This window comes from Citrobacter sp. LJND-P06 (assembly GCF_058188415.1).
The window spans coordinates 1,669,564-1,784,906 of the sequence record NZ_CP187317.1 but is presented as its reverse complement, the minus strand read 5'-3'; the positions used below and the strand labels follow the sequence as shown (position 1 = coordinate 1,784,906).

Below are 115,343 nucleotides of genomic sequence, written 5' to 3'. Positions count from 1 at the left end.
AGGCTTACCGAATTTTATTACAACATCCAGCGCCAGCTCACCCATACCCTGAGTCCGGACGGCCTGCAAAGCAGCCTTGAGTACGACAACCACGGCAGACTGACGGCGGAAACCGGGCGTAACGGCAGCACCACGCGCTATTTCTATGACAGCCCGTACAGCGACTCCCCCTGCGCCACAGAAGATGCCACCGGCAGCCGCAAACAGATGGTGTGGAGCCGGTACGGACAACTCCTCACCTTCACCGATTGTTCCGGCTATCAGACCCGTTACGAGTACGACCGTTTCGGTGCGCTGACGGCGGTGCACCAGGAAGAAGGCCTCAGCCTGTACCGGGCATATGATAACCGGGGCCGTCTGACGGCCATAAAAGACGCGCAGGGTCGTGAAACACGTTACGAATACAGCCTGGCGGGCGACCTGACGACGGTCATCTCTCCGGACGGCAGCCGCCAGGACACCACCCACAACCCGCAGGGCAATATCCTCAGCACCACGCAGGACGGGCTGACACGCCGGATGGCATACGACGCCGCAGGCCGCGTGACCCGCCTGACCAACGAGAACGGCCGTCACACCGACTTCAGTTACGATGTGCTGGACCGGCTGACGCAGGAGACGGGCTTTGACGGCCGGACGCAGCGTTACCGGTATGATCTCACGGGAAAAATCATCCGGAGTGAGGATGCTGGCCGGGTCACGCGCTGGCATTACGATGACGCCGACCGTCTCACCCATCGCACGGTCAATGACCAGCCGGCTGAACAGTGGCATTACAACGACCGCGGCTGGCTGGAGGGCATCCACCACCTCAGCGAAGGGCACCGCGTCGCCGTTCACTACCGGCATGACAGACTGGGACGTCTCATCAGCGAGCGCCAGACGGTGCAGCATCCGGATACGCACGAACTCCTCTGGCAGCATGAGACCCGTCGGGAATACAGCGGTTCGGGCCTGCTCAGCTGCATCACCCCGGATGCCCTTCCCCCGGTGGAATGGCTCACTTATGGCAGCGGATATCTGACCGGCATGAAGCTCGGCGACACGCCGCTGCTGGAGTTCACCCGTGACCGTCTGCACCGCGAAACGCAGCGTCACTATGGTGAGTATGCGCTGACCACGACCTGGACCCCGGGCGGGCAGCTCCATCACCACCGTCTTAATCACCCGCAGCTCGACCGCGACTACACCTGGAACAGTGTCGGGCAGCTGGTCCGTATCAGCGGGCAGCATGAAGAGCATGAATACGCGTATGGCGCGGCCGGGCGGTTACACAGCACGCAAATCCGTTCTGCTCACCCTGCCCTGTCCCGGCAGATACGCACGGACCCGGCGGGCAACCGGCTGGCCACCCGGGGTGATGCCCCGGGGCTGCCGGATGTCTGGCCCGACAACCGTATCGGCCAGGATGCGGATTACGTCTATCATTACGACGACAGCGGCCGCCTCACGGCAAAAGACGAGCGCCGGCCCCGTTCGCAGGGTACGCTGTCTCATCTTTATGGCTATGACAACCAGCACCGGCTGGTGCATTACCACCAGGTGCAGAACGGTAACCTGCTGGTGGAAAGCCGTTATCTTTACGACCCGCTGGGCCGGCGTATCGGCAGGCGGGTGTGGAAACGCCAGGCGGCGCATAATGACAGCCCGGTAGTGACCTGGTACGGCTGGGACGGTGACAGACTGACCACCACCCAGACGGACAGCGCCCGTATTCAGACGGTCTATCTACCGGGCAGTTTCACCCCGCTGCTGCGCACGGAAACCCCCACCACGGAGCTCACGAAAATGCAGCGCCGCACGCTGGCGGAGAAACTCCAGCAGGACGCAAACACGGTATTTATGCCGGAACTGGTGGCACAGCTCGATAACCTCGAGCAGGAGCTGAAGACGGACCGGGTCAGCGACCAGAGCCGCCAGTGGCTGGCCCAGTGCGGCCTGACGCCAGAGCAGATGAAAAACCAGATGGAGCCGGACCACACGCCGCAGCGAAAAATCCACCTCTTCCACTGCGACCATCGCGGTCTGCCGCTGGCGTTATTCGATGAAAACGGAAAGACAGCCTGGCGGGCCGGGTTCGATGAATGGGGGAACAGGCTGTGGGAAGAGAACCCTGATAATCTGCAGCAACTCATTCGCCTGCCCGGGCAGCAATGGGATGAAGAATCGGGACTGTACTACAACCGTCACCGCTACTACGACCCGGCTCAGGGGCGCTATATTACTCAGGATCCGATAGGGCTGAGGGGGGGATGGAATTTGTATCAGTATCCGTTGGATCCACTTCACCAGATAGATCCGATGGGGTTGGTAGGGGCTTTTCCTGATGGTGGGATGGCTCTCTTTGAAGAGGCGAAAAGAGATTCCATAAATGATCAGTATACTTATTCTCTTGGTGCCAATTTATCTGCAGATGGGATAGCAGGAGGAAGTGTAGAGTTAGGATTATCGGTTGGTAAAAAAGCGGGAGAATATTCACTTGATTTATGTAGCTATCTGCAGGCCTGTCAACATTTAGGAGGGGGGGTTGCGGGTGGTGCCGCTGTGAATGCTTCGGCAACAAATGCGGCACCAAGTTCAGGATCAACTTTTTATGCTGGAGTGACTGGTTCTGGTGGTGCTATTGGTGATGCCAATGTTTCTATGATGGCTGATATAAAAGACCCCACTAATATCGTAGCTTCTGCCGGAATTGGTATAGGTGGTGGAGGATTTGTTGGGGGATTAACATGTCAATCATATAGTAAATGCATAATACATTAAAACTAACGAAGGATTTAGTTATGCAAAGTAATAAAATTAAATTGTTTGTACCAATCATGATGTGTGTGTCATTAGCATTGCTGGGTTGCTCTGATGATAAAAAAATAGAAGTCGAGAAGAAAGTATCTGAAATTCATAATGCTTACAATAGTCATGATTATGATTTTATTTACCAAGGCTTTGCAAAAAAAATTAAACTAAAAACAACAAAAGAGCAAACATTTTCTCTTTTTGAAAAAGAAATGACGGAAGCTGGAAAATATAAAAATTCAGCGCTTGTTGATTATAAAGAAACTACCTATATCAATAACAATGCAGATGTTATTACATTGACTTATAAGTCAGTTTTTTCAAAATCCTATGTGGAGGAGATTTTTTATTTCATTTATGAAGAAGAACAACCGAAATTATCTGGGTACAGATACATCATAATGGAAAAATAATATATAAGAAAATATTGGCACAACAGATGTTGACAAGAAACACAAAGTTCGTCACGGCGAAGTTTGTGAGTAATACATGTAGGTGGTTCAGTGATGAAAACGCAGCGTCACTATGGTGAGTATGCGCTGACCACGACCTGGACCCCGGGCGGGCAGCTCCATCGCCACCGTCTTAATCACCCGCAGCTCGACCGCGACTACACCTGGAACAGCGTCGGGCAGCTGGTCCGTATCTGCGGGCAGCATGAAGAGCATGAATACGCGTATGCCGCGGCCGGGCGGGCAACCGGCTGGCCACCCGGGGTGATGCCCCGGGGCTGCCGGATGTCTGGCCCGACAACCGCATCGGCCAGGATGCGGATTACGTCTATCATTACGACGACAGCGGCCGCCTCACGGCAAAAGACGAGCGCCGGCCCCGTTCGCAGGGTACGCTGTCTCATCTTTATGGCTATGACAACCAGCACCGGCTGGTGCATTACCACCAGGTGCAGAACGGTAACCTGCTGGTGGAAAGCCGTTATCTTTACGACCCGCTGGGCCGGCGTATCGGCAGGCGGGTGTGGAAACGCCAGGCGGCGCATAATGACAGCCCGGTAGTGACCTGGTACGGCTGGGACGGTGACAGACTGACCACCACCCAGACGGACAGCGCCCGTATTCAGACGGTCTATCTACCGGGCAGTTTCACCCCGCTGCTGCGCACGGAAACCCCCACCACGGAGCTCACGAAAATGCAGCGCCGCACGCTGGCGGAGAAACTCCAGCAGGACGCAAACACGGTATTTATGCCGGAACTGGTGGCCCGGCTCGATAACCTCGAGCAGGAGCTGAAGACGGACCGGGTCAGCGACCAGAGCCGCCAGTGGCTGGCCCAGTGCGGCCTGACGCCAGAGCAGATGAAAAACCAGATGGAGCCGGACCACACGCCGCAGCGAAAAATCCACCTCTTCCACTGCGACCATCGCGGTCTGCCGCTGGCGTTATTCGATGAAAACGGAAAGACAGCCTGGCGGGCCGGGTTCGATGAATGGGGGAACAGGCTGTGGGAAGAGAACCCTGATAATCTGCAACAACTCATTCGCCTGCCCGGGCAGCAATGGGATGAAGAATCGGGGCTGTGCTACAACCGTCACCGGTACTACGATCCGGCGCAGGGACGCTATATTACTCAGGATCCGATAGGGTTGAGGGGGGGATGGAATGGGTATGTTTATCCGTTGACTCCTATTATGAAAATAGATCCATTTGGATTGAATGGCTTTGATTTTTCGGGCTCAAACTCAGTCTGGGGAAATGAGGTTGGTTCCGCAGTAAATTCTGTGTCTGAAGGTAATATGTCATATAGTGATGGGGTATCCGCAATAAACTCAGCCACTGGACCAACATATATCCCGCCATCGGGATCTCTTTCGCTTGATATCGGTGGGTCCTTTGATGCCTTTAGTGGAGGTGGTTTTTCTGCAGGCATAGCGATTGGAACAAACGATAAAGCATCAAATAATCAGGATATTTGCATTTATTATATGTTATGTGAGCATAAGGGTATAGGCTACGCGGCGGGATTATCTTTTTCTGGAACAGCCTCTGGAGGTGGAGTATCCCCAGGGAAAACCGAATCAAAAGGTCTTCTATATTCCGGAGGGCTTTTAGGTAAATTTTCAGCTTCAGGTGGACAAGATACGAGTGGTAATAAATCAGGAACAATAAGTTTTGGTCCCGGAGTGGGTACTTATGGTGGAGAGCTTACATGCTCGCAAGTATCAAGATGTCTGTCTGAGCTAACGGGATAATACAGTGGGAATCAAAAAAATATTTCATATAACTTTAGCTATGCTTTTAATAGTTTGCCTCAGCATAGAGCTCAGACATTTGTTCATTCAAAGCGACGAGGGTGTTAGATCCCTGGCAAAACAGAAAGTCATCAATATTCAAGGGGATTACAACAGCAGGAATTTCTCTGCAATTTACAACTCAGGAACAGATGATTTCAAAAAAATAACCACTGAAGATGATTTCATTTCATTTATGGAAAGAAAAATGAGTGTATTGGGTTGTTTTGTGCGCGCAGATTTATTATCGAGCAATGTAATCAATTCAAACGTGGTAATTCTTACATATCGCTCAACATATAGAAACTATTCTTTAATTGAAGAGTTTCAATTTATCCAGGAAAGAAAAGGTGAGGATTTACAACTGGGTACATATTTTGTTGATGATGGAGGTAAACGAGGGAAAGTGATAAAACAGTGAATGCTTTATATTTACGCTCTACTTGACATATTCCATTTTGTGTTTTCACTGGCATTATTCTGACTTTAGTGCCAGTACGTATGTTGCTTAAAGCAGCCTCGGTCTCGCAAGCCCGCAGCCCTTTGCGTTTAAACACATCAACAACAATCATTGGACGTTAAGAATATTTCTCCGACCAGCCGGCTGAACAGTAGCATTACAACGACCGCGGCTGGCTGGAGGGCATCCGCCATCTCAGCGAAGGACACCTTGTCGCCGTTCACTACCGGCACGACAGACTGGGACGTCTCATCAGCGAGTGCCAGACGGTGCAGCATCCGGATACGCACGAACTCCTCTGGCAGCATGAGACCCGTCGGGAATACAGCGGTTCGGGCCTGCTCAGGCGCATCACACCGGATGCCCTTCCCCCGGTGGAATGGCTCACTTATGGCAGTGGCTATCTGACCGGCATGAAGCTCGGCGACACGCCGCTGCTGGAGTTCACCCGTGACCGTCTGCACCGCGAAACGCAGCGTCACTATGGTGAGTATGCGCTGACCACGACCTGGACCCCGGGCGGGCATCTCCATCGCCACCGTCTCAATCACCCACAGCTCGACCGCGACTACACCTGGAACAGCGTCGGGCAGCTGGTCCGTATCAGCGGGCAGCATGAAGAGCATGAATACACGTATGGCGCGGCCGGGCGGTTACACAGCACGCAAATCCGTTCGGCTCACCCTGCCCTGTCCCGGCAGATACGCACGGACCCGGCGGGCAACCGGCTGACCACCCGGGGTGATGCCCCGGGGCTGCCGGACGTCTGGCCCGACAACCGCATCGGCCAGGATGCGGATTACGTCTATCATTACGACGACAGCGGTCGCCTCACGGCAAAAGACGAATGCCGGCCCCGTTCGCAGGGCGCGCTGTCTCATCTTTATGGCTATGACAACCAGCACCGGCTGGTGCATTACCGCCAGGTGCAGAACGGCAACCTGCTGGTGGAAAGCCGCTATCTCTGTGACCCGCTGGGCCGGCGTATCGGAAAGCGGGTGTGGAAACGCCAGGCGGCGCATAATGACAGCCCGGCAGTGACCTGGTACGGCTGGGATGGTGACAGACTGACCACCACCCAGACGGACAGCGCCCGTATTCATCCAGTCTATCTGCCGGGCAGTTTCACCCCGCTGCTGCGCACGGAAACCCCCACCACGGAGCTCACGAAAATGCAGCGCCGCACGCTGGCGGAGAAACTCCAGCAGGAAGCAAACACGGTATTTATGCCGGAACTGGTGGCACAGCTCGATAACCTCGAGCAGGAGCTGAAGACGGACCGGGTCAGCGACCCGAGCCGCCAGTGGCTGGCCCAGTGTGGCCTGACGCCAGAGCAGATGAAAAACCAGATGGAGCCGGACCACACGCCGCAGCGAAAAATCCACCTCTTCCACTGCGACCATCGCGGTCTGCCGCTGGCGTTATTCAATGAAAACGGAAAGACAGCCTGGCGGGCCGGGTTTGATGAATGGGGGAACAGGCTGTGGGAAGAGAACCCTGATAATCTGCAGCAACTCATTCGCCTGCCCGGGCAGCAATGGGATGAAGAATCGGGACTGTGCTACAACCGTCACCGCTACTACGATCCGGCGCAGGGACGCTATATTACTCAGGATCCGATTGGGCTGAGAGGGGGATGGAATTTGTATCAGTATCCGTTGGATCCACTAGCAAAAATTGATCCATTAGGATTGGATGCAATCTTCAGTGGAGGAATTGCAGCATATGGACAAAGCATAGCCTCTTTGGATGGGCTGATGATACAAAATGCTGCTATGCCAGATGAGATCACTAAAGCGAACGAACAGATCTGTATGGGTGCTAATAGTTGGAACCCTGGTGGTACGTATGTGCAGGGTATTGTATTCGGTGCAACAGCTATAGGCATGACAGGATTGGCGATCGGAGAGGTTATTGGGGGTGGTGTTGCAAATGGGATAAAGAAAATGTCTCTCGGCTGCGCAAAAAATGTTGGAAAAATGGTTGTTGAAACAAAGTCACAAAAACAACAGCCAATTTTGACTGATAGCCTTTCTGAATGTGCAAAAGGTGCTGTAGGTACAGGACTTAATAAAGTAGAAGGGGGAGTGTTTGACCTTTTAATAGATAACCTACCAAAATAACGTCTTATGTTTAGTAAATTAACAGTAAGGAATGGTATGAACAACACCATCAGATATATGATTGGGATCATCATCCTATTTTTTTTAAATATTAACACTGTTGCTGCAGGTGAAGTAAAACTTAACTGCGATATCTCTGAAGCCACAGCCAAAGTTAATTACTTACATGATCTATACAATAAACAGGATTATGATGGAATTTATCAAGCATACACTGAAAAGTTGAAGGAAACAAACTCATCACAAAGGGAATTTATGCACGAGTCGGAACTAAGGAGGAAAGCATTAGGTAAATTCATTAATGGAGAGCTTTTATTTAATGAGTGTGCAAATCCTGATCTGATATTTCTTGCTTATCAGGCTACATATGAAAAACATTCCTTGATTGAGTTTTTAGGTATCGCACATGAGGAAACAACAAATGCATCCAGGCTTGATTTTTTCTATTTTGATATTAATGGTGCAATGAACTCCGATAAAAACAAAACAATCAAGAGTGATTCCAATATTGATAATGTATATAACCAAGTCATTGAAATCAGAAAATTGTATAACCACGATAAATACAGCGACATTTATAAAAACGCGACAGATGAATTAAAAAAAATCACTACCGAAGGAATTTTTTCATCTAAAATGACTGCGCAAAAAAAATTCTTAGGTAAATACATAAGCACAAAACTAGCTTTTTCTCAGCACGAAAACCCTGATGCAATTTATTTAACCTACGTATCCCAATATGAAAAATACGCTATCCTTGAAATATTTTGGTTTACACGAAAGAACTCAAATGAACCATTTAGCCTCAATGCATATAATGTTAGTGTGAATTTAATTTAAGTATTCACTAAGGCCAGGCGGCGCATAATGACAGCCCGCTGCTGCGCACGGAAACCCCCATCACGGAGCTCACGAAAATGCAGCGCCGCACGCTGGCGGAGAAACTCCAGCAGGACGCAAACACGGTATTTATGCCGGAGCTGGTGGCACAGTTCGATAACCTCGAGCAGGAGCTGAGGACGGATCGGGTCAGCGACCCGAGCCGGCAGTGGCTGGCCCAGTGCGACCTGACGCCAGAGCAGATGAAAAACCAGATGGAGCCGGACCACACGCCGCAGCGAAAAATCCACCTCTTCCACTGCGACCATCGCGGGCTGCCGCTGGCCTTATTCGATGAAAACGGAAAGACAGCCTGGCGGGCCGGGTTCGATGAATGGGGGAACAGGCTGTGGGAAGAGAACCCTGATAATCTGCAGCAACTCATTCGCCTGCCCGGGCAGCAATGGGATGAAGAATCGGGACTGTGCTACAACCGTCACCGCTACTACGACCCGTCGCAGGGACGCTATATTACTCAGGATCCGATTGGGCTGAGGGGGGATGGAATTTGTATCGGTATCCGTTGGATCCGATATCTGAAATTGACCCATTGGGGCAACAAGGCATTGATTCCTTTGGGGATGGGTTTAGTCACTATTGTCAGCAGGCAGGGTCTGCAATGACTTATCTCCCACAAGAAGATGCTATTCTGGCAATCCATAATATGGAAACTATGCATAATACATTTAACCCATTATCAAGTTATCTTTACGGGTTATCTGCAGGCTCAGCCATAATCGGCATGGGGGGACTAAGTTTTGGAGGGGCGACTGTTGCTGAAAAAGGATCTGCCTGTATAAAAGACACAATTCAATCGTTCATAAAGGATGGAGAAAGAGATCCGGAACAATTAGCTTTAACCTGTGGAAAAAGCTTTTTAAATGAAGGGAACTCAATTTTTGCGGGTCATATTTCCGATTATCTTATTGACACACTTATTTCCTATAAAGCAAAGCAATAAATTCTACTGTATTTATTTTAAAGAAACACATATTACCCACTAATAATAAACATGAGATGCAACGTGAAAAAAGCAACCTTTGCAATTTTTTGTATTACCGTTTTTATTCTGGCTGGCGGCATTACATTAACATTTCGATCACGTGATGATATAAGTATGTCAAAATTATCATATCTACTTAGACTTGCAGAACAAGGAAATATGGAGGCTCAAACAGAGTTGGGCCTTGCATATGGAAGTGGTAACGGTGTAGCACAGAGTTATAGTCAGGCAACATACTGGTATCATGAAGCCGCAAAACAAGGTTACGCCCCAGCACAATTTAATCTTGGTCTTTTCTATGAAAATGGTTGGGGGAACACAATAGATTATAAACAAGCGATAGATTGGTATACAAAATCAGCAAAACAAGGAATGACTAAGGCGCAAGTCAACCTGGGACAAATGTATCTTACAGGATTAGGTATACAGAGAAACTATGCTGAAGCACTAAAATGGTTTTCAAAAGCTGCAGAAAATAATGATACAAATGCCATGAATAATATTGGCCAAATGTATGCGCGAGGATTAGGAGTCGAAAAAGATAATTCCAAAGCCGAGGAATGGTACCTTAAAGCCGTATCTTTTGGCTCTATGAGTGCTAGAAATTCTCTCGGGGTTTTTTATGGTCGACGATTAGGGCATGATTCAGACGACTACAAAAAATCCCTACCACTGGTAGAGGCATCCGCATGTCAAGGGTACGTTTTAGCACAAACAAATCTTGCTTCATTTTATGCTGAAAATGATGGTGAAGCACCTATAGATTATAAAAAATCTTACGCATGGTATTATGTAGCTTATATTAATGGTTCTTTAGAATCCGAAAATAACATTATTTATTTAACAAACAAAATGGAATATAAAGATCTCACATATGCGAAAAGACTAGCAGCAGAATATAGCCAAAAATACCGTTCTTCGTCTACAGGAGATGATACATATAAATCAAAAACGGAATGTGTGTTATCTCAATATTAGCAAACCTAATGGAATAAACTATCGATAGCTACTTCAATAGAAAATGGCATTGCTGCTGGGATCAGAAAAATGTCCTTGGGCTGTGCAAAAAATCCAGGGCAAGCAGTCATTGATGACTTATCGCAAAAAAAAATCAATCAACTCCTATGAACTAGCAATAGAATGTACAAAGGGTGCTGTTGACTCAGGGCTTAGCGGGATAGGTGGGAATGCGTTTGATCTATTGCTCGACAATCTACCCAAATAATCCATGAGAATAAAAAAGGATAAAAAATATGATTCCCTCGATAAAGGATATAATCACCTCCATTTTTCTCATTCTTGCCCTCACGAACACAGTTCTGAGCCAAGAAAAGGATTTAACCTCAGACGTTGTGAAAGCCGACAAAAAAATTCAAGAGCTTTTTGAGTATTATAACAACAATGACGGGTCACTTTATTATCAGTCATCAACTGATGCTCTTGGTAATAAGACAAACAAAACTATTTTCTTAAAAAGATTTGAAGAGAAACAAAACAAACTGGGGAAACTCATCAAAAGTGAACTACTATTAAGCCGGAGAGCCTCACCTAATTTATTGTTTATGTTTTACCAATCAACTTATGAGAATGACACACTCACTGAGTTTTTTTGTCTCTCACGTAAGAAGTCCTCTGAAAAATTCAGTGTGTCTATTGATAACATTGATCTAGACAGAGCAATGGAAAATGAAGGTGAGGAAGATGAAAGCATTAAATATGCCGAACAAAAAATCCAATTACTTAGAGGTTTTTATAACAATTATCAATTCAAAGAGTTTTATCAGAGCATTGACTTTGGACCAGAAGAAAAAAAACCTCAAGATCAATTCATATCTATGATAACCAACAACCGTAGCAAATTTGGGAAGTATGTGAATGAGGAACTACTTTTCACCAGAAATAAATCCAACGGAATAATATTAACATACTTAACCCAATACGAAAAATATGCAATTGTAGAGGTTTTTGGGATAGTGAAACGCTCAGATCAGGGTTCATATATGTTACGCGTATTTAATTCCTATTTCTAGGCCTGCGGAAGTGGTTGCAGGACCCTTATTACCATGCCAAGTGGTCTCAGCGTCAAAACGTCAGTTTGTTTGTACTGAAACTAGCATTAAGCCAATGGGATAAAATCGCGCCTCAGAGCAGAATCAATCCTCAAGGGCAGGTGAACGGACACGCCCCGCTGCGCCTCAGCCATAATGCCCTGGGCTGCGAGGTAAAGCGCCAGAGCGACGCGGGCTTCCTGCACGGCCAGCGGCACGGCGAAACCGGCAATCTTATTGAGCAGTGGGCAGGCAGGATGGAGCCAGACGCCCCCACTCTGCCGCTTTTAGCGGGCTTCTTGCTTTTCTGTTGCTGCCGTTATTCTGGCGCTCATTGATCAATTGATGGCGCCGACATTGATATTCACCGGCATTCCAGAGCGACGCTCCAGTTCATGATTGACCCGCTTGCTGTCAACGCCGCTCCCCTGCGTGAAAGCACGCAACGCTGGCGTGACCGGCAGCGGAACTTTTCTGTCGGATTCATATTCAGCGCGATTACGTGACAGCGGTTCATGAACCTCAAGCCAGCGGCTACCGTCCGGCTCTGTGGTGTATTTCACCGGCTGGTCGATCAGTTGCACACGTGTGCCCACCGGCACGTTGTCGAACAGATATTTAATGTCATCATTACGCAAACGGATACAGCCCTGACTCACTCGCAGGCCAATGCCAAAATTGGCATTCGTGCCATGGATAGCGTACAGCTTACCGATATAAATGGCGTACAGCCCCATCGGGTTATCCGGCCCCGCTGGAACGAACGCGGGCAGACTCTCCCCTCTCCGGGCATATTCACGACGGGTATTGGGAGTTGGACTCCAGGTCGGCGCTTCCTGTTTACGCTGTACCGATGTCACCCAGTTACGCGGGGTTTCTCGTCCTGCCTGACCAATGCCGATGGGCAGAATTTCAACCGTATTTCCCCCACTCGGATAATAGTAGAGACGCATTTCCGCAACGTTAATCACGATGCCCTCGCGGACCGTTGCGGGCAAAATGAGCTGTTGTGGGATAACGAGCGTCGACCCGGATCTGGGTAGATAGACATCTACTCCGGGGTTTGCTTCCAGCATATTGCTCAATCCCAGGCCGTACTGAGCCGCAAATGTCTCCAGCGGTTGGGTATTTTTATCCGGTACTATCATCGTCAGCGGGGCACCCACCAGGCGGCTTCCGTCAGGCGGTAGCGGGTAACTCACCGCCTGGGCTATCTGGCTGGTCAATAGCATGACCAGAGAGCAAAACAATTTCACACGAGGCATCATTTCCCTTTCCTCAGTCGCGGCAGGTGTCAGTTAATTATAGCTTTTTGGTATGCGATTAGGTGTTAACGAAGGACGGTTCACTCGCAAGAGTGTAACAATAAACGGGTTTAAAAAGGAAACCCCCACCTGTAAGCGGGGGTTGCAGAGAGTGGTTACGCTTCTTTGCCGTCCGGCAGTTCGATATTGCTGTCTGCCAGGTGACCCATATTGTTGTACATCGCACAGGCAGCCTCAACGATCGGCATGGCCAGGGCGGCGCCACTGCCCTCACCCAGTCGCATCCCCATATTCAGATACGGATCCAGTTCCAGATGCGCCAGCGCAATCCGCGCCCCTTTCTCCGCCGAGAAATGGGAAGGGATCAAATACGGCTTAATCTCAGGGGCAATCCGACAAGCCGCCAGCGCCGCAGAATAAGAGAGAAAACCATCCATCAGTACGGGTAATCCGCAAGACGCTGCGCCAAGCATCACGCCAGCCATACCCACCAGATCAAATCCCCCCACTTTGGCCAGCACATCAATACCGTCACGCGAGTCAGGCTGATTCACGCGAATGGCACGACGCACCACATCCACTTTATTCCCCACTTTAGACAACGGGAGATTGGCCCCAATTCCGACCACCTCTTCAGCATCGTTTCCGGTCAGCACGCTCACGATTGCCGCGGCCGGAGTGGTATTCGCCATACCCAACTCCCCAACACCAAACAACGTCACGCCGTTTTGTGCCAGTTCCCGGGTATATCGAATCACTTCCAGCAGTAACTCTTCGGTTTGTGCGCGGGTCATTGCCGGCCCGGTGGCGATATTGCCGCAGCCACGCGCCACGCGCATGTTTACAACGCCTGGGATCGGTTCGCAGTCAATCCCGACATCGACCACATGCACCTTTGCGCCCGCCTGAGCCGCCAATACGCAGACGCCAGTCGTTCCCCGCAGCATATTCGCAGCCTGAATCGCGGTAACCACTTTCGGCGAGACGGCGACCCCTTCATCCCATACGCCGTGATCCGCGCACATCACCAACATCGCTTTCTCACCCACGTGAGGAACGCCGTTGAGACCCGGCATTCCTGCCAGTTGCACAGCCAGCGCTTCCAGACGACCAAGGCTGCCTGGCGGCTTGAGCAAACCGTCAATATGTTGCTGCGCACGCGACATCGCATCACCGTCAATCGGTGGGATCGCACGGAGTACTGAGGATAAAGTCTGCATAAGGGTTCTCATTGTGTTGGCTGACTCACAGCAGAGCCAGCAGGAAGATTAACTCACCAAGTTCGATAGCCGCGCCCAGCGTATCGCCAGTTTGTCCACCCAACGTACGTTTAAGTAATTGACCAAGAATGAAAATCGCCACCATGGTGACTACTATCGCCACCAGCCCATGCATCCCCGGCAACAGCACGGCAGCTAAAATCGCCGCCAAACCTAGCGTGACACAGGTCTGTCGCCCGGTGACTTTGCCGATAAACACATTGCCCAGCCCTTCTTCGCGGGCATAGCGATGACGGTGCATCAGCAATACGGCAATGCCCCTTCCGGCGGCACAGGCAGCGACCAGCGACGCCAGTACTGGCGTTCCCCGTAGCGCCAGTTCACTGACCACCAGCACCTTCGCCAGCAGGACAAAAATCAGTGCCAGTCCGCCGTGCGTTCCCAGACGACTGTCACGCATGATCTCCAGCATGCGCTCCCGGCGACGCGCAGAAAATACGCCATCGCAGGTATCGGCAAGGCCATCCAGATGGAAACCGCCCGTCAAAAGCGCCAGCGTCAGCACCGCAAACAGTGACGCCAGAGGAATACCGCACCAGGGTTGCACCGCCATAAACACCAGACCACTTAACCCACCCAGCACCAGACCAATCAGCGGAAACATCACAATGCCGCGTGAATACTGATCGAAATCCAGCCCCTGCGACCAGCGGACGGGAACGGGCAAACGACTGATAAACGACAGCATTGCCCAGAACAACTTACTCATTTAATTTTGACTCCAATACCTGACACTACCAGCCACACCTCATCGGCCGCGCTGGCAAGCCGTTGGTTAACCCGACCGGCAATATCGCGAAAATGACGCGCCAGACGGTTCTCCGGGACGATGCCCATCCCAACTTCGTTAGTCACCAGCACCACATTTGCAGGGCAGCGCTGACAAGCGGCAATTAGCGCGCGGATCTCATCCTCAATAGCGCGTTCCATCGCCGCATAATCCCAGCTATCGGGATCGCTTTCTCCCCCCAACGCAAACAGCATGTTGGTCACCATTGTCGTGATGCACTCCAGCAAAATGGCCTCATCGGGAGAGTGTTGCGCTGTGATCAATTCATCAAGCTGTTGCCAGCGTTCGGCGGTACGCCAGTGCGCCGGTCGTCCGTCCCGATGATGTTGAATTCGCGCCGCCATCTCCTCGTCAAAAACCTGAGACGTTGCGATGTATAACACCTGCGGTGAATCCGCAATCAGCGCCTCGGCATGTCGACTTTTTCCACTGCGCGCCCCGCCCGTCACCAAAATCATCATACAGGCTCCTGATGTTGTTGCATGATTTGATAAATTTTATCAATATCAATATGTTCACGCATCCCTTCTGCCAGCAAATCGAACTGCTGCAATTTGTACTGCCCATACTGAAAAGTCATATCCAGGGGTTGCAGACCTTTACGCACGCGCAGGCCATTGAGCAGCGCTCGGGTGAAATCATCGCTATCAAACAGGCCATGCAGGTAGGTGCCAAACGCCAGTCCGTCCTCGGTCACAGCGCCGTCTGCCACTTGTTGCCCATTTTTTTGCAACTGCATCACTGAGCAACACTCCTCGTTCAGCGTGGTTTCGCCCATGTGAATTTCATAGCCGCGTACGGGTAAACCTGAAGCCGCAGCCAGCCATCCGGGCAGCGCAGACGACATTGTCGCCTCTACCTGGGTCGTGGTTTTATGCTGCGCAAAATGGGTGACGGTGTTGAGTAAGCCAAGTCCGGGCAGCGTACCCAGCCCGGACTCCACCTCATCAATAATGGTATCGCCAAGGATCTGGTAGCCGCCGCATATACCCATGACAGGTACGCTGCGCTGATGAGCCTGTAAAACTGCATGCGCCATACCGCTTTCGCGCATCCACACCAGATCGCCCAGCGTGTTTTTACTGCCGGGCAGGAGAACCAAATCGACCGTTTCCAGCTCTTCAGGATGTCGCACGTAGCGTACCCGGACATCCGGTTGGGCAGCCAGCGCATTGAAATCGGTAAAGTTTGAGATGTGCGGAAGTTGAACAACCGCGATATCAATATCGCGTTTTTCGGTGCGCAGGTATTTCCCTTTTTGCAGCGCCACGCCATCCTCATCTTCCAGATCCACATCCAGCCAGGGCATGACGCCCAGCACCGGCACCCCGGTCAATGACTCAATTTGTTCAATACCGGAGTAAAGCAGCGCCACATCACCTCTGAATTTGTTGATGATGATGCCTTTCACTCTGGCGCGTTCATGGTCGTGCAGCAGAGCCAGCGTGCCATAAATAGAAGCGAAGACCCCGCCCCGGTCGATATCCGCCACCAGGATCACCGGGCATTTTGCCATCTCCGCCATCCCCATATTGACGATGTCGCGATCGCGCAGGTTTATCTCTGCCGGGCTGCCCGCCCCCTCCAGCACGATGACGTCATGTTCCTGCGCCAGGCTGGTGTATACCTCAAGGATCTGTTCCCGTAGCCGCGGTTTATATTCGTGGTAGCTGACGGCATCCATATCGGTGGCGACTTTACCCATCAGTATCACTTGCGCTTTGCGATCGCTGGTCGGTTTTAGCAGCACCGGATTCATCCGCACGTCGGGGGTAATTCCTGCGGCCTCCGCCTGAAAGATCTGCGCGCGGCCCATCTCTTTGCCATCCGGCGTAATACCGGAGTTCAGCGCCATATTCTGCGATTTAAAAGGCGCCGTACGCAGACCGTCCTGATAAAAAATACGGCACAGCCCTGCCACCAGCACGCTTTTACCCACATCAGATGCCGTTCCCTGCAACATTATTGCCTGCGTCATGACGCCTCCTTCAGTGCGTTTTCTCGCATACGACTAAAAAATTCAGCTTCGGTTTTACACAGCGGCAGACCCAATTGGGCATGCAGTTTCACCAGCCAGGGCTGCGTTAACCCGGCTTGTTCGATTAATTCAGTACGGGAAAATACCTCGCCCGGCTCGCCATGCGCCAGCACTTCGCCACGGCGCAGGACATATACCGCATCGCTGACTTCATAGATGAGATCGATATCGTGACTGGAGATGACGACGTGATTCCCCTGCGCCACAATCCGCTTGATGATGTCGATCATTTGCGTTCTTCCGGCAGGGTCAAGACCGGCCGTCGGTTCATCCAGCAACAAATAGCGGGCCTGTAAAACCATTGCACCCGCAATCGCCACCCGTTTTTTCTGTCCGTGGCTTAAACACTGGATCGGTTGATGGCGAAAATGCTGGGCATCAACCAGCGTCAGCGCATCCTCCACACGTCGGGCTATTTCGGCTTCTGCCACGCCCAGATTACGCAGGCTAAACGCAATGTCGCTATCGATGTCGGTATAGAATATTTGCTGATCGGGATCCTGAAAGACGGTAGCCACCTGCTGGCGCAACGCCAACAGGCCGCGCTTACTGTAATCCAGCGGTTTCCCCTGCCACAGAACCGCCCCTTTTTGTGGGCGCAGAAGCCCGCTCAGGTTCATAAACAGCGTCGATTTCCCGCAGCCATTTGCGCCGACTAATCCGGTCACAGATTGCGCAGAAAAATCCAGCGTGAGCCCTTTGAGTACCTGCTCATCCTGATAGCGAAACCAGAGCTCTGTCGTGGCAAGCATGCTTTTCCTTACAGGTGAAAATCACCCTGATACAGTTTGATATCCAGCGTGGTAGCCATTTGCTGATAGCGAATCAGCACGCGAGTAAACAGTAATCCGACCAACATCGCCAGAGAACGGTAACTTTTCGGCAGACTACGATAACCAAAACGCAGCGTTTGCGCGCGATGAATGGCAAGCGCTTCGTCTAACAGAATAAAAATGAAGCGCCAGGTCAGCAGGATCTGCTCGGTGAGCAGTCGCGGCACGCGGGCGCGTTTTAGCAATACAATCAACTGGGGAAACGGTAGATTCAGCACCAGCCAGAACGTTGCCGCCAGTGCGGCCAGGCTACGCCAGAAGGTTTCGTTAGCGGTGATGAGCCCTGAAGAGGTAATCCCCAGCCAGTAAGATCCAACAGGCAAACTGACCAACAGCGACTGGGGATCGCGGCTTACGCTAAACAGAATCGTCACCACCCCAACCACTAAAAATCCAAAAGGTAAGGCCATCCACCGACACCAGCGCCACACCGAAAGGCGTAATAACCAACAGGTCAGCCCGGCAGTAAACAGCAACTCAATGCCCTGCCCCCAGGGAGGCAGGGTGAACGCCAGCGTCATCATCACCACCCAGAGCAAAAATTTTCGCTCCGGTGATACATGAAACCAGCGGCTCTGGTAGCTCAGCCTGTCAAGTCCGGTCATCACGACGTTGTCTGCCTTTGCAGTAACCCAGGATGTAGAAAATCACCGCCGCACCAAGTGACCCTTGCAGGGTGAACAGCAAACTTTCGATTTCACCACTGGCAGGTTCATACAGTGGCTCGAACCAGGGTTTATAATCCGGTGCAATGGCCTGGATCTGGCTTTCGGCTTCGCCATCAGAGCCGCCGTATTCGCCGCCATGATTAATGAAGAACGGCAGGATCACGAGGGCTATCACCATGCTCAACAATATCAGCGTCTTTTTCATCCTAATGTCCTTGTGCGGTAATCAACCGCCGCTTGGTCAACTGGTCGTAGATCATGACGGTTAACAACCCTTCCGCTATCGCAATCGGAATCTGTGTTAAACAGAAAATGCCCATAAATTTGACAATCGACCCTGGCGCGCCCGCCTGCGGGTCCGGGAAGGCGACCCCAAGCTGCACTGAGGTGACGAAATAAGTCACCAGATCCGCCAGCATCGCGCACAAGAAGACCCCAACATCGCGACGTAACCCTGCGCGACAGGCCATTTGCCACACCAGATACCCAACAACCGGCCCAATCACCGCCATCGACATGCCATTCGCACCCAGCGTGGTCAGCCCGCCATGGGCCAGCAACAATGCCTGGAAGAGCAAAACTATCGCGCCAAGCACCGCCACAACGCCGGGCCCAAACAGAATAACCGCCAGACCCACGCCGGTCGGATGTGAACAGCTCCCGGTCACGGAGGGAATTTTCAGCGCCGAGAGGACGAAAATGAATGCCCCGCACAGCGCCAGCAGCACTTTCTGGTGATTATCTTCCTGGACAATCCGTCGCAGGCGAACCAGCCCGTACCACAGACAAGGTAAAAACAGCAGCCACCATGCCAACGCCCACATCGGCGGCAGAAACCCCTCCATAATGTGCATCGCGAACGCCTGCTCGGGAACAACCATCAGTAAGAGCGCGGCAGCCAGCCCACTGAATGACAGTTGTTTTAGCTGTTTTTCGAGTATCATTCCTTATACTCCCACCGTTTGTTGACCAGAATGGTCGAGAAGTAAGGCAGCGACTGCTCATCGCTCACCTCATCCAGATGGCGCCAGCATTGCTCGCCAGGCAGGGTGGCTTCAGCCATCATCAGGGCGCAGTCCAGTAAACCTTCCTGTTGCAGCAACGCTTTAATCCGCGTGAATCTGCCGTACACCTTCATGAGCACCAGGCTTTCGTGCTGCTTTAACGCCTGTTGAATTTCAGCTTCCGGTGCCGTACAGGAGAGAACCGCCAGCGACTGTTGTTCCATTGCCAGCGGCGTTTTTGAGCGGGCGGCAATAGCGGCAAATGAGGTGACGCCAGGGACAATTTCCAGCCATTCCGGGTTGCCAATACGTTGCAGTAAAAAGACCCAGGTGCTGAACAACATGGCATCGCCCAGGGTGATAAAGCCAACCTGTTTTCCGGCCTTAACGTCGTTGACCAGCGCGGCGGCGACCTCATCCCAGACGGCCTCTTTCTCGGCGCTGTCGGCGCTCATCGGGAAATGGCAGCAGCGCACTTCTGTCTGTTCGCCGACATACTCACGCACAATGGAAAGCGCCAGGCTGTCACCGCCTTTACGTCCGGCGGGAGCATATAAAATATCCAGTGAACCGAGGATCCGCGCCCCACGAACCGTGATCAGGTCAGACGCACCAGGACCGGTGCTCAACGCATACAGTTTGCCGCTCATGCTGCTTCCTCCATCGCCATTTCCAGCGCGTGTTGCAGGTGCGCGACAAACATTGCACGAACCGCCGGATTTTCTCCCAGCCCGCTTAACCACGGCGTTGCCGGGATGCCTGCGGCGTTAAAGCGTGTTTTCCAGGAGTCCTCTTCATCAGAGGCCATGTCGTTGATGGCGTGATCGCCTGCAACCAGCATCAACGGCATAAGATGCACGCCGCTAACGCCTTCCTTACCCAGACTCTCAATGAGAATCTCGACCTCCGGGTAACTCTCTACCGCCCCCACGCGAGCCGGAAAACCCTGCGCCGTCATCATATGGTCAAGGCAGGCATACGCGGCAAACGCATGATGGCTGGCGCCGTGTCCCATAAACACCACTTTTTCCGTGGTCTCAAGCGTGGGCATCTGTTGCTGCAAAGCCTGCATCAGTTGCGCGTAATCACGGTGACTGCTCAATAACGGCGCGCCCAGCGTCAGGCGAGAAAACAGCGGGCGCATACTCTGCACTTCACGGACAATTTTTTCGTATTCATCACCGTTAATGATGTGCAGAGACTGAATGGCAACGTCCTGGTATCCCTGTGCGGCGAGTTTTTGCAATGCCTGCAACGGCGTGTCGATATCAATACCATCGCGCTGCTTCAGTTTGCGGATGATCATCCCGGAGGTGAAGGCGCGAAACAGATCTCTGTCAGGGCAACTGGCCGCCAAATCGCGCTCACAGGCCACAATATTTTTCTCACAGGTGTCGTGATAGCTGGTGCCAAAACTGACGACCAAAAGTGCTTTTTTCATGTGTGACTCCTTAATCAGCGGCCAGCCAGCGTGCTAAACGCTGCGCAAATGCGGCCTGACTTTCCAGTAATTCGTCTCCCGCCACCAGCGGCGCCGGGCGGGTGATCACGATGCAGGGGATCCCAGCATCCAGACAAGGTTGAACTTTTTCCTGATAACCGCCTTCTGCGCCAGAGGCTTTTGTCACCACCACGTCGGCCTGACACTGGCGATAAAACGCGGCGTTAAATTCAGCGCTAAAGGGGCCGCAGAGGGCGAAGATCTCCCCTACGCCAAATCCCAGTTCAGCGCATTGCGCAATCACATCTGGAACGGGCAAGACACGGGCCAGCAATGTTTTCTCCGGCAGCCCTGCACGCCATTGCGCAAGATCCTTACTGCCGGTGGTCAGCAGCACACGATCGCCAAACGTCTGCGCCACTTCACAGGCTTGCGCAATGTTCTGGACGGTATGCAACAGCGGGTGCGTCAGGTCGCTGAGTTGCTCCGGGCGCTGATAGCGACTCAGCAACACGCCCGCCGCTTCGCAGGCACGCAGGATGTTACGGCTCACCACTTCGGCATACGGATGTGACGCATCGATCACCCAGCGGGTGCGGTTGTCCCGCAGCCAGGCGATCATCGGCTCCAGCTCCAGACGACCGCATCGCACTTGCCCTTTAATCTCCCCTGCCAGTTGCTTGCCTGTGGGGGTCGCCACCGACAGGGTGTAAGGGACGTTCGCCGCGTCCAGTTGCTGACACAGCGCCCGCGCATCGCTGGTTCCGCCCATCACCAGCACCTCGCCGTATCTCACAGCACGTAGCCTCTTGGCGTGATCATCAGACCGTCCTGGATGTAGGTGGCTTTGTTACCGACAATCACCAGGCTGGTCATATCAACCGGTTCGAAGTCCATCCCGCCGAGCGTACTCAGCCATTTCTCCTGTTTCTTACGCCCCGCCGACTTCACGACGCCAACCGGAGTTTCTGCGCTCTTACTGGCCGACAGTAATTCGAACGCGCGCGCCAGGTGCCCTTCACGACCGCGGCTACGCGGGTTGTAGAAGCAAATCACGAAGTCGGCTTCGCCTGCGGCAATAATGCGTTTTTCAATAACCGGCCACGGCGTTAACAGATCGCTTAAGCTGATGTGACAAAAATCGTGCATCAGCGGCGCACCCAGCAGAGAAGCGGCCGCAATGCTGGCGGTCATGCCGGGAACCAGACGGACTTCAACATCCAGTTTCTGCTTACTGACCAGTTCCAGTACCAGACCCGCCATGCCATAAATACCGGCATCGCCGCTGCTGATCAGCGCCACGTTATGCCCTGCCTGCGCCAGTTCAATCGCCGCCTGGCAGCGTTCGATCTCTTTACACATGCCGGTTTTGATCACCTGCTTGTCGCCCGTGAAGGCTTTCACCAGATGAGTGTAAGTTTTGTAACCGACAATAATTTCCGCCGCCTGTAGTGCCTCGACCGCTTCCATCGTCATCATTGCCTGCGAGCCAGGGCCTATTCCAATTACGGTTAACATCAGTGTGAAACTCCCAAAGTAATAGTCACGCCCTGCTCACGCAGGGTCTCGCCTAACAGTTGTCCATGACTCAGCAGCCACGCTGCTGGCCCTGATACGCTACCGACACCCACCGTTTGACGCACAAACGACGAAGCAGGAAAGCGATGTTCATGCTCACGCAGCGCGTCAGCGGTAAAGGTTTCGAAAGGAACACGGCAACAGGAGGCCAGTTGAATCAGCCCCTGCTCGTCTTTTTTGAGGTTGACGCTGCCGATCGCTTTTAATGCCAGCGGATCGAGCCGCTGCGCTTCAAGCTGACGTGCCAACAGAGCGGCTAACAGCGGAAATGGCGTATCACGACGACAGCCAATCCCGGCGACAACCCGCTGGGGCACCAGTTTCCAGTGCGGTACTGGCAGTGCGGGTAAATCAGTGCGCAGCGTGATGCAAATCAGCGCATCCAGTTCTGGCAGTTGCTGCAGGTCGGTCACGATGACAAAGCCGCGTTTGTCACAATGGCTGACCTCTTCGGCTAACGCGTCGTCCCACCACAGCCCCACCCGCCGCTGGCTGACCAGCATTTGATTAACGATTTTCACTGCCGTGCGAAAATCATTCATTCGGGCGTGAAGCTGGAACGCCAGCGTATCCAGCGCAGCCAGATCGTTAACGTCGGTCGCGGTGGTAATCACCGGGTCGGCACCCAGCATGCCCGCAAGGTAACGGGTGAGCGCATTGGCTCCTCCGGCATGACCGGAGAGCAGGCTGATCACATGCTGCCCGCGCTCATCGATGACGACGACTGCCGGGTCGCTGAATTTGTCATTCACCAGCGGCGCGAGCACACGTACTGCAATACCGGTCGCGCCAATAAAAATCAGCGCCGAATAGTGCGCAAACGCATCACGTGCCGTACTGGCAAATCCGTCGGTAAACGGCACAAACCCCTCTTCCAGTAGTTTTTCACTGGTAAAGCAGGTCAGCGGCAGCATTGCCGCCAGCCGTTTCGCCAGCATGACTCCGCCAGGCGTCAAACAAAAAAGCGCAATAGACTCAGGCTTTACGGTATTCATGGCTAAAGTCCGCAGCATAAAGTCGGGAGTAGTGATATTCATCACCGAGGAAATTCCCCACCAAAATGAGCGCCGTCTTGCGGATCCCCGCGTCACGCACTTTGTCGCCAATGTCTGCCAGTGTGCCGCGTACGGTCTGACTTTCCGGCCAGGTTGCTTTGTAGATAACCGCCACCGGGGTTGTTGCCGGGTATCCACCTTCAATCAGACGCTCCGCGACCCGATGAATGCGCTGTACGGAAAGATAGATAGCCATTGACGTCTGGTGGCTGGCAAACGCTTCCAGTTGTTCACGTTCCGGTACCGGAGTCCGTCCTTCCAGACGGGTAATGATGAGGCTTTGCGATACTTCCGGGACGGTATATTCCACGCCAAGCTCGGCGGCCGCACCCAGGAAAGCACTGACGCCAGGCACCACCTGCCAGTCGATGCCACGGCGGGTCAACTCTTCGCCCTGCTCGCGCACTGAGCCGTACAGTGATACATCGCCGGTTTGCAGACGTACCACCGTTTTTCCCGCTTTCACCCCGGCTTCCATCAGGTCGAGGATCTGTTCCAGGTGCAGTTCCGCGCTGTCGTGGCACTCTGCCTCTGGCGGGCAATAATCCAGCAATTCGGTATTAATCAATGAGCCAGCATAGATAACCACCTGCGCCTGTTGCAGCAAACGGTAGCCTTTGAGGGTGATCAGCTCACGGTCGCCAGGACCTGCGCCGACAAACCACACACTACGGGGATCAAATGTCTCAGACATGGTGTTCTTCCTTCTGACAGGCGATAACAAAAACAGGATTATTCGGTTTGAAATAGTGACCACTGCCGAGGGCAGTCAGCGACGAAACGTGTAGCTGTTGGCAATCCACGTCCTGCACGCCAATGTGCTCCAGATGCGCCAGCGCGGTATTCAGGTTTTCTTGCAGGATGAAGGTCATGACCAGCCGGCCGCCGCCGTGAAGCTGGCGCATTGCCCAGTCAATCAGTTCGGTAAGATGGCCGCCGCTGCCGCCCATAAACACCGCATCGGCTTTTTCGGTCAGCATCATTGGCGCTTCACCCGGCAGGATATCAATGTTGCTGCAGGCGAAATGCTGACGGTTTTCATCCAGCAGTCGCAGCGCGGCGGGATTGCGCTCAATGGCGGTGACATGTAAAGAAGGATGCTGCAGCGCCGCCTCAATCGAGACGCTCCCGGTTCCAGCGCCGACATCGATAAGATGGCTTGCGCGGTGCAATTCAAGTTTCGAGAGGGCGAGTGCGCGAACCACTTCTTTGGTCATCGGCACTTTCTCTCCACGTAGGAACAGCTCATCTTTCATCAAGGATCACCACTGCATTCATCTCATAGTCGCTGTTGACCTCACTGACGGGCAGCCAGTGGATCCGTTCGTTTTCCATCGCCAGGTTTTCACCGATCACCATCCAGCGATGTCCCTTACCGCGTTTCATTAACTGAGCCGCTATTTCGCGCGGGCCGCAGAGCGTGTCTGTGACCATCGCGACCTTGCTATGCCGCGCCAGCTCGTCAAAACAGACGCTGCGCCCGTGACTGCTGGTGAGCCACATATCGTTCATGTCAACGCCTGACTGCGCGCAGAGATATTGCACCGCGCTGATACCCGGAATAATGCGCACCCGCTCAAGACCAAAATGCGCCACCATGCGCGTGCCGATGCCGTAAAAAAGCGGATCGCCAGAGGCCAGTACCACCACGCGTTTATCAGTCTGACGGGCAACCCACTCCAGCAGTTCTGCAATGTTGGCGCCGAGCACAAACTGTTCGCCGCAAAAATCAGGGAACTGTAATAAATGGCGTTTCCCGCCTACCAGGACGTCGGCTTGCGCCACCGCGTCCCGGGCGGCTGGCGTCATCAGATGTAGCCCTGCGGGCCCCATTCCCACCACCGTTAACATTGCATCTCCCTCGCAATCTCTTCGACCGGACGATTACTGCCGAGAATCTGATTTTCGAAAGAGAACATGATGGCGTCACAGCAAGGCGGGTTTTTCGTAAAGCGCAGCATCTGCATGACACGCAGGCAAATTCGCTCGGCCAGATGCGGGTAAATGTGCTGAAATCCGTAGGCGTCGATGTGTTCCATCGCCGCTTCCGTGGTGTCGCAGTCGCTAACGAGCGTCAGCAGTTCACGCGGTGCGCCAAGCAGCGCCAGATGCGCAACCAGCGTTTCCATGCGGGCATCGGCGATATGACTGTGGGTATGGAAGATCCCGGCGGCGATTTTGATGAGCTTACCGGGGTGTCCTACCAGCACGATGTGGCGATACCCCAACCGCACCGCCTCTTCAATCATGTAGCCGACGAAATTGCTCATGGTGACGACAACCTGGGTGTCGATACCCATCTGCTCGCGGACAAAACGTTCACCATGATTGCCAGGCACCAGTACAACTCTGTCCAGACCCGCAGCACGTTTGATTTCAAGCTCCAGCGACAAAGAACGTTTCCAGCTCTCTTCCGACATTGGCGTCACAATTCCCGTCGTGCCAATGATCGAAATACCGCCCAGAATGCCGAGGCGCGAGTTGTAGGTTTTTTGTGCTCGCTCTTCACCTTCCGGGGCGAAGATTTCGATTTCTGCGCCACGCGCCGGACCAATGGCCTCACGTACCGCAGATTCAATAGTGTGCCGGGGCGTGCGGTTGATCGCGGCACTACCAACCGGCAAACCAATCCCTTTGCGGGTGACCGTGCCCACGCCCTCTCCGCCCAGCAGGACAATCTCACCGCTGTCATTGAGCGTCACACGGGCAAAAATCAACATGCCGTGGGTGGCATCCACATCATCTCCGCCATCCTTACGAATCGCGGCAATAGCCTGCTGCCCTTCAATGTGGGGAGACTCAACGTTAAGACACAGCGTCACCCCGGAAGGCGTCACGATAGAAACCTGATGAATCAAGTGCTGGCGTAATACCATGAGTGCCGCGACTTTTGCTGCTGCCGTTGCGCAGGATCCCGTGGTATACCCTTTGCGCAGCGCTTTGCCGTTGTGCCATACCGGGGCATCAAAGGATGCGTCGCTCATCGCGCCCCCTGCAGGTGGTATAACATGGCGTTCACGATGGCCGCGGCCACGTTACTCCCGCCTTTACGCCCCAATGCGGCAATAGCCGGCAGGTTGCTTTGCGTTAGTGCGTCTTTCGACTCTTCGGCGCCAACGAATCCCACTGGCACACCGACCACGCCGCTGACGGCAACATCATGTTCAAGCAACCGGAACAGTGCTGTTGGCGCATTGCCGAACACAAAAACCTTTTCGCCCTCTTCGGTAACCGCAATATCAACGGCAGCCATTGAGCGGGTGATCCCCTGCGCTTTTGCTGCACTCACCACGCGCGGGTCGCTGATGTAGCAGCGGCATTCACCGCCAAATTTAGCCAGCAGCGTTTTATTGATCCCGGAAAGCGCCATCGTGGTGTCGGTATAGATAACGCACTGACGACTGAGTGCCGCACACAGTTGCTCCAGCGCATCGCTGGAAAACCACAAAATGTCCAGCCAGTCAAAGTCTGCCGTCGTGTGGATAACACGTTTGATGATTGCTTCATGCAACGGGCTGGCAAACTGATAATCCGGGCGGGTTTCACGAATAATCTCGCCAATGATGTCGAAACTTTTGGTTTCAATCGCCTGGGGTTGCTGGATGTATTGCATGTATTTCTCCTCAGGCCGCGCCAACTACCAGCCAGTGCGCCACCATAAACAGCGCAAGGGCCAGGGTCGAAGCTACCCACATCAATCGAATCGTTTGGGGAATGTCGTCTACAGAAATGTCGCGCCGCGCGTCGCCTATCCAGGGTTTCTCAACGCGCTGACCAAAGTAGTTATTCGGCCCACCCAGGCGAACCCCCAACGCCCCGGCCACGCAAGCCTCAGACCATGCGCAGTTTGGGCTGCTGTGGTTGTAACGATCGCGCCAGCCGATCTGCAGTGCGCGGGCGCCATCCTGACGGCACAGAATTGCGGCAAGGCTGAGCAACAGCCAGCTCAGACGGGCAGGAAGGTAATTCGCCACATCATCAAGGCGGGCGCTGACCATACCGATAGCCCGGTATTTTTCATGCTTATAGCCCACCATAGAATCAAGGGTGTTGACCGCTTTGTAGGCCATGGCTAATGGCGCGCCGCCAATCAACAGGAAAAACAGCGGCGCAATAATGCCGTCAACGGTGTTTTCCGCCACGGTTTCTACCACTGCGCGATTGATTTGATCCGGCTGTAACTGCGACGTGTCCCGGCCCACAATCCAGGCGAGCTTTTCCCGACTTTCGGCAAGATTGCCAGCCCGCAGTGGACGTTCAACATCCATCGCGGCCTTTGCCAGGCAGCGTCCCGCCAGGACGGTAAAGATCATCCAGACTTCAACCAGCCAGCCAAACCAGGGGTGAATCATCGTCGCCAGCGTCAGCACGCCCCAGGAAACACCCCAGGTCACGCCGACCACCAGCACCCACATCACCGCTCCGCCAATCCGCAGGGCGCGCTCGCTATGGCAATAGCGTCTAACAAGGCGCTGAACCGAAGAGATTAAATTGCCTATCCAGCGCACCGGATGCGGCCAGTTTTGCGGGTCACCGATAATAAAATCGAGAAGCCAGGCAACGCCCCACGCCAGTAATGTCATAGCGACTCCCTGCCCGCAGCAAGCCAGTGGTTCAACATTTGCGGACGCTGCGCGAAATGAACGTGAAGGTAACTGGCAAAGGTATTTCCCACCTGCCAGCCACCGGACCATTCCTGCAAGGTCATACCGTCACGGACTTTGCGACATGCCATCACGGCCGGTGTTTCCGGGGTAAAATCCGAGTAGTGAAATTCATGCCCACGAAGCACCTCACCAGGCGCGGCCAGTAGTGTTTGCTGCCGGGCCTGCGCCTCGCAGTAGCCGAAGCGGGTAAGCCGTTTTCCCATCCGGCTGTGGCCTGGAATAACATCGGCCATCTGATATACCGCTCCGGTTGCATCCTCCAGCGAGGTTCCCAGGTACATCAATCCGCCGCACTCCGCATAGATAGCCACACCGCGCTGATGCGCTGCCCGCAATTGCGAAAGCATTTCTCTGTTTTCAGCAAGCGCCGCCGCATGCAGTTCAGGATATCCGCCGCCAAGCCAAATCATCTGACAGTCAGGGAGTTTGCGGTCATGCAGAGGACTAAAACGGGTAATACGGACGCCAGTACGCTCCAGCAGAGTGATGTTGTCCGGGTAATAAAAATTGAACGCTTCATCATCCGCGAGCGCCAGCGTAAGCCCTTCGCCAGCGAAAGCCGTGGGTAATGTCGGCCATTCACCTTCCGGCAGCGACGTGAGATGACTCAGCGAAAGCAGTTTGTCGATATCCAGCGTCTGCTCAAGAATGCTGGCAAATTCCTGCCACGGTTGCTGATTGATAACTGACTCTCGGGCGGTGACCAGTCCAAGATGGCGTTCAGGTAATGAAACGCCCTCAGCACGAGGGACATAGCCCAGAACGGGCACCGTGCAGTAGCGTTCAATTGCCGTTTTGAGGAGTTGGAAATGTGTTTCGCTGTTGACGCGATTAACAATGACGCCCGCAATATTAAGGTCTGGATCAAAGTGCTGGAATCCCATCACCGTCGCGGCAATTGAGGTTGATACCGCTTTGCCATCCACCAGTAAAATGACCGGGCAACCCAGTTGCTTCGCCATTGCCGCCGTACTGCAATAATTGGGGTCGGTGCCATAACCGTCGTACAACCCCATAACCCCTTCGATAACGGCAATGTCGGCCTGCTGCATATGCTCGCAAAACAAGGCATTAAGAACGGACTCAGGGAGCATGAAACTGTCGAGATTGCGGGAGGCCGTGCCACAGACCGCCGTATGCCAGCCCGTGTCGAGATAATCAGGCCCCACTTTGCAGGGTTGGACACGCAGACCGCGACGTTTTAACAGACTCAACAAACCCAGCGTTACCGTGGTTTTGCCACAACCGCTTCCGGTGCCTGCAAGAATAAATGCGTGAGAACGTGCCGCCATACCCTGATCCTGTTCAGGGTGGTAGGGGTGTAGAGATGCGCATGTAACCCGTCTTCAGACGATACGCTTCTGATCAACCCACTTCCCACCGAAGTTGTTGGTAATGGCCGACAGGCAGGTCTTCTGGCTCAGCGTCATCCTCACCCGTCCTTCCCAATCTTGCGATCAGTGGCGTTTACGGGGTCGTCAGCATCACAGCAGCGGGGGCTGCGGGGGATTCTCACCCCCTTCCCTGCCACAAATGTGGCAAACCTGTCGACTTACGTTATGGGGATTTTTCGTAACCCATAACGGTAATTAAACTCTAATTACATCTCACTCTTTCTTACGCCAATTTTCTGGCGTTTACATGCATATTTCACTCGTATATGTACTGAATGAGTGCAGCGGGGAAATAATAATAAAAACCACACTTCCCGAAACTGAACACCATCACAAAAATAAAAACAGACGCAGTTTATCCCTCAAATAAGACTATTTTGTTGCGCTACGACAACTTATTGCCTTGAGGTGATTTTTTTTCATTTTATAAAGACTGACATGCCGCAGGATATCAAAAATCGGCAATTGCCAGATATTGATATTTACGCAGATTCAATAGCGGAATTTTCATTAATTTGCTGACGAAAGGTCTGCGGCGTCACCTGATACGTCTGGCGAAAGACTTTGCAGAAATAACTGGTTTGAGAAAAGCCTAAATTACGCGCAATGCTGGCAATGCTCCAGTCACTGTGGCACAGCAGTTCCCTGGCGCTGGCCATTCTTTGCTGGTTTACCCAGGCGTTAAAACCGATACCCTGATATTTTTTAAATAACTTGCTGAAGTAGTACGGGCTCAGATAAACATGTGAAGCGACATCCTCAAGACGCAGATCGTCCGACAAATGCGCATCAATGTAGCGCAGCGCTTTCTTTATTTTACTGTCATGCGGATTAGGACTACGGTTCGCCCGGGCCGGTTCAGCTTGCTGTGGATTATCTTTGATAACGACAAAATTGAGTTGTTTTTTTAGGCAATTTTCAACAATCAGCTTCAATAGATCTGCTGACGCCATCACCCTTGAATAGTCCATCTCAGGCACGTTATAAAATTCACTCAGCAACTCGGGATCGGCCTGCCAGCGGTCATCCACACTGAGAATATCCACCAGACCGACATCGTTGCTTAAACGTACTTGTCCACAAAGAACAAAACCAACCAGATGACCCGCAATCACTAACGGAATAGAGAAATCGGTTAAACCTGCATGGCAGCGATAAATACAAGGCTGATCTGATTTCGATGCTTCCAGACCACCGCAGCGATCGCTCATACGACAACGTGTACTGTGTTGAGGGTGCTGGCGCATCAATTGACAAAATGGTGTGAAATTAAACAACTCAGAAATTTCATCACCATGAATATTGACAACCACAACGGCCAGACTGGTGGCTTGTGCAAAATCCTGTGCGATTTTATTAATGAGTTCTGAGTTCAGGGCACTGGCAGAAATCATGATAAAACCCCTCAGTTAATTTATTGTTATGAATTGCACATTTTATTTACATTCGCCGAGTCATTATCTTGAGATATTAATGATCAAAGCATACTGCACAATAACAAAAGTCCCCCATCCCTGGGAGACGTTTTATTCAGTTCGTGAAACCAGATCACGAAATCATTCTACCTATTTGAGAAAAAACCCATGACAGCGTCGTTATCCCTCACTTTCATCCAGTTTGCAGGTATTACACGGTAAGTTTTTGCCAATAAAATAGCGATAGATTGCCGCCCCTCCGCAAGCCCCCACAATCGGCGCTACGATGGGTACGATAAAGTAGGGGATATCACGCCCGCCCGTCATAGCAATATCACCCCATCCTGCCATCCATGCGAACAGTTTCGGGCCAAAATCACGAGCTGGGTTCATCGCAAATCCGGTAAGAGGCCCGGTAGAAGCACCGATTACCGCCACCAGTATCCCGATCAGCAAAGGGGCCAACGGTCCTTTAGGCACACCATTGCCATCGTCGGTCAACGCCATGATCATCCCCATCAAAATGGACGTGATCACCACTTCCACCAGCGCCGCTTGCCATACACTCAAGGCCGCAGCCGGATAGGTACTGAAAATACTCGCCAGTTGCAAACTTTCGACGCTGCCACGCACCAGTTGATGAGCCGTTTCAAATTCGCTAAACAAACTGCCATAAAGAAGATATGCCAGCATCGCCCCGCCAAACGCCCCGGCAAGCTGGGCGAGGGTGTAGGGTAAAACCTTACGGCCAGGAAAACAGGCAAACAACCACAATGCGATTGTCACTGCCGGATTTAAATGCGCACCGGATATTCCGGCAGTCAGGTAAACGGCAAGTGAGATCCCTAATCCCCAAATAATACATATTTCCCATAATCCAAAACTTGCGCCAGCAACTTTGAGCGCGCTAAGGCAACCAATGCCAAAAAACAAAAACAGCCCGGTGCCCAAAAATTCGGCAATGCATTGCGCTTTTAGTGAGTCGTTCATTGTGACACCTTTCTAAGCAGAGTTTGTGTCTGTGTCAGCAAGCTTCCCCCGCTGACGGCCCGGCTTTCACTATAAAACTGATCTCTGCAAATTGTTGGCAACCTGAAGGCTGGCTGGCTCTGAAAAGTCGTGTCGCAATAGCAAATTATTGCTATCGGTTTAACCCGTGGAGCAGACGCCACGAGCGTTCCGATAAATAAAATGCAATGGAGGCATTAATAAAAAATCGTTAAACCCAATATTTGAATTTCCAACAAACATCACATATTTATTCCCGACTGGCAAATAAGTTTTATTTTGTCATCTATTAAAATGTAAAAATGAAATAACGAAAGCAAAATAATTACATCAACGCAGATTTAATTTTCGTTAAAAAACAATAAGATGAAATAAATTAAAGCAATTTAATGCTATCGGCAACCCACTATTTTTTCACGTTCAAAGATAAGTCAGCCATTCTTTTTCCTCGCTTCTTTTTATAGTCCTGATTATCGGGACAACCCAGGCGAGGTCTTTATGCAACAAGAAGCATTAGGAATGGTAGAAACCAAAGGCTTAACCGCCGCCATCGAAGCCGCTGATGCGATGGTGAAATCAGCCAATGTCATGCTGGTCGGTTACGAAAAAATTGGCTCTGGACTGGTGACAGTTATCGTTCGCGGTGACGTCGGCGCAGTCAAAGCCGCTACCGATGCAGGTGCGGCAGCAGCCCGCAGCGTGGGAGAAGTGAAAGCCGTACACGTTATTCCACGCCCGCATACCGATGTAGAAAAAATCTTACCGAAGGGAAATAGCTAATGAGCAGCAATGAGCTGGTGGAACAGATCATGGCGCAGGTGATTGCCCGCGTGGCAACACCCGCTCAACCGGTCACCCCTGATAAACCCTATCCAAAACGAGAGACGGCTATGGCAGAAAAGAGCTGCAGTTTAACGGAATTTGTCGGCACCGCGATTGGCGACACTGTTGGTCTGGTCATCGCGAACGTAGACAGCGCGTTACTGGAGGCGATGAAGCTTGAAAAGCGTTATCGCTCAATCGGCATTCTGGGCGCACGTACGGGCGCAGGCCCACACATCATGGCCGCAGATGAAGCCGTAAAAGCAACGAATACGGAAGTGGTCAGCATTGAGCTTCCCCGCGACACCAAGGGCGGTGCCGGGCATGGTTCGCTGATCATTCTGGGCGGCAACGATGTTTCAGACGTAAAACGCGGCATCGAAGTCGCGCTCAAGGAACTTGACCGTACCTTTGGCGATGTTTACGCCAATGAAGCGGGCCATCTGGAACTGCAATACACCGCACGCGCCAGTTATGCCCTTGAAAAAGCGTTCGGCGCACCGCTCGGTCGCGCCTGCGGCGTCATCGTTGGCGCGCCAGCGTCTGTTGGCGTGTTAATGGCGGATACCGCGCTGAAATCCGCCAACGTTGAGGTCGTGGCCTACAGCTCTCCGGCACATGGAACCAGCTTCAGTAATGAAGCCATTCTGGTGATTTCCGGCGACTCCGGCGCTGTACGTCAGGCCGTTATCTCTGCGCGCGAAATTGGCAAAACCGTCCTGTCGACCCTCGGTTCTGAACCGAAAAACGATCGTCCGTCCTATATCTAACACCCATGAGGCTGATTCATGAGATCGAAAAGATTTGAAGCACTGGCGAAACGCCCTGTGAATCAGGACGGCTTCGTTAAGGAGTGGATCGAAGAAGGCTTCATTGCAATGGAAAGCCCGAACGATCCTAAACCCTCAATTAAAATCGTCAACGGCGCAGTGATCGAGCTGGATGGCAAAGCCGTCAGCGACTTTGACCTGATTGACCATTTTATTGCCCGCTACGGGATTAATCTGGCGCGTGCCGAAGAAGTCATGAAGATGGACTCGGTCAAGCTCGCCAATATGCTCTGCGATCCTAATGTAAAACGCAGTGACATCGTACCGCTCACCACCGCGATGACACCGGCGAAAATCGTTGAAGTGGTGTCGCACATGAACGTGGTTGAGATGATGATGTCGATGCAGAAAATGCGCGCACGTCGTACGCCTTCTCAACAGGCGCACGTGACCAACATCAAAGATAACCCGGTGCAGATCGCTGCCGATGCCGCCGAAGGCGCCTGGCGTGGATTTGACGAACAAGAGACGACCGTTGCAGTGGCACGTTATGCCCCGTTCAACGCTATCGCTCTGCTCGTTGGCTCCCAGGTCGGTCGTCCTGGCGTATTAACCCAGTGTTCGCTGGAAGAAGCTACCGAACTGAAACTCGGTATGTTGGGCCATACCTGCTACGCCGAAACCATCTCCGTTTACGGTACCGAACCTGTCTTTACCGACGGTGACGATACCCCCTGGTCAAAAGGCTTTCTGGCCTCATCTTATGCCTCTCGCGGCCTGAAAATGCGCTTTACCTCCGGTTCTGGCTCTGAAGTGCAAATGGGTTATGCCGAAGGCAAGTCGATGCTGTACCTGGAAGCACGTTGCATTTACATCACCAAAGCGGCTGGCGTACAGGGGTTACAAAACGGTTCGGTGAGCTGCATTGGTGTGCCATCCGCGGTGCCATCAGGGATCCGCGCCGTGTTGGCGGAAAACCTGATTTGCTCGTCGCTGGATCTGGAATGCGCCTCCAGTAACGACCAGACCTTCACCCACTCCGACATGCGCCGTACTGCGCGTCTGCTGATGCAGTTCCTGCCGGGAACGGACTTTATCTCCTCCGGTTATTCCGCGGTGCCGAACTACGACAACATGTTTGCCGGTTCCAACGAAGATGCCGAGGATTTTGACGACTACAACGTCCTCCAGCGCGACCTGAAAGTGGACGGCGGTTTACGTCCGGTACGCGAAGAAGACGTCATCGCTATTCGTAATAAAGCCGCTCGCGCACTGCAGGCCGTCTTTGCCGGTATGGGACTGCCACCGATTACGGACGAAGAAGTCGAAGCCGCCACTTACGCTCATGGTTCGAAAGACATGCCGGAACGTAACATTGTTGAAGATCTCAAGTTCGCGCAGGAGATCATCAATAAGAACCGTAACGGTCTGGAAGTGGTAAAAGCCCTCGCCCAGGGCGGTTTCACCGACGTTGCTCAGGACATGCTCAACATCCAGAAAGCCAAACTGACCGGGGACTATCTGCATACCTCCGCCATTATCGTTGGTGATGGACAAGTGCTCTCAGCAGTAAATGACATTAACGATTATGCCGGTCCGGCAACAGGTTATCGCCTGCAAGGCGAACGCTGGGAAGAGATAAAAAATATCCCTGGCGCACTCGATCCCAACGAACTTGGCTAAGGGGTGAAAAATGGAAATTAATGAAAAGCTGTTGCGCCAGATAATTGAAGATGTGCTGTCCGACATGCAGAGCAGTGACAAACCCGTGACCTTGCGTACAGCCGCTGTTCAGGCTGCCCCTGCACAGGGTGAAAGCTTTCTGACTGAAATTGGCGAAGCCAAACAAGGTGCCCAGCAAGACGAAGTTATTATTGCGGTTGGCCCGGCATTTGGTCTGTCACAAACCGTCAATATCGTGGGTCTGCCGCACAAGAGCATTCTGCGCGAAGTGATCGCGGGTATTGAAGAAGAAGGTATCAAGGCGCGTGTAATTCGCTGTTTTAAATCATCCGATGTGGCGTTCGTTGCGGTAGAAGGGAATCGTCTGAGCGGTTCAGGTATTTCTATCGGCATCCAGTCTAAAGGGACGACGGTTATTCACCAACAAGGGTTACCTCCACTCTCCAACCTGGAGCTTTTCCCTCAGGCACCGTTACTCACGCTGGAAACGTACCGTCAAATTGGTAAAAACGCCGCGCGCTATGCCAAGAGAGAATCTCCGCAACCTGTTCCGACACTGAATGATCAAATGGCGCGTCCGAAGTATCAGGCGAAATCGGCCATTTTGCATATCAAAGAGACGAAGTATGTCGTGACGGGCAAAAACGCGCAGGAACTGCGCGTGGCGCTTTAACAAAGGATACCTCCATGAATACCGAAGCAATTGAATCGATGGTACGGGATGTGTTGAGCCGCATGAACAGCCTGCAAGGCGAAACTCCCGCCGCTGCCGCAGTGAATACGTCGACACATACCGTGAAGGTGACCGATTACCCACTGGCGAACAAGCATCCTGAGTGGGTGAAAACAGCCACCAACAAAACGTTGGATGACTTCACGCTTGAGAATGTCCTGAGCAACAAAGTGACCGCACAGGACATGCGTATCACGCCGGAAACACTGCGCATTCAGGCCGCTATCGCCAAAGATGCCGGCCGTGACCGACTGGCGATGAACTTTGAGCGCGCAGCGGAACTGACTGCTGTACCTGACGAACGGATCCTTGAAATCTACAACGCACTGCGTCCTTACCGTTCAACGAAAGAAGAGCTGATGGCCATTGCGGACGATCTCGAACATCGTTATCAGGCAAAGATTTGCGCAGGTTTCATTCGTGAAGCGGCCATGCTGTACATCGAGCGCAAAAAACTTAAAGGCGACGATTAAACGGAGAGAATCCATGCGCTATATCGCTGGCATTGATATTGGTAACTCATCAACAGAAGTCGCTCTGGCGACGTTGAATGAGTCTGGCGTACTGACAATCACCGGCAGTGCGCTGGCGGAAACGACCGGAATCAAAGGCACATTACGTAATGTGTTCGGTATTCAGGAAGCGCTTACGCTGGCGGCAAAAAACGCCGGCATCAATGTCAGTGATATTTCGCTTATCCGCATCAACGAAGCCACGCCAGTGATTGGCGATGTGGCGATGGAAACCATCACGGAAACCATCATCACTGAGTCAACCATGATCGGCCACAATCCGAAAACACCGGGTGGGGTCGGTCTTGGCGTCGGGATAACCATTACGCCGGAAGAGTTGTTGACTCGCCCGGCTGATGTTTCTTACATCCTGGTGGTATCAGCCGCGTTTGATTTCGCCGATGTTGCCACGATGATTAACGCCTCCGTGCGTGCGGGATATCAATTGACCGGCGTCATTCTGCAACAGGATGACGGTGTGCTGGTCAGTAATCGTCTTGAAAACCCCGTGCCTATTGTTGATGAAGTTCGGTATATCGACCGAATTCCTCTCGGAATGCTGGCCGCTATTGAAGTTGCCGTCCCGGGGAAGGTTATCGAAACACTGTCTAACCCCTACGGCATTGCTACCGTTTTTCATCTCAGTGCCGACGAGACTAAAAACATTGTGCCGATGGCGCGCGCGCTGATTGGCAACCGTTCCGCCGTGGTGGTGAAAACCCCCTCGGGTGATGTAAAAGCTCGTGCCATACCCGCCGGAAATATTGAACTGCTGTCGCAGGGACGCACGCGTCGAGTCGATGTTGCTGCCGGTGCTGAAACCATCATGAAAGCGGTTGGCGAATACCCCAAACTGGATAATGTTACGGGTGAAGCCGGAACCAATATTGGCGGCATGCTGGAGCATGTTCGCCAGACAATGGCAGAACTCACCAACAAACCCAGCAATGAAGTTTTCATTCAAGACCTGTTAGCCGTCGACACGTCAGTACCCGTGAGTGTCACCGGTGGGCTGGCCGGAGAGTTTTCGCTGGAGCAGGCCGTCGGCATCGCCTCCATGGTGAAATCAGATCGCCTGCAAATGGCGATGATCGCCCGCGAAATTAAGCAAAAACTCAACGTTGACGTACAGGTTGGCGGCGCAGAAGCCGAAGCCGCCATTCTGGGTGCCTTAACCACACCGGGCACCACGCGGCCACTGGCGATTCTGGATCTGGGTGCCGGTTCAACTGACGCCTCAATCATCAACCCTAAAGGTGACATTATCGCCACTCACCTTGCCGGTGCTGGCGATATGGTCACGATGATCATTGCCCGTGAACTGGGTCTGGAAGATCGTTATCTGGCCGAGGAGATCAAAAAGTACCCGTTAGCCAAGGTGGAAAGTTTGTTTCACCTGCGCCATGAGGACGGCAGCGTTCAGTTCTTCCCCACCCCGCTTCCGCCCTCGGTGTTCGCGCGTGTCTGCGTGGTAAAACCCGATGAACTGGTTCCTCTTCCTGGTGACCTGGCTCTGGAGAAAGTGCGCGCCATTCGCCGCAGCGCGAAAGAGCGCGTCTTTGTCACTAACGCCCTGCGCGCGCTGCGTCAGGTAAGCCCAACCGGCAATATCCGCGACATCCCGTTTGTGGTGCTGGTTGGCGGTTCTTCCCTGGATTTTGAAGTCCCGCAACTGGTCACTGATGCGCTGGCGCACTATCGGCTGGTGGCCGGGCGAGGAAACATTCGCGGAAGCGAAGGGCCAAGAAACGCCGTCGCAACAGGCTTGATCTTGTCATGGCATAAGGAATTTGCGCATGGACAGTAATCATATCGCACCGGCGATCGTTGTCGCAGACATTGACGGCACACTCACCGCCTGGAATGACGTTCTGTTGGGTATCGAAGAAGAAGGTATTCCCTTCGTTGTCCAGCAGCAGATATCAGACGATGTCATTCATTGCGCGTGGCAGGCTGCGCGCCAGTCGCCGCTGCTCGTAGGCATAGCCTGCGACAGTAAAACCCTGGTTGTGCATTACAAGAATTTACCCGCATCAGCGCCGCTTTTTACGCTGACCTATCACCAAGATAACCCTGCCCGTCGACGTATTGGCAACAACGCCGCGCGGCTGGTTAAAGGCCTTCCCTTCCGGGATGGTCACTCATAATCCACAGGAGAACCGCAGTATGAATAACGCACTGGGACTGGTTGAAACAAAAGGGCTGGTAGCTGCGATTGAAGCCGCCGATGCCATGGTTAAATCCGCCAACGTACAGTTGGTCGGCTATGAAAAAATCGGCTCGGGTTTAGTGACCGTGATGGTTCGCGGTGATGTCGGTGCCGTTAAGGCTGCCGTTGACGCAGGAAGTGCTGCGGCAAACGCGGTAGGCGAAGTCAAATCCTGCCACGTCATCCCACGCCCGCACAGCGACGTTGAGGCCATTTTACCTAAATCTGCCTAAGTCACTTCGAAAAAGGAGCACAGCGTGAAGCAATCACTGGGGTTACTTGAAGTTAGTGGTCTGGCATTAGCCATCAATTGCGCGGATGTCATGGCGAAAGCCGCTTCCATCACGCTGGTTGGCCTCGAAAAGACCAACGGTTCAGGCTGGACGGTTCTCAAAATTACCGGTGATGTGGCCTCTGTTCAGGCGGCCATCATCACTGGCGCCAGTTTTGCCGAACAGCAAGCAGGTCTGGTCGCACATAAAGTCATCGCCAGACCTTCGGAAGGCATTATTTCTTCCCGCGTAGAGACGTCGCCTGAGCCCATTCCCGACGCTGCTCCCGAAGAGCCTCAGGAAGAGATCCTTGCGGAGCCGTTTTTACCTGAGAGCGCACAGGGAACTGAGCTTATCAGTTGCAATCTTTGCCTCGATCCACAATGCAAACGCCAGAAGGGGGAACCCCGCACTCTCTGTCTGCATTCCGGTAAGCGAGGTGAAGCGTAATGGATAAGCAGCTTCTGGAGACAACCGTAAGTCAGATCCTGGATGAGATGCGGGAGCGCCCTATTCCGCTGGGTGTTTCTAATCGTCATATCCATCTTTGCGCAGAAGACTATGCCCGTCTTTTTCCTGACCAACCGATCAGCGAGAAAAAAGCACTACTACAGCCCGGACAATACGCCGCCGAGCAAACCGTCACATTGGTCGGCCCAAAAGGTCAGTTAAAAAACGTTCGCCTGCTTGGGCCATTGCGTAGTACGAGTCAGGTTGAAATTTCCCGTACCGACGCCAGAACATTGGGCGTCGAAGCCCCTTTGCGTATGTCTGGCACGCTGCAAGGAACGCCGGGGATCCGCCTTGTCAGCCCGTTTGCCGAACTGGATCTCACGTCGGGCGTGATTATCGCCCGCCGTCATATTCATATGTCACCGCTGGATGCGCTGATCCTGCGTGTTTCGCACGGCGACAGCGTCTCTGTGGCCATTGAGGGTGATGAACGGCGGTTAATTTTTGACAACGTTGCCATTCGCGTTTCACCCGATATGCGTCTTGAGATGCATATCGACACCGACGAAGCCAATGCGGCGGGTGCAGATAGCCCGCACGCATTCGCCAAACTGGTGGCACCGCGATGAACGGCGAACGGTTGCAGCGCATTGTCGAGGAGGTCGTTGCGCGTTTGCTGCGTCGTGCCGACAGTACGATCACGCTCAGCGCCGCGCAACTACGGGAAATCGATGCCCGGGCTCTGTTTTGCCAGCATTCGTCTCTGCATGTTCAGCAGGTTGACCTGCCATTACTGGAACAACTTGCGCAGAACGATTCGTCAAATACAACAGCGATTATGATCCACGAGGCGCTGGCATTTGGGCTCCGCGTACAACTGTCAGTGCAACGTCGTTTGTTACCGGCGTTACCGGTGAAAAAACTGGCACGCCTGCCCCTGGCATTCAGTGATGAACTGGGGCAGACCGTCGTCCTGCACCCGGTCAATCTTTTAAGTTATGCCGACGTGGCTCGCCTCCCCAGCGTATTGCTGGTGCTGCATCGTCAATGTGCCATTACCGCACTGGCTCGCGAAGCGGCGGACACACGCAATATTCATCTCATTAAACAGGAGTGAACCATGCATCTGGCACGCGTTACAGGCGCGGTGGTATCCACCCAAAAATCACCTTCTCTGGTGGGGAAGAAACTCCTGCTGGTACGTCGGGTCTGTGCCGATGGGGAACTACCCTCACATCCTACAACGGGTGATGAAGTGGCGGTTGATTCCGTCGGGGCTGGCATTGGCGAGTTAGTGTTGCTCAGCAGCGGCTCCAGCGCCAGACATGTTTTCAGCGGTCCGAATGAGGCCATAGACCTGGCCATTGTCGGCATCGTCGACACGGTATCTCGTTAAGGGGGAATAATGGCGATTTATACCCGAACAGGTGATTCCGGAACAACCGCTCTGTTTACCGGCCAACGCGTCAGTAAAACCCATCCGCGTGTTGAAGCTTACGGAACGCTGGATGAACTTAATGCCGCCCTGAGTCTGTGTGTGTGTGCTTGCGCCTGCGCGCAACATCGCACGCTGCTGGAATCTATTCAGTTGCAGATCTTCTGGTTTAGCGCTGAGCTTGCCAGTGAAAGCGAACAACCGGCATCAGGGCAGCGTTACATCAGTTCTGAAGAAATTACCGCACTTGAAATCGCTATTGATACCGCGATGAGCCGCGTCCCCCCCTTGCACAGCTTCATTCTGCCGGGTCGGTGCGAGGCGGCAAGCCGATTGCACTTCGCGCGGACGTTAGCGCGTCGCGCAGAGCGACGTCTGGTGGAGCTTTCTGAAGACGTCGCGGTCAGGCACGTACTGATGCGCTACATCAACCGACTCTCAGATTGTTTATATGCCCTGGCACGCGCCGAGGACAACGATGCTCATCAAAGCAACATTATTCGGGAAGTGACAAAACGTTATCTGGCTTCCAGTCACTCCCCTTCCATGAAGGAATCCGCAATGTCCCTCTCATTTCAGGAGCTTCATCAGTTGACCCGTTCAGCCGTTGAGCGGGCACAAGAATTACAGGTGCCTGTTGTCGTCAGCATCGTAGATGCCCATGGCGTAGAAACCGTGACCTGGCGTATGCCGGATGCTCTGTTAGTGAGCAGTGAACTGGCGCCGAAGAAAGCATGGACGGCTGTCGCGATGAAAACAGCGACCCATGAACTTTCCGCTGCGGTACAACCCGGCGCGGCGCTTTATGGTCTGGAAAGTCATCTGCAAGGCAAAGTGGTGACGTTTGGCGGCGGATATGCGCTATGGCGTGACGGTGTACTGATTGGGGGTCTTGGGATCAGCGGCGGTAGCGTTGAACAGGACATGGATATTGCACAAACCGCCATTGCGGCCATTAACGTGAGAACACAGCAATGAATACATCTGAACTGGAAACCCTCATCCGCACCATTCTGAGCGAACAGTTAACGCCCACCAGCACGGACGGAAAAGGGAATGGTATATTTCAGTCCGTTGATGAGGCAATCAACGCCGCACACCAGGCCTTCTTACGTTATCAGCAGTGCCCGCTAAAAACCCGAAGCGCCATTATCAGCGCTATTCGCGAAGAGCTCAATTCGCACCTTCCGACGCTTGCACAAGAGAGCGCGGTAGAAACCGGAATGGGCAATAAAGAGGACAAGTTCCTCAAGAATAAAGCCGCCCTGGAAAACACGCCGGGTATTGAAGATCTCACCACCACGGCGTTGACAGGCGATGGTGGCATGGTGCTATTCGAATATTCGCCATTTGGCGTTATCGGTTCCGTCGCCCCCAGCACCAACCCCACCGAAACCATCATCAATAACAGCATCAGCATGCTGGCGGCGGGAAACAGCGTTTATTTCAGTCCGCATCCAGGGGCCAAAAACGTCTCTCTTAAGTTGATCAGCATGATTGAAGAGATAGCTTTCCGCAGTTGTGGGATCCGCAACCTGGTCGTTACTGTTGCAGAACCCACGTTTGAAGCGACCCAGCAAATGATGGTACACCCTCACATTGCGGTACTGGCGATCACCGGCGGCCCCGGTATCGTGGCGATGGGGATGAAAAGCGGCAAAAAAGTCATTGGCGCAGGGGCGGGAAATCCTCCCTGCATCGTCGATGAAACTGCAGATTTAGTGAAGGCCGCGGAAGATATCATTAATGGCGCCTCGTTCGATTACAACCTGCCCTGTATTGCAGAAAAGAGCCTGATCGTCGTGGAGTCCGTTGCCGACAACCTGATCCAACAAATGCAAAGCTTTGGCGCGATGCTCCTCACCCCGGCAGAAACGGATAAGCTCCGTGCAACCTGTCTTCCGGAGGGTCAGGCCAATAAAAAAATGGTTGGCAAAAGCCCTGAAACCATGCTGGAAGCCTCGGGTATCGCGGTTCCCGCCAAAAAACCACGCTTGCTGATCGCCGTCGTTGACGCGAACGATGCCTGGGTTACCAGTGAACAGTTGATGCCGATGTTGCCGATAGTAAAAGTGAAGGACTTCGACAGCGCACTGACGCTGGCCATCAAAGTCGAAGAAGGCCTGCACCATACCGCCATTATGCACTCGCAGAATGTTTCACGACTGAACCTGGCAGCCCGCACATTGCAAACCTCTATTTTTGTGAAAAACGGTCCGTCCTACGCGGGAATCGGCGTGGGTGGCGAAGGGTTCACCACCTTTACGATTGCCACGCCAACGGGTGAAGGGACAACCTCAGCCAAAACATTCGCGCGGTCTCGTCGCTGCGTACTGACAAACGGTTTTTCAATCCGTTAATGAGGTTGTGATGAATACCTTTTCACTGCAAACCCGTTTGTACAGCGGCCAGGGCAGTCTGGATGTGCTAGAGCGCTTTACGAACAAGCATATCTGGATTATTTGTGATGGTTTTCTTGCGCGTTCGCCGCTAATCGACACGCTGCGAGAAACGTTGCCTGCCAGTAATCGCATCAGTGTGTTTAGCGAGATAACGCCAGACCCCACCATCAGCACCGTCGTACAAGGGATTGCGCAAATGCACTCCCTGCGCCCCGATGTCGTAATAGGTTTTGGGGGCGGTTCAGCGCTCGACGCCGCCAAAGCCATCGTCTGGTTCAGCCGCCAGTTTGGTATCGAAATCGAAACCTGTGTTGCCATTCCAACCACCAGCGGCACCGGGTCTGAAGTCACCAGCGCGTGTGTGATAAGCGATCCCGATAAAGGGATTAAATACCCGCTGTTCAACAATACGCTCTATCCGGATATGGCGATCCTCGATCCCCGACTGGTCGTTAGCGTCCCCGCCAATATCACCGCCAACACCGGTATGGACGTATTAACCCATGCCCTTGAGGCCTATGTTTCATCACGGGCCAGTGATTTCACTGACGCACTGGCGGAAAAAGCCGCGCAAATCGTTTTTCAGTATCTGCCCGTTGCCGTTAAAAAAGGGGATTGTCTGGCGACTCGTGGGAAAATGCACAACGCGTCAACCCTGGCTGGCATGGCGTTTAGCCAGGCCGGACTGGGGCTTAACCATGCCATCGCACACCAGTTGGGAGGCCAATTTCACCTCGCTCATGGCCTGGCCAATGCGCTGCTACTTACCTCAGTCATTCGTTTTAATGCGCAGGATGCGCGAGCGGCAAAACGGTACGTAAGATTCGCGAAAGCGTGTCAGTTATGTCCTGACAATGCGAACGACATCACAGGGTTGAATGCGCTGATTCGCAGTATTGAACAACTCATAAGACAATGCGCCATCCCTTCTTTTTCCGAAGTGCTGACTGATGGTAAAACTGAGTATTCCCAGCGAATCCCTGCCATGGTTCAGGCTGCACTGGCAGATGTCACGTTGAAAACTAATCCGCGCCCCGCTGACGCCTGCGCCATTCAAGAGTTGTTGGAGGAATTGATATGAATACGGCTCCTAATGCCTTCGAATTCACTGAACTTATCGTTTGCGATGCTCAGGCAATCCGGGAAAGAGTTCGTGCTGCGGGGGTGGTAGGTGCCGGAGGCGCAGGTTTTCCCGCCCATGTCAAACTGCAGGCGCAGGTGGAAATCTTCCTGGTCAACGCCGCAGAATGTGAACCGATGCTGAAGGTCGACCAACAGCTCATGGCCCAACAGGCGGCTCGTCTGGTTCGTGGTGTGCGATACGCAATGAAAGCAACCGGCGCCCGCGAAGGCATTATTGCCCTCAAAGAAAAATATCGTCCTGCCATCGCCGCCTTAACCCCGCTTCTCCCTTCAGACATCAGGTTGCACATTTTGCCGGATGTTTATCCGGCAGGTGATGAAGTCCTGACCATCTGGATGGCGACAGGCCGGCGCGTCCCCCCTGCGGCTCTGCCTGTCAGCGTGGGCGTTGTCGTCAATAACGTGCAGACCGTACTGAATATTGCCAGGGCGGTGGAACAGCAGTTTCCCGTCACACGCCGTACGTTGACGGTAAATGGTGCAGTGGCTCACCCTCAGACGCTGACCGTCCCCATCGGTATGTCATTACGTGAGGTTCTCTCTCTGGCGGGGGGAGCCACCATTGATGCCCCAGGGTTTATCAATGGCGGCCCAATGATGGGGCATTTGCTCACCACACTGGATACCCCGGTAACTAAAACCACGGGGGGATTGCTGGTATTGCCCGAGAAACACCCGCTTATCCAGCGGCGTATGCAGGATGAACGCACGGTGCTTTCCATTGCGAAAACGGTCTGCGAACAGTGTCGGTTATGTACTGATTTGTGCCCCCGGCATTTGATAGGCCATGAATTATCGCCACACCTGCTGGTACGTGCGGTGAACTACCAACAGGCCGCGACACCTCAACTGTTGCTCAGCGCATTGACCTGTTCGGAGTGCAATGTTTGTGAAAGTGTCGCCTGTCCGGTAGGCATCTCCCCAATGCGAATTAACCGCATGCTTAAGCGCGAGTTGCGGGCGCAAAACCTGCGTTATGAAGGGCCACTGAATCCTGCCGATGAAATGGCGAAGTATCGACTGGTGCCGGTAAAACGGCTGATTACTAAGTTGGGTCTTAGCGACTGGTATCACGAAGCACCGTTATCAGAAACTGAACACCTGACGGATACCGTCACCCTGCTTCTGCGCCAGCATATTGGCGCCAGTGCCCTCCCACAGGTGCAAAAAGGTGACCGGGTCGTTCGTGGCCAGTGCGTCGCAGATGTTCCCGCGGGTGCATTAGGCGCGCCCATTCACGCCAGTATTGACGGCATCGTTTGTGACGTCACTGACCAGGCCATTACGGTTGTAAGAGGTTAACCATGTCTCAGGCAATAGGTATTTTAGAACTCACCAGTATCGCTAAAGGAATGGAATCAGGCGATGCGATGCTGAAAAGCGCCAACGTGAATCTTCTGGTCAGTAAGACAATCTGCCCAGGCAAATTTTTACTGATGATCGGCGGTGATGTAGGGGCGGTGCAACAAGCCATTGCCACCGGTTTATCACTCGCGGGTGACATGCTCGTCGACAGTCTGGTGTTACCCAATATTCACGCCAGCGTCCTCCCCGCTATCAGCGGACTGAACAGTGTTGAGAAGCGCCAGGCCGTTGGGATTGTAGAAACGTGGAGCGTGGCGGCATGCATCAGCGCCGCTGACCGTGCGGTCAAAGCCTCAAATATCACGCTGGTTCGGGTACATATGGCATTTGGCATCGGAGGCAAATGCTACATGGTCGTCGCGGGCGATGTGTCTGATGTTAACAACGCCGTTACCGTTGCCAGTGAAAGCGCAGGCGAAAAAGGGCTGCTGGTCTACCGCTCAGTGATTCCACGTCCACATGAAGCCATGTGGCGCCAGATTGTGGAGGGATAATGGAAAGACAACCCACGACGGATCGTATGATCCAGGAATATGTCCCTGGTAAACAGGTCACGCTGGCGCATCTGATTGCCAATCCGGGCAAAGATTTATTCAAAAAACTGGGGCTTCAAGATGCCGTATCTGCCATCGGTATTCTGACCATCACCCCCAGCGAGGCCTCCATTATCGCCTGTGATATCGCCACCAAATCAGGAGCCGTAGAGATTGGTTTTCTCGACCGATTCACGGGAGCCGTTGTGTTAACGGGCGATGTTTCTGCCGTTGAATACGCGCTGAAACAGGTCACGAGAGTACTGAGTGAAATGATGCTTTTTACCTCATGTCCCGTCACCCGGACCTGACACCATGAAGCGCATGATGCTTATTGGCCCCAGCCAGTGCGGTAAAACGTCACTCACGCAATGTTTACGTGGTGAGAAACTTCATTACCAAAAAACGCAGGCCATCGTGTGGTCCCCGGACACGATTGACACGCCAGGCGAATATCTTGAAAACCGCTGTCTTTACAGCGCGCTGCTGGTGAGTGCCTGTGAAGCGGAAATGATTGCCCTGGTATTGAACGCCGATGCCCCCTGGTCGCCCTTTTCACCCGGGTTTACAGCGCCGATGAACCGACCCGTCATTGGCATCGTTACCAAATCCGATTTGGCAAACGCGTCGCGGATATCAACCGTACAGAGCTGGTTAACCCAGGCCGGGGCTGAACACATCTTTACCACTAGCGCAGCGACGAATTCAGGCGTCGATGAAATGTTTGATTTTTTGACCGCAAAGGAATCTTCATGTCTCACAAAATAATGGCCATTAACGCAGGCAGTTCATCGCTAAAATTCCAGCTACTGGCGATGCCGCAGGGCACGGCTATCTGCCAGGGTTTGATTGAACGTATTGGTATGGTTAATGCGCAGGTCACAATAAAAACGCCCGCGCAAAAATGGCAAGAAACATTGCCGATGGCAGACCATCGTGAAGCCGTTGCGTTGCTGCTGGAGAAGCTCATTGATTATCGAATTATCAACACATTAAATGACATTACGGGTGTTGGCCATCGCGTCGCCCACGGTGGCGAATCGTTTAAAGATTCGGCGCTGATCACGGATGAAACGCTGGCGCAAATAGAACATCTTGCTGAACTGGCTCCGCTGCACAATCCGGTCAATGTCATTGGCATTAAGGTATTTCGGCAATTGCTCCCCAACACGCCGTCGGTGGCCGTCTTTGATACGGCTTTTCATCAGACACTGGATGAACCCGCCTATGTCTATCCCCTACCCTGGCGCTATTACGCTGAGCTGGGCATCCGTCGTTACGGATTCCACGGCACCAGCCATAAATATGTCAGTGCCACGCTGGCAGAAAAAATGGGGGTTCCGCTCGGCGCGCTACGCATTGTGAGTTGTCATCTCGGCAACGGCAGCAGTATTTGTGCTATCAAAGGCGGGTTGTCCGTAAACACCTCTATGGGATTCACGCCACAGTCAGGCGTTATGATGGGAACCCGCAGTGGCGATATCGACCCGTCTATTTTACCGTGGATTGCCCAACGAGAAGGTAAAACACCGCAGCAACTCAATCATTTATTAAATAACGAGTCAGGCTTGCTGGGGGTTTCCGGAATATCCAGTGATTACCGCGATGTTGAACAGGCCGCTGATGCGGGGAATCGACAGGCAGCACTGGCGCTCACCCTGTTTGCCGAACGTATCCGCGCCACGATAGGCAGCTACATTATGCAGATGGGCGGACTGGATGTTCTCCTGTTTACCGGTGGGATTGGCGAAAACTCCGCTCGTGCCCGGTCAGCAATCTGCCATAACCTGCATTTTCTTGGGCTGGCGATTGATGAAGAAAAAAATCAACGCAACAGCACGTTCATTCAGACAGACAACGCGATGGTCAAGGTGGCGGTGATTAATACCAATGAAGAACTGATGATTGCGCAAGATGTTATGAGAATTGCGTTAAGCGAAACGGCTGCTTTTTGCATACCTGCGTAATAAAGCATCACCACAAGTTGCGGCAAATCAAGGTAATAGCACGATCAGCATGACACTATGCGCCGAGAATTGCTCATCAGAAAGGTGAATACATGGCTGTAGCACAATGCCCGGCGTCATGCGGTGAACTTATTCAGGGTTGGATTCTTGGCAGTGAGAAGCTGGTCTCCTGCCCTGTCGACTGGTACAGCACCGTCGAGGTGAGTTCAGGCTCGCCTCTGGTGGATGAACGTTCGCTTTCACGCGCGATGGTAGAGCGAGTGCTTGCGCACTTTGACTACCCTGCCCACTGGAGCCAGGAAATACGGGTGGATGTCCACTCCACCATTCCTGTCGCCAAAGGAATGGCCAGCAGCACGGCAGACATCGCGGCAACCGCGCTTGCCACCGCGCACCATCTGGGCCACACGCTGAATGAATCCACCCTTGCGCAGCTTTGCGTGTCACTCGAACCCACCGACAGCACCGTTTTCCGCCAGCTTACACTTTTTGATCATAATGATGCGTCAACGCAGATCGCCTGCGAAGCACAACCGCATCTCGATCTTTTAGTGCTCGAAAGCCCGGTGACTTTACGTACGTCGGATTATCACCGTATTCCCCGCCTTGATCGTTTACACGCTGGCGCAGCAGCCTTGCAGCAGGCCTGGGAAAAAGTGCAGGAAGCATGTGTAACGCAAAATCCGCGACGAATGGGAGAAGCTGCAACCCTGAGCGCCATCGCCAGCCAGATGTTACTGCCAAAACCCGACTTCAATACCTTGTTATCGCTTGTTGAAGAGTGCGATTTATACGGCGTGAATGTGGCGCACAGTGGCAGCGTAGTCGGTTTGATGCTCGACCGGGAGCGTCATGACGTCGATTACATTCAATGGACGCTTGCAGAAAGAAAACTGACGAGCCATTGGCCAGAACAGCATTTGCTCAGAATGGTAAACGGTGGGGTTGAACTGCAGTGAGAATCGAACCGCGATCCTCACTGCGGTAACGCATTATTCTGCTTTTGCGTCAGGGTTTTTCATTTCACCCATAGCTTTGAGCTTTTTAGAAATGTCGCGACGTTCTTTGGAGATTTCTGCGTTTTTGATGATGTAATCATCAACGCGATCTTCATAGTCGGTTTTCATGCTGGCGATAATGCCCTGGATCGCTTCAACGCTCATACCAGGTTTGATGTAGTCGCTCAGGTTGTCCAGCAGCAGCACGCGCTTCTGGTTGTCACGGATCTTTTTCTCAACGTCCTGGATTTCACGTTGCAGCTTGTTCTTACGGCGAAACAGACGAACAAATTCCAGCACGTCCTGGAAAGAAGGCTTGGTAGTTTCCATTTTTACACCCCTGATAATGTGAGATTCGGATTCGTTTAAGCAACCGCGACAAGTAAGGGTCAACATTACTTTTAGCCGTTGCAGATGACAATGGTTTTATCCTTTTTCCGTATCATACCCTTATTCCTTGCTGAATCGAAGCAGCAGTAGAATCATTCACCTTATCTGCTCTTTATTTGCGCAATGCGCGACAGATCAAATGCGAGAGTAGCTCCAGTTGGCGCGCGGTTTCCATGCTTAGCCAAACATAGCCATGAATGGGGATTTCAGCCACACTGTCGCTACGCTGTTCATTAATCAGTTGTCGAAGTTCCGCTACAATGTCGTTCAGCGCCCCGGTGTTTGCCTGCACGGGCTGCGGGTTTCCTTCATACAACGCATGGGTAATCGTCAGTAGCGTTTGCTGGATCCGGTGTTGTGTTTCGCGCAGCGTATGGGCATTCAGCATCACGAAATGGCTGGTGCGCGATGCCCAGTGTGCATTAATTTGCAGCTCGAGCATGCAGACCAGATTGCGGTTAATCGTTTGAATTGCTTCAAATATCGATTTATGAATATGGGTTTCTTTACTGGCGGGCGTGATCAGGGCGCGCATTTTCACAACGTCCCCAAGTAGCTGCTGAAAGTGTTTATCCAGCCGGGGACGTTCAAGCAAGTTAGGAGAAAGTGCCGCCTGATAGAGTCGGTTATAAGACGTGACGCACTGCGCCAGTTGGATCCGCCAGTGTAAAAACGCCCGCTGCGGCCAGATACCGGTAAACAACATCGCCAAAAGCGACCCCAGAATCACATCGCCGCCTCGCCATAATGCCGTTTCCATATCGCCTGCTGGCGCCCCTACCACCACGGCCAGGGTGATCCCTATCAACAACGCCTGATACGGTTTTTTGCCGAGCGCCAGCCACCCGCACAGGAACATCGCCACCGCGCACCAGACAATCATCAGCGGTAATGAGAAAAGCTCCAGGCGCAGCGCCACCAGTCCCAACGCCGCGCCCAGAATCGTACCGCCGATACGTTCAAAGGCCCGGGGCACCACGTTACCCCAAAAGGAGATCGGCCCCATAATGACCACCAGCGTAATAAGCGGCCACGTGCCTTCCGGGATATGGAATAGACGAACAAACAGAAACGTGAGAATAAATGCCAGCGCAATGCGAATACCATGCACGACGCGGTAGTGACGATATAAACGAATTTCAAAGGGGCTCAGCGACTTATCAGTACGCACTTTCGGCTCCATCTGGAAATCACAAAGAACGCATTGTACCTGCTTTTTCACTGAAAACATCACTGCGACGGACGTTCTTATCCAGCATGAACGATTCTCACGATCGTCCGCGCAGTCACGCCTAAAACAGCAAAATTACACCTTCGGTTGTACCGGGATGTACATTTCAATATCCCAGTACCCGTCTTCTGCCCCATTGTTCAGATAGCGTTCAAAACACGGTTTGCCGGAGAGCTGGTAGCGGCTGTCCTGCAACACGCTATTGAAAAACTGATACCACGGCGTCGCGAAGTCGTTATTTTCAACGCGAGTGGTAGCAACAGCATATTGACCGCCCACAATTTCCGTGAGGATCACGCCTTCGCTGTTTTCAGGTAGCGTGAAATTAGCCGGTACTGAAACAACCGTATCGCAACGCAGTTTCTCCGCCGGAACTTCATCAGGGTTATCGTAGTAGACGGCAATCCATTCCTGCGGCACGATCTGGTTTCCATCAACCCACATCATCAGTTGTTCAAAACCTTGTTTTACCGTTTTTTCCCACGGCCCAACCATGTGAAAACCGGCGATCCGGCGTTTCTCTGCTTGTCTGATCTCGTAATTCATAATGCCTCCATCATTATACTGTTGTTATATACAGTATAATTGACATCTAACAACCACAAGGAAAGAGTGATTATTATGTGAGCAGACTCGCACTCTCGCCAGTCTACCCGGCAATAATTCCGTTATGCCTTATGGTGAAAATAATCGCTCAGACGCGAAAAAATGCCGCCTTCCTCAACGGACTCCAGCGTCACCAGCGGCCAGTGCGCGACCAGTTTGTCCCGATCGTAGAGTTCAATTTCGCCAACCCGTTGATGCGCGGCAATGGGTGCAACAATCTCTTTTCCATCAAGTACATATTTTGCTTTGATATGAGGAACTTCAGCTTTCGGAAGCGCCAACCAAAAATCCTGCTCAGTGCCTAATGCGATGTTCTCTTTGTCGCCGTACCAGATACGCTCGCTACCGACTTTCTTCCCACTTTTTAGAATTTGTACGGTGTCGAAGTTCTGTTGCCCCCAGTGCAACAGTTTACGGGCTTGATCTTCGCGGCCTTTCGGGCTTTCAGCTCCCATCACCACCGCGATAAGACGGCGCTGCCCATCCACCGCAGAGGCAATAAGGTTATATCCGGCGCCCGAGGTGTGTCCGGTTTTAAGACCATCAACGTTTAGCGTTTTATCCCACAGCAGGCCGTTGCGGTTTTGCTGCGTGATGCCATTCCAGGTGAGGCTCTTTTCGCTATACATATGATAAAACTCAGGTTCGCCATGAATTATCGCCCGCGACAGTACCGCAAGGTCATACGCCGAACTGTGCTGACCCGGCGCATCCAGCCCGTGTACCGTTTCAAAATGCGTATCCTGTAAATTTAGCTTTTGCACATAGCGATTCATCATGGCAACAAACTGCGGCTGCCCCCCGGCAATGTAATCCGCCAGCGCCACACAAGCATCGTTGCCTGAATCAACGATCAGCCCGCGACTTAAATCATGCACCGTGACGCGGTCGCCCTCTTTTAAGAACATCAATGAGGAACCCACAAACACGGGATTGTCTTTTGCCCATGCATCACGCCCAACCGTCACAATGTCGTTGCGGCCAATACGATGGCTGTCGATGGCGCGGTCAACCACATACCCGGTCATCAGTTTGGTCAGGCTGGCGGGGTTACGCTGCTGATGTTCATTATTGGCGGTAAGAATCTGCCCTGTCGTGTAATCCATGAGCACCCACGCCCCTGCGTCAATGGCTGGCGGCTGGGGGGCAAAGTCGGGAGTATCCGCAGCAAAAGCAGATGAGAGGTTGAACGCAAGCAGCGAAGCGGCAATAAACAAACGGGATTTCAACAGCATGTCCTCAGAAAGAGAATTATTTGCTGTTCTTTTTACGGAAGTTCTGGTGAACAAACATGAAAAAATTGCAAGAAAATGTGACTCAAAGCACATTTCCTTGCATGATTTTAACCCACCGCGCCTGTGTTCCGGGTTTCAGCGCGGGGAAAATTATCCTTTACGCGGTGAAGATTCCGCATGATGACTGCGATGGCGGTGATAACCGTCTATCATGCTGCGGAAAATTTGCCCAGGTGTGTCACCGAGCGTGCAAAGGTAAATATGTGCGCAAATAAACAGCAGCCCAACAACGGCTAGCGCCATATGTAGCACCAGCATGACCGGCCCCGCCCCCATGACTTGCGGATACAGACACAGAAATCCGCTGATGATCAACAAGGGTACGAGCGCATACATGATGGCCAGATACGCCAGTTGCTGTAGCGGGTTAAATTTGTTTTCCGTCGTGGCGGCATAGGGGTGCGCTTCGCCACGCATAATGCCGCACAGGTAAAAACGCGTCTGTCGCAGACACCGCATGACCAGTCCGTTGACGTTCACCTTGTAGTGATGTCCGTTACCGCCGAATGCGTTAATGAGGATGAAGCCAATCCAACATGCCGCCAGTGCAAATCCGCACACGGTATGCAGTTTCACCATTAATGCCACGGGGCCGATTGAAAAATGGCCAAACATACCGCTGAGCAATAGCAGGACAAAGAGCAGCGCATTTCCCCAGTGCCAGCGGCGGATCGCCAATGAATAGAGGTAGTCACGTTGCTCTTCCCCTTTCGCCGTTTTCGGTGCAAACATGGCACGTAACAGCGCATGCGCCGCAAGTGCCGCAAGCAGCATCAACACAACGCCCCCCGCGCAGACGAGCCATAAAGGCCAGTAATCCGGCGCGTAGTTTAGTTCGGCTCCCCAGATGGTATTCATACTTTACCCTCCTGATGTATTTCCTTGCGCCGGTATAAACTGACCGCGCCACTGCGTTCTTCCTGCTGCCGGTACACCTCTTTTTGGCCGATCCAGTGTTGGATCTCCGGTTCATCGAGGCGACCAAATTTAAGCGCATCCGTCGGACACACAGAGACGCAGGCGGGTTGTTGTCCCGATTCCAGACGCGTATCGGCACAGAAGTTACATTTATCGGCAATCCCCGTTTGGGGATTCAGATAACGAACGTGGAACGGACACGCAGCAACACAATAATCACAGCCGATACAGCGCGATTTATCGACCTGCACGATGCCGTTTTCATCACGGAATGACGCGCCCGTTGGGCAGACCGTAACGCAGGGAGCATCTTCGCAATGCTGGCAGGAGACGCGGATAAAACGAAAATGTTCCAGCGTGGCAGATTCCGGGTCAGGCGTTCTGATCTGCACCTGAACGCGGCTAAATCCCTCAGGGACATCATTAAGCACCTTGCAGGCCACCGTGCACGCCTGGCATCCAATGCAGCGTTTTTCGTCATGCAACATGACATAAGAATTCGTCGGTTGATTCATGCTTTTCTCCCTCCTCATGCCCGGCTAAGCGTGACGCCAGCGGTATGCACCACCGTGCCAGAAACCGGACTGGTCACATGCGGCAGCAAATTTCCGCAGTGAATGCCGTGCGTTGTCGCGGCGGTTTTCGCCCCAGCCTTCGCCCCAAAGCCCATGTAAACAAACAGCGTATCGGGTCGAATGCCTGCCGTGACCAGCGCTTTCCCTTTTTCTTTGCCGGTTGCGTTTTCCAGCCAGACCTCGTCCCCGTTGCGGATCCCCTTTTCACGGGCTGTTTGCGGGTGGATCCAAACGGCGTTATCCCACATCAACTCACTGAGTAACGGGACATACTGCGTCGCGCCGTTGGTGTGTACGGCAACCTTGCCCTGAATAAAATAGAGTTGGTCGTCTTTTTTAAGCGCGATATGGCGGGCCTGAGGAACCCCGTAGCCTGGCAACAGGGCTTCCAGCGCTTCAGAGTACAACTCGATTTTGCCGGACGGCGATTTGAAACGTAGCTGGTCGCTATAGGTTCCTTCACTGTCTGTTGCCATAGCGCCAGGAAAACGCGTGACAAACTGACTAACGGATTCTGGCTCCCGCAATAACAGCGGCACGCCCCATTCCCGATAGCCTTTCTGGCGCAATTCCGCCGACAAACCATGATCGCCATTGAGCTGATACAGTTGGCGCGTCTGCATATCCTGCCAGGGGTAGTACTGACCCAGGCCTAACTGCACCGCCAGCTCTTTCCAGATTTGCCAGCTCGGACGCGCCTCGCCGATGGGATCCACCACCTGCTGGCGCAATGCGTAAGCGGGATTTAGCCCAGACATGTCAGAGACTTCTTCATCACGCTCAAGATAAGTGCATTCCGGTAACAGATAGTCTGCGTAAGCCGCGCTTTCACTTAAGTAAACATCGCAACTGACGACCAGATCCAACTGCTCCATGGTTTTCACCAGATCCGGTCGACAGGTGACGGTTTGCAGAGGGTTGTGGCGGGACATAATCCAGCCCTTCACCGGGTACGGCGTCTGTTGTAGCACCGCGTCGATCACGCTTTGGACGACGCCACCGCCGGCCGCGATAAATTTGAATTGCGGCGCGACTAAATCAATGCGTTGCGCCTTTGGCTTGGGCATATTTTTGACGTCAGGTTTTGCCAGCACCGGAGCGACGGTTTCGCCTGCCAGTTTGTTATACGTTGCGGCCCCTTTTTTCTGATACAACCCGCCCTCGCGCTCAATGTTTCCGAGCAGCACGTTCAGGGTAAAAATCATGCGCCGCATGTCGATCTCTTCTTGCGAGAAGGTTGCGCGATGGCCGGGGCTGACCATGGCATGCGGCGCGCAGGCGGCAAGCTCTCGCGTGACCCGCATAATGACATCGGCAGGCACGTCGGCATGTTGTTGTGCCCACGCCGGCGTAGTCTCTTTCACCGCATCCGCCAGTTGTGCGAATCCGCTGGTGTAACGCTCAACAAAGGCGGCATCGTAGAGATTTTCGTTGATCATGACGTGGCACATCGCCATCAACACCGGTAAGTCACCGCCGGGGCGAATCGCATACCACTCATCCGCTTTGCTGGAGAAAACGGAAAGACGCGGATCGAAGCTGACCATTTTGGCCCCCTTCTCCTGCGCGGTCATCAATTCATGGGTGTCCGCGACTTCAATTCCCTCATACAAATTATGCCCGAATGAGATCATGTAGCGGGTATTGGCGATGTCCATCGCCAGGTCTCCACCCATCATTACTTTTGCCGCGATGGATTTTCCGGCAGGACAGGTTGAGGCATGTGTGAAGGTATTGGGAGAGCCGAAGGCAGTAGCCAGATGAAACAGATGACCTGAAAGCGAGCCGGACTTGGACGAAAATACGACCCCTTCCGGCCCATGTTGCTGTTTAATTTCCGTCATTTTTTCAGCAATTTCTTTATAGGCCTGCTGCCAGCTAATGACCTGCCATTCACCGCCACCGCGAGGGCCGGTACGCTTCATGGGTTTCACAATACGATGGGGGTCATTGACCAGGCTGACACCGCTGCCGCCCCGGGCGCACACTCGCGTTCCCTGCTGGGGCGCATGAGGATTACCTTGTATAAAAACCGTTTTATTTTTAATGACCTGTGCCTGAATCGGACACCGAAACGAACACATTTCGCACAGACTGGGCGTCAGGGATGTTTTGCCGCTCACCCCCTCTGTCGGATTGCGCGCCAGTGCTCCGGGTGCAAAGCCACCGATGGCGCACGCGGAACAACTCAACCCGACGCCTTGCAAAAAACTACGCCGACTGATGCTCATATAACCTCCTGTTATTAGATATATCCAATAATTATATTGAATATATATCGTAAGTTTATGTCCCTACTCACAATTCATAACAGAGGGCAATAAAATAGACAAATAGCCAAAAATTGTTACTTATCAAAAGATTCCGAATACAGCCTAATAATGACAGTTCGCGCAGAAATAACCTCCGTGACTGTCGTCAACCTGGCGCTAATTTATATCATTGCCCTGACTCACTCTATTAAAACAGAGGTAAAAGCCCGCTAAGGTAATTCTGCATTCGCTGAAATTTAATAATAAGCCAATTAATTCGCATTCGTTATTCAGGCAAAACACCGCTCTTGCTGATTACCCGGTCGTTTTTTGTTACTCTTACCAGAGCGAAAATTGAAACCGGGTACAACTCCACAATGAATGACGGCAAGCAGCTTCCTACCTTTTTGTTCCACGATTACGAAACATTTGGTACACACCCCGCACTGGACAGGCCCGCACAGTTTGCCGCGATTCGCACCGATAGCGATTTTAACGTGATAGGTGAGCCGGAGGTGTTTTACTGTAAGCCTGCCGATGATTACCTCCCGCAACCGCAAGCTGTGCTGATAACCGGCATCACGCCTCAGGAAGCGCGGGAAAAAGGGGAAAACGAAGCCGCGTTCGCTCAACGAATTCACGCCCTGTTTACCGTGCCGAAGACCTGTATCCTCGGCTACAACAACGTCCGTTTTGATGATGAAGTCACGCGCAATATTCTGTACCGTAACTTTTACGATCCCTACGCCTGGAGCTGGCAACACGACAACTCGCGCTGGGATCTGCTGGATGTGATGCGCGCCTGTTACGCTCTGCGCCCGGAAGGGATTAACTGGCCCGAAAACGAAGACGGGCTGCCCAGTTTTCGCCTTGAACATTTAACCAAAGCTAACGGGATTGAACACGCCAACGCACACGATGCGATGGCCGATGTTTATGCGACCATTGCGATGGCGCAACTCGTAAAATCACGCCAGCCGCGTTTGTTTGAGTACCTTTACACCCACCGTAACAAACATAAGCTGGCCGCGCTGATTGATGTCCCTCAGATGAAGCCACTGGTTCATGTCTCCGGTATGTTTGGCGCCTGGCGCGGCAATACCAGTTGGGTCGCCCCGCTGGCCTGGCACCCGGAAAATCGCAATGCGGTGATTATGGTGGATTTGGCGGGTGATATTTCCCCGCTGCTGGAGCTTGATAGCAATACCCTGCGCGAACGGTTATACACCGCCAAAGCCGATTTGGGCGATAACGCTGCGATTCCCGTCAAACTGGTGCATATCAATAAGTGCCCGGTTCTGGCGCAGGCCAATACGCTGCGCCCGGAAGACGCAGACCGACTGGGCATTAATCGCCAGCAGTGCCTTGATAATCTGAAAGTGTTACGCGAAAACCCGCAGGTACGCGATAAAGTCGTGGCGATATTTGCAGAAGCAGAGCCGTTTACCCCTTCGGATAATGTTGATGCACAGCTTTATAATGGCTTTTTCAGCGATGCGGATCGTGAAGCCATGAAAATTATTCTGGAAACGGAGCCGCGCAACTTACCCGCGCTGGATATCACTTTCGCCGATAAGCGTATCGAAAAACTGCTGTTTAATTATCGCGCGCGTAATTTCCCTGGCACACTGGATGAAGAGGAACAACAGCGCTGGCTGGATCACCGCCGTCAGGTTTTCACACCCGAGTTTTTGCAACGCTATGCAGATGAATTGCAGATGTTGTACCAGCAGTATGCTGACGATAGCGGGAAGCAAACGTTACTGAAATCACTGTGGCAGTACGCCGAAGAGATTGTTTGAGAACCGAATAAATCCCTGACTACTGACATAAAAAAACCGGAGACAGCTCACAGCGCTCCGGTTTTTTATTATGCGCCTGACGAACAGGCGCAGAAAAGTCAGCGGTTATGCGACGTCTTCGTACTGCGGCACCGGGTTACGGAAGCTTTTGGTCACACATGCCAGATAAATCAGGCCAATCGCGGCCCAGATCAAGCCTAGCACCATGGAGCTCTCTTCCAGGTTAACCCACAGCGCACCAACGGTCAGCGCACCACACATCGGCAGGAACAGATACTGGAAATGGTCTTTCAGCGTTTTGTTGCGCTTCTCGCGGATCCAGAACTGCGAAATGACCGACAAGTTAACAAACGTAAAGGCCACCAGCGCACCGAAGTTGATAAGCGCAGTCGCCATCACCAGGTCAAAGTTGATTGCCAGCAGAGCAATCGCCCCAACCAGGATGATGTTCATCGCCGGGGTACGCCATTTCGGGTGAACATAACCGAAGAAACTTTTCGGGAACACGCCGTCACGCCCCATCACGTACATCAGACGCGCTACGCCCGCATGCGCCGCCATACCAGAAGCCAGCACGGTGATGGTGGAGAAAATCAACGCGCCAACCTGGAAGGTTTTACCCGCGACATACAGCATAATTTCTGGCTGAGAGGCATCCGGATCTTTAAAGCGAGAGATATCCGGGAAGTACAGTTGCAGGAAGTAAGTTGAAAAGATGAAGATCAGGCCGCCGATAAGCGCGGTCAGGAAGATAGCACGCGGAATAACGCGCTCTGCATCTTTGGTTTCTTCCGACAGGTTGCTGATGCCGTCGAATCCGGTAAAGGAGAAGCACAGAATCGTCGCACCGGTGATCATCGGAATAACGTGCGCATCGCCTGACCAGAACGGACGCGAGCTCGCCAGCGTACCGGCGCCTTCGCCTTCAAACACCCCGTACACCACCATGCCCAAAATGACCGCGATCAGCACAACCTGCAACACCACAATAACGGTATTGAAGTTAGCCACGGATTTGAGACTGCGCAGGTTAAATGCCGTCATGAACGCCACCAGGGCGACAACGAACACCCACGACGGGATCGAAGGCACAAGGGCTTCAAAGTAAATTTTTGCCAGCAGAATGTTGATCATCGGCGCGAACAGATAGTCGAGCAGAGAAGACCAACCCACCATAAAACCGACGGTAGGGCTAATGGATTTCTGGGCATAGGTGTACGCAGAGCCTGCAGAAGGGTAACGACGTACCAGCTTCCCGTAGCTCAGCGCCGTAAACAGAATAGCGATCAGCGCGAAGGCATATGCCGTCGGTACGTGACCGTCTGTGAGGCCTGAAACGATACCAAATGTATCGAACAGCGTCATCGGCTGCATATAGGCAAGGCCCATCATAACAACCGGAACTAACGTAAGTGTCTTACGTAATTCCACGCGAGAGGTGTTTGGAGTAACGTTATGCGACATGGTCATTCCCCTTTACGGCGAATACCGTCGCGTAAGCAAAAAATTGCCCCATTTCTATGGATTCCTCAGCGACAACAACTGTCGGTTTTTAGTAAGTATCTATCCGGTACGAAGCCCGGCCTCTTTTATGAATGATTGGTTTGATGCAAAAAAATAACCGACGCGTATTAAAACGTCGGTTAATGTCATTTTTTGCAAGCGGCGTATTTTGCACTAGATTGAGGATAAATGACAAGAGAATGAGACACCCGTCCCAAATTAATTTTCCTAATCGATTGATTTATCAACAGCATCTTTTGAGTAGACACCAGCAATAGCACTATTTGCTAAAATCTCATCTCGCCACCAGGCGCTGGCCAGCCCGGCGGTCTGCTCGTTCCAGCCAATCCATACCGGTTCAAAGAGGATTTGCGCCACCACTTTCTTCTCGACCAACGCGCCACTTTCCAGAAATCGCTGCGCCAGATAGCGCGGTAAATAGCCGCATCCCAGCCCGCTGATTTGCAATTCCAGTTTGGTTTTAAAATCAAACACGGTTATCGCTTCCTGGTCTTCAAGAAGCTGAGACGTGGACGCCGGATGCGTCACGTCGCCAACCACAATGGCGCGAAAGCGTTTAATGATACGGCGGCTCAACGGCTCTTGTTCCTGCACTAAAGGGTGATGCGGCGCGACAGCAAAGACTTGCTCAAGATACCCCAGCCGCACAAAACCGAAACCGCTTAACGGCGGCGGTTCATGCATCGCCCCTACAATAATGTCCGCCCGTCCCTGCGTGAGCGCTTCCCAGGAACCACCCAGAACGCCATTGATAAATTTAAGGCGGGTAACGCTATGGTGTTGATAGAAAGATTCAATGAGTGGCGCGAGAAGTGAAAAAGGGAATGTGTCATCCACCCCGATGACCAGTTCGTTCTCCCAACCTTCGTGAAGTTTGATCGCCTGTTTTTCCAGCTCGCGCACGGTGTGCAGGACTTCCCGGCCTTTTTCCAACAGCATTTGGCCAGTGCGGGTGAATTTGGCCCGGTGACCACTGCGATCCAGTAACTGAATATTCAGATCGCTTTCGAGTTTGTGGACGGTATAGCTGAGAGCAGAGGGCGTCTTAAATAATTTTGCCGACGCCGCCGCAAAACTGCCCTCTTTTTCTAAAGCATCAAGAATGATCAGAACGTCCAGCAGTGGTTTCATGCTCGCCCCCTCAGGGTGTATGGCGATCACCTGCTGGCCATTCGCGTCATTCCATTGGCATCACCAGCGGATCAGGATACTGATACTCAAATCCAAGTTCATTACAAATCCGGCTGCCATCAATAATTTTACCTCTTCCCTTTTCCGGGCCTTCCCGGAATTTCGGCGGTTCCATTCCCAGTAAACGGGCCATCTGTGGATAGAACACATTACGCGCCGGGTGCGCGGGCGCACATATATTATAGATGTGTCCTCCTTTAGGTGCCTGTAACAGAAGGGTGATGGCAGAAATCACATCCTCCAGATGCACCAGATTCACCCCCTGCTCGCCATCAGGCGCCATTTTACCGGCAAAGAAACGTCCGGGATGTCTTCCTGGCCCCACCAATCCCGCCAGACGCAGAATATCCACTGAGGTGCCAGGCAAGTTATGCAGCCAGTCTTCAAGCTCCTTCAGTACGCACCCACTTGCCGTCACCGGATTGCGCGCCATGTTCTCTTTTACCGTCCCCTGCACATCGCCATAGACCGAGGTAGAACTGGTAAAAAGAATACGCGGGATCCGATGCGCCAGCGCGCTATCCACCAGCTCCTGCATCGCCTGCAGGTAAAAATCGTCACCGGGGCCGCTACGACGCGCAGGTAGCGTGACCACCAATGCATCCACATCCATCAATGCATCAAGGTCATCCGTTTCACAAATCAGTTCCGGGTTCAGACGTAGCGGATAACTTTCAATACCGCTCATGCGGGCCGCGTCCACCCCATCCTGAGTGGTTTTGCTGCCGATAACCTGCCAGCCCTTCGCAGCCAGAGACATCGCCAGGGGCATGCCTAACCAACCTAAACCGACAATCGCGACCTTTTTCATCCCTTTTCTCCTGAATCTGGCACCATTTATCTAAGGCTACGCCAGCATGGTGAGACTGACAATTCATACCATTAATATGAAATGAATTAATGTACAAAAAAAGCCCTTGCTTTCCGGCGTTAAAGTGGTTTAGGTTAAAAGACATCAAATGAATAAGCATTCATCGAGAATTTTATGACACGCGTTCAATTTAAACACCACCATCATCACCATCATCCTGACTAGTCTTTCAGGCGATGTGTGCTGGAAGACATTCAGATCTTCCAGTGGTGCATGAACGTATGAGAAAGCCCCCGGAAGATATCTTCCGGGGGCTTTTTTTTGTGCGTGACTCAGTTCGGTTCAGACAGGATAAGAGGATTAAAAGATGTTAGACAACACTCGTTTACGCATAGCTATTCAAAAATCAGGCCGTTTAAGCGACGATTCACGCGAACTTCTGGCCCGCTGTGGGATTAAAATTAATTTACACACTCAGCGTTTGATTGCGATGGCAGAGAACATGCCTATCGATATTCTGCGTGTGCGTGACGACGACATCCCGGGTCTGGTCATGGACGGCGTTGTTGATCTGGGTATTATCGGTGAAAACGTTCTCGAAGAGGAACTGCTGAACCGTCGCGCGCAGGGTGAAGATCCGCGCTATTTTACCTTGCGTCGTCTCGACTTCGGCGGTTGCCGCCTTTCGCTGGCGACCCCTGTCGACGAAGCCTGGGATGGCCCTGCCGGGCTGGACGGCAAACGCATTGCCACCTCTTATCCACACCTGTTGAAACGTTATCTGGATCAGAAAGGCGTTTCGTTTAAATCCTGTCTGCTTAATGGCTCTGTTGAAGTCGCCCCGCGTGCTGGTCTGGCTGATGCTATCTGCGATCTGGTGTCAACCGGCGCAACGCTTGAAGCCAATGGCCTGCGTGAAGTTGAGGTTATCTACCGCTCTAAAGCCTGTCTGATTCAGCGAGACGGCGAACTGGCCGATGCCAAACAACTGCTGGTTGATAAATTACTGACCCGTATCCAGGGCGTTATTCAGGCCCGTGAATCCAAATACATCATGATGCACGCGCCAAGCGAGCGTCTGGATGAAGTCATCGCCCTGCTGCCGGGCGCCGAGCGCCCAACCATTCTGCCGCTGGCAGGCGATCAGCAACGCGTCGCGATGCACATGGTCAGCAGCGAAACCCTGTTCTGGGAAACCATGGAAAAACTGAAAGCGCTGGGCGCCAGTTCAATTCTGGTACTGCCCATTGAGAAGATGATGGAGTAATTCCCCTTAACGCTGCCCGGTGGCGTTTCGCTGACCGGGCCGACAAACCTCGTTGGCCGGATAAGCAACGCGCCATCCGGCAAAAAGGAAGACGATTATGAGCTTTAACACCATCATCGACTGGAATACGTGTAGTGAAGCGCAGCAAAGAGATTTGCTGATGCGCCCGGCCATTTCCGCCTCTGACAGCATTACCCGTATCGTTGCGGATATTCTGGATAACGTGAAATCGCGCGGTGACGACGCCCTTCGTGAATACAGCGCCAAATTTGATAAAACGAACGTCGGCGCAATGAAAGTCACCGCCGATGAGATAGCCGCAGCCAGCGACAGACTGAGCGACGAACTCAAACAGGCCATGGCGGTTGCGGTAAAAAATATTGAGACGTTCCACACCGCGCAAAAACTGCCAACGGTGGATGTGGAAACCCTGCCAGGGGTACGCTGCCAGCAGGTGACCCGCCCGGTGGGCTCTGTCGGCCTGTATATCCCTGGCGGTTCAGCCCCGCTCTTCTCGACTGTTTTGATGCTTGCCACGCCAGCACGCATTGCCGGCTGCAAAAAAGTGGTTCTCTGCTCTCCGCCGCCAATTGCCGACGAAATTCTCTACGCGGCAAAACTGTGCGGCGTGCAGGAAGTCTTCAACGTTGGCGGCGCACAGGCGATTGCCGCACTGGCCTTCGGCAGTGAATCTGTCCCTAAAGTGGATAAAATCTTTGGTCCCGGCAATGCCTTTGTCACCGAAGCTAAACGACAGGTCAGCCAGCGTCTCGACGGCGCGGCCATCGATATGCCTGCGGGGCCATCAGAGGTACTGGTTATTGCCGACAGCGGCGCGACGCCCGATTTCGTTGCCTCCGATCTGCTCTCCCAGGCAGAACATGGCCCTGACTCGCAGGTCATTCTGTTAACGCCAGATGCCGATATCGCCCGACGGGTCGCCGACGCCGTTGAACGCCAGTTAGCCGAACTGCCGCGCGCGGAAACCGCACGTCAGGCGCTGAGTGCCAGTCGACTGATTGTGACCAACGATTTAGCGCAATGTGTGGCCATTTCTAACCTGTATGGGCCGGAACACCTGATCATTCAGACCCGCAATGCGCGCGAACTGGTTGACGAGATAACCAGCGCAGGTTCCGTTTTCCTGGGCGACTGGTCACCCGAATCCGCGGGCGATTATGCCTCCGGCACCAACCACGTGTTGCCGACCTATGGTTATACGGCGACCTGTTCCAGCCTTGGGCTGGCGGATTTCCAGAAACGGATGACCGTGCAGGAACTGTCACCTGAAGGTTTCTCCGCCCTGGCGTCTACCATTGAAACGCTGGCCGCTGCCGAACGCCTGAGCGCCCATAAAAATGCCGTCACCCTGCGTGTTAACGCCCTGAAGGAGCAAGCATGAGCACCGAAAACACCCTCAGCGTCACCGACTTAGCCCGTGAGAACGTCCGCAAACTGACACCGTACCAGTCGGCACGCCGTCTGGGCGGTAACGGCGATGTCTGGCTGAACGCCAATGAATTCCCCACGGCGGTCGATTTTCAGCTTACCCAGCAGACACTTAATCGTTACCCGGAATGTCAGCCAAAAGCGGTCATTGCCAACTATGCTCAGTACGCGGGGGTGAAGCCAGAACAGGTACTGGTCAGCCGCGGCGCAGATGAAGGTATCGAATTACTGGTTCGTGCGTTTTGTGAGCCGGGCAAAGATGCAATTCTTTACTGCCCCCCCACCTACGGTATGTACAGCGTCAGCGCTGAAACGATCGGCGTGGAATGCCGTACCGTGCCAACGCGTGAAAACTGGCAACTGGATATGCAGGGCATTTCGGACAAGCTCGAGGGCGTAAAAGTGGTGTACGTCTGTAGTCCGAACAACCCGACCGGACAGTTGATCAACCCGCAGGATCTGCGGACATTGCTGGAACTGACCCGCGGAAAAGCCATTGTGGTTGCCGATGAGGCGTATATTGAATTTTGTCCGCAGGCGACGCTGGCGGGCTGGCTCAATGAATATCCCAACCTGGTCATCCTACGAACACTGTCTAAAGCGTTTGCCCTCGCCGGATTACGCTGCGGGTTTACGCTGGCCAGCGAAGAGGTCATCACTCTGCTACTGAAAGTCATCGCCCCGTATCCGCTCTCGACACCGGTCGCCGACATCGCCGCTCAGGCCTTAAGCCCGCAGGGCATTACCGCCATGCGCGAGCGCGTGGCGCAGATCCTGGCCGAGCGTCAGTATCTGGTCAATGCCCTGAAAGAGATAGCCTGCGTAGAACAGGTCTTCGATTCTGAAACCAACTACATTCTGGCGCGGTTCACCGCCTCCAGCAGCGTGTTTAAATCGCTGTGGGACCAGGGCATTATCTTACGGGATCAGAATAAACAACCTTCTTTAAGCGGCTGTCTGCGGATAACTGTGGGAACCCGCGAAGAAAGCCAGCGCGTCATTGACGCCTTACGTGCGGAGCAAGTATGAGCCAGAAGTATCTTTTTATTGACCGTGATGGAACCCTGATTTCCGAACCGCCGAGTGATTTTCAGGTCGATCGCTTCGACAAACTGGCGTTTGAGCCTGACGTTGTGCCCGTTCTGCTAAAGCTGCAAAAAGCCGGCTTTAAACTGGTGATGGTAACCAACCAGGATGGGCTGGGAACACAGAGCTTCCCGCAGGCTGATTTTGAAGGGCCGCACAACCTGATGATGCAGATTTTTACCTCTCAGGGCGTGCTGTTTGATGACGTTTTGATCTGCCCGCACCTGCCCGCAGAGGCGTGCGACTGCCGTAAACCGAAAGTCAAACTGGTTGAAAATTATCTGGCGGAACAGGCCATCGACAGCGCTAACAGCTATGTGATTGGCGATCGTGTCACCGATATCCAGTTGGCAGAAAACATGGGGATCACCGGCCTACGCTATCACCGCGAAAACCTGAACTGGGCGATGATTGGCGAACAACTGACGAAACGTGACCGTTACGCTCACGTTGAGCGCAACACCAAAGAGACGCAGATTGACGTCAAAGTGTGGCTCGACCGTGAAGGCAGCAGCAAGATCAGCACGGGCGTCGGCTTCTTCGACCACATGCTGGATCAAATCGCCACCCACGGTGGCTTTCGCATGGAAGTCGCCGTTAAGGGCGATCTCTACATCGACGATCACCACACGGTTGAAGATACCGGTCTGGCGCTGGGCGAAGCGTTAAAACTGGCGCTGGGCGACAAGCGCGGCATCAACCGTTTTGGCTTTGTTCTGCCAATGGACGAATGCCTGGCGCGCTGCGCGCTGGATATCTCCGGGCGTCCGCACCTGGAATACCGCGCCGAGTTTACCTACCAGCGAGTCGGCGATCTGAGCACCGAGATGATTGAGCACTTCTTCCGCTCGCTTTCTTACACCATGGGTGTGACGTTGCACCTGAAAACCAAAGGTAAAAATGACCACCACCGCGTGGAAAGCCTGTTTAAAGCGTTTGGTCGTACGCTGCGTCAGGCGATTCGCGTGGAGGGTGACACGCTTCCTTCCTCGAAAGGAGTGCTGTAATGAACGTGGTGATCCTCGACACCGGCTGCGCCAACCTGAACTCCGTAAAATCCGCCGTGGCGCGCCACGGATACGATCCTGTGGTCAGCCGCGACCCGGATATAGTTCTGCGGGCAGACAAACTGTTCCTGCCAGGCGTTGGGACTGCGCAGGCGGCGATGGAGCAGTTGCACCAGCGAGAACTGATTACGCTTATCAAAGCCTGTACCCAACCGGTGTTGGGTATTTGCTTAGGCATGCAGCTTCTGGGTCGTCGTAGCGAAGAAACTCACGGTGTCGACCTGCTGGGCATTATCGACCAGGACGTTCCTAAAATGACCGACGTTGGTCTGCCGCTACCGCATATGGGCTGGAACCGAGTCTACCCGCAGGCTGGAAATCGCCTGTTCCAGGGCATTGAAGACGGCGCGTATTTTTACTTCGTTCACAGCTACGCGATGCCGGTGAATCCGTGGACCATCGCCCAGTGCCATTACGGCGAACCGTTCACTGCCGCGGTGCAAAAAGATAATTTCTTTGGCGTGCAGTTCCACCCGGAACGGTCAGGCGCCGCTGGCGCACAGTTGCTGAAAAACTTCCTGGAGATGTGATGATTATTCCAGCATTAGATTTAATCGACGGCACCGTAGTACGCCTCCATCAGGGCGATTACGCCCAACAGCGTGATTACGGAAACGATCCCCTGCCCCGTTTGCAGGATTACGCGGCCCAGGGAGCAGAAGTGTTGCATCTGGTCGATCTGACCGGCGCAAAAGAGCCGGCCAAACGACAAATCCCGCTGATTAAAGCTCTGGTGGCCGGCGTTAACGTGCCTGTACAGGTTGGCGGCGGTGTACGCAGCGAAGACGATGTGGCGGCGTTGCTTGAGGCTGGCGTTGCTCGCGTGGTGGTCGGCTCCACGGCGGTAAAATCCCCTGAAGTGGTGAAACGCTGGTTCGAACGCTTTGGCGCCGACGCCCTGGTGCTGGCGCTGGATGTGCGCATTGACGACCAGAGCAATAAGCAGGTGGCCGTCAGCGGCTGGCAGGAAGACTCCGGCGTTTCTTTGGAAGCACTGGTCGACATGTATCTGCCGGTCGGCCTGAAGCATGTGCTTTGCACCGATATTTCCCGCGACGGTACGCTGGCAGGTTCCAACGTCTCACTGTATGAAGAAGTATGCGCCAAATACCCGCAGGTAGCGTTTCAGTCCTCCGGCGGAATTGGCGACATCAATGACGTTGCCGCGCTTCGCGGAACCGGCGTACGCGGCGTGATCGTCGGACGCGCATTGCTGGAAGGCAAATTTACCGTTAAGGAGGCTATCCAATGCTGGCAAAACGCATAATCCCTTGCCTGGACGTTCGTGATGGCCAGGTCGTCAAAGGCGTGCAGTTTCGCAACCATGAAATCATCGGCGACATCGTGCCTCTGGCAAAGCGCTATGCCGAAGAAGGTGCCGATGAACTGGTGTTCTACGATATCACCGCCTCCAGCGATGGTCGTGTCGTCGACAAGAGTTGGGTCTCCCGCGTAGCGGAAGTGATCGACATTCCGTTTTGCGTGGCGGGCGGGATTAAGTCGGCAGAAGACGCCGCGAAAATTCTCTCCTTCGGCGCGGATAAAATATCCATCAACTCCCCGGCTCTCGCCGATCCGGAATTGATCACCCGCCTGGCCGATCGCTTCGGCGTGCAGTGTATCGTGGTCGGCATCGACACATGGTATGACGCCGAAACCGGCAAATACCACGTTAACCAGTATACCGGCGATGAGAGCCGTACCCGCGTCACGACCTGGGAAACCCTCGACTGGGTTCAGGAAGTACAAAAACGCGGTGCTGGTGAAATCGTCCTCAATATGATGAACCAGGACGGCGTGCGTAACGGTTACGATCTGGTGCAGCTTAAGAAAGTGCGTGAGGTTTGCCGCGTACCGCTGATTGCCTCCGGTGGCGCAGGCACCATGGAACACTTCCTGGAAGCCTTCCGCGATACCGACGTTGACGGCGCGCTTGCCGCTTCCGTCTTCCATAAACAGATCATTAATATTGGTGAATTAAAAACGTACCTGGCAACTCAGGGCGTGGAGATCAGGATATGTTAACAGAGCAACAGCGCAGCCAACTGGACTGGGAAAAAACCGACGGACTGATGCCTGTCGTTGTACAGCATGCGGTATCCGGTGAAGTGTTGATGCTGGGGTATATGAACCCGCAGGCGCTGAATAAAACGATTGAAAGCGGCAAAGTCACCTTCTTTTCACGCACCAAACAGCGTCTGTGGATCAAAGGTGAAACATCCGGTCACTTCCTCAATGTGGTCAGCATTGCGCCCGATTGCGATAACGACACCCTGCTGGTGCTGGTCAATCCGGCTGGGCCAACCTGCCACAAAGGCACAACCAGTTGTTTTGGCGAAACTAACCACCAGTGGTTGTTCCTCTACCAGCTTGAACAACTGCTGGCTGAGCGTAAGACTGCCGACCCGGCAAGTTCCTACACCGCGAAGCTTTACGCCAGTGGTACCAAGCGCATCGCGCAAAAAGTCGGAGAAGAAGGCGTCGAAACCGCGCTGGCTGCAACGGTTCACGACCGTGCTGAACTGACCAATGAAGCGTCAGATTTGATCTATCACCTGCTGGTGCTGCTACAGGATCAGGATCTCGACCTGACGACCGTCATTGAGAATTTACGTCAGCGGCATCAATAGATTCAGAAACTAAAAAACCGGGCGATGCCCGGTTTTTTATCGGTCGAATAAGCGCAACGCCATCCGATCATTCAATATAGCGATAAATTATTGTGCTTTCGGCTTGTAGTTACGCAGCGCATTACGCCCCAGAACCACACCCGCGCCAATCATTCCGCCCAGCAACACGGCTAACACCAGCGTAATCGCCTTTTTCGGGCTGTCGCGACGAATCGGCAGCGTCGGTTTCATCACATAGCGATAGGCATGAATAGCGGAGGTGTCTACCTTCAGCTTTTCAATATCCAGCAGGTTCTGTTTAGTTTGGTAGTAGTTCGGTGAAAAAACCAGAGGGCGCGTTGCTTCATGTTCAATCATTGACTTCAGTGCATCACTACCCAGCAGGAACATAGTGTCTTGTGTGACATCCTGAGTCTGTTGGATTTGCGGTTTGGCGATATTGGCCTGAGTCGCAAACTTGAGCGCTTCCTGAATTTGCTGAATACGTAACTCTTTTTGCTCCTGAGACACCACTTCCTGTGTCTTCAGGGAGTCCTGTAAAGTCGTTGTCTGCAATTTAATGTTGTCATTCAGGTCAACGTCCAGCTCTTCTGCCACCTTTTCATCAACCTGCTGGATGTACTCCGCCAGTTGACGTTGGGCACCTTCTGCTGAATCACTCACATAAGAGACAACCAGTGGCAACTGCTGACCTTTAACTGAAGGATCAATGGTCAGTTTTTCAGGTTCTACTTTGTTGTCTAACGTTTCTGCCAATGCTGAAAAAGTCGTGTTAAAACGACCGATAAATCCAGTCTGAATCTCACTGACTTTAGGTGCATTGTTACCATACAATACGTTCATCGCATTGTTATAACTGGCAATTTGCCCCACTTCGGGTTGAGTCACAATCGCTGTCGACGTCCATTTTTCCTTTGCTACGGCCAGATAACCCGCAGCCAGCGCAATAGCAACAATCACAAAAACGATGATCGTTACCTTCCCGCGCCACAATTGCATCACTAAGTCAATTAAATCAATTTGTTCCGGATCGTTACTGCGCCCAGCGAGGTTGTGATTATCCACTCTTATCAATATCCTAACGAGAAAAAGGCTTAAGCTCGAAATAGTGTAGCTATAAACATCGTGAAAGCCATAGGATAATTGATAAAAATTACATATTATTTGAGTATCTTTGATAGGTAATCAGGGCTGTTTTAGCCCTGATTAAATTGAGTTAATCGCTGCCGAAAAGATCGCGGGTATACACTTTGTCTGCGACATCCTGTAGTTCAGTTGCCATGCGGTTAGAAATAATCACATCCGTTTCCAGCTTAAAAGCGGCTAAATTTCGCTCAAGTCGGGAGTTGAAAAACGTATCTTCCTGCATGACTGGCTCGTAGATAATGACCTCAACCCCTTTGGCCTTGATGCGCTTCATGACCCCCTGAATAGAGGACGCCCGGAAATTGTCGGAGCCACTTTTCATTATCAGTCGATAAATACCTACCACCTTCGGTTTCCTTGCCAGGATCGCATCAGCAATAAAATCTTTACGCGTCCTGTTAGCATCCACAATGGCAGAAATAATATTGTTTGGCACCGACTGGTAATTCGCCAACAGTTGTTTGGTATCTTTCGGCAAGCAATAGCCACCATAACCAAATGATGGATTGTTGTAATGGTTGCCAATTCGGGGATCCAGGCACACCCCTTCAATAATCTGCCGTGAGTTAAGACCTAAACTTTCTGCATAACTATCAAGCTCGTTAAAGTAAGCCACACGCATAGCCAGATAGGTATTGGCAAACAGTTTAATTGCCTCTGCTTCGGTAGACTCGGTAAAAAGTGTGGGGATATCCTGTTTGATAGCTCCTTCCTGCAACAATGCAGCAAACCGTTCTGCACGTGCTGAGCGTTCACCAATCACAATCCGCGAAGGATGCAGATTATCGTAAAGGGCTTTACCTTCGCGCAGGAATTCGGGAGAGAAAATAATGTTATGCGTATTAAACCTCTTCGACATTGCCGCCGTAAAACCAACAGGCACCGTTGATTTAATGACCATCACTGCATCCGGGTTGATGTCTAAGACATCCTGAATAACAGACTCCACACTGGATGTATTAAAATAATTAGTTTTTGGATCATAATCGGTCGGCGTGGCAATAATGACATAATCAGCATTATGGTAGGCGTATTTTTTATCCAGTGTAGCTTCGAAGTGAATATCAGCAGACTGCAGAAATTGTTGAATCTCTTTATCAACAATAGGAGATATCCGATCATTTAGCATTTCAACACGTGAAGGGATAATGTCTAAAGCGGTTACCTGATGATGCTGGGCGATAAGCAGACCATTAGACAAGCCAACATATCCGGTACCAGAAATGGTGATATTCATTTCATACTCTCAGAATTAACTTAATATATTAATCACGATGTTTGACACCCTGATAAGATTTAAAAGTTTTAACGCCTGAGTGAATATTGTGTCAATGAAGGCGAAAACATTTCGGATTTTCTTTATCAGAATAAACGGTATTTATTAAGTTAGTATTAAGGAATGAAAAGAAATCAATCAGATTATAGACAAAAAAAAGCCCGGTTATAAACCGGGCTCACGCATACACAGTTTCTGGATTATTCCAGCCATTCGGTATGGAAAACACCTTCTTTATCAGTGCGTTTATAAGTATGCGCACCAAAGTAGTCACGCTGCGCCTGGATCAGGTTTGCAGGCAAAACGGCGGCACGATAACTGTCGTAGTAGGCAACTGCCGCGGAGAAGGTCGGAACAGGAATACCGTTCTGAACCGCATAAGCCACCACGTCACGCAGTGCTTGCTGGTATTCATCAGCAATGTTCTTGAAGTACGGTGCCAGCAGTAAGTTTGCAATGTTTGCATTCTCTGCATAGGCGTCGGTGATCTTTTGCAGGAACTGGGCACGAATGATACAACCCGCGCGGAAGATTTTCGCAATCTCACCGTAGTTCAGATCCCAGTTGTACTCGTCAGAAGCAGCGCGCAATTGAGAGAAGCCCTGAGCGTAGGAAACGATTTTCCCCAGATACAGAGCACGACGAACTTTCTCAATAAATTCCGCTTTTTCACCTGCCAGCTGTGCTTTCGGCCCAGTAAGAACCTTAGACGCTGCTACACGTTGGTTTTTCAGCGAAGAGATGTAGCGTGCAAACACAGACTCGGTGATCAAAGACAGCGGTTCGCCGAGGTCAAGAGAACTCTGGCTGGTCCATTTGCCGGTACCTTTGTTAGCCGCTTCATCAAGGATCACATCGACCAGGTATTTACCTTCTTCATCTTTTTTGGTGAAGATGTCTTTTGTAATGTCGATCAGGTAGCTACTCAGCTCACCATTGTTCCACTCGGTAAAAGTGCTCGCCAGTTCTTCGTTGCTGAGGTTCAGACCACCTTTCAGCAGGGAATAGGCTTCAGCTATCAGTTGCATGTCGCCGTATTCAATGCCGTTATGCACCATCTTCACATAATGGCCTGCGCCATCAGCACCGATGTAGGTAACACAAGGCTCACCATCTTCTGCAACGGCAGCGATTTTAGTCAGAATCGGCGCAACCAGCTCGTAGGCTTCTTTCTGGCCGCCAGGCATAATAGATGGCCCTTTCAGCGCGCCCTCCTCACCACCGGAAACACCGGTACCGATGAAGTTAAATCCTTCAGCAGAAAGCTCACGGTTACGACGAATGGTGTCCTGGAAGAAGGTGTTACCACCATCAATGATGATGTCGCCCTTATCCAGATACGGCTTCAGTGAATCGATAGCGGCATCGGTACCCGCACCGGCTTTCACCATTAACAGGATACGACGAGGCGTTTCAAGGGATTCAACAAACTCTTTTACCGTGTAGTAAGGCACCAGTTTCTTGCCTGGATTCTCGGCAATCACTTCTTCGGTCTTTTCACGGGAGCGGTTGAAAACGGAGACGGTATAACCACGGCTTTCGATGTTGAGCGCGAGGTTGCGCCCCATCACTGCCATACCGACGACGCCAATCTGCTGCTTAGACATTACATACTCCTGTCAGGTGTGGTCACCGCGCGACGTATGCGCGGCTTGAATGTATGAGAGATATTAACTCAGTTTTAAGCCGTCAGGAAAGGTATATTATATCTATACGATTAATTTCATCATATTCAATTTGAACTACCCACTAACATTGTAAAACTCACTAACGTTTGAGTTAGTAGATGCTTTTTTCACGCCATAGTCAGGGTAAATCGCTGGGAAGGTGTTATAGTATTCATCGCCAATAGCAGTGGTGTTTGAAAATTCACTCTTACAATAATAATCCAAGAGAGAACAACCTAAAAAATAATTCGGCTGATTATTAATTTGCAACATCTGCAAAATTGTAGGAGCTAATGATAAACTATTTTCCCCCTGAGCATTTTTTTCAATTGGTGAGTTACCTGAATTATAAATAATTAAAGGTATCTGATCGACAAAGTAGTCTGCATTGATGCCAAATGACTTTTTAAATTCAGGTGTTGGAAATGTTGAATGATCTGCAGTGATAATAATTGTTGTGTTCTTCGAGAAACTGCTCTTATCAAAATAGCGAATAAAATCACCTAACTGAGCATCGTAGTTGTGAAATTTATTATAGTAAATATTACTTCCGTCTTTATATTTTAAGTCGGGGCTTTCACGTCCATGATGAGTTCCTGATGGATATACTCCAATAAAAAAAGGTTTACTACTTTCTTTTCGAGTTTCTAACAAGTGCATGAGGGCTGAAAAAGTTTGCTTATCCGTCATTCTATCCTCTTGATAGAAATTAAAATCTCCCATCCCATAGACATCCTTGAACGCCATGCTTTTAAGCATAGTGTTCAATGTGCTATTTCTCTCTGTTGACGAGAGGAATATTGTATCAAACCCTTGATCGTTTAAAATTTCAGGTAGAGATACAAGACGCCCTTTATAAATTGATGTAACGACGTCAGGTGTTATTTGTGCAAAGCCATCATTATTAGCTCCCCATCCGTCTTTATATTGGTAAGCAGATGTTAGCTGTCCTCTAAGACCTCGAAAAGTAGCCGCTGTGTGGTTATAGTAATTAGAGTAACTAACTGATTTTTTTATTAAAAAATCCAAGTTTGGAGTTAAATTTAGGTTTTTATGATTGACATTATCAATAACCCCTAAAGACATTCCCTCAGTAAAAATAACGATTATATTTTTATTTTTTGAAATAAATTTCTTATCATTCCTGTCATTGTCCCACAATAGAACTTTCAAGTATTTATTAGCGATCTCAGGATAATTATATGCTGGTTTGTAAGTGACCTGTTTATAGTAAGATTGCGCTGTTATACCTAAAGAATGTAGTGGCAACGGTAGAAAATAAATACAACCACTAATTGCTATTAAGGAAATAAACTTTTTACTGTTCCCACCTTGAAATGGGCTATTTTTTGTACTCACAACCAAAAGGGATGCTAAAATATACAGAAGAACAACAATAACTAGCTTCAGAGCACCACTTAAGCCTAAAGCTGAAAATTCAGCAGCATTTGTTAATGTTAATGGAATAATAAAAGAGCCACTGGATAAAATCGACGCAACTTGCCCCCCCAGGATGAAGCAATACAATAACCAAAGTAATAGCCTTGGTTTCCATTTTAGTTGAATAATTAACAGATAAATAAGAGCAACTTCGATATAGATCCATAAAAGGATATCCAATCGATTGCCAAGATAGACAAAAAGAGCTGTTAATATTACCACCAGCAGCAACGGGAAAATTAATCTTAAAATCGATATTTTCATTTGTATAAGTTATTAAAATAGAGGTAAATTAACTAAATAGCTGCGCCTAATACAGCTACACTTTTGCCAGATCATGTTTCCCTCCGGGGAATGGGCTGGTGCTGTCCATAAAATGCCATACCTTTTTCAGCAACTGCCACATTGCGGGTTATGGTGTCATGAAGCGCTTGCCATAGCCGCTCAACATGGTATACCCATGGCGAGTAAACCAGTTGATAAATGACTGTGAGCTTCGGGTTCACTTTCAGCCAGCGCTGGGTTTCATGGCTTTTGTGGATGATGTAGTTTGATCTTACCCACCTATAGTGGACACGGGACTAAGTGAGTAAACTCTCAAGTAAGAGGTAACTCATGACAAAATCAGTATCAACCAGTAAAAAGCCCCGTAAGCAACACACACCTGAATTTCGCCAGGAAGCCCTGAAACTCGCGGAGCGCATTGGTGTTGCCGCCGCAGCCCGTGAACTCAGTCTTTACGAATCACAGCTTTATGCCTGGCGCAGTAAGCGGAAGAACGCACATTCCTCTTCTGAACGTGAGCTGGAAATGTCCGTTGAAATAGCCCGCCTGAAACGACAACTGGCAGAACGGGACGAGGAACTGGCCATTCTCCAAAAGGCCGCGACATAATTCGCGAAGCGCCTGAAATGAAGTATGTCTTTATCGAAAAGCATCGGGCAGAGTTCAATGTGTCGGGTGCTTAGGGTTGCCCGCAGCGGCTGGTATGCCTAGTGTCTGCGTCGCCATCAGATACGCCCGCGCCAGCAGTTCCGCCTCACTTGCGATAAGGCCGTTTATCAGGCATTCACTGCAGCAAAACAGCGTTATGGTGCGCCCCGTCTTGCTGATGAACTACCGGAGTACAACATCAAAACCATTGCCGCCAGCCTGCGTCGTCAGGGGCTGCGGGCGAAAGCCTGCCGTAAGTTCAGCGCGACCAGCTATCGGGCGCACGGCCTGCCCGTGTCAGATAATCTGCTGAAACAGGATTTTTACGCCAGCGGCCCGAACCAGAAGTGGGCAGGTGACATCACGTATCTGCGCACCGATGAGGGCTGGTTGTATCTCGCGGTGGTCATCGACCTGTGGTCGCGGGCGGTTATTGGGGCTGGTCGATGTCACCGCGTATGACAGCACAACTGGCCTGTGATGCGCTGCAAATGGCACTATGGCAGTGTAAACGTCCAGAAAATGTCATTGTTCACACTGATCGTGGTGGCCAGCACTGCTCATCGGATTATTAGATCTTGCTGAAACGCCATAATCTGCGGGGCAGCATGAGTGCCAAGGGTTGCTGCTACGATAATGCCTGTGTGGAAAGCTTCTTCCACTCACTGAAAGTCGAATGCATCCACGGAGAGCGCTTTATCAGCCGGGAAATAATGCGGACGGCAGTGTTTAATTATATCGAGTGTGATTACAATCGCTGGCGTCGTCACAGTGCCTGTGGCGGCCACAGCCCGGAACAAATTGAAAACCAGAACCTCGCGTAGAGCTGTGTCCACATTACGTGGGTAGGATCAGTTATCCACAATAATCGCTATCGTTTTTGCCCGGCGATACAATGATTTCAGGTGTCTGCACAGCTTAATGAACAACGCTGAACTTTTACTGTTGCCGCCAATATGGCTGACTTTTCCCGTGCCGCTGTGCAGCGCACCGCCAGGTAGTATTTTTCATTCTGCCCCAGTGTGATCACGCGTTTTGCTGTCCGCGCCGATATTAGGATTGAGATGAATATCGACTTCATCCTTATGTGGGTCCCAGATGCGCAGAGTCGGTACAGCTCTGCTCCATACTATCCCGGCTGATGGCAGCCAGCGACGGACGGTTCCTGCATGTAGCTGGCTACCTTATTATCTCTTTGATTTTTATAGCCAGTAACACAGTGCTCCAGCGTGAACGCTGATAACCAAAATCGCCTGGAGAGTACTTTATCAGTTCTACAGATGTGTTCAAAAGGCCAGCGTCGGGAGCGTCCGGCAGGCAACGATTTCAGACCTTCGGCCCTCGAAAGCGTAAACCAATTAATCCAGCAGCCTACTGATGAGCGGGCGCAGCAGAGCGTTCTGGCGATTTCACTGACAGGTCACCCCGGTGCAGCATCAGCATGGCGGTCAATCTGTGGGCATGGTTCTTGTCACGCGTTTTATGGACTGCTTCCTGCAGCAGGCGTCGTTCGTCACGGGGTATTGGTGCTATGATCGGCATCGCTCAGTCCGGTTTGTGGTTCGGGATATTTGGCGATTGATCAGATCGCACAATCCGGGCTGAGTTCCCTTTAAGTGATCTACTATTGGGCGCAGCTATTTAGTGACTGAGCTGTAATAACCTTAAATACATCTTTTGTATTTTTTCTATTCTTATATCTATATCATAGGCAGATTCTATACTTTCTCTCGCTGCTGATCCAATCGATTTTCTAATATCTGGATCATCAATTAACAATTGTAATTTATCGTATAAATTGTCAGGGCCGTTATCTAAATTAAAAAGAAGACCATCATGGAAATTATTTATAATAACATTATTGCCTGGAATGTTTGAGGCGACACATGGGATACCACAACTTTTAGCTTCAAGTATAGCCAGTGGCATGCCTTCCCATAATGATGGTAAAACAAAAACATCAAGGGTATTGAGAATATTAAAAGTATCATTACGCCAACCAAGTAACTTTACATTACTCTCTAAATTCCTCGACTTAATAAAGCTCATCATCTCATTACTTAACTCACCATCCCCAATAAACAGGCATTTTACATGTTCATTTTTATCTATTAATTTTTCTACAGCACGTAATAAGCACATTGGATTTTTTTGAGGCCAAAGTCTACCTATCATGCCAATAATGAAGTCATTCACGTCCGAATTAGCTATTTCTCTTCGAAAATAATTTTTTATATCGGGTTCATATGGTGAAAATTTTACGATATCAACCCCATTACCTATTATATGTATACTCTTCTTATTAACTTTAACTACTTTTTCTGCAATCTTGGCGTCATCTTCATGAAGGCAAATTACTATATCCCCACAAAATGAACCTATTTTTTCCATGCTCCAAAATAGCAAATACTGTAATTTATTCTTTGCCACAGGAAAGGAAAAACCATGAACAGTATGAACAATCAACTTTGTTCTATTTAACCAAGCAGCAATTCTGCCTAATACTCCAGTTTTTGAAGAATGAGTGTGGACAATATCGAAATGATTAGACCGTATTATTTTCCATAAACTGTACAGTGATTTTGCATCTTTCATGAAAGATATATTTCTAACTAAACTTGGCACGAACAAACATTTTATTCCATACTTCTGAGCCTCTTCCGTTAATGGTCCTCTTTCCTTGCAAATCAAATATTTTTCAAATTTACTATTATCTAAGCGAATTAATTCGTCAAGACAAACTCTTTGTACACCACTTAAAAGTGGCAGTAGTTGAATATGAGCAATTTTTATCATTTTAAAACTTATATTTACATGGCCCAAAGTTACCTAAAATACCATCTTTAAAAGCAGCTATTGTATATTTCAGGAAAGTCATCTTATTAGATGATGTTACAAAACCAACAATTATTCTCAAGCCATTAAAAATTATCTCACGCAGTTTATAACCTAATGGTACATACGGCAGCCTTAGCATTTTAAAGCTATTCCTGATAAGAAAATAGCGTCTGAAAGGGCTATGACATGATATAGTTCGCCCCATAATTGATATTCTCTTATCTCCAATAGTATGTGCCATTGAAGCCTTTGGTGTTATATAAACCTTATAACCATTCTGTTTTGCTCTTAAGGACCATTCTACATCTATATAATCAATAAACAATTCATCAAGCATTCCACCAACATCGTTAAGTACGTCAAGTCGTATTAAGCAACCAGATGCAATTAAAAAAGTCGCTTCAACAGGTTCATCATGTAAACTTACGCGTTTGATAAATGGGCCATTATAAATTGTTGCAGGATACATTTTATTATTATCAGGGTCATAAAAACTCGGACCAATGGCGCCTACCTTAATACCCTTCAGGAGTAATCCTTTTTCATCTACTAGTAAATTTTCAATGAAGTTATTATTTATAATACTGTCCTGATCAAATAATATTATATGTTTTACATTAAGATTTTTTTTAACATATTGAATGCCTTCATTTTGGGCAGAAGCCAAACCTATATTCCTAACTTGGTCAATGAAAGTTAAATTTGAGGCAGAGTGAAATGCAACCTCCTGAATATCGCTCATATTTTGTGAGCCATTATCGATTATTATAATTTGGCTAACCTGCTCAGAAATACTATTAACTACTTTACCGAAGTTATTCAAGTCTGGATTGAATGTAACAAGTATGGCTGCTACCGAAGATATATCCGAGGTCACTGAGGTTTTCCTTTATCTCTAAGATCAAAAGTTAATAATAGGATTAACGAAGTAATATGCAATGAAACGATGAAAAGACATGATTACGAGGATTAATAACAGTAATAATCTAAGTTTGGCCAACTTTACGTCAGCATATGATAATACAACATTATCTACATATCTCGAATATAAACATGCAATGATAGCAAATGGGCTTAGGGAAAGAAGCTCATATAATCTTATCGATAGAACGGGTGAGAATGATAAAGCGGCAAGTAAGATAACACTGCATATAAATAAGAACGAGAATAAATTATACTTTTTAAATATGATATGTAAATCATCTCGATATCGACTTAATCTTTTCCCTACAAAAAAATTAATTAGAAAAAAAGCAAAGGCAAATATCAGTGTAAATGAGTATTTGTTTACCTCCGACATATCGGAATTCTCAAGATATGAACTAAATAATGGATTTATGTTTACAAACACATCTGAATTTCGTTCAAGAAGCACAGGGAAAATTGTAGCTATACCTATAACTATTGCTAGCCATACAAATTTGTATGACTTGATAACATTCCCTAACAGGAGTAACACAATAAATATCGCAGATGAATAATGAAATGCAATTGCCAGAAGAAGGAAAAACAAACTTAGACTGATATTTTTACAGCGAAAACCAACAAATCCAAGTGCTATTGCCATAGCTGCACGAATCTGAGTTCCTTCATGTAAAGCTAACAATGAAATACAATATAATACATATAGTATTAATAATATAGCACCATTCGTACTAAAAGATTTCATTACATAAAATTTAAATGCCAAAGAAAACGCCACCAAAAGAAGCCAGTAAGAGCTTAAATCATTACATAATGATTTAAATGCTATAACTGAAGTACGAAACCCAAGTTCCATTCTCTCAAAAGATGGGTCATTAATCGTATATTTAAATAAATCACTGTATGCTTCATGATCATTTGAGTATGGCATGATACTTACAGCATAAACGGTGGCAATGATTAACATTAAAGTATATATGATATTTATTCTATATATGAGCATTTTGGCTGATTTAAAATTTTATTTGAATAATATACTATCTATAAAACTAGCAGCTTTTTTATCTTTATCCGAAAGAATATATTTACCACAATCTGTAGGCCACTCTATGGCTAGCTCAGGATCATTGAATTTGATTGAGCACTCACTTATAGGCGAATAATAATTTGTAGTTTTGTACATAAATTCAGCACGCTCGCTTAAAACTAAAAAACCATGAGCAAAACCTTCTGGAATCCAAAATTGTCTCATATTATCAGCAGATAAATGTACTCCAACCCATTTGCCAAAAGTATCTGACGATCGCCTAATATCCACAGCAACATCAAATACTTCGCCAAACGTGCAACGCACCAGTTTTCCCTGCGCATACGGCTCTAATTGATAATGTAATCCACGTAATACTCCCTGACCTGAAGATGAATGATTATCTTGAACAAAGTCTATTTTTCTTCCAATGTGCTCTTCAAACTTTTGTTTATTATAACTTTCAAGAAAAAAACCTCGATTATCACCAAAAACTTGAGGTTCGATAATTTTAAGATCATCTATCAGAGTATCTATAACTTTCATTTACTATACCATTTAAATTTTAATTATTGATGATAATATTATTCAACATCTCATACACATTATTCCAGGAAAGCTCCTGAACATTCTGTATATTACTTTTTATTTCATTCAAGTACTGTTGCTCCGACATGTTAAAAAAGAGATTGATCTTGTCTTGAATCTGAATTGATTCATAGGTTTTCAGTCGTAGTAAAGAATGCGTATTATAAAGAGGCGCATAGTTTGAAATGACTGCACACCCGCAGGCCATTGCTTCAGCACAGGGATAATGAAACGCCCCATCCTCTACGAGACCCACAGCAAGGATTAGTCCATTGCTATTATAAAAAGCCGCTAAATCATAATCATTTTGGATTGGATAATACTGAAATTTAACCTTATTTTTCTGTAAGAGCAATCGAGATTCATCCGATAGATAAACTGCAATATTCAATTGTACTTCTTGTATTTTAGGCCACTCACATAGTAATTTAACAAGTTCATGTGTACCTTTATGCTTTTCCTTTCTACCGATAAATCCTATATTATATTTATCTATATTATTCACCAATAAAGGTTTAAATACATTTATGTCAATACCTGCTGGTACGATCCCTACATAATTGTTTATTTTTTTAGGTAAAAGGAGTTGACTATTAACAATTTTTTTTAATGGTAGATAGTAAGTCAGGTTTGCTATAAACTTTCTGAAAGTGGATTTAAAAAACACGACCTCATATGCTTGTATATAGTAATATTTTTTGGTTTTAATTCCCAAGAAAAGTACTATAAAAACAGTAAGATGAAAGCTAGCAATAGCAGTATCAGCTTTCAAAGCTCGAGCATAAATAATGACTTTAAAGAAATTAATTATGAAGTTAATTAGACGCGAAAACCTAACCTCATCTTTTACATGCAAAACCTTAGCTTTGGTTGGATAATATGGCTTCCCATTTTTTTGTGGCGATATAAAGAAAACCTCGTGTCCGCGTTCAACCAATCCTGTAGCTAGCTTAGATAAAACTCTTTCTCCTCCAGCCTTACCAAATCCCAAGACAGGAAAAATAATCCTCATGCTTTTTCCTTTTTATCTTTGTGATGGTCCACAATATTTGTATAAATAAAAGCAAATAAGAAATATAAAATATAATTCAACATATATCCTATACTTGCCCCCTGAACTCCCAGTGACTTTATTGAAATAAAGCTTAGACATACTAATCCTAATGAAAAAACAATCTCCGAACCAATATAAACCTTTATTTTCCCTTGAGCTAAAATTGGATAAGCATAAAGAAAACCAGCTATTTTAGCCACATCTCCGATTAATTGATAGATAAATAAATCTCTCGCTGCGCGAAACTCTTCTGTAAATAAAATAGTAATGATTAAATCCCGCAACATAAACACGATCAATGCCAATACTGCCGTTATACTAATTACTGTTGGTGAGAGAGTATTAATTTCTTTCTTCATCAGCCCAGCATATTTCAATGCTGATAACCGAGGTAGTAAATAAGTTGAAAGAGCAACAGTGACAACACTAAGGTAGACTTCTGATATTTTCCACACAGCTTGCCAATTCCCAGCATCTTTCCAGCCGGTCATATCGATTAGCATATTGCGGACAGCTAATAAAGCAAGCGGCATTGCCAATGCCGTAATTAATGCCATTAGGCTATAATTCAATACTGGTTTAATCTGTCTTATATTTACTCGCATAAACCAGTATTGATATTTAAACCATGTTCTATTGACGCAGGCAAGAATGAGCACCACCCCTGAAATTGCACTATAAAGAACAGTTGCAATTAACGCGCCCTTAAGTTTAAACAGAATAACTAAAAGTATCATTATTACTGTGGAAACAATCACTGACAGCATACCCAAAAATATATACTGCCTATATTTTTGCTGTCCGTTAATTACTGATGCAATACATACATTTGCAACTGATAGTGGCAAAAAACATGCAGCAAAAATGATAAACCACTGGTAGTGTTGTTCCTTAAAAAGCAGGAATGATAGCCACTGAGAGCACAAAATGGTTGATGGGATAAGTACTATCATCCCGATTATTGTAATTCGAAGACATGCACTCCACCACGGAGCGCATGCTTTTTCTCCCTCTTCCCAATTCTCAGCAGTATAGCGTACTAAACCACTACCAACCGGCGCAGTTACTATTCCTGTCGCTATGTTGATAAAACTTTGTACCTGTCCAAGCACAGCAATCCCTGCCTGACCTGTATAGATAGCAATCACTTTTCCTATAGCAAAACCAGCTAACATCTTCAAAAAAGTGTAAGTAGCTGAAAGAATAGTAACCTTAAAAAAATGTTTCATTATATATATTCGTTCATTTTCTGAATTACATAATCAACTTCATCATCCTTCATTACAGGACTTAATGGCAATGATAAAATTTCTTCATGTATTTTTTCTGTCACAGGTAGCTGAAGGCACGAATATTTTTTATATGCTTGTTGTTTATGTGGAGGTAAAGGGTAGTGGATTAATGTTTGAATGCTGTTATCAGTGAGATACTGTTGTAATTTATTCCTATCGTCAGTTCTTACCACGAATAGATGCCAAACATGAGAATTTGGTTCTTTTACTAGTGGTAATATTATTTTATCGTTTTTTATTTCACTCATATATCGCTGAGCAATTTCCCTACGAATATTTGTATCAGAATCAAGATGGGGGATTTTGACTCTGAGAAATGCCGCCTGTAATTCATCAAGACGACTGTTCAGCCCTTCGTATAAGTTTTCATACTTTTTATGTGACCCATAGTTTCTTAATGCTTTTAGCGTATTCGCTAAAGTTGGGTCATCCGTAGTTATAGCTCCAGCATCGCCAAGTGCGCCTAAATTCTTACCAGGATAAAAGCTGAAACCTGCAGCATCTCCCCAAGCCCCGGCTTTTATACCATCACTGGATGCTCCATGGGCTTGCGCGCAATCTTCCAGAACAAGTAAGTTATGTTGCTTTGCAATCGCGATAATAGACTTCATGTCACATAGTTGACCGTAAAGATGAACTGGTAATATCGCTTTTGTCTTAGGAGTAATACTTTTCACAATCGCTTTTGGGTCGATGTTGTAAGAACCTATATCCGGCTCAACCATGACAGGTATAAGATTGTTCTCTGTAACTGCCAAGATAGAGGCTATATATGTATTCGCTGGTACAATGACCTCATCGCCATTTTTCAAATACCCCAACTCTTTCCAGGCTCGTAACACAAGATTTAAGGCATCAAGCCCATTTGCGACTCCTATGCAATATTTGACCTTACAATAATCAGCAAATTCTTGTTCGAATGCAGATAGCTCATTCCCCATAATATACCAACCAGAATCAAGCACCCTTTTAAAAGCCGAAATGAGATCTTTATTTTGACGATTATTGATTTCAAAAAGATCCAAAAACTTTACTGTTTTCATTTTTTTTCAATCCATTTAATAAATTTTGCTGGGTTGCCTGCGACAATAGCATATGAAGGAACATTTTTAGTTACAACGCTTCCTGCACCTATGATTGCATACTCGCCAATCTCAGTTCCTGGAAGTATGGTAGCATTTGCTCCAACTGATGCGCCTTTTCTAACAATTGTTCTCTGGAATGACTCAGGATATTCTTTTGAACGTGGATATTTATCGTTGGTAAATGCCACACATGGACCGATAAAAGCGTTATCTTCAATAGTTATTCCATCCCAAATATAGACGCCACTTTTTATTGTTACATTGTCGCCTATATAGACATCATTTTCTATAAATGAATTTGCACATATGTTGCAGTTTTTTCCAATTTTGGCTTTTTCTAAGATTACTACAAATTGCCAAATCGTTGTACCTATACCAATATTAGTAGTTTGTACGTCACTGAGCTTATGAATTTTCATTAGTATCTGCTCTGAATATGAAATCTTCATAATCACGGATATAATCTGATTCTTTGTAGTAATCATCAGCTATGACCATCAATATGCAATCCTCGCTAAAATCATACATTTCGTGCCATATTAGAGGTTCTATCAGCAAACCTACTGATGGATCGTTAAGTTCTATTTCTTTTTTTTCCTTCCCATCATCCATATGAAATTTACACGCACCCCTAGCTACAACAGCCAATTGTCGAGTTTTTATATGAGCATGAAAACCACGCCTGACACCTTTTTTTGTATCGAAAATATAATATATTCTTTTAATAGGGAACGGTATGTTTTTTTCTTCTTCTAAAGCTATTAATAGACCTCTTTCATCTCCATGTTTTTGCAGAGGTATCATTTGAATAATCATTTCATTTTCCCTAATTAGTAACCTTTAATCATTTTAAGCAGATATTGCCCGTAAGCATTTTTCTTCAGCGGCTCGGCCAGCTTTTTCACTTGCTCTGCATCAATGAACCCTTTACGGTAGGCAATCTCTTCCGGGCAAGAAACTTTCAGACCCTGGCGTTCTTCAATTGTGGCAATGAAATTACTTGCCTCAATCAAGCTTTGATGTGTGCCCGTATCCAGCCACGCATACCCACGGCCCATCATGGCTACTGACATACGCCCTTGCTCAAGATAGATGCGGTTAATATCGGTGATTTCTAACTCACCGCGCGGTGAAGGTTTCAGGCTCTTCGCTATTTCTACAACATCATTGTCATAAAAATATAACCCCGTTACCGCATAATTGCTTTTCGGCTCCAGAGGTTTCTCTTCCAAACTGATGGCTGTACCGTTTTTATCAAATTCAACCACGCCGTAACGTTCTGGATCGTTAACATGATAGGCAAATACGGTGGCCCCACTCTCTTTATCAACTGCCGCAGCCAGCTGTTTAGGCAGATCGTGACCGTAAAAGATATTGTCGCCCAGGACCAGAGCGCAATCATCTTGACCAATAAACTCTTCACCAATGATAAAGGCCTGCGCGAGGCCATCCGGGCTTGGCTGAACTTTATATTGCAGGTTAAGACCCCACTGGCTGCCATCGCCGAGCAACTGCTCAAAGCGAGGCGTATCCTGTGGCGTACTGATAATTAGAATATCGCGAATGCCAGCCAGCATCAGTGTAGACAGCGGGTAGTAAATCATCGGTTTATCGAAGATCGGCAGCAGCTGTTTACTTACCGCCATCGTTACCGGATAAAGACGCGTACCCGAGCCACCTGCCAGAATAATACCTTTACGAGTTTTCATTTTGCATTCTCAAACAGAAAATGCCCACAGAGGGGCATTAAAAGTAATATGTTAGATTGAAGTTGTAGTGAACAGCTCTTCCAGCATGCGCTTAACGCCTTTTTCCCATGAAGGTAGCGTTAAGCCAAAATTGTGCTGGAATTTTTCTGTATTCAGGCGCGAGTTTGCTGGCCGTTTGGCCGGGGTAGGATAAGCACTTGTTGGTACGGCATTCAGCTTGTTCAACGTAAGCTCAATACCGGCTTTACGTGCTTCTTCAAATACCAGTGCTGCATAGTCGTGCCATGTCGTTGTCCCGCTTGCAACCAGATGATAAAGCCCTGCCACTTCTGGTTTATTCCATGCCACGCGAATCGCATGCGCCGTACAGTCTGCCAGCAGTTCTGCACCAGTAGGCGCACCAAACTGATCGTTAATGACAGAAAGTTCTTCACGCGCTTTTGCCAGTTTCAACATCGTCTTGGCGAAGTTATTGCCTTTACCTGCGTATACCCAACTGGTGCGGAAAATAAGATGCTTTTCACAATGCTTTTGCAGGGCAAGCTCACCCGAAAGCTTCGTTTCACCATAAACATTCAACGGTGCTGTGGCATCGGTCTCACGCCATGGCGTTTCGCCGTTGCCTGGGAAGACATAATCGGTAGAGTAATGTACTACCCACGCGCCAATACTGGCAGCTGCTTTTGCAATCGCTTCTACGCTGCGGGCATTCAATAACTCGGAGAGTTCACGATCTGTTTCAGCTTTATCAACTGCAGTATGGGCTGCCGCATTAACAATTACATCGGGACGAATTTTCCGAACGGTTTCAGCAATACCTTCTGGGTTACTAAAATCACCGCAAAAATCTTTTGAATGAAGATCAAGAGCGGTCAGGTTGCCAAGAGGTGCCAGGGCACGTTGTAATTCCCACCCTACCTGTCCTGTCTTACCAAACAGAAGGATGTTCATTACTGACGCCCCTCGTAATTCTGTTCAATCCACGTCTGATATGAGCCACTTTTAACATTCGCGACCCATTGTGTATTCTCAAGGTACCATTCCACTGTCTTGCGAATGCCGCTCTCAAACGTCTCTTCGGGCTTCCAGCCTAATTCGCGGCTAATTTTGTCAGCATCAATAGCATAACGACGATCATGACCCGGTCTGTCGGCAACATAGGTGATTTGTTCACGATAGGATGATTCTTTCGGTACTATTTCATCCAACAGGTCGCAGATGGTATGTACAACATCGAGGTTTTTCTTCTCATTGTGCCCTCCGATATTGTAGGTCTCGCCTGCTTTACCTTCAGTCACCACGGTATAGAGCGCGCGGGCGTGATCTTCGACATACAACCAATCGCGAATCTGATCACCTTTGCCATAAATCGGCAGGGATTTACCTTCCAGGGCGTTTAATATGACTAACGGAATTAATTTTTCCGGAAAATGATAAGGGCCATAATTATTTGAGCAATTAGTGACAATTGTCGGCAGACCATAAGTTCTCATCCACGCACGTACCAAATGATCGCTGGAGGCTTTCGATGCAGAATAAGGACTGCTTGGCGCGTAAGCCGTCGTTTCCGTAAACAGAGGAAGTTTCTCGTTGTTAGCTAATTCATCCGGGTGCGGAAGATCGCCATACACTTCATCAGTAGAAATATGGTGAAAACGGAAAGCCGCTTTTTTCTCACTGGCTAATGAAGACCAATACTTTCTCGCCGCTTCCAGTAAAGTATAGGTACCCACAATATTCGTTTCAATAAATGCAGCCGGGCCGGTGATAGAACGGTCAACATGACTTTCAGCAGCCAAATGCATTACGGCGTCGGGTTGATGCTCCGTAAATATACGTTCCATCTTAACTGAGTCGCAAATGTCTGCATGTTCAAACAAATAACGCTCACTATCTGAAACATCAATAAGTGATTCAAGATTACCGGCATAGGTTAACTTATCAATATTAACGACGGTATCCTGCGTATTTTTAATTATATGACGAACAACGGCAGATCCAATGAAACCTGCGCCACCAGTAACAAGTATTTTCACGTTTTATTCCGAATTGCATTTGTAGATCCGCATTCAATCTGCTGATCCAGGATTAAATTGCGAGGTATTTATGCACGCTACCGCCCCTGGCTTAACAGCTACCAGCGCACTGCGTACATTCTAAAGATGTTTACAAGCCGCACCGTTTCAGGTGGAGCTCTCAAAAACTTAAACACTAATTGTCTTACCAAACGCTTTCGGAAACAAGGAAAATTCGACAAATTCCTGATGATTTTTTACCATCTAACTCATTGATTTTACTTTATTTTTATAAAACAAAACGGCAGAGAACATCCAATTAGCATCAGCACCGCTGCCTGGGATGTTCTCTGCCGTTATCATTTTTTCTGTCAACAGCGCCCAAAAGACTGACGCGTGTTATTCGCTCAGCAACTTCTCAATGCTCTTACGGAACTTCGGCCCTTCCTTCAGGTTACGCAGTCCATACTTCACAAATGCCTGCATATAACCCATTTTTTTGCCGCAGTCATAGCTGTCGCCGGTCATCAGCATTGCGTCAACAGATTGTTTTTTCGCCAGTTCTGCAATAGCGTCAGTCAACTGGATGCGACCCCAGGCACCTCGTTCAGTTTTTTCGAGTTCAGCCCAGATATCCGCAGAGAGGACATAGCGGCCCACCGCCATCAGGTCAGAGTCGAGCGTTTGCGGCTGATCCGGCTTTTCGATGAATTCAACGATGCGGCTTACTTTACCTTCATTATCCAGTGCTTCTTTCGTCTGGATAACAGAATACTCTGAAAGGTCGCCTTTCATGCGCTTCGCCAGTACCTGGCTACGGCCGGTTTCATTGAAGCGGGCCACCATGGCAGCAAGGTTATAACGCAGTGGGTCAGCGCTGGCGTTATCGATAATAATGTCAGGTAATACAACTACAAATGGGTTATCGCCGATTACCGGACGCGCGCACAGAATAGAATGGCCCAAACCGAGAGGTTGCGCCTGGCGCACGTTCATGATCGTCACGCCCGGAGGACAGATAGACTGTACTTCCGCCAGCAGTTGGCGTTTCACTCGCTGCTCAAGAAGCGATTCTAATTCATAGGAGGTGTCGAAGTGGTTCTCGACCGCGTTTTTGGACGCGTGAGTGACCAGGAGGATTTCTTTGATCCCAGCAGCCACAATCTCGTCGACAATGTACTGAATCATAGGTTTGTCGACAATCGGCAGCATCTCTTTGGGGATTGCCTTGGTGGCAGGCAACATGTGCATACCCAGACCCGCTACCGGAATAACTGCTTTCAAATTAATCATTATTTCATCCACCTGTAAAATGGTTGCTGAATTATAGCTCTTTAACATGTTTTAGCCAGCATGAATTACATGGCGGCTCTGTTGAAGATGTTACGCCGCTTATCCAGAGAATGCAGTAGCCATAATCTGAAGAATAGAGTTGTGTTTTCATGAAGGTACATAAAACTAACGCCCCTGCTCCGGCAGCCTGAAATTGATATCTTCAACATTGACAACCTGATGGTTGATGCTGTCGATATCGGCTGAGCTCTGCCCTTTCTCATTCACCGCACGTACGTTGGCCAGCGACAGCAACGTATCTTGTTTGGCCATAAACTTCCCTCTCACATCTTTGCGCAGATCAAAGTACATTTTCAGGGCTGGCCCCGTGGTGGATACCTGCATCACATTGATATTACGCAAAAAAAGATGCTGCGGCTTATTATGCAGCTCCAGCGTCGCCCGTTTCATCTCGATGTTAGTGAGCGCCACAAACGAGGTCGCGTTTCCGGAAGAGATTTGGATGCCGCGTAACTTATAAGCAAGATGAGTATTATCGAGATGAATATCATTCAATTTGAAATTTTGCGGGATGGATAAATATCGACCTTTGACCACACCGTAGCCAATTAGCATTCCAGCACTATTCACCATGTGAATATTATCGATCACAAAATTATCGCACCCATATATTGCCACAGTGGCATTATCTATCCCTGCTTTCTTACTGAAATCCGGTGTGATATTCCGGGCTTTCACATTGCGAATGACAAAATGCTTGCCATTTTCAACATGGATCAGTTGCCGACAATCTGAGCCGGTGATATTCGCCACCACAAAATTTTTCACCGTTTGTTCTTCCGGGTAGCTATTGTCGTAGGTGCTTCCCGCTAACCCAATACCAATCCCCCAGTTAATCTTGCCGTTAGTACAGTTGATACGTTCAATGACATGATCCGAAATCAGAATATTGCGATCGTTAATCGCCACATTCCATTCAATCGCATCGCCCTGAAGATCACTGAAATGGCAATGGGTGATCCGCGCGCCGTCAACCTGGTTATGGAATCCCTGTCGCAGAATGGCATAGTTCGCCTGCGTCACCGTGATGCTATCAATGAGCAGATTGCGCATAATCCGCGTTTTTTTGCCGCCAATATAGATCTGAGTTACCGGCGCAAACCCGCTCATGGCAATCCCTTTGATAACACAGTCCGAACCGCGCACATCCAGCGTGATATTGTGCAGGCTACCGCCCCCCTCCCCTGTGACCTGGCAGCCATCCTGTAGCACAAACCGCCCTCTGCCATTGCCGCTTAGCCGCCCAAATATGTGCAGCGTTTTGCCGGCCGGGATGAAAATCCCCGTATTGATGTTTTCGCAGACCACGTCGGCAGGCACCACGACAGTTTGCGCGTCATCGAAAGCGCGTCTGAACGAAGCTACCCAGTCCTGCGGATTATATTCCTGGATATTGACGGTCTTTCGGGGTTCAACGGCACGGGCAAGCGGAGTATGGAGGATCGGGAGTGCGGCAAGGACGGAGCCTGCCGTCAGAAAGGTGCGTCGGGAGAGTGTCTTCTCTGGCATACAACCTCAATTTATAGCGTTTGCAGCAGGCTGGAGAGCTGAAGATTGATCGCCTGCTGGTTAAAATCAGACTCAATTTTTTCACGAGCGCGTTGCACCACCGGTCGAAGCGCATCACCGTCGATTCGACTGAATGCGGCCAGTTGTTCGGCCAGCGCCGGGGCGTCGTTTTCAGGCACCAGCCAGCCGGATTTTCCTGCTTCCACCAGTTCCGGGATCCCGCTATGCACCGTCGAGATGACCGGAATACCGACCGCCATTGCTTCCATCAACGCCACGGGAATACCTTCCATATCCCCGTCTGCGCCGGTGACCGAAGGCAGGAGAAAGACATCAGCCTGATCGAGCAGTATTTTTACGTCATGACTGGGTTTAAAACCGGGCATTTCAACCACGTCCTCCAGTTGGTACTGCTCGATAAGCGTGCGCAGGCGTCTTTCCCACGGACCGATCCCCAGAATGCGATAGCGGAAATCCACGCCGCGCGCTTTCAGCAGCCGACAGGCTTCAATGGCGACATGCAGCCCTTTTTTCTCGGTGAGGCGGGCAACGGAGATAATCTCCAGCGGCGTGGCGGGCGTTTTAAGCGGTCGATGGGTAAACCGCGCCATATCCACGCCCATGCGTGAAACCGCGATTTTCTCCGGCGGACAGCCCATCCCTTTCAGGCGCGCAGCCCATAGGTCGCTGATGGGCAGCATTACATCACCGCGGCGAAACAACTGCTGGTATTCAGGCGTATAGTGGTTAAGCACTTCCCGACTCGAAATATCAATGCCGTGGAATACGGTGGCTATCTTACCTTTGAGTACCCCAAGTTCCCGCAGTTTCGCCGCCGTTACTCCGGCAGGCCCAAAATGGGCGATAAAGACATCCGCATCAAACGGTGCCGTGGCCTGAGCGCAAATAGAAGACAGGATCAGGTTGCGTGACTCAGCACCGTAGCGGGTAACGTTTAGCGCTTTCCATGTCGGCGCCCGATGCAGTCCCGCCAGCGTTTTGATTGCGCGATAGCGCAGTTTTGCGAGGCGCCCTGTCGGCTCCGCCTGCAACCAGCGGGTTTTGGCTTCCAGGCCATATTTCGTCCATGACGCGTGAGTATTGTGTAAATCGCCCTTCTGTAGCGCAACAATGTCGACCTCAAACCCCATGTCGATAAACGCGGTGATTTGGTTGAGAACAAACGTCTCTGAGGACAGCGGGAATTTGAGCAAAAAGAAGCTGACCTTCATTTTCCCTCCCTGATGCGCACCAGCACCGATTCGACCATGCGTAACCCCTGCTCACGCTCACGCGTCACGGCGGCAGAAACGCGCGTGTTCAGCTCCGGCAACTGCCCCAGCGTATCGGCAACCCGGGTTTCCAGACTTCCATCCAGCAGATGGCGAATATCGATAGCCATCTCAGGCAACCCCAGTTGCTGCATGATCCCGGCCGACTTATGTTCGTAATTGATGGCAATCGCCGGGGTGTCAAAGTTCATCGAGATAATCGCGGAGTGCAGGCGTGTTCCCACGGTCAGTTCGCAGGCGGCAAGAATTTTTCCCATCTCCAGATCGTTCAGTTCGTCCATCACCACGTGGTAGCGCGACGGATCGCTGACATACTGGCGTAAGTTCAGCGCCACCATACGGTCGTCTTTGTTATAGCTGTCGATCCCGGTACAGGTTGAGAGTGCAATCACCTGATACCCTTCCTCCAGAATGCGATTCACGACCCCGGCGAACGCTTGTTCATAGGCCTGCTGAGTGGTGCCCAACCGTTTATCAAATGGCGCCAGTTCACGCAGCGTGATAGCAACGGTCTTCTGCGTCGCGGCGACGTCCAACCAGTGTTGCACCGTGTAGGCCGCCTCAAAATCCTCATGGTGACGCTCCACCAGCCACGCGGTGTCCACGCCGGACTCCACTTTTTCCGTCGTGATGTCGCTGCGCTTCATCAGTTCAAGGCTTACCGCTTCGCGCAGGATCAACGCATCACACTGTCCAAAAACATAGTTCGCCAGCCGGTTGAACTGGTCGTCCTGGAACGGGCCGACGCTGTGACCGATCATGTACAGCGGTTTTTTCGCCATGAACGTACACAGCGCATGCTCAAATTGCGGTACGCCGTATAGATCGACGAAAAACGATCCCCCAACCTGGATAATCGCGTCGTAGCCCGACAACAGGCGAACAAAGTCCGTAAAGCCCTGGGCAATCGCGATGTTGCGCAACTTGCCGGTATCCGTGACGCGCGAGAGCAGAACCTGATGTTGATAACGGCGGCGCAGCACTTTTTTCACCCGTCCCATCATGCCTGCCGCACTGTTGTGCTGCTTCATTTGCAGCCAGATAGGATCGCCCATCACCGGACGATTAAGTAACCAGGAAGAGCTCACCGGATAACGGCTCATCACGTCGACTTGTGCGTCGGGTTCCAGCCGATGAATGGCATCCAACAGGCCGCGTAAAATCGCACTGTCGCCACGGTTGCCGCAGGTATGGTTGCCCAAAATTAATAATTTCATTCGTTACCTCAAATATTTATTGCCGGAGGTCGGTTCTTGCCTTACCCGGCCTACAGCACGTCAATTCGTAGGCCGGATAAGACGTGTAAACGTCGCCATCCGGCAATATTCACCCAGCACGTAGCAGTGTTTTCATTTTTTCGCTGCGACAAAACTGGCGCTTTATTTCCACCACTAACGGATGGCGCGATGCCACGATCATCACGACAAAGGCCAGTACGCCCGCCGCAATTTGCGTTGCCAGCAATACGCCGAGCGGCAGATGCCCTTGCAACGCAACGCCCAGGCCATAACTCAGCGCCAGCGTCGGTAAAGAGAGATAAAACGGTAGCCATAAGCTCAGGATGTACTGACGATAGCTGGAACCCAGCACCGGTTTTATCATCACGAAGTAACTCAGCACCGTGTTGATGATTTGCACCAGCAGAAAGCCCAGCGTGACACCAATCGCGCCCGCCAGATGACCCCCGACGAGAATCGCCGGAATAAACAGGCACGTTTTGAACACATTGAATTTGAAGCTGATATCAACGCGCGCTTTCGCCATCAACAGCGAGCCAATCGGGTTACCAACGGAGCGCAGCAATCCCACCACGCACAACAGTTGCAGCACCGGAATAATGCCGCGCCATTTCTCGCCAAAGACCAGCGGTACAAAATTATCCGCCACCACCATCAGGCCAAGTAACGCAGGGAAGTTAATGATCCCCACCACCGACAGCAGCTTGTAGAAGTTAATCCGCAGCTTTTCGGTATCGTCCTGAATTTTGGCAAATGCGGGAAACAACACCCGGGTGATGATGGGATTGAGTTTCATCGGCGGAACGACTGCCACGTTGTACGCCAGGTTGTATCCCCCCGCCACGCCTGCGCCAAGAATGCGCGCCAGCACCAAAGTTGAGAGATTGGTATTCACATAGTTGATGATGCTGTCTGCCGTCAGCCACGCGCCAAAACGTAAGTTCGATGAGACGGATGCCAGCGAAAAGTGCAGTCCGGGGCGATAGATTTTGCGGCCAAAATAGCCAAACAGCAGCGTACGCACTGCGCTGTTAACCAGATAACCGAGGATCGCGGTTAACGCCCACGGCCAGAAATGGGCGCTGACAAGCGTAAAGGTAAACCCCACCAGCACCGAACTGGTTTCGATCATGCCAATCTTGTTGAACTCCAGCTCCTTTTGCATCAGCGCACGGAACTGCTGTCCATGGGGGGTAACCACAAATGCCAGCGACAGGGTTTTGATTAATGGCGCCAGATCGGGGTTATTCAGCACACTGGCAATCACGTCGCTAAGCAAAAACACCGCCACGCACACCACCAGCCCCAGACCGACATTGAGCCAGTACAACGTGGTCAGTTCGAGGTGGCTTATCGCTTTACGCTGGATAATCGAGTTGGCGATACCAAAGTCCGAGAGGGTGTCGGCCAGCGCAATAATCACCAGTGAAACGGTTAACAGACCAAACTGATGGTTGTCGATAATCCGCGCCAGCACCGTCATCTGAATCAGTCCCAGCCCAATAATGACTACAGTTGCCATCGCCGACCATTTGGCGCCGCTGAGGGTTTTTTCGCGTAAACTCATCCTCGTTCCTCAGTAAGCCGCTTTGTTAACAAAGCCCTTAAACACGGTCAGAAAGACAATCTTGATGTCGAACCACAGGCTCCATTCGCGGATATACTCAAGATCAAACTCAACCCGCTTTTCCATCTTCTCTAATGTGTCAGTCTCACCGCGCCAGCCGTTGATTTGCGCCCAGCCGGTAATGCCCGGTTTCACCTTGTGACGCAGCATGTAACCCTCGATAAGCTGGCGGTATTGCTCGTTATGCGCCACCGCATGGGGGCGCGGGCCCACGATGGACATACCGCCCGTCAATACGTTGATAAACTGCGGTAACTCGTCCAGCGACGTGCGGCGCAGGAAGTTACCCACGGGGGTGACGCGCGGATCGTTTTGCGTCGCCTGGGTGACCACCGCATCGTTTTCCATCACTTTCATGGATCGGAACTTCCACACGTTGATCGGTTTGCCATCCATGCCGTAGCGCGTCTGGCGGAAAATTACCGGGCCGGGAGACGTCAGCTTGACCGACAGCGCAATGCCGCACAGCACCGGAGAAATCAGCAACAAAATCAGCGACGCCAGCACAATGTCTTCGGCACGTTTAAGCAGACGATTGATGCCCGAAAGCGGCGTGTCATACAGCGGCACGACCGGCACGCCACTCACCTCTTCGATGCGGGAGTGCAAAATATTGAAGGTGAAAACGTCAGGGATCAGAATCACCGAGCAGGTGGTGTCAGCCAGTTCTCGCACCAGTTTTTTCACCCGTGCGCCATCACACATCGACATGGCGATATAAACGTTATGAATGCGTGACGCTTTGGCATCGTCCACCAGTTGTCGCAGATTGCCCGCCCAGTCCGATGACACGCCGCCCGGTTTCGCATCGTGATACACGCCGACCACCTCAAAACCCAGCCACGGTTCGTTGCGAAAACTCTCCAGCAACGCCTGACCGGCGGGCAAATCTCCCGCCACCGCCACCCGCCGTTTGTTGTAGCCACGATGGCGCAGCCAGCCAGCCCCGTAACGAATCAACGAACGACAGACCACCAGCCCAACGCTTGAGAGCAGATACCACGCCAGCCAGACGGCAGGACGGTTCTCAACGTCGTTATTAAAGGCGATTAAACCCGCGCTAAACACCAGGCTCAGCGTCCAGTTGCGCAGCAGCAGCGCCAGTTCCGTCGAAATTTTGACCCCGCGCCAGGAGCGGTAAAAATCCGTGATGCCTCCCAGCATCTGGAACACCACCAGCGTAATTAAGGCCACCAACAGGTGCATATACAGAAATGGCAAGCCGCTCACCAGGCAGACAACCCACAGCCCGCCAAACATGAGGGTGATATCTGAAAAGCGTTGCACCATAGAGATTAACGATGCATTGGTTTTGGCTCGCTCGCGCTTTTTTAGATTTGTCATCGTTGTTCCTGTTCTTAGCCCTTATCCAGCCATTCCCTGGCTGGATAAGAGAAGCACTGACATTACTGATTCAACAACGCCAGCAGAGTGCGCGTTCGCGCTTCCATCAGCGGAATATCGCCACGCGATTCAACGTTAAGACGCACCACCGGCTCGGTGTTTGACGAGCGCAAATTGAAACGCCAGTCGGCAAACGACATGCTGATGCCGTCGGTTCTGTCCACCGCCAGCGCCTCGCCCGCAAAGTGCTGTTCAACGCGTCCCATCGCCGATACCGGCTCGGCCAGTTGGCTGTTGATCTCTCCGCTTGCCGGAAACGCCACCATCCGGTCGCGCACCATTTCGCCCAGCGACTGTCCTTTAAGGCACACCAGTTCAGCCACCAGCAGCCACGGGATCATCCCGCTGTCGCAATAGGCAAAATCACGGAAATAGTGATGGGCGCTCATTTCGCCGCCGTAGATGGCGTCTTCCTGACGCATCCGTTCTTTGATGAACGCATGACCGGTTTTCGACATCACCGGCGTGCCGCCCGCCGCCGTCACCACATCAACGGTGTTCCAGGAAAGACGCGGGTCGTGGATGATCTTTGCGCCCGGATGCTTCTCCAGAAACGCCTCCGCCAGCAGGCCGACGATGTAGTAGCCCTCAATAAACTGTCCCGTCTGGTCGAAGAAGAAGCAGCGGTCGAAATCGCCGTCAAACGCAATGCCCATATCTGCGCCATGCTCAATCACCGCATTGCGGGTATCCGCCCGACACTCTGGCAGCAGCGGATTCGGTATCCCGTTCGGGAAGTTACCGTCCGGCGTGTTGTGGACTTTGATAAACTCAACCGGCGCGCCGAGCGTTTTAAAACGGGCTTCGATGGCATCCACCACCGGCCCCGCAGCCCCGTTGCCGGAGTTAATCACCAGCTTCAGCGGGGTGATGTTGTTGACGTTGATATAGCCGAGCAGATGATCAATATAGGCGTCACGCAGGCTGATTTGTGTGTAGCTGCCGCGCTTTGCGTCGTTCACCGGCGGGAAGTCATTGTTCTCGGCCAGACGCTGGATATCGCCCAGCCCCGTGTCGCCGCTGATTGGCCGGGCGCCCTCGCGCACCAGCTTCATGCCGTTGTAGTCCATCGGGTTGTGGCTGGCCGTCACTTCGATACCGCCGTCCACGCCGAGGTGGAAAGTGGCAAAATAGATCTCTTCGGTGCCGGAAAGTCCAATATCCAGCACGTCAACGCCGGCATCCTGCAACCCGTTCGCCAGCGCCAGTTTTAGCGCCTGGCTTGTCAGACGGACGTCACCGCCCAGCACGACCGTTTTCGGTTTCAGGAATTCGCCATAAGCGCGACCAATGCGCCACGCGATCTCGTCGTTAAGCTCTTCGCCCAGCCTGCCGCGAATGTCGTAGGCTTTGAAACAGGTTAATTTCGTCATGTTTTTACCCTTCTTCAGGCAACAGTTAGCCCTGACCCGTAAAAGGCCAAAATTGTTTTTTTATTATTGTCGGATGGCGCTTCTCTTATCCGACCTGGAGAATCGTAGGCCCGGTAAGCGCAGCGCCACCGGGCGCAATAAAGGCGTTACACCCGCCCGTAGCGATCCTCAAACCGCACCACATCGTCCTCTTCGAGATACGAACCGGAGCGCACTTCGATTAAATCGAGCGGAATTTTTCCCGGATTCTCCAGGCAATGGGTCGCGCCCAGAGGAATGTAGACAGACTCGTTTTCAGCGAGCAATTTGATATCACCATCAATGGTGACTTTTGCGGTACCCGCTACCACAACCCAGTGTTCGGCGCGGTGATGGTGCATCTGAACGGAAAGCCCTTCGCCCGGCTTCACGGTGATCCGTTTCACCTGGTAGCGGTCGCCCGCGTCGATGGAATCGTATTTGCCCCACGGACGGTAAACTTCGCGGTGAATATGGTGCTCGTGGCGTCCGTCGGCTTTGATTTGTTCCACCACTTTTTTCACATCCTGTACCGCATTACGGTCAGCAATCAGCACAGCATCTTTGGTCTGTACAACCACCAAATCCTTCACGCCCACCGTGGTGACCAGGCCGGATTCGGCATACACATAGCTGTTCTCGGTTTTGTGGCTGATCACATCGCCATGATGGACATTGCCTTCCGCCGTATGCGCGCTAATTTCCCACAGCGAAGACCACGACCCCACATCGCTCCAGCCCGCGTCCATCGGGAGAACCACAGCATCCGCCGTGTGTTCCATCACCGCGTAATCCACCGACTCTTGCGGACAGGCGAGAAATGCCTCTTCCTCCACGCGGATAAAATCGAGATCGGGGTCAACGGTGCTCATCGCTTTCTCACAGGCGTCAAAAATATCGGGACGGTATTTTTTCAACTCTTCCAGATAGCGCCCGGCGCGAAACAGGAACATGCCGCTGTTCCAGTAGTAGTCGCCGCTTGCCACCCACGACTGCGCAGTCTCGAGATCCGGTTTCTCAACAAATTGCGCGACGTCAAACGCGACGGCATCGTGCTTACCTGGAGTGACATTGCCGCGACGAATATAGCCATAGCCGGTTTCCGGCAGATCCGGCACGATCCCAAACGTCACCAGTTTGCCCGCATCGGCATACGGTATAGCGTTGCGTACCGCCGTGCGGAACGCCTCTTCATCGGCAATCACATGATCGGCCGCCAGCACCAGCATCAACGGGTCGTTCTCCGGGCTGTGGCGCGTTGCCGCCAGCGCCGCCAGCGCAATTGCAGGGGCGGTGTTACGCCCTGCCGGTTCGAGAATGATATTCTCGGTCAGCTTGTTCAACTGGCGCAGTTGTTCCGCAACGATAAAGCGGTGCTGTTCATTACAAATCACCACCGGGCTTTCGCACTCCACGCCGTTCAGACGACAAATGGTCGTTTGCAGCATCGTGAGATCGCCCTTCAGGCATAAAAACTGTTTTGGATAAAGTACGCGGGAAAGCGGCCATAAGCGGCTACCGGAGCCACCCGCCATCACGACCGGATAGAGTTTGGTCTGATTCATTATTTAATCCCGAATATCTGCAATAAATTGACGTAACACGTTCTCTTTATCGAGCGTGCGTTCGGCATAGTCACGTGCCACCGTGTTGTTTTCGGGCATCGCGAGCGCGTGCATAATGCCGCTCACCAGCGCGTCAACCGATTCGGGTTCCACGCAAACCGCGATGCCCGGATAGCGATCGCAGAGCTGGCCCAGTTCGGTATCCGCTTCTGCGGTGATCACCGCATTGCCGCCCACCGCCAGAATATTGGTGAGTTTGGAGGGCAACACTGCGTCTGCCGCGCCGCGCTTTTGCACCACCAGATGGCAGTCGCCCATTTTCAGCAGCGCAGGTAACGCGGCGTAAGGCTGCAGCGGGAAGAATTTGATGTTCTTCAGGCCGCGTTCACGGGCCATTTTTTCCAGCCGCGCTTTACCGCCACCCTGGCCGACAATCACAAACATCAGCGGCTGTTCGCGCAAACGAAAAGCAGCTTCAATCACGTTTTCCAGCCCCTGTTTTTCGCCAATGTTGCCGGAGTAGAGAATGATTTTGTGATCAAGCGGAAGTTCAAGCTGCGCGCGCAGTGCGCGGGCATCGTCGTCGCTCACGTCGCGAAAACGGGCCACTTCCGACCAGTTTGGAAAGAAAATGATCTTCTCTGCCGCCACCCCTTTTTCTTGCGCTTTATTCATCATTGAGCGGGAGATAGTGGAGACGTTGTCAACGTGATGCAGGCCGCTACGTTCGAAAGCGGTCGCCAGTTTCGCCACTCTCCCCGCTTTACCTTTTCCCGCCAGACCGAGGCCTAGCATCGCGTCCACTTCGTAATCCTGAATATGCAACAGCGTGCGTGCGCCGGAGAGTTTCGCCAGCAGACGCATCCCCGGCGTGCAAAACAGCGTGGGCACCACGCCAATAATGCGATCCGGCTTCCAGCGCCGTTGCGCCAGTAACGGGAAAAAGCTGCTCAGCGCAAAGCTGCCCAAATGCAGCAGACGCTTCAGCGTTGACGGTTGCTTTGGCACGTACAGCGGGCAACGCCAGACAGTGGCATCGCCCTCTTCCCGGCGATAACGCCAGCCAGAGTAGCGCTCGCCGACTTTCCATTGCGGGTAGTAAGGCGGCGCGGTGATCACCCGAACCTCATGGCCTTCACGCGCCATCCACTCCACCATCTCACCGGTGTACTTGCCGATGCCGGTCAGTTCTGGCGAGTAGTTGATGCCGTACACCAAAATTTTCATAATCCCGGCGCCTCAGCCTGGCGTTCCGGCATAAAGTAGGCGCGAGTGTTGTCATGCACGTCTTTGCTTGCCAGCAACGCCGCGGGCGTCAGCCAACGGTAGGCATCGTGTTGAGCATCCGGTAACTGAAGGTCGCCTTCCTGAACACGTAATCGAAAACCGAGCACAACGTAATGGGTCGAGAAGGCCTCTTCCGAGAAGTTATCGTCATAGAAGTGCTGCCAGACACCATAAAATTCGCCTGCGGAGATCGGTAAACGTAAGCCCAGTTCAGCCTGCGTCAGGCGTTCGAAGGCCGCGTGCAGCGGCTCATCTTTTTGCACCCGACCGCCTGGCACAAACCAGTCGCCCTGCGCGGGCCGGTTGAGGCGTTTGCCCAGCAGAAATTCTCCGCACGCGTTTTCCACAATCAAATCAATGGAAATCAACGGTGTGGAACGCACCACGGTGGCAAAATCGTCCTGACGTAAAAACATGCTTACCCCCGAAACCGGTGTTGGTTCTCAAGGAACCACTGGTACGTGCTGGCAAGGCCCGCTTCCAGCGAGATCTCGTGATACCAACCAAGCTGGTGCAGACGGGTGACGTCGAGCAGTTTGCGCGGGGTGCCATCCGGTTGCGTGGCGTCAAACACCACGCGACCTTTGTAGCCCACCACCTTCGCGATGGTTTGCGCCAGTTCACGAATAGTGCAATCCACGCCAGTACCGACGTTGATATGCGACAGCATCGGCTGGGTATTCTCCTGCCAGACTTCGCGGTCGAGTTCCATAACATGGATACTGGCCGCCGCCATGTCATCCACGTGCAGAAACTCACGCATCGGCGTACCGCTGCCCCACACCACCACATCCGCCGCATTCTGTACCGTCGCTTCATGAAAACGACGTAGCAGCGCCGGGATCACGTGGGAATTGCTCGGGTGGAAGTTGTCATGCGAACCGTACAGATTGGTCGGCATCACCGAACGATAGTCGCGGTGATACTGGCGGTTATAGGACTCGCACAGCTTGATCCCGGCAATCTTGGCGATGGCGTACGGCTCGTTAGTCGCCTCAAGCGTCCCCTGCAACAATTCGCTTTCCGCCATCGGCTGTGTTGCCAGTTTTGGATAAATGCAGGATGAGCCGAGGAACAGCAGCTTATTGACGTTATGCAAATGCGCGGCGTGGATGATGTTGCTCTCTATCATCATGTTTTCATAAATGAAATCCGCCGGGTACGTGTTGTTCGCCACAATACCGCCCACCTTCGCCGCCGCCAGATACACCTGATCAAGACGCGCATCAGCGAAGAACGCCTGCACCGCTTTGCTATCCAGCAGGTTCAGCTCGTCGCGGGTGCGCAATACCAGTTCCACATCGCCGCGCTGTTCCAGTTGTCTGACAATGGCGGAGCCCACCATCCCGCGATGGCCCGCCACAAAAATACGTTGTTTCATCATCCTCAGGACTCCAGCGCGATCGCAACCTCGTAACCATGAGATTTCAGCAGTGAGTGCTTCTTCGCCGCTTCCAGATCGTTTGCGACCATCTCGGACACCATCTGCTGCAGAGTAATTTCTGGCTTCCAGCCCAGTTTTTGGTGTGCGCGGGAAGGATCGCCCAGCAGGGTTTCCACTTCCGCAGGGCGGAAATAACGCGGGTCAACCGCCACAATCACATCACCGACGTTAACGCCCAGCGCATCATGACCCGTCACCGAGACAACGATGCCTTTCTCGTCCACGCCTTCCCCTTCGAAACGCAGTTTGATCCCCAGTTGTCCTGCCGCCATTTCAACGAACTGACGAACGGAGTACTGCACGCCGGTGGCGATCACGAAGTCTTCCGGTTTCTCCTGCTGTAGCATCATCCACTGCATTTTGACGTAGTCTTTGGCATGGCCCCAGTCACGCAGAGAGTCCATATTGCCGAGGTACAGACACGACTCCAGCCCCTGGGCGATATTGGCGATCGCGCGGGTAATTTTGCGGGTCACAAAGGTTTCGCCACGGCGCGGCGATTCATGGTTAAACAAAATGCCGTTACAGGCGTAGATCCCGTAGGATTCACGGTAGTTGACGGTTATCCAGTAGGCGTACAGTTTGGCGACCGCATACGGAGAACGCGGATAGAACGGCGTGGTTTCTTTCTGCGGAATTTCCTGCACCAGGCCATACAGCTCCGAGGTGGAGGCCTGGTAGAAACGCGTTTTCTTTTCCAGACCGAGGAAGCGGATCGCTTCCAGCAGGCGCAGCGTCCCCATCGCATCGACGTCGGCGGTATATTCTGGCGATTCAAAAGATACCGCGACGTGGCTCATCGCCCCCAGGTTGTAGACTTCATCGGGCTGCACTTCCTGCAAAATGCGCGTCAGGTTGGAGGAGTCCGTCAGATCGCCATAGTGCAGATGGAATTTCGGATTGCTGGCGTGTGGGTCTTGATAGATGTGGTCCACACGTTCGGTGTTGAACGACGATGCGCGGCGCTTGATACCGTGCACTTCGTAGCCTTTCTCCAGGAGAAGCTCTGCCAGGTAAGAACCGTCCTGCCCGGTGACGCCAGTAATGAGAGCGACTTTTGACATGTCTGTTTTCCTTCTGTACTTAGTAGAAATTATTCAGCCTGAACGCGTGCGCGTATCACCACTGCCGGATTGCCACGACAAATTACGTTTGCCTGTAGCGACGTAAAAACACTGCTGCGAGCACCAACCACGGTGCCGTCGCCGATGGTGATGCCAGGGGCAACGAAAACATCCGTCGCCAGCCAGCACCTCTCGCCAATCACAATCGGTGTGGCGTTAATATCAAAATGTTGACTGCGGTGATCGTGACTCCCGGTGCACAAATAACTTTTCTGCGAAATAACAGAATGCGCACCTATCGTAATATCACCCAGGGTATATAAAACCGCGTCATCCCCAACCCAGGCATAATCTCCCAGGGTTAATTTCCACGGGTAGGTAATTTTCACTGACGGTCTAATTACTGCGTTTTTTCCGATTTTTGCGCCAAATACGCGTAATAAAAATGCACGCCAGCGATACATCACCTGTGGCGACCATGCAAATAATGTCGCCTGTACCGCCCACCATAATTGCACTTTGATTGCACTGCTGCCCCGGAATCCTTTTGGCACAGAAAACCCACTGAGATCCTGCATCACATCTCCTTATATTTATGTTTTGTGATATAAGGTCTTCGTTTTACCCGTTGTGCGCAGACGTAAGTGCCATGACAATTCAGCCCAAAAACCCGGCACGCGTAATATCTGGCGCTGCACTTTCTTCGCGTCCTGGCATAATTCCAGATTATTCGTGGTGGACACCCCGCCCATTGAAAATTCAGATACCAGACCGTTCAGTTTTTTAAAGGCGTATCCGTCCTTATACATTCTGGCGGCCAGCGCATAATCGGAAGAAACCTTATATTGCAGATCATATCGGCAAACTTTCAGACCGCTGACCGGAAAAAATATCGCCTGATGACTCGCCGGTAAACTGTGATAAATATACCAACCGGGTTTCGCGCGACGTTTTATTTTATGACCGTCGCCAAAATCCAGTAGCGCATCGCCGGTAATCATCCGGTCATCTTTTTGTGATTGCAGTTGGCAGACGAAACGGGCGGCCTGTGGATGAAAAATATCGCCGGAGTTGAGGAACAGCGCAAAACGACCGCGCGCCATCTCAATCCCTTTGTTCATCGCATCATAGATACCGTTATCCGGCTCGCTAACAAAGCGTAAGTGGTAATCCCCGTTCAGATTTTCGAGAAATTCACGGGTTCCGTCGTTTGACCCGCCATCCACCACGATCCACTCGAAGCTGAGCTCCTTCGCCTGCGCCAGATGCGCTAACGACGCATGGGTTCTGACGATACCTTCCCGATTTCGAAAGGCGACGGTGATAATACTGAGCAACATGTGAATGACCTCGTAACATTGCGTCTGATAATTCAGACGCTAAGCGCTTTGCGCAAAATAAACGGACACACAATTAAAAATGCATATTCCGGACTGAATATCGAACCAGTAAAAAACAGCGACACCGGTGTAAAAAGATAAAGCTGCACCCGAAAATTCTGATTATCGCCAAACGCATTTAATGTCATTTTTAAGACTTTCCACATGTACCACAGCGTCAATAACACCGCGAACCAGGAAAAATAAATAATCAGCAGATACAAACCATTGTCTATTGTTTTACCGACATCTGCACCGTTAAAAATTCCGAATGATGCAACATATTCATAAAGTGAGCCAAATCTGATAACACCATCAACATGGCTCAACGAATAACCCACCATCACTAACGGACCGATAATACGATAATAGGATGATGAGCCTTCAGTACCTAAATCTCCGAGGCGGGTCGAGATGTAAGGAAATGCAAATATCAAACCGACCAAAAACACGGCTAATGAGATTATCGCCAGTGGTAATTTTTTCTTTATTGCGTCCTTATTCAGATACTGAAACGCCCACTCCAGTAAGTAAAACAGAATAAATGTCATTACCCCTGAAAACGATCCTGATAATATTATCCCTGCCAGAATCATAGCATCAGTTTTAGGTGTTTTGATACCAAACTGTTTGATGCTGAGCCAAATTGAGATTAACGCCAGAGCAAAAAATGCGGGTTCGAAATACAGTGCTGTGGTTCGCTTGCCCCCGAATTTAATAAAATTCAGAACATAGCTATTACTGTAAATAAGATATTTCGAAATTCCTTCCATTAAACTGCTGCCGCCGGTGAGAATGATCTGCGCCATTTCGGCGGCGGCAAGCAACACCACCAGCGCCACCACCAGGTAGAAAAAACGCAGGATCTTACGGTAGTTGTGCGGTGAAATCGTTTTGAAGCGAATGCTCCAGACCATGCCGATAATGATGACGATATAGACAAACAGCAGGGTTGATGTCACGTATTTGCTGGCATCCAGCGACTGACCAAACAGATAGTTAAACGCTGTCAGCCCTGCCCCTACACCTAACGCGATCATCAGTTTTTTTATGTTGATGCGTTCCACAAATAACAGCAGCAGAACCGGCAAAAAGGTGACGATGGTGATGGGAAAACTTTCGCCCAGTTGCGCAATTTTGACGTTAACCAACAGATAGATAAGCGGCAACAGTAGATAACTACAGATTCTGATAGAACGAGACATACTCCTCCAGCATCTGGTTTCCACTGTACGCCGCACGACTGCGTTCACGAAACGCGGCCAGCGTGCTCCCGAATACCGCCTGCGCGATCGCTGATTTGCTCAGTTGCGCCAGCCGCATTACCTCCTCTTCGGCGAAGGTTTTTCCCCCTGATTTTTGCAAGACTTCCCGCGCGGCCTCGCTGTGGGTCGCAATAACCGGGACACCGATGGACAGCGCCTCGCAGAGGATCAGCGGATAGTTGTCGACCCGGGAACTGAACAGCAACGCATCCATCTGGTTAAGGGCGCTCATCAGCGTCCCTTTGTCCGTTTCAAAACCGTGGTTGATGACGTTTGCCCCTTCAAACGGCGAAAACTTGCCGAACGTGTGCAGTTCCACCTTATCGCCCAGCGCCATTAGCTCGCGTATCAACCGTTGATTTGTTTTGCCGTCATAACGTAAGTCATGCGCGACGATGGCAATCTTCGGACGACCCTGGGTTTCAACGACCGGGGGTAACGTTGAGAGAATCGCTTCGGTTGCCACATCAATACCGTTATTGATGACCCGGCAACGTCCTGCGCCATACAGACTATTGAAGGCCTGTGCCACATGCTGGCTGGGAGAGATAAACTGACAGCCCAGCGCCAGCATTTCGCGAAATAGCTGACGCTTTTCGTCCACCAGGTCATGTGCGCGATCCACCTTAACCGGCGGATAGTTACTCAGCGTTGGGCATTTCTGACAGCCCGACTTCCACCCCTCGCAGCCGTCGGTAAACGCGCAGCGGCCGGTAACGCTCCAGTGATCGTGCAGCGTCCACACCAGCGTCACATCGGGCTTGTGGTTTGTGACTTTTTCGCAGAACGCCACGACTTCAGCAAGATTCAGCCAATAGCTGTGCAACACATGAAAATGCAGCACCACGGGGCCAGGCGTGCGGGTTACGCTGCGGTATACATTATTCAGATTGCCGAACAGATCGCGATTGAACACACGAAACAGCGCAATGTTCGCCATCGAGGTTAGGCGCGGAGTGTGCTTTATGACGTGTGGGTAGCGGTGGTGGCTAACGCTTTTCTTGCCGCCTTTGCCATACCCGTATACAAAGCGAGAGGTCAGCCCTTTTTGCAGCGCGCGCTGGTGAAGATCTAACGCCACACCCGCCGCGCCGCCTTCCGCCAGCCGCACATTAAATTGCAGAATGTTCATTTTATGATCCTCACGCGCGCTTTCTCGCCCACCACCAGCGCGTTGTCCGGAATGCTGTCGAGCACGACGCTGCCTGCGCCAATCGTCACGTTATGACCAATGGTGATGCCGCCGAGCAGAATGACATTGGCGCCCAGCTCCACGCCGTTGCCAATCACCGGGCAGGCCATATTGTCAGCGCCGCGATTACCGATAGTGACGCCGTGGCGAAGGGTAAAATCGTCGCCCGCAACCACGTGTTTGTTAATCACCACCGCATAACCGTGATGGATGGTGAATCGGCGGCCAATGGTGGCCGCGGCTTGTATTTCATAACCGAAAAAGCCTTCGGTGATGACGCGATATAGCACCAGTACCGGTGCCGCCCACAGATTGTTCAGTACATTTTTTTTGCGCCAGACAGAGCAGAAATGGGCGACACGGTACGCCAGTACCATGCAGCACGGACGCAGGCTCCAGCTATTTGCGCGTAGATCTTCCAGCATACTTAGCGCCCCCGCAGTCCGTCAGCCAGCCGTTTGCCGTTACGTACGGATAAGAGCGTCAGCAGCGTGCGCCATGTCATGCGCTTATTGCGGATCTGATACAACGTAAACAACTGGTACTTTTTGCTGGCCCGGTCGAATTTGTCTTTGTGCTTGCGGTAAAAATGAAAGTAGCCGGAGAATTTTTTTGGCGATGAGGTGATCTGCATTTCGCCGTGATTGATGTGCAGGATTTGCGTCGCCTCTTCCACTTTCCACGGCTCACCGTATTCGACGACCATGCGCAGAAAAATGTCATAATCCTGCGCCGCCGAAAGCGACGTATCGAACAGGCACTCTTTAAAACGCCACGCCCCGGTAAAGACCTGATTGCCAATAATGTTGCGTTTGTAGAACAAACGGCGCGAGTACGGCGATTTGGGGTACAACGGCAAACTGGCAGGCTGCGAGTAAACCTCGCCCTCACAGACATAATCGTTGGCATATAAAAAGGCGTGCGTCACCAGTTGATGCGCGTGTTCAAGGAAGACGCTCAGACGGTTCGGCGTCCATTCATCATCATCATCAATCCCGGTAATGTAGGCGCCATTGGCCTGCATGATGGCCTGGTTGCGCACGGCGCAGGCACCGGAGTTGACGTCGTTGTGAATATAACGCACCCGGGGATCGTTCAGCCCTTCAACAAATTTCTGCAACTGTTCCCACGCGGTGGAACAATCATCCACGATGATCATCTCCCAGTGACGGTAATCCTGGCGCAATACCGATTTAATCGCCCGGATGGCGAGCTGTTGCCGGTTCCAGGTTGGCATATAAATGGAAATCAATGGGTTGTCTGTTTTCATGCTCGTTTCCCGAGGAATTTTTCCTGATGGCACAGCATGTAGGCCGGATAAGGCGTTTACGCCGCCATCCGGCAGCTATGCCTGATGGCGCTTTGCTTATCAGGCCTACTGAATTAGCAGGCCACTCACAATTGTTTATTTTGAATCCGACGTGTACTCGTATTCGTAGTAGCCGTAATCCTGGTACCCGGATGCCCGGCGGAATATGGAGTTGAGGATCACGCCTTTGACCGGAACGCCATTTTGTTCAAAGCGGCTCAGGCTGGTTTCCACCTCTTTCAGCGTGTTGACGGCGTAACGCGCCACCATCAGCGTGGTACCGGCGTGACGCCCCACAATGGCGGCGTCAGTCACCGCGAGTATCGGCGGCGTATCAATCAGCACCAGGTCATAGTTGGCGCTGGCCCAGCGAATCAGCTCGCCAAAACGTTCGTTCATCAGCAATTCGGAGGGATTCGGCGGGACTTGCCCACGCGGAACAAGGTCGAAATTCGGGATAGAGGTCGGTTTCGCACTGCTGGCGACCTCCCCTTTTCCCGCCAGAATATCGGATAGCCCATTCGTGTTATGGGTGCCGAGCAGTTCATGGGTGTAGCCCTTGCGCATGTCACAGTCGATCAGCAGTACCCGTTTATGGGTCTGGCTGATGACCGCCGCCAGGTTGGCGCAGACAAACGTTTTGCCGATGGAAGGACTCACGCCGGTGAGCATCAGCACATTGTTTTGCGCCTGCATCATGGCGAAGTGCAGACTGGTGCGCAGGCTACGCACCGCTTCCACGGCCAGGTCAGTGGGATTGCCCACCGCCAGCAACTGGCTCTGCTTGTAGCGCTTAACGCCTTTAACGGTTTTGACGTTATCGTGCGCCTTTTGCCACTCCGACAGCGGAATGCTGGCATAGACGCTGATCCCGTTCTCCTCCAGCGCCTGCGGGCTTTCAATCCCTCGATTAAGCAAGGCGCGCAGCAGAACGCCAACGATGGAAAGCATCAGGCCGAGAATAATGCTGCCGAGAATAATCAGCGCTTTCTTCGGCTTCAGTACACCGGGCTGTGCGATGGCCGGGTCGACGATCCTGACATCGCCTACCGTACTGGCCTCCGTGATTTTCAGCTCCTGCTGTTTATTCAGCAGTTGCATATAGACCTGCTGGCCGGATTCCACATCACGCGTCAGACGGACAATTTCCTGCTGCGTTTTCGGCATCGCCGTCACGCGGCCATTCAGCTTGTTTTTTTCCTCTTCCAGCGCCTTGCGTTTTTCCAGCAATGTGCGGTAAGCCGGATGCACTTTGGTGTACAGCTTGGAAATTTCCGCCTCTTTGAACGTCAGTTCGTTCAACTGGGCATCGATGTTGACCATCGAATCCAGCACCGCTTTCGCTTCCAGCGGCAAATCGACCGAGTCTTTGTCCTGGCGAAAAGCGTTCAGTTTGTTCTCTGCAATATCCAGACGGCCCCGGACTTCAGGCAGTTGTTTCGCCAGGAACGCCAGGCTTTTGGCCGCCTCTTCGGATTTGCGCTCAACATTTTGCTGCAAATAGTTGCGGGTGATGCTGTTAAGAATGTCGCGGATCTGCTCTCTGTCTTCTCCGGTAAAACTGAGGCTTAATACGCCCGTGTCTTTCCCGTTTTCCGTCACCGTCAGGTTGTTTTGCAACGTGTTGATCATCCCCAGGGTGGAGAATTTCGTCACCGTGAATTCACTGTCTGGCGCGGCCTGAATCGCGCTAACGTTCAGGGTAACGCCCTCTTTGCTGAGCGACTGTCCCACCTGACCCCGTGCGCTAAAACCGCCGTCGCTGGTCAGTTCATACGTTTTGTCGCTCAGAACATGCAGGGTAAACACCTGCTCATTCATCGCCTTCGGGCGGGTGAACGTGGTCACTTTTACCGTGTCATTCTGACGCCCCATCAGGCGATCCCACCCGGTGCCAAACAGCGGAAAGCTGTTTTTGGTGACGGCAATATCCAGATTGAGGTCGTCCACCGTTTTTCCCAGCACCAGGCGCGACTGAATAAGCTGGATTTCTGCGTCTGACGCTGGCGGTTTATTCGACAGCGCCGAGCCGATATCCTGCACCAGTGAGTTACCGTTATTCTGCTCAATCTGCACCAGCGCATCGGCACTGTAGATAGGCGTGGCAAAGAGGGTGTAGATGCTGGCGCACAGCGCAAACGCCGCCGTGATGCCAAGAACCCACCAGCGCGCCTCAATAACGGTTCCCACCAGACGGCCAATATCAATTTCATCATTGCCCGTTACGGGTGCCGCAGACTGTTTTACGTTTTCTGTCATTGTTTTCCCTGCTCTGCATTCAGTGCCTGCGCCCACTGGCGGGCAGACCGTTCAAGGAGTGAGTACACCGCTTCAAACGCATCACGACTTTTGCGATACGGATCGGGTATTTCACGTTCACTGTCCCAATGACCAAACAACATCACTTTGCCGCGCATCTCCGGCGCTATCTCGCATAACCGGGCAATATGGCGTTTTTCCATGGTCAGAATCAGGTCATAGTCGCGGCACATACGCCCGGATATCTGACGTGCGCAGTGCCCTTCCAAAGAGAGGTTATGCGCCGCCGCGACGCTGAATGCCGCCGGGTCGGCCCCATGACCAGACAGCGCCCCTAAACCGGCGGATTCCACCGTCAGCGCGGGGTGATAATGTTTCAGCAAACGTTCTGCCGTTGGGGAACGGCAAATGTTCCCCACGCAGACAACTAAGATTTTGTTAAACATGACGATTACCAGGTGTGAATGTCGCTGGCCGTATCCGTCATGTAACGGACACCGCTAATGGTCGGCAGCAACTGATTGATCAGACGGTTCCAGCGAGCCACCGGCGCGGTCGTGACATAAACCACGTCGTAAGGTTGCAGACGGAATTCCGTCGCCATCACCAGAGACGTGGCATCGGACATATCTAGCTGATAGATATTGGCAATCTTGCCGTTACGCCCGCCCTCGCCTTTCAGCGGACGGATCACAAAGATGCCGCTGGCGTTGGAGGTCGTCAGATCGATGCCTTCCGCCGTTCCCAGCGCTTCGGTCAGCGTCATACCGCTGAAGTCCATTTTGAGCGTGCTCTGTTTCTTCACTTCGCCCATCACGAAGACTTTCAGATCGTCATTGCGTGGCACAAACAGGATGTCCCCGGGATACAGCAGTCGATTCTGACTGAGATCGCCGTTTTGCATCAGCGCCTGCAGGGAAATGCGCTGCTCCTGCCCTTTATGAGTCAGCACCACATTGCGCCAGTCGGCGGTGTCCGTTAAACCGCCAGCAGCATTAATGGCGTCGAGGACGGTCAGAGGAACGTTGGTGATCGCCTGCTGGCCCGATTTATTCACCTGCCCGGAGACATACGCCTTCTGCGAGCGGAAAGCGGCGATATTAACGTCCACCTGCGGGTCAGCAATGTACTTCGCTAAGCGCCCGGTAATATCACTGCGGATTTCACCCAGCGTTTTTCCGACCACGCTGACTTTGCCAATGTAGGGATAAAACATCGTGCCGTCAGGCTGCACCCAGTTCCCGGCGTCGCTGGAACTACGATACTGCCCCGCCGGGGTGGTCAGTTCCGGGTGATCCCAGACAGTCACATTCAGCACGTCGCCTGCACCGACCCGGTACTGGTAGCTGGCGATCTCCTGGTCCAGCGACATATTGGGTTGCGCCACGTTGGGTCGCGGGCGTAATTGTTCAACCAAACGCGGGGTTAACGGATAGACATTCACCATTCGGTCGAGATCAAAATCAGCGTCCTGTTGTTTGATGACATCTTTTCCCATCGTAGACATATTGCTGCCCGGAAGTACTGTGCACCCACTTATCAGGGCTACCGACACCAATAATGGCATCAATTTCATTTTGGATTTCATCATTGATTATTTATCACTTTGGTAGAGTAATTATCCTGTGCAATTTAAATAGCGACTTCACCTGTTCATATTTACCTTGCAGTTAATTGACCAGGAATTTAACTGGCATCAGTCCTAAAAAATCGGCTTTCATCCACAGGCTATTGACAGAATAATAGAGGCTCGTCTTCCGGCAGCCAGACACGCTACCGCCCTTGGCTTTCTAGCTACCAATACACTGATTCACTTAAGTTTTTGCAATCCTCTTTATTTTTATATTCTTGCCAGCAAAGCTGGCATTGCAGAAAATAATAAAGAACAGACAGCGTCTGCTTCATCACTGAAGAATATTTTTGCCGGGCATTAATACTGCCAGAATTGTTGCAGCTAACGTAATAGCAGGCAAGGTAACAAGTCCGACCCTCACTCTTTTTAAGATTAATATTAAGCCTTGTTTGTTTATAATTTTAGGATTTTATTGATGTTGACAATATTTAATTTAGACAACTACCTGCGATATATCCTAAATATAATTCCGTACTCTATGCTTTCCCTGCGAAAATAGTGTGGTTATTTTGACGTCAATTTTATGCTGCGCCCGTTGATATAAAAGGAAGAGAAATCGCGTTACGGCATTGCAATTTGGCCCAGCTTTATCCATGATCGAATTGTGACAATTGTCATATAACCTGGGGTATTACGTTTACTATGGAATGGATTGCCGATCCGTCAATCTGGGCCGGACTCGTCACGCTTATTGTGATTGAGTTAGTCCTCGGCATTGATAACCTCGTCTTTATTGCTATCCTCGCAGAAAAACTGCCTCCCGCGCAGCGTGACCGTGCGCGTATCATCGGGCTGCTGTTAGCAATGGTCATGCGCCTGCTGTTGCTGGCGTCAATCTCATGGCTGGTCACGTTGACCAACCCCCTTTTCAGCATCCATGGGCTTAGCTTCAGTGCGCGTGACCTGATTATGCTGTTTGGCGGCTTCTTCTTGCTGTTTAAAGCCACCATGGAGCTGAACGAAAGGCTGGAAGGGAAAGACAGCGATAATCCCACTCAGCGGAAGGGGGCAAAGTTCTGGGGTGTGGTGGCACAAATCGTAGTACTGGATGCCATCTTCTCGCTCGATTCGGTTATCACCGCCGTGGGGATGGTCGATCACCTTGCCGTCATGATGGCCGCCGTGATTATCGCCATTAGCCTGATGCTGCTTGCCAGCAAGTCCCTGACGCGCTTTGTTAATAGCCACCCGACTATCGTTATTCTGTGTCTCAGCTTCTTGCTGATGATCGGGTTCAGCCTTGTGGCTGATGGATTTGGGTTCCACATTCCGAAAGGGTATCTGTACGCCGCTATCGGGTTCTCGGTGATGATTGAAGCCCTTAACCAACTGGCGATTTTTAACCGCCGTCGCTTTCTGTCTGCGAACCATACCTTGCGCCAGCGCACCACAGAGGCGGTTATGCGCCTGCTGAGCGGGCAAAAAGAAGACGCCGAACTGGATGCACAAACCGCCTCAATGCTGGTGGATCACGACAATCGCCAGATCTTCAATCCGCAAGAACGACGAATGATTGGGCGAGTACTGAATCTGAATCAACGTACTGTCAGCAGTATCATGACCTCGCGTCACGACATTGAGCATATCGATCTCAGCGCTCCCGAAGCCGACGTCCGCGCCTTGCTGGAGAAAAATCAGCATACCCGGCTGGTTGTCACCGCAGAAAATGAGCAAGAAGATTTGGTTGGCGTGGTGCACGTCATCGATCTGTTACAGCAATCGCTGCGCGGTGAGCCGCTCGACCTGCGGGCGCTGATCCGCCAGCCGCTGGTGTTCCCGGAAACGCTGCCGTTGCTTCCCGCCCTGGAGCAGTTCCGTAACGCGCGCACCCACTTTGCCTTTGTGGTGGATGAGTTTGGTTCTGTTGAAGGGATTGTCACGCTCAGTGATGTGATGGAGACGATTGCCGGGAACCTGCCCAATGAAGTCGAAGAGATCGACGCCCGTCACGACATTCAGAAGAACCCGGACGGCTCCTGGACCGCCAATGGTCATATGCCGCTGGAAGACCTTGTGCAATATGTTCCGTTGCCGCTGGACGAGAAACGTGAATACCACACGATCGCCGGGCTGCTGATGGAATACCTACAACGGGTACCGAAACCCGGTGAAGAAGTTCAGGTCGGCGATTATCTGTTAAAAACGTTACAGGTCGAAAGCCATCGGGTGCAAAAGGTGCAGTTGATTCCGCTGCGTCATGATGAGGAAGATCTGGACTACGAGGTGTGATGGAAACGGGATGGCCCGCAAAATGGGGGGCCATCCGGTCAATGCTTACATCTTATCAAGCAACTGCTTCACGTCTTTACCGTTACGGCTATCTTTATTGCGATCCGCCCAGTTGTTGAGACGGCGTTTCGCTTCATCCTGCATATGTTTGCGCAAGAGCTGGTCTACTTTTAGGGTGTAATTCAGTGAATTCCAGTTCCCGTAAACCCTGAGCGGAACCGGCGTCTCTTGCAGGAAAGTGACCAGCTTACTGTCCCCTGTCCAGCCGTCGAGCACCTTAATATTAAATTCGGTGTCACAGGTCTGATCGATAAGATCCAACGTCCCTTTACCGGAAAGCGCCAGCAGCGAGGATTGCCCCTGCATATCGTTGAGCGTCAGCTCGCCTTTGCTGAGCGTGACATCGCTCTCAAAGTGATCCAGACGCGTGGCGTTATCGAAGCTTTGTTGTGATTGCACATCGCCGCCGTTACGCTCAACAGCTTGTTGCACCAACTGTTGGAAGTTCATCCCTTCCATCTGCGTGTCGTT

At 51.1% G+C, this 115,343-nt stretch carries 108 protein-coding genes, 10 pseudogenes, 1 riboswitch and 1 other annotated feature (2 of these 120 only partly in view); of the genes and pseudogenes, 43 read left to right on the top strand and 75 right to left on the bottom strand.

Features of this window, described 5'->3' with window-relative positions; translation table 11 throughout:
* The 10 genes and pseudogenes from ACO7SM_RS08530 to ACO7SM_RS08485 all read left to right on the top strand — a co-directional run.
* Positions 1-2,313, top strand: a pseudogene (locus ACO7SM_RS08530) (RHS element core protein); its annotated part reaches 1,380 nt to the left of the window's first position; the annotation flags it as partial.
* A gap of 470 nt (positions 2,314-2,783) precedes the next feature.
* Positions 2,784-3,206 carry a hypothetical protein gene (locus ACO7SM_RS08525; RefSeq protein ID WP_490470465.1) on the top strand — a complete coding sequence of 141 codons (423 nt, stop codon included), beginning with the start codon at positions 2,784-2,786 and terminating at the stop codon, positions 3,204-3,206.
* Positions 3,207-3,302: 96 nt separating this feature from the next.
* Positions 3,303-4,999: pseudogene (locus ACO7SM_RS08520) on the top strand (RHS repeat-associated core domain-containing protein); the annotation flags it as partial.
* A gap of 4 nt (positions 5,000-5,003) precedes the next feature.
* The gene (locus tag ACO7SM_RS08515) at positions 5,004-5,459 is read left to right on the top strand and encodes a sugar tyrosine-protein kinase (RefSeq protein ID WP_490470464.1); all 456 of its coding nucleotides are present in this window, start codon (positions 5,004-5,006) and stop codon (positions 5,457-5,459) included.
* 197 nt (positions 5,460-5,656) lie between these two features.
* A pseudogene (locus ACO7SM_RS08510) lies at positions 5,657-7,621 on the top strand (RHS repeat-associated core domain-containing protein); the annotation flags it as partial.
* A 36-nt stretch (positions 7,622-7,657) separates the two neighbouring features.
* On the top strand, positions 7,658-8,461 hold the full coding sequence (locus ACO7SM_RS08505) for a hypothetical protein (protein ID WP_490470463.1): 804 nt from the start codon (positions 7,658-7,660) through the stop codon (positions 8,459-8,461).
* A gap of 32 nt (positions 8,462-8,493) precedes the next feature.
* Positions 8,494-9,056 (top strand): annotated as a pseudogene (locus ACO7SM_RS08500) (RHS repeat-associated core domain-containing protein); the annotation flags it as partial.
* Between the two features lie 63 nt (positions 9,057-9,119).
* Positions 9,120-9,461: a hypothetical protein gene (locus ACO7SM_RS08495; RefSeq protein WP_490470895.1), complete on the top strand. Its 342-nt coding sequence runs from the start codon at positions 9,120-9,122 to the stop codon at positions 9,459-9,461.
* 63 nt (positions 9,462-9,524) lie between these two features.
* Positions 9,525-10,481: a tetratricopeptide repeat protein gene (locus ACO7SM_RS08490; RefSeq protein ID WP_490470462.1), complete on the top strand. Its 957-nt coding sequence runs from the start codon at positions 9,525-9,527 to the stop codon at positions 10,479-10,481.
* A gap of 275 nt (positions 10,482-10,756) precedes the next feature.
* Complete coding sequence (locus ACO7SM_RS08485; RefSeq protein WP_490470461.1) at positions 10,757-11,533, top strand: hypothetical protein; 777 nt, start codon at positions 10,757-10,759, stop codon at positions 11,531-11,533.
* Positions 11,534-11,889: 356 nt separating this feature from the next.
* Here ACO7SM_RS08485 and ldtA read toward each other — a convergent pair whose 3' ends face one another.
* From ldtA to pduF, 23 genes are all read right to left on the bottom strand, one after another.
* Positions 11,890-12,816 (bottom strand): L,D-transpeptidase, encoded by a 927-nt coding sequence (gene ldtA, locus ACO7SM_RS08480; protein WP_490470894.1) that lies wholly within the window; start codon positions 12,814-12,816, stop codon positions 11,890-11,892.
* A gap of 155 nt (positions 12,817-12,971) precedes the next feature.
* Positions 12,972-14,036, bottom strand: coding sequence for a nicotinate-nucleotide--dimethylbenzimidazole phosphoribosyltransferase (gene cobT, locus ACO7SM_RS08475; RefSeq protein ID WP_490470460.1), 1,065 nt, complete (start codon positions 14,034-14,036; stop codon positions 12,972-12,974).
* Between the two features lie 25 nt (positions 14,037-14,061).
* The gene (gene cobS / locus ACO7SM_RS08470) at positions 14,062-14,805 is read right to left on the bottom strand and encodes an adenosylcobinamide-GDP ribazoletransferase (RefSeq protein ID WP_490470459.1); all 744 of its coding nucleotides are present in this window, start codon (positions 14,803-14,805) and stop codon (positions 14,062-14,064) included.
* Positions 14,802-15,347, bottom strand: a complete 546-nt coding sequence (gene cobU, locus ACO7SM_RS08465) for a bifunctional adenosylcobinamide kinase/adenosylcobinamide-phosphate guanylyltransferase (protein WP_490470458.1) — start codon at positions 15,345-15,347, stop codon at positions 14,802-14,804. The genes cobS and cobU overlap by 4 nt, the downstream gene beginning before the upstream one ends.
* Positions 15,344-16,864 carry a cobyric acid synthase gene (locus tag ACO7SM_RS08460; RefSeq protein WP_490470457.1) on the bottom strand — a complete coding sequence of 507 codons (1,521 nt, stop codon included), beginning with the start codon at positions 16,862-16,864 and terminating at the stop codon, positions 15,344-15,346. The genes cobU and ACO7SM_RS08460 overlap by 4 nt, the downstream gene beginning before the upstream one ends.
* Entirely contained in the window at positions 16,861-17,676 is an 816-nt protein-coding gene (locus ACO7SM_RS08455; RefSeq protein WP_490470456.1) for an energy-coupling factor ABC transporter ATP-binding protein, read from the bottom strand. Before ACO7SM_RS08455 ends, ACO7SM_RS08460 begins: the two co-directional genes overlap by 4 nt.
* 8 nt (positions 17,677-17,684) lie before the next feature.
* Positions 17,685-18,362: an energy-coupling factor ABC transporter transmembrane protein gene (locus ACO7SM_RS08450; protein WP_490470893.1), complete on the bottom strand. Its 678-nt coding sequence runs from the start codon at positions 18,360-18,362 to the stop codon at positions 17,685-17,687.
* On the bottom strand, positions 18,349-18,630 hold the full coding sequence (locus ACO7SM_RS08445; RefSeq protein WP_490470455.1) for an energy-coupling factor ABC transporter substrate-binding protein: 282 nt from the start codon (positions 18,628-18,630) through the stop codon (positions 18,349-18,351). Before ACO7SM_RS08445 ends, ACO7SM_RS08450 begins: the two co-directional genes overlap by 14 nt.
* Position 18,631: 1 nt before the next feature.
* Positions 18,632-19,369 carry a cobalt ECF transporter S component CbiM gene (gene cbiM / locus ACO7SM_RS08440; RefSeq protein WP_192612659.1) on the bottom strand — a complete coding sequence of 246 codons (738 nt, stop codon included), beginning with the start codon at positions 19,367-19,369 and terminating at the stop codon, positions 18,632-18,634.
* A complete protein-coding gene (locus tag ACO7SM_RS08435; protein WP_490470454.1) occupies positions 19,366-20,079 on the bottom strand; it encodes a cobalt-factor II C(20)-methyltransferase in 714 nt (237 codons plus the stop codon). The genes cbiM and ACO7SM_RS08435 overlap by 4 nt, the downstream gene beginning before the upstream one ends.
* On the bottom strand, positions 20,076-20,870 hold the full coding sequence (gene cbiK / locus ACO7SM_RS08430; RefSeq protein ID WP_490470453.1) for a sirohydrochlorin cobaltochelatase: 795 nt from the start codon (positions 20,868-20,870) through the stop codon (positions 20,076-20,078). Before cbiK ends, ACO7SM_RS08435 begins: the two co-directional genes overlap by 4 nt.
* A gap of 10 nt (positions 20,871-20,880) precedes the next feature.
* Entirely contained in the window at positions 20,881-21,666 is a 786-nt protein-coding gene (locus ACO7SM_RS08425) for a cobalt-precorrin-6A reductase (RefSeq protein ID WP_490470452.1), read from the bottom strand.
* Entirely contained in the window at positions 21,663-22,388 is a 726-nt protein-coding gene (locus tag ACO7SM_RS08420; RefSeq protein ID WP_490470451.1) for a precorrin-3B C(17)-methyltransferase, read from the bottom strand. The genes ACO7SM_RS08425 and ACO7SM_RS08420 overlap by 4 nt, the downstream gene beginning before the upstream one ends.
* Positions 22,388-23,443, bottom strand: a complete 1,056-nt coding sequence (gene cbiG, locus ACO7SM_RS08415; protein WP_490470450.1) for a cobalt-precorrin 5A hydrolase — start codon at positions 23,441-23,443, stop codon at positions 22,388-22,390. Before cbiG ends, ACO7SM_RS08420 begins: the two co-directional genes overlap by 1 nt.
* Positions 23,424-24,197: a cobalt-precorrin-4 methyltransferase gene (locus ACO7SM_RS08410; protein ID WP_162379877.1), complete on the bottom strand. Its 774-nt coding sequence runs from the start codon at positions 24,195-24,197 to the stop codon at positions 23,424-23,426. The genes cbiG and ACO7SM_RS08410 overlap by 20 nt, the downstream gene beginning before the upstream one ends.
* Entirely contained in the window at positions 24,190-24,759 is a 570-nt protein-coding gene (locus ACO7SM_RS08405; RefSeq protein WP_490470449.1) for a decarboxylating cobalt-precorrin-6B (C(15))-methyltransferase, read from the bottom strand. The genes ACO7SM_RS08410 and ACO7SM_RS08405 overlap by 8 nt, the downstream gene beginning before the upstream one ends.
* Positions 24,749-25,354 carry a cobalt-precorrin-7 (C(5))-methyltransferase gene (locus tag ACO7SM_RS08400; protein WP_490470448.1) on the bottom strand — a complete coding sequence of 202 codons (606 nt, stop codon included), beginning with the start codon at positions 25,352-25,354 and terminating at the stop codon, positions 24,749-24,751. The genes ACO7SM_RS08405 and ACO7SM_RS08400 overlap by 11 nt, the downstream gene beginning before the upstream one ends.
* The gene (gene cbiD, locus ACO7SM_RS08395; protein WP_490470447.1) at positions 25,348-26,487 is read right to left on the bottom strand and encodes a cobalt-precorrin-5B (C(1))-methyltransferase CbiD; all 1,140 of its coding nucleotides are present in this window, start codon (positions 26,485-26,487) and stop codon (positions 25,348-25,350) included. Before cbiD ends, ACO7SM_RS08400 begins: the two co-directional genes overlap by 7 nt.
* Positions 26,484-27,116, bottom strand: a complete 633-nt coding sequence (locus ACO7SM_RS08390; RefSeq protein ID WP_490470446.1) for a cobalt-precorrin-8 methylmutase — start codon at positions 27,114-27,116, stop codon at positions 26,484-26,486. The genes cbiD and ACO7SM_RS08390 overlap by 4 nt, the downstream gene beginning before the upstream one ends.
* A gap of 10 nt (positions 27,117-27,126) precedes the next feature.
* Complete coding sequence (gene cbiB, locus ACO7SM_RS08385) at positions 27,127-28,086, bottom strand: adenosylcobinamide-phosphate synthase CbiB (RefSeq protein WP_490470445.1); 960 nt, start codon at positions 28,084-28,086, stop codon at positions 27,127-27,129.
* Positions 28,083-29,462, bottom strand: a complete 1,380-nt coding sequence (locus ACO7SM_RS08380; RefSeq protein WP_490470444.1) for a cobyrinic acid a,c-diamide synthase CobB — start codon at positions 29,460-29,462, stop codon at positions 28,083-28,085. Before ACO7SM_RS08380 ends, cbiB begins: the two co-directional genes overlap by 4 nt.
* 96 nt (positions 29,463-29,558) lie before the next feature.
* Positions 29,559-29,733: riboswitch (cobalamin riboswitch) on the bottom strand.
* A gap of 313 nt (positions 29,734-30,046) precedes the next feature.
* Positions 30,047-30,958: a transcriptional regulator PocR gene (gene pocR, locus ACO7SM_RS08375; protein ID WP_490470443.1), complete on the bottom strand. Its 912-nt coding sequence runs from the start codon at positions 30,956-30,958 to the stop codon at positions 30,047-30,049.
* Positions 30,959-31,159: 201 nt separating this feature from the next.
* The gene (gene pduF / locus ACO7SM_RS08370) at positions 31,160-31,969 is read right to left on the bottom strand and encodes a propanediol diffusion facilitator PduF (protein ID WP_490470442.1); all 810 of its coding nucleotides are present in this window, start codon (positions 31,967-31,969) and stop codon (positions 31,160-31,162) included.
* Positions 31,970-32,485: 516 nt separating this feature from the next.
* On the opposite strand from pduF, the gene pduA reads away from it, so the two are divergent.
* The 21 genes from pduA (at position 32,486) to ACO7SM_RS08265 (ending at position 49,245) form a co-directional block, all read left to right on the top strand.
* Positions 32,486-32,767, top strand: coding sequence for a propanediol utilization microcompartment protein PduA (gene pduA / locus ACO7SM_RS08365; RefSeq protein WP_490470441.1), 282 nt, complete (start codon positions 32,486-32,488; stop codon positions 32,765-32,767).
* Positions 32,767-33,579, top strand: coding sequence for a propanediol utilization microcompartment protein PduB (gene pduB / locus ACO7SM_RS08360; RefSeq protein WP_192612674.1), 813 nt, complete (start codon positions 32,767-32,769; stop codon positions 33,577-33,579). Before pduA ends, pduB begins: the two co-directional genes overlap by 1 nt.
* An 18-nt stretch (positions 33,580-33,597) precedes the next feature.
* The gene (gene pduC / locus ACO7SM_RS08355; RefSeq protein WP_490470440.1) at positions 33,598-35,262 is read left to right on the top strand and encodes a propanediol dehydratase large subunit PduC; all 1,665 of its coding nucleotides are present in this window, start codon (positions 33,598-33,600) and stop codon (positions 35,260-35,262) included.
* Between the two features lie 10 nt (positions 35,263-35,272).
* Entirely contained in the window at positions 35,273-35,935 is a 663-nt protein-coding gene (locus ACO7SM_RS08350; RefSeq protein WP_490470439.1) for a propanediol/glycerol family dehydratase medium subunit, read from the top strand.
* A 14-nt stretch (positions 35,936-35,949) separates the two neighbouring features.
* Positions 35,950-36,468: a propanediol dehydratase small subunit PduE gene (gene pduE, locus ACO7SM_RS08345; RefSeq protein ID WP_490470438.1), complete on the top strand. Its 519-nt coding sequence runs from the start codon at positions 35,950-35,952 to the stop codon at positions 36,466-36,468.
* Positions 36,469-36,481: 13 nt separating this feature from the next.
* Positions 36,482-38,314 (top strand): diol dehydratase reactivase subunit alpha, encoded by a 1,833-nt coding sequence (locus tag ACO7SM_RS08340; RefSeq protein WP_490470437.1) that lies wholly within the window; start codon positions 36,482-36,484, stop codon positions 38,312-38,314.
* Positions 38,304-38,654 carry a glycerol dehydratase reactivase beta/small subunit family protein gene (locus ACO7SM_RS08335; protein ID WP_490470436.1) on the top strand — a complete coding sequence of 117 codons (351 nt, stop codon included), beginning with the start codon at positions 38,304-38,306 and terminating at the stop codon, positions 38,652-38,654. Before ACO7SM_RS08340 ends, ACO7SM_RS08335 begins: the two co-directional genes overlap by 11 nt.
* 19 nt (positions 38,655-38,673) lie before the next feature.
* Positions 38,674-38,949, top strand: coding sequence for a propanediol utilization microcompartment protein PduJ (pduJ, locus tag ACO7SM_RS08330; RefSeq protein WP_490470435.1), 276 nt, complete (start codon positions 38,674-38,676; stop codon positions 38,947-38,949).
* 24 nt (positions 38,950-38,973) lie between these two features.
* Complete coding sequence (locus ACO7SM_RS08325) at positions 38,974-39,438, top strand: BMC domain-containing protein (RefSeq protein ID WP_490470434.1); 465 nt, start codon at positions 38,974-38,976, stop codon at positions 39,436-39,438.
* On the top strand, positions 39,438-40,070 hold the full coding sequence (locus ACO7SM_RS08320) for a phosphate propanoyltransferase (RefSeq protein ID WP_490470433.1): 633 nt from the start codon (positions 39,438-39,440) through the stop codon (positions 40,068-40,070). Before ACO7SM_RS08325 ends, ACO7SM_RS08320 begins: the two co-directional genes overlap by 1 nt.
* Positions 40,067-40,558, top strand: coding sequence for a microcompartment protein PduM (gene pduM, locus ACO7SM_RS08315; RefSeq protein WP_490470432.1), 492 nt, complete (start codon positions 40,067-40,069; stop codon positions 40,556-40,558). The genes ACO7SM_RS08320 and pduM overlap by 4 nt, the downstream gene beginning before the upstream one ends.
* Before the next feature lie 3 nt (positions 40,559-40,561).
* Entirely contained in the window at positions 40,562-40,837 is a 276-nt protein-coding gene (locus tag ACO7SM_RS08310; RefSeq protein WP_203360765.1) for a EutN/CcmL family microcompartment protein, read from the top strand.
* Positions 40,838-40,846: 9 nt separating this feature from the next.
* Complete coding sequence (pduO, locus tag ACO7SM_RS08305; RefSeq protein ID WP_490470431.1) at positions 40,847-41,854, top strand: two-domain cob(I)yrinic acid a,c-diamide adenosyltransferase PduO; 1,008 nt, start codon at positions 40,847-40,849, stop codon at positions 41,852-41,854.
* Positions 41,851-43,236 (top strand): CoA-acylating propionaldehyde dehydrogenase PduP, encoded by a 1,386-nt coding sequence (pduP, locus tag ACO7SM_RS08300; protein ID WP_490470430.1) that lies wholly within the window; start codon positions 41,851-41,853, stop codon positions 43,234-43,236. The genes pduO and pduP overlap by 4 nt, the downstream gene beginning before the upstream one ends.
* A gap of 10 nt (positions 43,237-43,246) precedes the next feature.
* Positions 43,247-44,359 carry a 1-propanol dehydrogenase PduQ gene (locus ACO7SM_RS08295; protein ID WP_490470429.1) on the top strand — a complete coding sequence of 371 codons (1,113 nt, stop codon included), beginning with the start codon at positions 43,247-43,249 and terminating at the stop codon, positions 44,357-44,359.
* Entirely contained in the window at positions 44,356-45,723 is a 1,368-nt protein-coding gene (locus ACO7SM_RS08290) for a 4Fe-4S dicluster domain-containing protein (protein ID WP_490470428.1), read from the top strand. The genes ACO7SM_RS08295 and ACO7SM_RS08290 overlap by 4 nt, the downstream gene beginning before the upstream one ends.
* A gap of 2 nt (positions 45,724-45,725) precedes the next feature.
* Positions 45,726-46,280, top strand: a complete 555-nt coding sequence (gene pduT, locus ACO7SM_RS08285; protein WP_490470427.1) for a propanediol utilization microcompartment protein PduT — start codon at positions 45,726-45,728, stop codon at positions 46,278-46,280.
* A complete protein-coding gene (gene pduU / locus ACO7SM_RS08280; RefSeq protein ID WP_192612689.1) occupies positions 46,280-46,630 on the top strand; it encodes a propanediol utilization microcompartment protein PduU in 351 nt (116 codons plus the stop codon). The genes pduT and pduU overlap by 1 nt, the downstream gene beginning before the upstream one ends.
* A 4-nt stretch (positions 46,631-46,634) precedes the next feature.
* On the top strand, positions 46,635-47,087 hold the full coding sequence (gene pduV / locus ACO7SM_RS08275; RefSeq protein WP_490470426.1) for a propanediol utilization protein PduV: 453 nt from the start codon (positions 46,635-46,637) through the stop codon (positions 47,085-47,087).
* The gene (locus ACO7SM_RS08270; RefSeq protein WP_490470425.1) at positions 47,072-48,286 is read left to right on the top strand and encodes an acetate/propionate family kinase; all 1,215 of its coding nucleotides are present in this window, start codon (positions 47,072-47,074) and stop codon (positions 48,284-48,286) included. Before pduV ends, ACO7SM_RS08270 begins: the two co-directional genes overlap by 16 nt.
* A 92-nt stretch (positions 48,287-48,378) precedes the next feature.
* Positions 48,379-49,245 carry an L-threonine kinase gene (locus ACO7SM_RS08265; protein WP_490470424.1) on the top strand — a complete coding sequence of 289 codons (867 nt, stop codon included), beginning with the start codon at positions 48,379-48,381 and terminating at the stop codon, positions 49,243-49,245.
* Positions 49,246-49,278: 33 nt separating this feature from the next.
* On the opposite strand, the gene ACO7SM_RS08260 is transcribed toward ACO7SM_RS08265, so the two are convergent.
* The 7 genes from ACO7SM_RS08260 to phsA all read right to left on the bottom strand — a co-directional run bounded on the left by ACO7SM_RS08260 (position 49,279) and on the right by phsA (position 56,530).
* Positions 49,279-49,614: a DUF496 family protein gene (locus tag ACO7SM_RS08260; protein WP_162379907.1), complete on the bottom strand. Its 336-nt coding sequence runs from the start codon at positions 49,612-49,614 to the stop codon at positions 49,279-49,281.
* A 172-nt stretch (positions 49,615-49,786) separates the two neighbouring features.
* Positions 49,787-50,845, bottom strand: a complete 1,059-nt coding sequence (locus tag ACO7SM_RS08255) for an FUSC family protein (protein ID WP_490470423.1) — start codon at positions 50,843-50,845, stop codon at positions 49,787-49,789.
* Between the two features lie 135 nt (positions 50,846-50,980).
* Complete coding sequence (sbmC, locus tag ACO7SM_RS08250; protein ID WP_490470422.1) at positions 50,981-51,451, bottom strand: DNA gyrase inhibitor SbmC; 471 nt, start codon at positions 51,449-51,451, stop codon at positions 50,981-50,983.
* A 122-nt stretch (positions 51,452-51,573) separates the two neighbouring features.
* On the bottom strand, positions 51,574-52,746 hold the full coding sequence (dacD, locus tag ACO7SM_RS08245; protein ID WP_490470421.1) for a serine-type D-Ala-D-Ala carboxypeptidase DacD: 1,173 nt from the start codon (positions 52,744-52,746) through the stop codon (positions 51,574-51,576).
* 150 nt (positions 52,747-52,896) lie between these two features.
* Positions 52,897-53,664 (bottom strand): thiosulfate reductase cytochrome B subunit, encoded by a 768-nt coding sequence (gene phsC, locus ACO7SM_RS08240; protein WP_490470420.1) that lies wholly within the window; start codon positions 53,662-53,664, stop codon positions 52,897-52,899.
* A complete protein-coding gene (gene phsB / locus ACO7SM_RS08235) occupies positions 53,661-54,239 on the bottom strand; it encodes a thiosulfate reductase electron transport protein PhsB (RefSeq protein ID WP_490470419.1) in 579 nt (192 codons plus the stop codon). The genes phsC and phsB overlap by 4 nt, the downstream gene beginning before the upstream one ends.
* A 14-nt stretch (positions 54,240-54,253) precedes the next feature.
* Positions 54,254-56,530: a thiosulfate reductase PhsA gene (phsA, locus tag ACO7SM_RS08230; RefSeq protein WP_490470418.1), complete on the bottom strand. Its 2,277-nt coding sequence runs from the start codon at positions 56,528-56,530 to the stop codon at positions 54,254-54,256.
* Positions 56,531-56,928: 398 nt separating this feature from the next.
* Here phsA and sbcB point away from each other — a divergent pair, with 398 nt between their 5' ends.
* Positions 56,929-58,353: an exodeoxyribonuclease I gene (gene sbcB / locus ACO7SM_RS08225; RefSeq protein ID WP_490470417.1), complete on the top strand. Its 1,425-nt coding sequence runs from the start codon at positions 56,929-56,931 to the stop codon at positions 58,351-58,353.
* A 105-nt stretch (positions 58,354-58,458) separates the two neighbouring features.
* Here sbcB and plaP read toward each other — a convergent pair whose 3' ends face one another.
* The 4 genes and pseudogenes from plaP to ACO7SM_RS08205 form a co-directional block, all read right to left on the bottom strand.
* Positions 58,459-59,817: a putrescine/proton symporter PlaP gene (gene plaP, locus ACO7SM_RS08220; RefSeq protein ID WP_203360750.1), complete on the bottom strand. Its 1,359-nt coding sequence runs from the start codon at positions 59,815-59,817 to the stop codon at positions 58,459-58,461.
* Complete coding sequence (yoeI, locus tag ACO7SM_RS08215; RefSeq protein WP_181684280.1) at positions 59,807-59,869, bottom strand: membrane protein YoeI; 63 nt, start codon at positions 59,867-59,869, stop codon at positions 59,807-59,809. Before yoeI ends, plaP begins: the two co-directional genes overlap by 11 nt.
* A gap of 161 nt (positions 59,870-60,030) precedes the next feature.
* Positions 60,031-61,008 (bottom strand): annotated as a pseudogene (locus tag ACO7SM_RS08210) (LysR substrate-binding domain-containing protein).
* Positions 61,009-61,054: 46 nt separating this feature from the next.
* On the bottom strand, positions 61,055-61,879 hold the full coding sequence (locus ACO7SM_RS08205; RefSeq protein WP_490470416.1) for an SDR family oxidoreductase: 825 nt from the start codon (positions 61,877-61,879) through the stop codon (positions 61,055-61,057).
* A gap of 174 nt (positions 61,880-62,053) precedes the next feature.
* Between ACO7SM_RS08205 and hisL the strand changes: the two genes are divergently transcribed.
* The 9 genes from hisL to hisIE all read left to right on the top strand — a co-directional run bounded on the left by hisL (position 62,054) and on the right by hisIE (position 69,378).
* Positions 62,054-62,104, top strand: coding sequence for a his operon leader peptide (gene hisL, locus ACO7SM_RS08200; RefSeq protein ID WP_001364200.1), 51 nt, complete (start codon positions 62,054-62,056; stop codon positions 62,102-62,104).
* Positions 62,080-62,202: a sequence feature (His leader region), on the top strand. Its footprint overlaps the gene before it by 25 nt.
* 44 nt (positions 62,203-62,246) lie before the next feature.
* Complete coding sequence (gene hisG / locus ACO7SM_RS08195) at positions 62,247-63,146, top strand: ATP phosphoribosyltransferase (RefSeq protein WP_162379918.1); 900 nt, start codon at positions 62,247-62,249, stop codon at positions 63,144-63,146.
* Positions 63,147-63,243: 97 nt separating this feature from the next.
* Positions 63,244-64,548, top strand: coding sequence for a histidinol dehydrogenase (gene hisD, locus ACO7SM_RS08190; RefSeq protein WP_490470415.1), 1,305 nt, complete (start codon positions 63,244-63,246; stop codon positions 64,546-64,548).
* Complete coding sequence (gene hisC / locus ACO7SM_RS08185) at positions 64,545-65,624, top strand: histidinol-phosphate transaminase (protein ID WP_490470414.1); 1,080 nt, start codon at positions 64,545-64,547, stop codon at positions 65,622-65,624. Before hisD ends, hisC begins: the two co-directional genes overlap by 4 nt.
* Positions 65,621-66,688 carry a bifunctional histidinol-phosphatase/imidazoleglycerol-phosphate dehydratase HisB gene (gene hisB / locus ACO7SM_RS08180; RefSeq protein ID WP_490470413.1) on the top strand — a complete coding sequence of 356 codons (1,068 nt, stop codon included), beginning with the start codon at positions 65,621-65,623 and terminating at the stop codon, positions 66,686-66,688. The genes hisC and hisB overlap by 4 nt, the downstream gene beginning before the upstream one ends.
* A complete protein-coding gene (hisH, locus tag ACO7SM_RS08175) occupies positions 66,688-67,278 on the top strand; it encodes an imidazole glycerol phosphate synthase subunit HisH (RefSeq protein ID WP_490470412.1) in 591 nt (196 codons plus the stop codon). The genes hisB and hisH overlap by 1 nt, the downstream gene beginning before the upstream one ends.
* Positions 67,278-68,015, top strand: a complete 738-nt coding sequence (gene hisA, locus ACO7SM_RS08170) for a 1-(5-phosphoribosyl)-5-[(5-phosphoribosylamino)methylideneamino]imidazole-4-carboxamide isomerase (protein ID WP_490470411.1) — start codon at positions 67,278-67,280, stop codon at positions 68,013-68,015. Before hisH ends, hisA begins: the two co-directional genes overlap by 1 nt.
* On the top strand, positions 67,997-68,773 hold the full coding sequence (gene hisF / locus ACO7SM_RS08165; RefSeq protein ID WP_490470410.1) for an imidazole glycerol phosphate synthase subunit HisF: 777 nt from the start codon (positions 67,997-67,999) through the stop codon (positions 68,771-68,773). Before hisA ends, hisF begins: the two co-directional genes overlap by 19 nt.
* Positions 68,767-69,378, top strand: coding sequence for a bifunctional phosphoribosyl-AMP cyclohydrolase/phosphoribosyl-ATP diphosphatase HisIE (gene hisIE / locus ACO7SM_RS08160; RefSeq protein WP_490470409.1), 612 nt, complete (start codon positions 68,767-68,769; stop codon positions 69,376-69,378). The genes hisF and hisIE overlap by 7 nt, the downstream gene beginning before the upstream one ends.
* An 87-nt stretch (positions 69,379-69,465) precedes the next feature.
* Here the strand turns inward: hisIE and wzzB are convergent, their stop codons facing one another.
* The 5 genes and pseudogenes from wzzB to ACO7SM_RS08135 form a co-directional block, all read right to left on the bottom strand.
* The gene (wzzB, locus tag ACO7SM_RS08155; protein ID WP_490470892.1) at positions 69,466-70,449 is read right to left on the bottom strand and encodes an LPS O-antigen chain length determinant protein WzzB; all 984 of its coding nucleotides are present in this window, start codon (positions 70,447-70,449) and stop codon (positions 69,466-69,468) included.
* A gap of 145 nt (positions 70,450-70,594) precedes the next feature.
* Positions 70,595-71,761, bottom strand: coding sequence for a UDP-glucose 6-dehydrogenase (gene ugd / locus ACO7SM_RS08150; RefSeq protein WP_490470408.1), 1,167 nt, complete (start codon positions 71,759-71,761; stop codon positions 70,595-70,597).
* 239 nt (positions 71,762-72,000) lie between these two features.
* The gene (gene gnd, locus ACO7SM_RS08145; RefSeq protein ID WP_490470407.1) at positions 72,001-73,407 is read right to left on the bottom strand and encodes an NADP-dependent phosphogluconate dehydrogenase; all 1,407 of its coding nucleotides are present in this window, start codon (positions 73,405-73,407) and stop codon (positions 72,001-72,003) included.
* A gap of 135 nt (positions 73,408-73,542) precedes the next feature.
* Positions 73,543-75,171: an LTA synthase family protein gene (locus ACO7SM_RS08140; RefSeq protein WP_490470406.1), complete on the bottom strand. Its 1,629-nt coding sequence runs from the start codon at positions 75,169-75,171 to the stop codon at positions 73,543-73,545.
* A 55-nt stretch (positions 75,172-75,226) separates the two neighbouring features.
* A pseudogene (locus tag ACO7SM_RS08135) lies at positions 75,227-75,458 on the bottom strand (IS630 family transposase); the annotation flags it as partial.
* A gap of 64 nt (positions 75,459-75,522) precedes the next feature.
* Between ACO7SM_RS08135 and ACO7SM_RS08130 the strand changes: the two are divergent.
* Positions 75,523-76,664: pseudogene (locus ACO7SM_RS08130) on the top strand (IS3 family transposase).
* Between the two features lie 30 nt (positions 76,665-76,694).
* On the opposite strand, the pseudogene ACO7SM_RS08125 reads toward ACO7SM_RS08130, so the two are convergent.
* From ACO7SM_RS08125 to ACO7SM_RS07955, 35 genes and pseudogenes are all read right to left on the bottom strand, one after another.
* Positions 76,695-77,382: pseudogene (locus ACO7SM_RS08125) on the bottom strand (helix-turn-helix domain-containing protein); the annotation flags it as partial.
* Between the two features lie 99 nt (positions 77,383-77,481).
* A complete protein-coding gene (locus ACO7SM_RS08120; protein ID WP_490470405.1) occupies positions 77,482-78,636 on the bottom strand; it encodes a glycosyltransferase family 4 protein in 1,155 nt (384 codons plus the stop codon).
* A 1-nt stretch (position 78,637) separates the two neighbouring features.
* The gene (locus ACO7SM_RS08115) at positions 78,638-79,555 is read right to left on the bottom strand and encodes a rhamnosyltransferase (RefSeq protein ID WP_490470404.1); all 918 of its coding nucleotides are present in this window, start codon (positions 79,553-79,555) and stop codon (positions 78,638-78,640) included.
* A gap of 24 nt (positions 79,556-79,579) precedes the next feature.
* Complete coding sequence (locus ACO7SM_RS08110) at positions 79,580-80,569, bottom strand: EpsG family protein (protein ID WP_490470403.1); 990 nt, start codon at positions 80,567-80,569, stop codon at positions 79,580-79,582.
* Positions 80,570-80,623: 54 nt separating this feature from the next.
* A complete protein-coding gene (rfbC, locus tag ACO7SM_RS08105) occupies positions 80,624-81,175 on the bottom strand; it encodes a dTDP-4-dehydrorhamnose 3,5-epimerase (protein WP_490470402.1) in 552 nt (183 codons plus the stop codon).
* Between the two features lie 19 nt (positions 81,176-81,194).
* Complete coding sequence (locus ACO7SM_RS08100; RefSeq protein WP_490470401.1) at positions 81,195-82,229, bottom strand: glycosyltransferase family 4 protein; 1,035 nt, start codon at positions 82,227-82,229, stop codon at positions 81,195-81,197.
* Positions 82,226-83,500 (bottom strand): O-antigen translocase, encoded by a 1,275-nt coding sequence (locus tag ACO7SM_RS08095; protein WP_490470400.1) that lies wholly within the window; start codon positions 83,498-83,500, stop codon positions 82,226-82,228. The genes ACO7SM_RS08100 and ACO7SM_RS08095 overlap by 4 nt, the downstream gene beginning before the upstream one ends.
* Complete coding sequence (locus ACO7SM_RS08090) at positions 83,500-84,606, bottom strand: DegT/DnrJ/EryC1/StrS family aminotransferase (protein WP_490470399.1); 1,107 nt, start codon at positions 84,604-84,606, stop codon at positions 83,500-83,502. The genes ACO7SM_RS08095 and ACO7SM_RS08090 overlap by 1 nt, the downstream gene beginning before the upstream one ends.
* Before the next feature lie 17 nt (positions 84,607-84,623).
* Positions 84,624-84,836 (bottom strand): annotated as a pseudogene (locus ACO7SM_RS08085) (acyltransferase); the annotation flags it as partial.
* Between the two features lie 6 nt (positions 84,837-84,842).
* Positions 84,843-85,067, bottom strand: a pseudogene (locus tag ACO7SM_RS08080) (DapH/DapD/GlmU-related protein); the annotation flags it as partial.
* Entirely contained in the window at positions 85,054-85,464 is a 411-nt protein-coding gene (locus ACO7SM_RS08075) for a sugar 3,4-ketoisomerase (protein WP_490470398.1), read from the bottom strand. The pseudogene ACO7SM_RS08080 and the gene ACO7SM_RS08075, both read right to left, overlap by 14 nt.
* 14 nt (positions 85,465-85,478) lie before the next feature.
* On the bottom strand, positions 85,479-86,357 hold the full coding sequence (rfbA, locus tag ACO7SM_RS08070; protein ID WP_490470397.1) for a glucose-1-phosphate thymidylyltransferase RfbA: 879 nt from the start codon (positions 86,355-86,357) through the stop codon (positions 85,479-85,481).
* A gap of 51 nt (positions 86,358-86,408) precedes the next feature.
* Positions 86,409-87,308 (bottom strand): dTDP-4-dehydrorhamnose reductase, encoded by a 900-nt coding sequence (rfbD, locus tag ACO7SM_RS08065; protein ID WP_490470396.1) that lies wholly within the window; start codon positions 87,306-87,308, stop codon positions 86,409-86,411.
* Positions 87,308-88,393, bottom strand: coding sequence for a dTDP-glucose 4,6-dehydratase (gene rfbB / locus ACO7SM_RS08060; protein ID WP_490470395.1), 1,086 nt, complete (start codon positions 88,391-88,393; stop codon positions 87,308-87,310). Before rfbB ends, rfbD begins: the two co-directional genes overlap by 1 nt.
* Positions 88,394-88,771: 378 nt before the next feature.
* Positions 88,772-89,665: a GalU regulator GalF gene (galF, locus tag ACO7SM_RS08055; protein ID WP_490470394.1), complete on the bottom strand. Its 894-nt coding sequence runs from the start codon at positions 89,663-89,665 to the stop codon at positions 88,772-88,774.
* A 165-nt stretch (positions 89,666-89,830) separates the two neighbouring features.
* Positions 89,831-91,234 (bottom strand): colanic acid biosynthesis protein WcaM, encoded by a 1,404-nt coding sequence (gene wcaM / locus ACO7SM_RS08050; protein ID WP_490470393.1) that lies wholly within the window; start codon positions 91,232-91,234, stop codon positions 89,831-89,833.
* Between the two features lie 11 nt (positions 91,235-91,245).
* Complete coding sequence (gene wcaL, locus ACO7SM_RS08045; RefSeq protein ID WP_490470392.1) at positions 91,246-92,466, bottom strand: colanic acid biosynthesis glycosyltransferase WcaL; 1,221 nt, start codon at positions 92,464-92,466, stop codon at positions 91,246-91,248.
* The gene (wcaK, locus tag ACO7SM_RS08040) at positions 92,463-93,743 is read right to left on the bottom strand and encodes a colanic acid biosynthesis pyruvyl transferase WcaK (RefSeq protein ID WP_490470391.1); all 1,281 of its coding nucleotides are present in this window, start codon (positions 93,741-93,743) and stop codon (positions 92,463-92,465) included. Before wcaK ends, wcaL begins: the two co-directional genes overlap by 4 nt.
* Before the next feature lie 109 nt (positions 93,744-93,852).
* Positions 93,853-95,331, bottom strand: a complete 1,479-nt coding sequence (gene wzxC / locus ACO7SM_RS08035) for a colanic acid undecaprenyl disphosphate flippase WzxC (RefSeq protein WP_490470390.1) — start codon at positions 95,329-95,331, stop codon at positions 93,853-93,855.
* A gap of 9 nt (positions 95,332-95,340) precedes the next feature.
* Positions 95,341-96,735, bottom strand: coding sequence for an undecaprenyl-phosphate glucose phosphotransferase (gene wcaJ, locus ACO7SM_RS08030; RefSeq protein ID WP_490470389.1), 1,395 nt, complete (start codon positions 96,733-96,735; stop codon positions 95,341-95,343).
* A gap of 62 nt (positions 96,736-96,797) precedes the next feature.
* Positions 96,798-98,168 (bottom strand): colanic acid biosynthesis phosphomannomutase CpsG, encoded by a 1,371-nt coding sequence (gene cpsG / locus ACO7SM_RS08025; RefSeq protein ID WP_490470388.1) that lies wholly within the window; start codon positions 98,166-98,168, stop codon positions 96,798-96,800.
* Between the two features lie 146 nt (positions 98,169-98,314).
* Positions 98,315-99,751 carry a mannose-1-phosphate guanyltransferase gene (cpsB, locus tag ACO7SM_RS08020; RefSeq protein WP_490470387.1) on the bottom strand — a complete coding sequence of 479 codons (1,437 nt, stop codon included), beginning with the start codon at positions 99,749-99,751 and terminating at the stop codon, positions 98,315-98,317.
* A 3-nt stretch (positions 99,752-99,754) separates the two neighbouring features.
* Positions 99,755-100,978: a colanic acid biosynthesis fucosyltransferase WcaI gene (gene wcaI / locus ACO7SM_RS08015; RefSeq protein WP_490470386.1), complete on the bottom strand. Its 1,224-nt coding sequence runs from the start codon at positions 100,976-100,978 to the stop codon at positions 99,755-99,757.
* On the bottom strand, positions 100,975-101,454 hold the full coding sequence (locus ACO7SM_RS08010) for a GDP-mannose mannosyl hydrolase (protein ID WP_490470385.1): 480 nt from the start codon (positions 101,452-101,454) through the stop codon (positions 100,975-100,977). The genes wcaI and ACO7SM_RS08010 overlap by 4 nt, the downstream gene beginning before the upstream one ends.
* A gap of 2 nt (positions 101,455-101,456) precedes the next feature.
* A complete protein-coding gene (gene fcl / locus ACO7SM_RS08005) occupies positions 101,457-102,422 on the bottom strand; it encodes a GDP-L-fucose synthase (protein WP_490470384.1) in 966 nt (321 codons plus the stop codon).
* Positions 102,423-102,424: 2 nt separating this feature from the next.
* A complete protein-coding gene (gene gmd, locus ACO7SM_RS08000; protein ID WP_490470383.1) occupies positions 102,425-103,546 on the bottom strand; it encodes a GDP-mannose 4,6-dehydratase in 1,122 nt (373 codons plus the stop codon).
* Between the two features lie 29 nt (positions 103,547-103,575).
* The gene (gene wcaF / locus ACO7SM_RS07995) at positions 103,576-104,124 is read right to left on the bottom strand and encodes a colanic acid biosynthesis acetyltransferase WcaF (protein ID WP_490470382.1); all 549 of its coding nucleotides are present in this window, start codon (positions 104,122-104,124) and stop codon (positions 103,576-103,578) included.
* 15 nt (positions 104,125-104,139) lie between these two features.
* Positions 104,140-104,886 (bottom strand): colanic acid biosynthesis glycosyltransferase WcaE, encoded by a 747-nt coding sequence (gene wcaE, locus ACO7SM_RS07990; protein ID WP_490470381.1) that lies wholly within the window; start codon positions 104,884-104,886, stop codon positions 104,140-104,142.
* A 32-nt stretch (positions 104,887-104,918) separates the two neighbouring features.
* Complete coding sequence (gene wcaD / locus ACO7SM_RS07985) at positions 104,919-106,130, bottom strand: colanic acid polymerase WcaD (protein ID WP_490470380.1); 1,212 nt, start codon at positions 106,128-106,130, stop codon at positions 104,919-104,921.
* The gene (gene wcaC / locus ACO7SM_RS07980) at positions 106,105-107,322 is read right to left on the bottom strand and encodes a colanic acid biosynthesis glycosyltransferase WcaC (RefSeq protein ID WP_490470379.1); all 1,218 of its coding nucleotides are present in this window, start codon (positions 107,320-107,322) and stop codon (positions 106,105-106,107) included. Before wcaC ends, wcaD begins: the two co-directional genes overlap by 26 nt.
* On the bottom strand, positions 107,319-107,807 hold the full coding sequence (gene wcaB, locus ACO7SM_RS07975; protein WP_490470378.1) for a colanic acid biosynthesis acetyltransferase WcaB: 489 nt from the start codon (positions 107,805-107,807) through the stop codon (positions 107,319-107,321). The genes wcaC and wcaB overlap by 4 nt, the downstream gene beginning before the upstream one ends.
* A 2-nt stretch (positions 107,808-107,809) precedes the next feature.
* Positions 107,810-108,652, bottom strand: a complete 843-nt coding sequence (gene wcaA / locus ACO7SM_RS07970) for a colanic acid biosynthesis glycosyltransferase WcaA (protein ID WP_490470377.1) — start codon at positions 108,650-108,652, stop codon at positions 107,810-107,812.
* Positions 108,653-108,787: 135 nt separating this feature from the next.
* Positions 108,788-110,950, bottom strand: a complete 2,163-nt coding sequence (wzc, locus tag ACO7SM_RS07965; protein WP_490470376.1) for a tyrosine-protein kinase Wzc — start codon at positions 110,948-110,950, stop codon at positions 108,788-108,790.
* Positions 110,947-111,396: a low molecular weight protein-tyrosine-phosphatase Wzb gene (gene wzb, locus ACO7SM_RS07960; RefSeq protein ID WP_490470375.1), complete on the bottom strand. Its 450-nt coding sequence runs from the start codon at positions 111,394-111,396 to the stop codon at positions 110,947-110,949. Before wzb ends, wzc begins: the two co-directional genes overlap by 4 nt.
* A 5-nt stretch (positions 111,397-111,401) precedes the next feature.
* On the bottom strand, positions 111,402-112,541 hold the full coding sequence (locus tag ACO7SM_RS07955; RefSeq protein ID WP_490470374.1) for a polysaccharide export protein: 1,140 nt from the start codon (positions 112,539-112,541) through the stop codon (positions 111,402-111,404).
* 684 nt (positions 112,542-113,225) lie between these two features.
* On the opposite strand from ACO7SM_RS07955, the gene ACO7SM_RS07950 reads away from it, so the two are divergent.
* Positions 113,226-114,812: a TerC family protein gene (locus tag ACO7SM_RS07950; protein WP_490470373.1), complete on the top strand. Its 1,587-nt coding sequence runs from the start codon at positions 113,226-113,228 to the stop codon at positions 114,810-114,812.
* Positions 114,813-114,857: 45 nt separating this feature from the next.
* Here ACO7SM_RS07950 and asmA read toward each other — a convergent pair whose 3' ends face one another.
* A protein-coding gene (gene asmA / locus ACO7SM_RS07945; protein ID WP_490470372.1) for an outer membrane assembly protein AsmA crosses the window boundary here: on the bottom strand, positions 114,858-115,343 show its 3' portion. It continues 1,368 nt past the right edge of the window; 486 of the gene's 1,854 nt are visible here — the last part of the coding sequence; its start codon lies off the right edge, out of view; it ends in the stop codon at positions 114,858-114,860.

Coding starts and splice junctions, on each gene's coding strand:
- hisH (WP_490470412.1), top strand. CDS start 66,688: ATGAACGTGGTGATCCTCGACACCGGCTGCGCCAACCTGAACTCCGTA.
- ACO7SM_RS08260 (WP_162379907.1), bottom strand. CDS start 49,614: ATGGAAACTACCAAGCCTTCTTTCCAGGACGTGCTGGAATTTGTTCGT.
- ACO7SM_RS08075 (WP_490470398.1), bottom strand. CDS start 85,464: ATGATTATTCAAATGATACCTCTGCAAAAACATGGAGATGAAAGAGGT.
- wzb (WP_490470375.1), bottom strand. CDS start 111,396: ATGTTTAACAAAATCTTAGTTGTCTGCGTGGGGAACATTTGCCGTTCC.
- cbiK (WP_490470453.1), bottom strand. CDS start 20,870: ATGAAAAAAGCACTTTTGGTCGTCAGTTTTGGCACCAGCTATCACGAC.
- wzc (WP_490470376.1), bottom strand. CDS start 110,950: ATGACAGAAAACGTAAAACAGTCTGCGGCACCCGTAACGGGCAATGAT.
- ACO7SM_RS08495 (WP_490470895.1), top strand. CDS start 9,120: ATGACTTATCTCCCACAAGAAGATGCTATTCTGGCAATCCATAATATG.
- ACO7SM_RS08290 (WP_490470428.1), top strand. CDS start 44,356: ATGAATACGGCTCCTAATGCCTTCGAATTCACTGAACTTATCGTTTGC.
- wcaD (WP_490470380.1), bottom strand. CDS start 106,130: ATGTCTCGTTCTATCAGAATCTGTAGTTATCTACTGTTGCCGCTTATC.
- fcl (WP_490470384.1), bottom strand. CDS start 102,422: ATGATGAAACAACGTATTTTTGTGGCGGGCCATCGCGGGATGGTGGGC.
- pduP (WP_490470430.1), top strand. CDS start 41,851: ATGAATACATCTGAACTGGAAACCCTCATCCGCACCATTCTGAGCGAA.
- hisF (WP_490470410.1), top strand. CDS start 67,997: ATGCTGGCAAAACGCATAATCCCTTGCCTGGACGTTCGTGATGGCCAG.
- dacD (WP_490470421.1), bottom strand. CDS start 52,746: ATGCTGTTGAAATCCCGTTTGTTTATTGCCGCTTCGCTGCTTGCGTTC.
- ACO7SM_RS08095 (WP_490470400.1), bottom strand. CDS start 83,500: ATGAAACATTTTTTTAAGGTTACTATTCTTTCAGCTACTTACACTTTT.
- ACO7SM_RS08405 (WP_490470449.1), bottom strand. CDS start 24,759: ATGAAAGATGAGCTGTTCCTACGTGGAGAGAAAGTGCCGATGACCAAA.
- wcaF (WP_490470382.1), bottom strand. CDS start 104,124: ATGCAGGATCTCAGTGGGTTTTCTGTGCCAAAAGGATTCCGGGGCAGC.
- cpsB (WP_490470387.1), bottom strand. CDS start 99,751: ATGAATCAGACCAAACTCTATCCGGTCGTGATGGCGGGTGGCTCCGGT.
- cbiB (WP_490470445.1), bottom strand. CDS start 28,086: ATGACATTACTGGCGTGGGGCGTTGCCTGGCTTCTCGATTTTATTATC.
- phsC (WP_490470420.1), bottom strand. CDS start 53,664: ATGAATACCATCTGGGGAGCCGAACTAAACTACGCGCCGGATTACTGG.
- ACO7SM_RS08400 (WP_490470448.1), bottom strand. CDS start 25,354: ATGTTAACGGTGGTGGGAATGGGGCCCGCAGGGCTACATCTGATGACG.
- ACO7SM_RS08390 (WP_490470446.1), bottom strand. CDS start 27,116: ATGCAATACATCCAGCAACCCCAGGCGATTGAAACCAAAAGTTTCGAC.
- wcaK (WP_490470391.1), bottom strand. CDS start 93,743: ATGAAATTATTAATTTTGGGCAACCATACCTGCGGCAACCGTGGCGAC.
- wcaC (WP_490470379.1), bottom strand. CDS start 107,322: ATGAACATTCTGCAATTTAATGTGCGGCTGGCGGAAGGCGGCGCGGCG.
- pduF (WP_490470442.1), bottom strand. CDS start 31,969: ATGAACGACTCACTAAAAGCGCAATGCATTGCCGAATTTTTGGGCACC.
- pduC (WP_490470440.1), top strand. CDS start 33,598: ATGAGATCGAAAAGATTTGAAGCACTGGCGAAACGCCCTGTGAATCAG.
- ACO7SM_RS08485 (WP_490470461.1), top strand. CDS start 10,757: ATGATTCCCTCGATAAAGGATATAATCACCTCCATTTTTCTCATTCTT.
- cpsG (WP_490470388.1), bottom strand. CDS start 98,168: ATGACGAAATTAACCTGTTTCAAAGCCTACGACATTCGCGGCAGGCTG.
- ACO7SM_RS08295 (WP_490470429.1), top strand. CDS start 43,247: ATGAATACCTTTTCACTGCAAACCCGTTTGTACAGCGGCCAGGGCAGT.
- hisC (WP_490470414.1), top strand. CDS start 64,545: ATGAGCACCGAAAACACCCTCAGCGTCACCGACTTAGCCCGTGAGAAC.
- phsB (WP_490470419.1), bottom strand. CDS start 54,239: ATGAATCAACCGACGAATTCTTATGTCATGTTGCATGACGAAAAACGC.
- rfbC (WP_490470402.1), bottom strand. CDS start 81,175: ATGAAAGTTATAGATACTCTGATAGATGATCTTAAAATTATCGAACCT.
- ACO7SM_RS08335 (WP_490470436.1), top strand. CDS start 38,304: ATGGACAGTAATCATATCGCACCGGCGATCGTTGTCGCAGACATTGAC.
- ACO7SM_RS07955 (WP_490470374.1), bottom strand. CDS start 112,541: ATGATGAAATCCAAAATGAAATTGATGCCATTATTGGTGTCGGTAGCC.
- rfbA (WP_490470397.1), bottom strand. CDS start 86,357: ATGAAAACTCGTAAAGGTATTATTCTGGCAGGTGGCTCGGGTACGCGT.
- rfbD (WP_490470396.1), bottom strand. CDS start 87,308: ATGAACATCCTTCTGTTTGGTAAGACAGGACAGGTAGGGTGGGAATTA.
- hisIE (WP_490470409.1), top strand. CDS start 68,767: ATGTTAACAGAGCAACAGCGCAGCCAACTGGACTGGGAAAAAACCGAC.
- pocR (WP_490470443.1), bottom strand. CDS start 30,958: ATGATTTCTGCCAGTGCCCTGAACTCAGAACTCATTAATAAAATCGCA.
- gnd (WP_490470407.1), bottom strand. CDS start 73,407: ATGTCTAAGCAGCAGATTGGCGTCGTCGGTATGGCAGTGATGGGGCGC.
- pduT (WP_490470427.1), top strand. CDS start 45,726: ATGTCTCAGGCAATAGGTATTTTAGAACTCACCAGTATCGCTAAAGGA.
- hisA (WP_490470411.1), top strand. CDS start 67,278: ATGATTATTCCAGCATTAGATTTAATCGACGGCACCGTAGTACGCCTC.
- ACO7SM_RS08505 (WP_490470463.1), top strand. CDS start 7,658: ATGAACAACACCATCAGATATATGATTGGGATCATCATCCTATTTTTT.
- ACO7SM_RS08525 (WP_490470465.1), top strand. CDS start 2,784: ATGCAAAGTAATAAAATTAAATTGTTTGTACCAATCATGATGTGTGTG.
- ACO7SM_RS08340 (WP_490470437.1), top strand. CDS start 36,482: ATGCGCTATATCGCTGGCATTGATATTGGTAACTCATCAACAGAAGTC.
- cobT (WP_490470460.1), bottom strand. CDS start 14,036: ATGCAGACTTTATCCTCAGTACTCCGTGCGATCCCACCGATTGACGGT.
- ACO7SM_RS08110 (WP_490470403.1), bottom strand. CDS start 80,569: ATGTTAATCATTGCCACCGTTTATGCTGTAAGTATCATGCCATACTCA.
- ACO7SM_RS08265 (WP_490470424.1), top strand. CDS start 48,379: ATGGCTGTAGCACAATGCCCGGCGTCATGCGGTGAACTTATTCAGGGT.
- ACO7SM_RS08010 (WP_490470385.1), bottom strand. CDS start 101,454: ATGTTTTTACGTCAGGACGATTTTGCCACCGTGGTGCGTTCCACACCG.
- hisG (WP_162379918.1), top strand. CDS start 62,247: ATGTTAGACAACACTCGTTTACGCATAGCTATTCAAAAATCAGGCCGT.
- wcaJ (WP_490470389.1), bottom strand. CDS start 96,735: ATGACAAATCTAAAAAAGCGCGAGCGAGCCAAAACCAATGCATCGTTA.
- pduU (WP_192612689.1), top strand. CDS start 46,280: ATGGAAAGACAACCCACGACGGATCGTATGATCCAGGAATATGTCCCT.
- galF (WP_490470394.1), bottom strand. CDS start 89,665: ATGATTAATTTGAAAGCAGTTATTCCGGTAGCGGGTCTGGGTATGCAC.
- pduA (WP_490470441.1), top strand. CDS start 32,486: ATGCAACAAGAAGCATTAGGAATGGTAGAAACCAAAGGCTTAACCGCC.
- wcaL (WP_490470392.1), bottom strand. CDS start 92,466: ATGAAGGTCAGCTTCTTTTTGCTCAAATTCCCGCTGTCCTCAGAGACG.
- ldtA (WP_490470894.1), bottom strand. CDS start 12,816: ATGCCTCGTGTGAAATTGTTTTGCTCTCTGGTCATGCTATTGACCAGC.
- ACO7SM_RS08435 (WP_490470454.1), bottom strand. CDS start 20,079: ATGAGCGGCAAACTGTATGCGTTGAGCACCGGTCCTGGTGCGTCTGAC.
- cbiD (WP_490470447.1), bottom strand. CDS start 26,487: ATGAGCGACGCATCCTTTGATGCCCCGGTATGGCACAACGGCAAAGCG.
- ACO7SM_RS08380 (WP_490470444.1), bottom strand. CDS start 29,462: ATGGCGGCACGTTCTCACGCATTTATTCTTGCAGGCACCGGAAGCGGT.
- ACO7SM_RS08090 (WP_490470399.1), bottom strand. CDS start 84,606: ATGAAAACAGTAAAGTTTTTGGATCTTTTTGAAATCAATAATCGTCAA.
- ACO7SM_RS08445 (WP_490470455.1), bottom strand. CDS start 18,630: ATGAAAAAGACGCTGATATTGTTGAGCATGGTGATAGCCCTCGTGATC.
- ACO7SM_RS08140 (WP_490470406.1), bottom strand. CDS start 75,171: ATGAAAATATCGATTTTAAGATTAATTTTCCCGTTGCTGCTGGTGGTA.
- ACO7SM_RS08270 (WP_490470425.1), top strand. CDS start 47,072: ATGTCTCACAAAATAATGGCCATTAACGCAGGCAGTTCATCGCTAAAA.
- ACO7SM_RS07950 (WP_490470373.1), top strand. CDS start 113,226: ATGGAATGGATTGCCGATCCGTCAATCTGGGCCGGACTCGTCACGCTT.
- pduV (WP_490470426.1), top strand. CDS start 46,635: ATGAAGCGCATGATGCTTATTGGCCCCAGCCAGTGCGGTAAAACGTCA.
- cbiM (WP_192612659.1), bottom strand. CDS start 19,369: ATGATACTCGAAAAACAGCTAAAACAACTGTCATTCAGTGGGCTGGCT.
- ugd (WP_490470408.1), bottom strand. CDS start 71,761: ATGAATATCACCATTTCTGGTACCGGATATGTTGGCTTGTCTAATGGT.
- ACO7SM_RS08350 (WP_490470439.1), top strand. CDS start 35,273: ATGGAAATTAATGAAAAGCTGTTGCGCCAGATAATTGAAGATGTGCTG.
- cobS (WP_490470459.1), bottom strand. CDS start 14,805: ATGAGTAAGTTGTTCTGGGCAATGCTGTCGTTTATCAGTCGTTTGCCC.
- ACO7SM_RS08410 (WP_162379877.1), bottom strand. CDS start 24,197: ATGTCTGAGACATTTGATCCCCGTAGTGTGTGGTTTGTCGGCGCAGGT.
- pduB (WP_192612674.1), top strand. CDS start 32,767: ATGAGCAGCAATGAGCTGGTGGAACAGATCATGGCGCAGGTGATTGCC.
- pduO (WP_490470431.1), top strand. CDS start 40,847: ATGGCGATTTATACCCGAACAGGTGATTCCGGAACAACCGCTCTGTTT.
- ACO7SM_RS08205 (WP_490470416.1), bottom strand. CDS start 61,879: ATGAAAAAGGTCGCGATTGTCGGTTTAGGTTGGTTAGGCATGCCCCTG.
- hisB (WP_490470413.1), top strand. CDS start 65,621: ATGAGCCAGAAGTATCTTTTTATTGACCGTGATGGAACCCTGATTTCC.
- ACO7SM_RS08120 (WP_490470405.1), bottom strand. CDS start 78,636: ATGATAAAAATTGCTCATATTCAACTACTGCCACTTTTAAGTGGTGTA.
- ACO7SM_RS08455 (WP_490470456.1), bottom strand. CDS start 17,676: ATGCTTGCCACGACAGAGCTCTGGTTTCGCTATCAGGATGAGCAGGTA.
- wcaM (WP_490470393.1), bottom strand. CDS start 91,234: ATGCCAGAGAAGACACTCTCCCGACGCACCTTTCTGACGGCAGGCTCC.
- ACO7SM_RS08100 (WP_490470401.1), bottom strand. CDS start 82,229: ATGAGGATTATTTTTCCTGTCTTGGGATTTGGTAAGGCTGGAGGAGAA.
- pduM (WP_490470432.1), top strand. CDS start 40,067: ATGAACGGCGAACGGTTGCAGCGCATTGTCGAGGAGGTCGTTGCGCGT.
- wcaB (WP_490470378.1), bottom strand. CDS start 107,807: ATGCTGGAAGATCTACGCGCAAATAGCTGGAGCCTGCGTCCGTGCTGC.
- cobU (WP_490470458.1), bottom strand. CDS start 15,347: ATGATGATTTTGGTGACGGGCGGGGCGCGCAGTGGAAAAAGTCGACAT.
- sbcB (WP_490470417.1), top strand. CDS start 56,929: ATGAATGACGGCAAGCAGCTTCCTACCTTTTTGTTCCACGATTACGAA.
- pduJ (WP_490470435.1), top strand. CDS start 38,674: ATGAATAACGCACTGGGACTGGTTGAAACAAAAGGGCTGGTAGCTGCG.
- wcaI (WP_490470386.1), bottom strand. CDS start 100,978: ATGAAAATTTTGGTGTACGGCATCAACTACTCGCCAGAACTGACCGGC.
- hisD (WP_490470415.1), top strand. CDS start 63,244: ATGAGCTTTAACACCATCATCGACTGGAATACGTGTAGTGAAGCGCAG.
- gmd (WP_490470383.1), bottom strand. CDS start 103,546: ATGTCAAAAGTCGCTCTCATTACTGGCGTCACCGGGCAGGACGGTTCT.
- ACO7SM_RS08460 (WP_490470457.1), bottom strand. CDS start 16,864: ATGACGCAGGCAATAATGTTGCAGGGAACGGCATCTGATGTGGGTAAA.
- cbiG (WP_490470450.1), bottom strand. CDS start 23,443: ATGAATACCGTAAAGCCTGAGTCTATTGCGCTTTTTTGTTTGACGCCT.
- ACO7SM_RS08420 (WP_490470451.1), bottom strand. CDS start 22,388: ATGTTAACCGTAATTGGAATAGGCCCTGGCTCGCAGGCAATGATGACG.
- phsA (WP_490470418.1), bottom strand. CDS start 56,530: ATGAGCATCAGTCGGCGTAGTTTTTTGCAAGGCGTCGGGTTGAGTTGT.
- ACO7SM_RS08450 (WP_490470893.1), bottom strand. CDS start 18,362: ATGACCGGACTTGACAGGCTGAGCTACCAGAGCCGCTGGTTTCATGTA.
- wzxC (WP_490470390.1), bottom strand. CDS start 95,331: ATGAGTTTACGCGAAAAAACCCTCAGCGGCGCCAAATGGTCGGCGATG.
- ACO7SM_RS08310 (WP_203360765.1), top strand. CDS start 40,562: ATGCATCTGGCACGCGTTACAGGCGCGGTGGTATCCACCCAAAAATCA.
- ACO7SM_RS08320 (WP_490470433.1), top strand. CDS start 39,438: ATGGATAAGCAGCTTCTGGAGACAACCGTAAGTCAGATCCTGGATGAG.
- plaP (WP_203360750.1), bottom strand. CDS start 59,817: ATGTCGCATAACGTTACTCCAAACACCTCTCGCGTGGAATTACGTAAG.
- pduE (WP_490470438.1), top strand. CDS start 35,950: ATGAATACCGAAGCAATTGAATCGATGGTACGGGATGTGTTGAGCCGC.
- wcaA (WP_490470377.1), bottom strand. CDS start 108,652: ATGAAAACAGACAACCCATTGATTTCCATTTATATGCCAACCTGGAAC.
- sbmC (WP_490470422.1), bottom strand. CDS start 51,451: ATGAATTACGAGATCAGACAAGCAGAGAAACGCCGGATCGCCGGTTTT.
- wcaE (WP_490470381.1), bottom strand. CDS start 104,886: ATGTTGCTCAGTATTATCACCGTCGCCTTTCGAAATCGGGAAGGTATC.